The sequence below is a fragment of the Alteromonas sp. S005 genome, from assembly GCF_036864475.1.
GTDB lineage: Bacteria > Pseudomonadota > Gammaproteobacteria > Enterobacterales > Alteromonadaceae > Alteromonas.
Genome location: NZ_JAZETN010000002.1, coordinates 230,687 through 346,029 on the forward strand (window position 1 = coordinate 230,687; position 115,343 = coordinate 346,029).

105 protein-coding genes and 3 tRNA genes (2 of these 108 running past the window's edge) are annotated in these 115,343 nt (G+C 44.6%); 82 read left to right on the forward strand and 26 right to left on the reverse strand.

The window, feature by feature from the left end; all coding sequences use genetic code 11:
• The 4 genes from V7R55_RS03570 to V7R55_RS03585 form a co-directional block, all read left to right on the forward strand.
• Positions 1–1,169 carry the 3' portion of a TolC family outer membrane protein gene (locus V7R55_RS03570; RefSeq protein WP_334057402.1) on the forward strand. Its footprint begins 778 nt before the window's first position, so 1,169 of the gene's 1,947 nt are visible here — the last part of the coding sequence; its start codon lies off the left edge, out of view; it ends in the stop codon at positions 1,167–1,169.
• 76 nt (positions 1,170–1,245) lie between these two features.
• A complete protein-coding gene (locus tag V7R55_RS03575; protein ID WP_334057968.1) occupies positions 1,246–3,345 on the forward strand; it encodes a type I secretion system permease/ATPase in 2,100 nt (699 codons plus the stop codon).
• Positions 3,342–4,709 carry an HlyD family type I secretion periplasmic adaptor subunit gene (locus tag V7R55_RS03580; RefSeq protein WP_334057404.1) on the forward strand — a complete coding sequence of 456 codons (1,368 nt, stop codon included), beginning with the start codon at positions 3,342–3,344 and terminating at the stop codon, positions 4,707–4,709. Before V7R55_RS03575 ends, V7R55_RS03580 begins: the two co-directional genes overlap by 4 nt.
• Positions 4,709–5,305, forward strand: coding sequence for a response regulator transcription factor (locus V7R55_RS03585; protein ID WP_334057407.1), 597 nt, complete (start codon positions 4,709–4,711; stop codon positions 5,303–5,305). Before V7R55_RS03580 ends, V7R55_RS03585 begins: the two co-directional genes overlap by 1 nt.
• Here the strand turns inward: V7R55_RS03585 and V7R55_RS03590 are convergent.
• From V7R55_RS03590 to V7R55_RS03600, 3 genes are all read right to left on the reverse strand, one after another.
• Positions 5,280–7,214, reverse strand: a complete 1,935-nt coding sequence (locus V7R55_RS03590; RefSeq protein ID WP_334057409.1) for a bifunctional diguanylate cyclase/phosphodiesterase — start codon at positions 7,212–7,214, stop codon at positions 5,280–5,282. The genes V7R55_RS03585 and V7R55_RS03590 overlap by 26 nt on opposite strands.
• 6 nt (positions 7,215–7,220) lie before the next feature.
• Positions 7,221–7,901, reverse strand: coding sequence for a transglutaminase-like cysteine peptidase (locus V7R55_RS03595; RefSeq protein ID WP_334057411.1), 681 nt, complete (start codon positions 7,899–7,901; stop codon positions 7,221–7,223).
• Positions 7,902–8,054: 153 nt separating this feature from the next.
• On the reverse strand, positions 8,055–9,236 hold the full coding sequence (locus V7R55_RS03600) for a flagellar assembly protein T N-terminal domain-containing protein (protein ID WP_334057413.1): 1,182 nt from the start codon (positions 9,234–9,236) through the stop codon (positions 8,055–8,057).
• A 333-nt stretch (positions 9,237–9,569) separates the two neighbouring features.
• On the opposite strand from V7R55_RS03600, the gene V7R55_RS03605 reads away from it, so the two are divergent.
• Positions 9,570–10,007, forward strand: coding sequence for an LPP20 family lipoprotein (locus V7R55_RS03605; RefSeq protein WP_438823571.1), 438 nt, complete (start codon positions 9,570–9,572; stop codon positions 10,005–10,007).
• A 126-nt stretch (positions 10,008–10,133) separates the two neighbouring features.
• Here V7R55_RS03605 and flgN read toward each other — a convergent pair whose 3' ends face one another.
• The 3 genes from flgN to flgA form a co-directional block, all read right to left on the reverse strand.
• Positions 10,134–10,565 carry a flagellar export chaperone FlgN gene (gene flgN / locus V7R55_RS03610; RefSeq protein ID WP_334057417.1) on the reverse strand — a complete coding sequence of 144 codons (432 nt, stop codon included), beginning with the start codon at positions 10,563–10,565 and terminating at the stop codon, positions 10,134–10,136.
• Positions 10,566–10,621: 56 nt separating this feature from the next.
• Entirely contained in the window at positions 10,622–10,951 is a 330-nt protein-coding gene (gene flgM, locus V7R55_RS03615; protein ID WP_334057419.1) for a flagellar biosynthesis anti-sigma factor FlgM, read from the reverse strand.
• A 103-nt stretch (positions 10,952–11,054) separates the two neighbouring features.
• On the reverse strand, positions 11,055–11,774 hold the full coding sequence (gene flgA / locus V7R55_RS03620) for a flagellar basal body P-ring formation chaperone FlgA (protein WP_334057420.1): 720 nt from the start codon (positions 11,772–11,774) through the stop codon (positions 11,055–11,057).
• A gap of 270 nt (positions 11,775–12,044) precedes the next feature.
• Here flgA and V7R55_RS03625 point away from each other — a divergent pair, with 270 nt between their 5' ends.
• The 13 genes from V7R55_RS03625 to flgL all read left to right on the forward strand — a co-directional run bounded on the left by V7R55_RS03625 (position 12,045) and on the right by flgL (position 24,956).
• Entirely contained in the window at positions 12,045–12,974 is a 930-nt protein-coding gene (locus V7R55_RS03625; protein ID WP_025254324.1) for a chemotaxis protein CheV, read from the forward strand.
• A 15-nt stretch (positions 12,975–12,989) separates the two neighbouring features.
• Positions 12,990–13,820, forward strand: coding sequence for a CheR family methyltransferase (locus V7R55_RS03630; protein ID WP_334057423.1), 831 nt, complete (start codon positions 12,990–12,992; stop codon positions 13,818–13,820).
• 203 nt (positions 13,821–14,023) lie between these two features.
• On the forward strand, positions 14,024–14,458 hold the full coding sequence (gene flgB / locus V7R55_RS03635) for a flagellar basal body rod protein FlgB (protein WP_334057425.1): 435 nt from the start codon (positions 14,024–14,026) through the stop codon (positions 14,456–14,458).
• Between the two features lie 2 nt (positions 14,459–14,460).
• A complete protein-coding gene (gene flgC / locus V7R55_RS03640) occupies positions 14,461–14,883 on the forward strand; it encodes a flagellar basal body rod protein FlgC (RefSeq protein ID WP_334057427.1) in 423 nt (140 codons plus the stop codon).
• 31 nt (positions 14,884–14,914) lie between these two features.
• Positions 14,915–15,601: a flagellar hook assembly protein FlgD gene (gene flgD / locus V7R55_RS03645; protein WP_334057429.1), complete on the forward strand. Its 687-nt coding sequence runs from the start codon at positions 14,915–14,917 to the stop codon at positions 15,599–15,601.
• Positions 15,602–15,615: 14 nt separating this feature from the next.
• Positions 15,616–17,001: a flagellar hook protein FlgE gene (flgE, locus tag V7R55_RS03650; protein WP_334057431.1), complete on the forward strand. Its 1,386-nt coding sequence runs from the start codon at positions 15,616–15,618 to the stop codon at positions 16,999–17,001.
• Between the two features lie 223 nt (positions 17,002–17,224).
• The gene (locus tag V7R55_RS03655) at positions 17,225–17,968 is read left to right on the forward strand and encodes a flagellar basal body rod protein FlgF (RefSeq protein ID WP_334057432.1); all 744 of its coding nucleotides are present in this window, start codon (positions 17,225–17,227) and stop codon (positions 17,966–17,968) included.
• A gap of 46 nt (positions 17,969–18,014) precedes the next feature.
• Entirely contained in the window at positions 18,015–18,803 is a 789-nt protein-coding gene (flgG, locus tag V7R55_RS03660) for a flagellar basal-body rod protein FlgG (protein ID WP_012517631.1), read from the forward strand.
• A gap of 11 nt (positions 18,804–18,814) precedes the next feature.
• A complete protein-coding gene (gene flgH / locus V7R55_RS03665) occupies positions 18,815–19,495 on the forward strand; it encodes a flagellar basal body L-ring protein FlgH (RefSeq protein WP_334057435.1) in 681 nt (226 codons plus the stop codon).
• A 21-nt stretch (positions 19,496–19,516) separates the two neighbouring features.
• Positions 19,517–20,629: a flagellar basal body P-ring protein FlgI gene (locus V7R55_RS03670; RefSeq protein WP_334057437.1), complete on the forward strand. Its 1,113-nt coding sequence runs from the start codon at positions 19,517–19,519 to the stop codon at positions 20,627–20,629.
• Positions 20,630–20,690: 61 nt separating this feature from the next.
• On the forward strand, positions 20,691–21,641 hold the full coding sequence (gene flgJ, locus V7R55_RS03675; RefSeq protein WP_334057439.1) for a flagellar assembly peptidoglycan hydrolase FlgJ: 951 nt from the start codon (positions 20,691–20,693) through the stop codon (positions 21,639–21,641).
• Positions 21,642–21,682: 41 nt separating this feature from the next.
• The gene (flgK, locus tag V7R55_RS03680; RefSeq protein ID WP_334057441.1) at positions 21,683–23,725 is read left to right on the forward strand and encodes a flagellar hook-associated protein FlgK; all 2,043 of its coding nucleotides are present in this window, start codon (positions 21,683–21,685) and stop codon (positions 23,723–23,725) included.
• Between the two features lie 7 nt (positions 23,726–23,732).
• Complete coding sequence (gene flgL / locus V7R55_RS03685) at positions 23,733–24,956, forward strand: flagellar hook-associated protein FlgL (RefSeq protein WP_334057443.1); 1,224 nt, start codon at positions 23,733–23,735, stop codon at positions 24,954–24,956.
• Here flgL and V7R55_RS03690 read toward each other — a convergent pair.
• The gene (locus V7R55_RS03690) at positions 24,953–25,939 is read right to left on the reverse strand and encodes a hypothetical protein (RefSeq protein WP_334057445.1); all 987 of its coding nucleotides are present in this window, start codon (positions 25,937–25,939) and stop codon (positions 24,953–24,955) included. The genes flgL and V7R55_RS03690 overlap by 4 nt on opposite strands.
• A 242-nt stretch (positions 25,940–26,181) precedes the next feature.
• On the opposite strand from V7R55_RS03690, the gene V7R55_RS03695 reads away from it, so the two are divergent.
• From V7R55_RS03695 to V7R55_RS03730, 8 genes are all read left to right on the forward strand, one after another.
• Positions 26,182–27,003 carry a flagellin N-terminal helical domain-containing protein gene (locus V7R55_RS03695; protein WP_334057447.1) on the forward strand — a complete coding sequence of 274 codons (822 nt, stop codon included), beginning with the start codon at positions 26,182–26,184 and terminating at the stop codon, positions 27,001–27,003.
• A 689-nt stretch (positions 27,004–27,692) separates the two neighbouring features.
• Entirely contained in the window at positions 27,693–28,517 is an 825-nt protein-coding gene (locus V7R55_RS03700; RefSeq protein WP_334057449.1) for a flagellin N-terminal helical domain-containing protein, read from the forward strand.
• A 724-nt stretch (positions 28,518–29,241) separates the two neighbouring features.
• The gene (locus tag V7R55_RS03705; RefSeq protein ID WP_334057451.1) at positions 29,242–30,063 is read left to right on the forward strand and encodes a flagellin N-terminal helical domain-containing protein; all 822 of its coding nucleotides are present in this window, start codon (positions 29,242–29,244) and stop codon (positions 30,061–30,063) included.
• Between the two features lie 92 nt (positions 30,064–30,155).
• A complete protein-coding gene (locus V7R55_RS03710) occupies positions 30,156–30,641 on the forward strand; it encodes a flagellar protein FlaG (protein WP_334057454.1) in 486 nt (161 codons plus the stop codon).
• Between the two features lie 14 nt (positions 30,642–30,655).
• Positions 30,656–32,086, forward strand: a complete 1,431-nt coding sequence (fliD, locus tag V7R55_RS03715) for a flagellar filament capping protein FliD (protein ID WP_334057456.1) — start codon at positions 30,656–30,658, stop codon at positions 32,084–32,086.
• Between the two features lie 18 nt (positions 32,087–32,104).
• Entirely contained in the window at positions 32,105–32,533 is a 429-nt protein-coding gene (gene fliS / locus V7R55_RS03720) for a flagellar export chaperone FliS (RefSeq protein WP_334057458.1), read from the forward strand.
• Complete coding sequence (locus V7R55_RS03725) at positions 32,530–32,853, forward strand: hypothetical protein (RefSeq protein WP_334057460.1); 324 nt, start codon at positions 32,530–32,532, stop codon at positions 32,851–32,853. The genes fliS and V7R55_RS03725 overlap by 4 nt, the downstream gene beginning before the upstream one ends.
• A gap of 3 nt (positions 32,854–32,856) precedes the next feature.
• A complete protein-coding gene (locus V7R55_RS03730) occupies positions 32,857–36,246 on the forward strand; it encodes a motility associated factor glycosyltransferase family protein (RefSeq protein ID WP_334057462.1) in 3,390 nt (1,129 codons plus the stop codon).
• A gap of 157 nt (positions 36,247–36,403) precedes the next feature.
• Here V7R55_RS03730 and V7R55_RS03735 read toward each other — a convergent pair whose 3' ends face one another.
• The 9 genes from V7R55_RS03735 to pseB form a co-directional block, all read right to left on the reverse strand.
• Complete coding sequence (locus V7R55_RS03735; RefSeq protein ID WP_334057464.1) at positions 36,404–37,456, reverse strand: putative sugar O-methyltransferase; 1,053 nt, start codon at positions 37,454–37,456, stop codon at positions 36,404–36,406.
• Between the two features lie 122 nt (positions 37,457–37,578).
• Positions 37,579–39,012: an NAD(P)-binding protein gene (locus V7R55_RS03740; protein ID WP_334057466.1), complete on the reverse strand. Its 1,434-nt coding sequence runs from the start codon at positions 39,010–39,012 to the stop codon at positions 37,579–37,581.
• A gap of 22 nt (positions 39,013–39,034) precedes the next feature.
• The gene (pseI, locus tag V7R55_RS03745; RefSeq protein WP_334057468.1) at positions 39,035–40,099 is read right to left on the reverse strand and encodes a pseudaminic acid synthase; all 1,065 of its coding nucleotides are present in this window, start codon (positions 40,097–40,099) and stop codon (positions 39,035–39,037) included.
• The gene (locus tag V7R55_RS03750) at positions 40,096–40,821 is read right to left on the reverse strand and encodes a WbqC family protein (protein WP_334057470.1); all 726 of its coding nucleotides are present in this window, start codon (positions 40,819–40,821) and stop codon (positions 40,096–40,098) included. The genes pseI and V7R55_RS03750 overlap by 4 nt, the downstream gene beginning before the upstream one ends.
• A 17-nt stretch (positions 40,822–40,838) precedes the next feature.
• A complete protein-coding gene (locus V7R55_RS03755; RefSeq protein WP_334057472.1) occupies positions 40,839–41,462 on the reverse strand; it encodes a class I SAM-dependent methyltransferase in 624 nt (207 codons plus the stop codon).
• Between the two features lie 10 nt (positions 41,463–41,472).
• Positions 41,473–42,327, reverse strand: coding sequence for a hypothetical protein (locus V7R55_RS03760; protein ID WP_334057474.1), 855 nt, complete (start codon positions 42,325–42,327; stop codon positions 41,473–41,475).
• Positions 42,328–42,577: 250 nt separating this feature from the next.
• Positions 42,578–43,267 carry a pseudaminic acid cytidylyltransferase gene (gene pseF, locus V7R55_RS03765; RefSeq protein ID WP_334057476.1) on the reverse strand — a complete coding sequence of 230 codons (690 nt, stop codon included), beginning with the start codon at positions 43,265–43,267 and terminating at the stop codon, positions 42,578–42,580.
• Positions 43,268–43,312: 45 nt separating this feature from the next.
• Positions 43,313–44,488 carry a UDP-4-amino-4,6-dideoxy-N-acetyl-beta-L-altrosamine transaminase gene (gene pseC / locus V7R55_RS03770; RefSeq protein WP_334057478.1) on the reverse strand — a complete coding sequence of 392 codons (1,176 nt, stop codon included), beginning with the start codon at positions 44,486–44,488 and terminating at the stop codon, positions 43,313–43,315.
• Complete coding sequence (pseB, locus tag V7R55_RS03775) at positions 44,485–45,486, reverse strand: UDP-N-acetylglucosamine 4,6-dehydratase (inverting) (protein WP_334057479.1); 1,002 nt, start codon at positions 45,484–45,486, stop codon at positions 44,485–44,487. The genes pseC and pseB overlap by 4 nt, the downstream gene beginning before the upstream one ends.
• 232 nt (positions 45,487–45,718) lie before the next feature.
• On the opposite strand from pseB, the gene V7R55_RS03780 reads away from it, so the two are divergent.
• The 37 genes from V7R55_RS03780 to V7R55_RS03960 all read left to right on the forward strand — a co-directional run bounded on the left by V7R55_RS03780 (position 45,719) and on the right by V7R55_RS03960 (position 85,846).
• On the forward strand, positions 45,719–46,519 hold the full coding sequence (locus tag V7R55_RS03780) for a flagellin (protein WP_334057480.1): 801 nt from the start codon (positions 45,719–45,721) through the stop codon (positions 46,517–46,519).
• Between the two features lie 163 nt (positions 46,520–46,682).
• Positions 46,683–48,146: a sigma-54 dependent transcriptional regulator gene (locus tag V7R55_RS03785; protein ID WP_334057482.1), complete on the forward strand. Its 1,464-nt coding sequence runs from the start codon at positions 46,683–46,685 to the stop codon at positions 48,144–48,146.
• A gap of 136 nt (positions 48,147–48,282) precedes the next feature.
• Entirely contained in the window at positions 48,283–49,425 is a 1,143-nt protein-coding gene (locus tag V7R55_RS03790) for a sensor histidine kinase (RefSeq protein WP_334057484.1), read from the forward strand.
• A gap of 16 nt (positions 49,426–49,441) precedes the next feature.
• A complete protein-coding gene (locus V7R55_RS03795; protein WP_334057486.1) occupies positions 49,442–50,779 on the forward strand; it encodes a sigma-54-dependent transcriptional regulator in 1,338 nt (445 codons plus the stop codon).
• 242 nt (positions 50,780–51,021) lie between these two features.
• Positions 51,022–51,357 (forward strand): flagellar hook-basal body complex protein FliE, encoded by a 336-nt coding sequence (gene fliE, locus V7R55_RS03800; protein WP_334057488.1) that lies wholly within the window; start codon positions 51,022–51,024, stop codon positions 51,355–51,357.
• A 12-nt stretch (positions 51,358–51,369) separates the two neighbouring features.
• Positions 51,370–53,064, forward strand: a complete 1,695-nt coding sequence (gene fliF, locus V7R55_RS03805; protein WP_334057490.1) for a flagellar basal-body MS-ring/collar protein FliF — start codon at positions 51,370–51,372, stop codon at positions 53,062–53,064.
• 12 nt (positions 53,065–53,076) lie between these two features.
• On the forward strand, positions 53,077–54,117 hold the full coding sequence (fliG, locus tag V7R55_RS03810; RefSeq protein WP_025254367.1) for a flagellar motor switch protein FliG: 1,041 nt from the start codon (positions 53,077–53,079) through the stop codon (positions 54,115–54,117).
• A 118-nt stretch (positions 54,118–54,235) separates the two neighbouring features.
• Positions 54,236–55,018, forward strand: coding sequence for a flagellar assembly protein FliH (gene fliH, locus V7R55_RS03815; RefSeq protein ID WP_334057493.1), 783 nt, complete (start codon positions 54,236–54,238; stop codon positions 55,016–55,018).
• Positions 55,011–56,345, forward strand: a complete 1,335-nt coding sequence (fliI, locus tag V7R55_RS03820) for a flagellar protein export ATPase FliI (RefSeq protein WP_334057494.1) — start codon at positions 55,011–55,013, stop codon at positions 56,343–56,345. Before fliH ends, fliI begins: the two co-directional genes overlap by 8 nt.
• Positions 56,346–56,417: 72 nt before the next feature.
• Complete coding sequence (gene fliJ, locus V7R55_RS03825) at positions 56,418–56,864, forward strand: flagellar export protein FliJ (RefSeq protein WP_334057496.1); 447 nt, start codon at positions 56,418–56,420, stop codon at positions 56,862–56,864.
• A gap of 350 nt (positions 56,865–57,214) precedes the next feature.
• Positions 57,215–59,539, forward strand: a complete 2,325-nt coding sequence (locus V7R55_RS03830; RefSeq protein ID WP_334057497.1) for a flagellar hook-length control protein FliK — start codon at positions 57,215–57,217, stop codon at positions 59,537–59,539.
• A gap of 218 nt (positions 59,540–59,757) precedes the next feature.
• Entirely contained in the window at positions 59,758–60,297 is a 540-nt protein-coding gene (fliL, locus tag V7R55_RS03835) for a flagellar basal body-associated protein FliL (protein WP_039223619.1), read from the forward strand.
• 27 nt (positions 60,298–60,324) lie between these two features.
• Entirely contained in the window at positions 60,325–61,383 is a 1,059-nt protein-coding gene (fliM, locus tag V7R55_RS03840; protein WP_334057501.1) for a flagellar motor switch protein FliM, read from the forward strand.
• A gap of 17 nt (positions 61,384–61,400) precedes the next feature.
• Positions 61,401–61,808: a flagellar motor switch protein FliN gene (fliN, locus tag V7R55_RS03845; protein WP_014948639.1), complete on the forward strand. Its 408-nt coding sequence runs from the start codon at positions 61,401–61,403 to the stop codon at positions 61,806–61,808.
• Between the two features lie 28 nt (positions 61,809–61,836).
• Positions 61,837–62,289, forward strand: a complete 453-nt coding sequence (fliO, locus tag V7R55_RS03850) for a flagellar biosynthetic protein FliO (RefSeq protein ID WP_334057503.1) — start codon at positions 61,837–61,839, stop codon at positions 62,287–62,289.
• Positions 62,282–63,037 carry a flagellar type III secretion system pore protein FliP gene (fliP, locus tag V7R55_RS03855; protein ID WP_334057505.1) on the forward strand — a complete coding sequence of 252 codons (756 nt, stop codon included), beginning with the start codon at positions 62,282–62,284 and terminating at the stop codon, positions 63,035–63,037. Before fliO ends, fliP begins: the two co-directional genes overlap by 8 nt.
• An 8-nt stretch (positions 63,038–63,045) precedes the next feature.
• Positions 63,046–63,315 (forward strand): flagellar biosynthesis protein FliQ, encoded by a 270-nt coding sequence (fliQ, locus tag V7R55_RS03860; RefSeq protein WP_334057507.1) that lies wholly within the window; start codon positions 63,046–63,048, stop codon positions 63,313–63,315.
• Positions 63,316–63,327: 12 nt separating this feature from the next.
• Entirely contained in the window at positions 63,328–64,107 is a 780-nt protein-coding gene (gene fliR / locus V7R55_RS03865) for a flagellar biosynthetic protein FliR (protein WP_014978604.1), read from the forward strand.
• Between the two features lie 6 nt (positions 64,108–64,113).
• Positions 64,114–65,238, forward strand: a complete 1,125-nt coding sequence (gene flhB / locus V7R55_RS03870) for a flagellar biosynthesis protein FlhB (protein ID WP_278343757.1) — start codon at positions 64,114–64,116, stop codon at positions 65,236–65,238.
• Positions 65,239–65,405: 167 nt separating this feature from the next.
• Positions 65,406–67,505, forward strand: coding sequence for a flagellar biosynthesis protein FlhA (gene flhA, locus V7R55_RS03875; RefSeq protein WP_039223055.1), 2,100 nt, complete (start codon positions 65,406–65,408; stop codon positions 67,503–67,505).
• 29 nt (positions 67,506–67,534) lie between these two features.
• Entirely contained in the window at positions 67,535–68,944 is a 1,410-nt protein-coding gene (flhF, locus tag V7R55_RS03880) for a flagellar biosynthesis protein FlhF (protein WP_334057510.1), read from the forward strand.
• Between the two features lie 5 nt (positions 68,945–68,949).
• Positions 68,950–69,816 carry a MinD/ParA family protein gene (locus V7R55_RS03885; protein ID WP_025254381.1) on the forward strand — a complete coding sequence of 289 codons (867 nt, stop codon included), beginning with the start codon at positions 68,950–68,952 and terminating at the stop codon, positions 69,814–69,816.
• Positions 69,813–70,544, forward strand: coding sequence for an RNA polymerase sigma factor FliA (locus tag V7R55_RS03890; RefSeq protein WP_334057512.1), 732 nt, complete (start codon positions 69,813–69,815; stop codon positions 70,542–70,544). The genes V7R55_RS03885 and V7R55_RS03890 overlap by 4 nt, the downstream gene beginning before the upstream one ends.
• 36 nt (positions 70,545–70,580) lie before the next feature.
• The gene (cheY, locus tag V7R55_RS03895; RefSeq protein ID WP_025254383.1) at positions 70,581–70,964 is read left to right on the forward strand and encodes a chemotaxis response regulator CheY; all 384 of its coding nucleotides are present in this window, start codon (positions 70,581–70,583) and stop codon (positions 70,962–70,964) included.
• 34 nt (positions 70,965–70,998) lie between these two features.
• A complete protein-coding gene (locus tag V7R55_RS03900; RefSeq protein WP_334057514.1) occupies positions 70,999–71,754 on the forward strand; it encodes a protein phosphatase CheZ in 756 nt (251 codons plus the stop codon).
• A gap of 12 nt (positions 71,755–71,766) precedes the next feature.
• On the forward strand, positions 71,767–74,016 hold the full coding sequence (locus V7R55_RS03905; protein ID WP_334057516.1) for a chemotaxis protein CheA: 2,250 nt from the start codon (positions 71,767–71,769) through the stop codon (positions 74,014–74,016).
• Between the two features lie 28 nt (positions 74,017–74,044).
• On the forward strand, positions 74,045–75,175 hold the full coding sequence (locus V7R55_RS03910) for a protein-glutamate methylesterase/protein-glutamine glutaminase (RefSeq protein WP_334057518.1): 1,131 nt from the start codon (positions 74,045–74,047) through the stop codon (positions 75,173–75,175).
• Between the two features lie 28 nt (positions 75,176–75,203).
• Positions 75,204–75,968: a ParA family protein gene (locus tag V7R55_RS03915; RefSeq protein WP_334057519.1), complete on the forward strand. Its 765-nt coding sequence runs from the start codon at positions 75,204–75,206 to the stop codon at positions 75,966–75,968.
• 7 nt (positions 75,969–75,975) lie between these two features.
• Positions 75,976–76,776 carry a chemotaxis protein CheW gene (locus V7R55_RS03920; RefSeq protein WP_334057521.1) on the forward strand — a complete coding sequence of 267 codons (801 nt, stop codon included), beginning with the start codon at positions 75,976–75,978 and terminating at the stop codon, positions 76,774–76,776.
• Positions 76,777–76,793: 17 nt separating this feature from the next.
• Positions 76,794–77,285, forward strand: a complete 492-nt coding sequence (locus V7R55_RS03925; protein WP_039223036.1) for a chemotaxis protein CheW — start codon at positions 76,794–76,796, stop codon at positions 77,283–77,285.
• A 60-nt stretch (positions 77,286–77,345) separates the two neighbouring features.
• Positions 77,346–77,780 carry a DUF2802 domain-containing protein gene (locus V7R55_RS03930; RefSeq protein WP_334057523.1) on the forward strand — a complete coding sequence of 145 codons (435 nt, stop codon included), beginning with the start codon at positions 77,346–77,348 and terminating at the stop codon, positions 77,778–77,780.
• 120 nt (positions 77,781–77,900) lie between these two features.
• A complete protein-coding gene (gene metA / locus V7R55_RS03935; RefSeq protein ID WP_334057524.1) occupies positions 77,901–78,839 on the forward strand; it encodes a homoserine O-acetyltransferase MetA in 939 nt (312 codons plus the stop codon).
• Positions 78,840–78,842: 3 nt separating this feature from the next.
• A complete protein-coding gene (locus V7R55_RS03940; protein WP_334057526.1) occupies positions 78,843–79,910 on the forward strand; it encodes a homocysteine S-methyltransferase family protein in 1,068 nt (355 codons plus the stop codon).
• Positions 79,911–79,919: 9 nt separating this feature from the next.
• Positions 79,920–82,544 (forward strand): methionine synthase, encoded by a 2,625-nt coding sequence (gene metH / locus V7R55_RS03945; protein ID WP_334057527.1) that lies wholly within the window; start codon positions 79,920–79,922, stop codon positions 82,542–82,544.
• 23 nt (positions 82,545–82,567) lie between these two features.
• Positions 82,568–83,158, forward strand: a complete 591-nt coding sequence (locus V7R55_RS03950; protein ID WP_334057528.1) for a DUF938 domain-containing protein — start codon at positions 82,568–82,570, stop codon at positions 83,156–83,158.
• Between the two features lie 79 nt (positions 83,159–83,237).
• Positions 83,238–83,522, forward strand: a complete 285-nt coding sequence (gene ppnP, locus V7R55_RS03955; RefSeq protein ID WP_334057530.1) for a pyrimidine/purine nucleoside phosphorylase — start codon at positions 83,238–83,240, stop codon at positions 83,520–83,522.
• A 302-nt stretch (positions 83,523–83,824) separates the two neighbouring features.
• Entirely contained in the window at positions 83,825–85,846 is a 2,022-nt protein-coding gene (locus tag V7R55_RS03960; protein WP_334057532.1) for a methyl-accepting chemotaxis protein, read from the forward strand.
• Positions 85,847–85,976: 130 nt separating this feature from the next.
• On the opposite strand, the gene V7R55_RS03965 is transcribed toward V7R55_RS03960, so the two are convergent.
• A complete protein-coding gene (locus tag V7R55_RS03965) occupies positions 85,977–86,873 on the reverse strand; it encodes a LysR family transcriptional regulator (protein WP_334057534.1) in 897 nt (298 codons plus the stop codon).
• A gap of 16 nt (positions 86,874–86,889) precedes the next feature.
• The gene (locus V7R55_RS03970) at positions 86,890–87,858 is read right to left on the reverse strand and encodes a hydrogen peroxide-inducible genes activator (protein WP_334057536.1); all 969 of its coding nucleotides are present in this window, start codon (positions 87,856–87,858) and stop codon (positions 86,890–86,892) included.
• Between the two features lie 159 nt (positions 87,859–88,017).
• Between V7R55_RS03970 and V7R55_RS03975 the strand changes: the two genes are divergently transcribed.
• The 4 genes from V7R55_RS03975 (at position 88,018) to betI (ending at position 93,650) form a co-directional block, all read left to right on the forward strand.
• Complete coding sequence (locus V7R55_RS03975; RefSeq protein ID WP_334057538.1) at positions 88,018–88,671, forward strand: carbonic anhydrase; 654 nt, start codon at positions 88,018–88,020, stop codon at positions 88,669–88,671.
• A gap of 11 nt (positions 88,672–88,682) precedes the next feature.
• Positions 88,683–90,317 (forward strand): SulP family inorganic anion transporter, encoded by a 1,635-nt coding sequence (locus V7R55_RS03980; RefSeq protein WP_334057539.1) that lies wholly within the window; start codon positions 88,683–88,685, stop codon positions 90,315–90,317.
• A 260-nt stretch (positions 90,318–90,577) separates the two neighbouring features.
• On the forward strand, positions 90,578–93,001 hold the full coding sequence (locus V7R55_RS03985) for a TonB-dependent receptor domain-containing protein (protein ID WP_334057541.1): 2,424 nt from the start codon (positions 90,578–90,580) through the stop codon (positions 92,999–93,001).
• Between the two features lie 73 nt (positions 93,002–93,074).
• Positions 93,075–93,650 carry a transcriptional regulator BetI gene (gene betI, locus V7R55_RS03990; RefSeq protein ID WP_334057543.1) on the forward strand — a complete coding sequence of 192 codons (576 nt, stop codon included), beginning with the start codon at positions 93,075–93,077 and terminating at the stop codon, positions 93,648–93,650.
• A gap of 197 nt (positions 93,651–93,847) precedes the next feature.
• On the opposite strand, the gene V7R55_RS03995 is transcribed toward betI, so the two are convergent.
• Positions 93,848–95,920, reverse strand: coding sequence for a M13 family metallopeptidase (locus V7R55_RS03995; RefSeq protein WP_334057970.1), 2,073 nt, complete (start codon positions 95,918–95,920; stop codon positions 93,848–93,850).
• Positions 95,910–97,199, reverse strand: coding sequence for a GNAT family N-acetyltransferase (locus V7R55_RS04000; protein WP_334057546.1), 1,290 nt, complete (start codon positions 97,197–97,199; stop codon positions 95,910–95,912). The genes V7R55_RS03995 and V7R55_RS04000 overlap by 11 nt, the downstream gene beginning before the upstream one ends.
• A 119-nt stretch (positions 97,200–97,318) precedes the next feature.
• On the opposite strand from V7R55_RS04000, the gene V7R55_RS04005 reads away from it, so the two are divergent.
• The 10 genes from V7R55_RS04005 (at position 97,319) to V7R55_RS04050 (ending at position 105,774) form a co-directional block, all read left to right on the forward strand.
• Positions 97,319–97,768 (forward strand): regulatory protein RecX, encoded by a 450-nt coding sequence (locus V7R55_RS04005; protein WP_334057547.1) that lies wholly within the window; start codon positions 97,319–97,321, stop codon positions 97,766–97,768.
• A 300-nt stretch (positions 97,769–98,068) separates the two neighbouring features.
• Positions 98,069–100,666 (forward strand): alanine--tRNA ligase, encoded by a 2,598-nt coding sequence (gene alaS, locus V7R55_RS04010; protein ID WP_334057549.1) that lies wholly within the window; start codon positions 98,069–98,071, stop codon positions 100,664–100,666.
• A 134-nt stretch (positions 100,667–100,800) separates the two neighbouring features.
• Entirely contained in the window at positions 100,801–100,992 is a 192-nt protein-coding gene (csrA, locus tag V7R55_RS04015) for a carbon storage regulator CsrA (protein WP_032094439.1), read from the forward strand.
• A gap of 353 nt (positions 100,993–101,345) precedes the next feature.
• Positions 101,346–101,437: transfer RNA gene (locus tag V7R55_RS04020), tRNA-Ser, on the forward strand.
• Between the two features lie 37 nt (positions 101,438–101,474).
• A tRNA-Arg gene (locus V7R55_RS04025) sits at positions 101,475–101,551 on the forward strand.
• 53 nt (positions 101,552–101,604) lie between these two features.
• A tRNA-Arg gene (locus tag V7R55_RS04030) sits at positions 101,605–101,681 on the forward strand.
• Positions 101,682–101,830: 149 nt separating this feature from the next.
• Positions 101,831–102,307: an acyl-CoA thioesterase gene (locus tag V7R55_RS04035; RefSeq protein ID WP_334057550.1), complete on the forward strand. Its 477-nt coding sequence runs from the start codon at positions 101,831–101,833 to the stop codon at positions 102,305–102,307.
• Between the two features lie 218 nt (positions 102,308–102,525).
• Positions 102,526–102,807 (forward strand): OadG family protein, encoded by a 282-nt coding sequence (locus V7R55_RS04040; RefSeq protein ID WP_334057552.1) that lies wholly within the window; start codon positions 102,526–102,528, stop codon positions 102,805–102,807.
• Between the two features lie 18 nt (positions 102,808–102,825).
• Positions 102,826–104,640 carry a sodium-extruding oxaloacetate decarboxylase subunit alpha gene (gene oadA, locus V7R55_RS04045; protein WP_334057554.1) on the forward strand — a complete coding sequence of 605 codons (1,815 nt, stop codon included), beginning with the start codon at positions 102,826–102,828 and terminating at the stop codon, positions 104,638–104,640.
• A gap of 3 nt (positions 104,641–104,643) precedes the next feature.
• Positions 104,644–105,774 (forward strand): sodium ion-translocating decarboxylase subunit beta, encoded by a 1,131-nt coding sequence (locus tag V7R55_RS04050; RefSeq protein WP_214993825.1) that lies wholly within the window; start codon positions 104,644–104,646, stop codon positions 105,772–105,774.
• Between the two features lie 53 nt (positions 105,775–105,827).
• On the opposite strand, the gene V7R55_RS04055 is transcribed toward V7R55_RS04050, so the two are convergent.
• The 6 genes from V7R55_RS04055 to pspF are packed head-to-tail and all read right to left on the reverse strand — an operon-like array spanning position 105,828 to position 112,349.
• Positions 105,828–106,631, reverse strand: coding sequence for an ATP-binding cassette domain-containing protein (locus V7R55_RS04055; protein WP_334057972.1), 804 nt, complete (start codon positions 106,629–106,631; stop codon positions 105,828–105,830).
• Positions 106,631–107,626, reverse strand: coding sequence for a peptide ABC transporter ATP-binding protein (locus V7R55_RS04060; protein ID WP_334057558.1), 996 nt, complete (start codon positions 107,624–107,626; stop codon positions 106,631–106,633). The genes V7R55_RS04055 and V7R55_RS04060 overlap by 1 nt, the downstream gene beginning before the upstream one ends.
• A gap of 1 nt (position 107,627) precedes the next feature.
• Entirely contained in the window at positions 107,628–108,521 is an 894-nt protein-coding gene (locus V7R55_RS04065; protein ID WP_334057559.1) for an ABC transporter permease subunit, read from the reverse strand.
• Complete coding sequence (locus V7R55_RS04070; protein WP_334057561.1) at positions 108,508–109,488, reverse strand: ABC transporter permease; 981 nt, start codon at positions 109,486–109,488, stop codon at positions 108,508–108,510. The genes V7R55_RS04065 and V7R55_RS04070 overlap by 14 nt, the downstream gene beginning before the upstream one ends.
• A 47-nt stretch (positions 109,489–109,535) precedes the next feature.
• A complete protein-coding gene (locus V7R55_RS04075; protein WP_334057563.1) occupies positions 109,536–111,224 on the reverse strand; it encodes an ABC transporter substrate-binding protein in 1,689 nt (562 codons plus the stop codon).
• A 3-nt stretch (positions 111,225–111,227) separates the two neighbouring features.
• Positions 111,228–112,349 (reverse strand): phage shock protein operon transcriptional activator, encoded by a 1,122-nt coding sequence (gene pspF, locus V7R55_RS04080; RefSeq protein WP_334057565.1) that lies wholly within the window; start codon positions 112,347–112,349, stop codon positions 111,228–111,230.
• A gap of 221 nt (positions 112,350–112,570) precedes the next feature.
• On the opposite strand from pspF, the gene pspA reads away from it, so the two are divergent.
• From pspA to tyrR, 5 genes are all read left to right on the forward strand, one after another.
• Complete coding sequence (gene pspA, locus V7R55_RS04085) at positions 112,571–113,254, forward strand: phage shock protein PspA (protein WP_334057568.1); 684 nt, start codon at positions 112,571–112,573, stop codon at positions 113,252–113,254.
• A 75-nt stretch (positions 113,255–113,329) separates the two neighbouring features.
• The gene (pspB, locus tag V7R55_RS04090; protein WP_039222985.1) at positions 113,330–113,569 is read left to right on the forward strand and encodes an envelope stress response membrane protein PspB; all 240 of its coding nucleotides are present in this window, start codon (positions 113,330–113,332) and stop codon (positions 113,567–113,569) included.
• On the forward strand, positions 113,566–114,012 hold the full coding sequence (gene pspC, locus V7R55_RS04095) for an envelope stress response membrane protein PspC (protein ID WP_334057570.1): 447 nt from the start codon (positions 113,566–113,568) through the stop codon (positions 114,010–114,012). Before pspB ends, pspC begins: the two co-directional genes overlap by 4 nt.
• A gap of 203 nt (positions 114,013–114,215) precedes the next feature.
• Positions 114,216–115,016 carry a phenylalanine 4-monooxygenase gene (gene phhA, locus V7R55_RS04100; RefSeq protein ID WP_014948685.1) on the forward strand — a complete coding sequence of 267 codons (801 nt, stop codon included), beginning with the start codon at positions 114,216–114,218 and terminating at the stop codon, positions 115,014–115,016.
• Between the two features lie 215 nt (positions 115,017–115,231).
• On the forward strand, positions 115,232–115,343 hold the beginning of the coding sequence (tyrR, locus tag V7R55_RS04105) for a transcriptional regulator TyrR (RefSeq protein ID WP_334057572.1). 1,445 nt of this gene lie beyond the right edge of the window; 112 of the gene's 1,557 nt are visible here — the first part of the coding sequence; the start codon lies at positions 115,232–115,234; its stop codon lies off the right edge, out of view.

Here is a 115,343-nt window from a genome sequence, read left to right on the forward strand (position 1 = left end):
TCAACGCTGCTATTTACAATATAGATGCACAACGTTATGCGGTTGATAGCGCAAAAAGTCTTTACCACCCTCAGGTAAACCTGACCGCAAGTTATGGTGCGCAAACTCGAGATCAAGCTGCATTAAATAACACCATTACCGAGGCGAGCGTTGGCGTTAATTTTTCTTATAACTTGTATAACGGCGGTTCGGACCGAGCAGCGATTCGACAAGCATTGTCGCAGGTTGATTTAGCAAAAGACTTGCGGGACAAAGCCTGTATCGATATGAGACAAACGGTACAAATTGCTTATAACGACATTATCAATATTACTGAGCAGCTACCTTCACTTAATGCTCATCGATTATCTTCAGACCGAGTGAAGTCTGCGTATATGGACCAATTTACCATAGGTGAACGCTCACTACTGGATTTACTTGATTCAGAAAATGAGTACTACGAATCAAGTCGCGCGTATTTAGAGGCGCAATATACACTGGAAAAAGCTCGCGTAAGGCTGCTTGCAGCTTCTGGGAGCTTGGCGAATACATTAGGGATCACAAAAGAAGGCGTGCCTGACGTATTAGATAAAGCAGAAGAAAAAATTACTTATGATCCCAACTACGTCTGCCCAGCCGTTCGCACCAACTTTGAAGATGAGTTGAATATACTCAAACGGGACACTGATGGTGACGGTATTGTCGACTTATGGGATGACTGTGTTGATTCAACGCCGAGCGCTATGGTAGATGATTTCGGCTGTGAAGCCAAAGAGCCTGAGATGGTGCCAGAGCCAAGTGCTGCAGACTTCACGTTAGACAATGCGAATATATTAGAGTCTTTCAACGTCAATATTGAATTTGCATCTAATTCGACGGAGGTTTTGCCGAAGTACGAAAATTCGCTGCAAGACGTTATTAATGCGCTCAACAACGACCCCAATTCTGGCGTCATCATTCACGGCCATGCTTCTTTAGATGGCGATGCGGCATACAATCAGCGCTTGTCTGAACGCAGAGCAAAGGCAGTTGCGTCGTTGCTGACGACCAAAGCCAATATAGAAGCAAGAAGAATTACTGCGGTTGGTTACGGAGAGAGTCGTCCACTGGTTAATGAAGAATCAGATGAAGCAAATGCTCGAAATCGCCGAATTGAAGCGGCTATTATCCAGCTTCCTACTAACGAATAGCGATGTGTAAGCCTATATGAAGGAAAAGAAGGTATTGGAAGACATATCCTATTTGCAGAAACAAGGTGGCGTATTGATGGATTGTTTAATAACAATCTGTCATGCGCATCATTTGGAAGTGTCTCGTGTTAGCCTACTTAGCGGGTTGCCTTTAGAGCAAGGTGAACTATCGCCCACAGGATTTGAGCGCGCGGCCAAGCGAGCTGGACTCGCTAGCAGAACGGTAAAACGCGACTTAGATCATATCAATACTGCAATATTACCTGCGGTTTTAGTGCTCAGTGATAAGCAAGCCTGCGTATTACATGGGCTTGACAAAACGCATGCCAGAGTTTCATACCCAGAACTCGATGATGCAGTGATCGAAGTGCCAAGAGATGAGCTAAGTGCTAGTTATACAGGGTATGTCATTTTTGCTCGGCCCGAAATGAACGCGCAAGACACCAACGCGCAGATAGACAAGTCATCAGTAGGACATTGGTTGTGGTCATCCATTAGAACGGCAAAAGGTTTATACCGCGACGTACTCTTAGCATCTGTATTTATAAGTTTGCTTTCCATCGCACTACCTTTGTTTGTGATGAATGTATACGACAGGGTGGTGCCAAACGCAGCGCTGGAGACCTTGTGGGCGCTAGCTGTTGGTGTTTTACTTGTGCTAGCGGCAGATTTTTCACTACGCATGCTTCGGCAGTACTTCGTTGAATTGGCGGCGAGTCGGTTGGACGTCACGCTATCGGCAAAAATAATGGAACAAGTGCTGTCTATAAACTTGGCTAGTAAACCTGCCAAAAGTGGATCATTTATAAATAGTCTACAGTCTTTTGAAAGTATCCGGCAGTTCTTTGGTTCTGTCACTTTAGTGGCACTGGTTGATTTACCTTTTGGGCTACTGTTTGTAGTCATTATCGCCATGATTGATTTCTATCTGATCATTCCAATCCTTATTGGGGCCACTGCGCTTTTTCTTTATGCAATGAAAGCGCAGCGGGTAATGCGCTCTTTGTCTGAAGAATCGATGGAAATTAGCTCTCGTAAAAGCTCGCTTGTGACTGAAAGCGTAACGTCTTTAGAGGACGTTAAAGCGTTCGGTTACCAAAGTAGAAACCAAAGTGCGTGGGAAAAGCAGACTATCTTCCTTGCCAAAGTGAACGCTAAACTCCGTTTAGTATCAATGTCGGTAAATAATGCAGCACTTTGGATCCAGCAATCGGTGGGGGTGGTTATCATCCTTACTGGCGTTTACCTCATTATTGAGGGGGTAATCACACAAGGTGGGTTGATTGCTGCTTATTTACTATCAAGCCGAGCGATGGGACCGGTTTCACAGGCTGCTGCATTGCTTGCGCAATTTCATCACGCTGAAACGGCAAAGAATGCCCTTGATGACATTATGTCGCTGCCAAGTGAAACAGGCAGTAATAAACAAATAAAAAACAACGTTGCACTTAAAGGAAATATTGACGCTAGCCAGCTCTGCTTTAAGTATCCCGACGAAACCGTTCTTGCACTAAAAGACATGAGCTTCTCTATCAAGCAAGGTGAACACGTTGCCATCTTGGGCAAAAACGGGTGCGGAAAGTCAACGTTAAACAAGCTTCTCATGGCTTTTTACCGTCCTGAATCCGGGCAACTTTTGTTGGACGGAATAGACCTTCAGCAGTATGACCCTACGCTACTACGTAAACAAATAGGCTATGTACCGCAAGACGTGAGCCTGTTTCATGGCTCACTAAAAGACAATATTTTGCCAGATGACACACATATCGACGACGCTGAGTTTTGGGAAGTCATTACTCAGTGTGGTTTGGCAAAGCTTGTTAATGGAAGCGCCAGTGGCATAGAGCAGAATGTAGGCGAGCGCGGCTGCTTGTTATCTGGCGGGCAACGTCAAGCTGTGGCGATGGCAAGGGCCATAGTACGAGATCCGGCAATCTATATCATGGATGAACCAACTTCAGCCATGGACTCAACTAACGAAGCGCAAATGAAGGAAACGATCAAGGCGGCGACAGCGGGCAAGACTCTTATTATTAATACGCATAGAACCACATTACTCGATTTGGTTGAACGGGTCATTGTAGTAGAAAACGGAAAAGTGATTGCCGATGGTAAAAAGGAAGAGGTGCTAGTGCAGTTCAGACAATCCAGTCAAGTGTTGAAGAGGGCGCCATGATTTTGAAAAGTGATGGTGGGAAAAAAGACTGGTTGCAGCGGCTAATGCGAGGCTGGCTTGCGCCTCCTCCTGGTCAAGATTGGGTGTTAGAAGCAGAATGGTCGCGCATTATGCAAACGCCAGTGAAAGCCCGTGGTTTACTTTATGCAGTAGTTATAGCGCTGTTTCTTTTGGTGGTGTGGTCTTACTTCGCAGAAATCGACGAAGTAGCCAAAGGTGATGGCAAAGTTATTCCATCTCAACAGCTTCAAGTGCTGCAGTCTTACGATGGCGGGATAGTACAGGAGATTTTAGTACGCGAAGGACAAACGGTTAAAGCAGGGCAGGTGTTGTTGAAAGTAGACCCGACACGTTTTTTGTCCAGTTTGGAAGAGAATACCACGCAATTTGCAGCACTTGCTGCGAAGGTTCAGCGCTTGTCAGCACTGACTCAGGGAGAAGTGTTGCGTTTTAATCGAAATCTTCGCGAACAGGCGCCTACTATTGTTGATAACGAGCGAAAGCTTTACAACTCTAATTTAGCTGAACTTGATGAAGTAGCGGCGGGGTCTGACTCTCGTATCATGCAGCGTCGACAGGATGTTGAAGAGGAAAGGGCAAATCTTTCCCAATATCAGAACGTATTATCCCTTTCAAAAAAAGAGCTTGCGGTAACTAAACCATTGTTGGCATCAGGTGCAGTTTCAGAAATAGAAATCCTTCGATTAGAGCGTCAAATAGTAGAGCTAGAAGGCAATATCACAAAGTCTAAAGTCGCCATTGAGCGAGGCCTTAATGCCATCGAAGAAGAAATTATCAAGAAAGAAGAAGCGCGTTTGAAGCTTGTTAATCGCTGGAATCAAGAATTGACCGATGCCACCGCTGAAATGGCAACCTTACAGCAGTCTCAAACGAGTTTAGAAGATGTGGTATCGCAAGCTGACTTGCGTTCACCGATTAATGGAACGGTTCAACGGCTACTTATCAACACGGTGGGTGGTGTGATCACGCCTGGAAGTGCGGTTGTTGAGCTTGTTCCTCAAGATGATCAGCTCATTGTCGAGGCAAAAGTTTCACCAAAGGATATCGCATTTATAAGAGAAGGGCAGCCGGCCATTCTGAAATTTAGTGCATACGACTTTACCATTTATGGCGGAATGACGGCTGAAGTTCAGCACATTAGCGCAGATGCTATCACCAATGAAAAAGATGAAACCTACTACCTTGTAAGGCTAGAAACAAAGCGCAGTATTGCCGATGAGTCTCTAGATATTTTGCCAGGTATGATTGTGCAAGTAGACATTTTGACAGGTAAGAAAACGGTACTTAACTATATTTTATCGCCCTTGTTTAATGTGACAGCCTCTGCGCTGAGGGAGCGTTAATGAGACATTTCATTGCTGAAAAAGACTTACAAGGTGCACTGACTCACTACACTTGGTCCAGTTATAGTAGTGTTACTCAGTTGGAGTGTGATGAGAGCGATTGCGTTTGGGTTTTGACAACAGATGATAGCTGGCGTCAACAGCTAATAGAGGCCAAACAAAAAGTTAACAACCTTGTACTGCTAACTTACAAATATGACCGGACAGAAATGCAAACGGCGTTGATGTCAGGCGCTAGAGCGTACTGCCATGCATTGGGTACACAATCTCTTCTCTCTTCAGTAGCACGTGTTATTGAGGCGGGAGGCATGTGGTTGCCCAATGAGTTATTAACACAGACCACATCAAATATAGCCGCTAATATGCAAACGAAGCGGGTTCTACCCTCATTGCAAGGGCTTACAAACCGAGAAAAAGATGTATTGAATGGTATTTTGGAAGGGTTAAGTAACAAAGAGATAGCAAGAGAGCATGGTATTACTGAGCGTACCGTTAAAGAATATGTAGGTACGCTCCTTCATAAGTTTGAAGCGAAAGACCGGATAAGTTTATTGCTTCGTATAGGTGAGTTTAGTCATCTAAAAGATGCTCTATAACTTCAATATGCGAGACCACACCGTCTATCCCTAATTCAATAAACAGTTCTTGGTAATCTGAACGCTTTACGCCGTCTGCATAGACCTTTATGCCAAAAGTATGGGCAAGAGAGCAGAAGCCACGTATAAAGGCGTGATTGGCTGGGTTGTAGTCGATATCTGCCATAAACGCTGAATCGATTTTCACATAATCCAATCCCATCTCTTGAACGTTCAACAATTGCGAGAAGGATTCTCCAACTCGCTTTAAACCCACTTCGCATTCTTTGGCTTTGAGCGTTGTACAAAAGTCTCTAAACTCATCGGGGAAGCGCGTAGCGGTGGATTCTCGCACCTCAAGGCATAATTGTTTTGCGGCTTTTTCGTTGCTTCCAATTTGATAATAAAGTTGAGCAAGAACTTCAGGATTAAGCATTAATTGCTCAGAACACAAAAAGGCAAACTTCGAGTCTGTATTGGTGCGGTTTATATAGTTAATTAAGCTGGTAACCGTAGTTAGCTCAAGCTGGGGTAAAAGCCCCAGATAGCGAGCCCAGTGGGTATAATAACCACTTTTTCTTAGTTCGCCATCGATAGTGACGCCCGCCCAACTTTGGTAGTGCACCAAATTGCGATCAATATCCAAAACGGGGAAGTTAAAGGTTTTTACGCCACATTCTTCAATAGTATTTTGTAGTTCTTTTTCCCAGCGTTTTTGTTCTACTAAGCTAATAAATTCTTTGAGTGTGGACTCTATGAAGGGTTCGTCCATATCTACCAGCTCTGCTTCATCAATCATCGCATCTGCCCGCATTAACAAGGCAGAAAAACTGTCGTCAGGGCGAAGTTTAACAACAGATTGAAATACCTTAGGATCCCCTTTGTTGCTGAACGCGCTTAAGCAAGCACCGTGAATTGCCTCTGATATGGCAACGGCATCATGAGTTTCTGTAAGCAAAATAGCAAATTCATTTTTCTGCATTCTTGCAATACGACTGTCTGTAAATTTATCGTGATGTAATGAAAGGCTGTCGTTAATTTCCTCTACGAAATCGCGAATACGCTTTTTTCTGATAGTCGCTGGTGAGCGCAAGAAACCTTCGCCTTCGGTAAATCTTACGAAGAAAAGGCAGTTCACCCCTTCAGTGTCTCTGAAAGCCAGCTGCCCTTTTAAGATTGAAATGAAGTAATCTCTGTTAGCGACTCCAGACTCGTCATCAAACTGGGTTTTATAGCGCATCAGATCGAGGCGCGTGTTCTCTTCTTCCATGATCTTTTTCGAATTAGTAGCGAGAAAGTTCATTGCGCGAACTACGCGTCTTAGTTCTAATGTGCGAGGCTCTTTAAGTTGAATAAACCGCATCTCTTGAAAGGATTCTGCTTGGCGTACAACGCCATCAAGAGGGCGAATAATGAAGCGCAGCGCCCAGCCTCCCAATAGGCCTAGAAATATCCCTACGAGCGATAAGCCTAAAATTAGGCGTTGCGTGGCTCGCCACATAGACGCAACGGCGAAACTAGTGTCTGTTTCAACATAAACCGAGCCGTACTGACCCCAACCTTCGCTTACTTGGGCGACACCAGGTTTGACTATGGGAGAAAAATTATCTGAAAACCACTTTGGTGTATCTTCATCTAATTGCACTTCATGAGTGTGTGCAGAGACAATTTCACCGTCAGATTTTTGAAGTACAATGGAAGCGTAGTGACCAATGTCGAATTGCGACATTATGAAGAGGTCTAGTGAAACAGGATCTTTTTCAAGCCCGCTTAGAGTTAGGGCAAGCATACTTGCATTGTCTAGGTTTTTTGAATAAAGCTGCTCTTCTACGTATTGTTTCGTAGTAAACCCGTGAATTGTGACACTACCGGCAATTGCAACAAGGATAACGACTGCTATGGCAAGCCATAACTCTCTTGTTATTGACATAGACTCCTAAGACCTTCTGCTAATCCCCTCCTGTTTCATGCGCTCAATAACATCACGCCACCTTGATAGTCTGCTGGTGGATGAGGAAACCTGTGCAGTTTTGCCTGGCTGCCAAATACCTGAATCATTAAAACTGAAAACAGGAATTAAGTCCGTACGTTTGGAGCCTGGCAACACATTAGACACTAAACTGTCGAGTACTAAAGGATCTGATGAAGGGGAATCATAGTATCCCAAAACCATATGGGCTTGCGTTACTCGGCTTCTACCAATCTTCGCTTTTACATAAATAAGACGAAGTTTAGAACTATCGATACCTAAGTGTAGCAGAGCTACGTATTTTGCAATGGCATAATCCTCACAATCTCCGCGAGAATGGCCAAAAAGTTCCGAAGGCGTAGCCCAATAGTCTTTTTGTTTGAACACTATATCGTCGGTAGCGTACTGGATGTGCTCGTCAAAAAAAGTGTTAACACCGATAAGTTGCTCTTTGACGGCCTTATTTTCAAGGTCATGAAGTTTAGATTCAAGCGCATTGACGTGTAATGCTTTGTCAGCTCCAAAATTATTTTTAACTTCTTCTTTTAACTTTGGAAACTCGATGAAATAGTGCTCCCTTAGTTGTTGTCCAGCCAGTAGCAAGGCTACTAATGCTAAGCAATGCGACGCAAACAGAGAAAGGGTCATATTTGATTTGTGTAGGTCATACTAAAGTATAAGGTAGAGTACTTGTCTTTACCTAAATTTTAAGTATCGAATATAATACGTTGTTATAGGTATAACACGGCCTTGTTGATATTCCAACCATAGCGATAAGCAATTGATAATGAGAAAGCTGACTTACTTCTTAACTACAAAATCGTTTTCCTGAATATTCGCTGTAATTCCCGTCGTGGTGTTGACTACCACAGACGAATTGCCAAATGCACTATCCACAATAAATGTACCGGGGTAGAGCGTATATTGAAGATATTTTCTACCGCGATTGTCGACCACCTCTTTGGCCTGATACAGGTATAGTTCATCTTTTTCAGAAATGCCATTATCTCGCCCGAGAGATACCGAAATGTTATTATTCGCAATACTGATGACTCGCCCAGTAACTGGTTGGCAGGCTGTCGCTTCTTTAATATCCTCTATTAATTGACTGATTGACGTGTCAATTGCTTGACCGTAGCGTGATTGCCAAAAGGTCGATGAAAATTCATCTACGTCTTCAAACCTATCAAACGTCCACTCTTCATTAGTATCGTAAGAGGAACTGAACAACAGACCGCCGTTTATTCCGTCATAAACTTGTACAGACATCGCAAACGAACGATGCGAAGTCTCGCTTCGCCACGGTGTAAACACGGATGCCTCTTTTTGCGTAACGCTTACATCATCGATAACCCCGATAATAACGAATTGCGTGTTACTTTGATCTGATAGCGTACGAACGTTTTTGTCGGTATAACGGCTATCAAACTTTGCCGTATGGGGAGCAACGTAAGTTAGTCTGAGGTTATCAGTCTGTTCTTGCATTGCCTTAGCTAATCGCTGTGTAAACGCCTTATCAAAGTGCGGAATATTTCCTTGGGTCAGTTGTGCTCTGTTTCTTATTCTAAAATGAGTTGTAGCAAAGTGCTTTTCGTCGTTCTGCGCTGAGCAGGCTTTTCCTTTTGGAAAAATGTCTGCACGCACACTAACTGTCATTACATCGCCATTATAAGTTTCACTCACGAGTTCTAACTGCTCGACTTCACCCGTTGAGCGAATAGTCATTTCTTCGTTTTTCAAAAGCCCATTTGTTAGTTTGGCTACGCTTTGCACTGATGCCCCAGCGAACAACATAGCTTGTTTAAGCGCGTCTTGTGTTGCTGCGCGTTTTGCGGCTTCTTTGTCACCGCTCATTACTACCGCTTGTCCCGTGGCTTCATACCAAACGGCATGGGATTGCCCCGCCATAAGGCCAAGTAGGCAAACTGCCGCCATGGCTCTACTTAAACATGCCATTAGCGTTGTTCTGCTTGTTTGTCGCACGTCGCACCTCTGTGGTCGCTTAGCTATTGCGCTTACATAATGTCGTCACCTATGTGGAAACTATGCGAAAAAAGTGCCAATTAAAGAGGGGAGTTATCTTTAAGAGAAAACGGGCGCATTTATTGCTTGTTTCCCCATTACCAAGATAGGTGACTGCAAAGCGTCTTTATAGAGTTAGATCTTGTTCATAACGCTTTGTTTAAATGCGACTAGCTTATAAAGGTTAATAAGGTCAACATTTAGACGTCACTAACTCACTATTGATGCACACAGAGGTTTTAAGTTATGTGGTTGAACAGACTAAAGAATTCAAAATTACTCTTGCGGTCTTCCATGTTTAGCCTGGCAATATCATTGAGCAGTTGCGGCATTATTGATAAACACGTCGAATGGGAAACCGTTGAACCTGAAACTTATCCTGTTTTAAAAGCGGTAGGCTATGCGCCAATTTCATCGCAAAATGGCGAGTCCGACAGTATGAAATTGATCATGGCAATGAAAGCGTCAAAATTAGATGCATACCGTGAGTTAACCGAGCAGGTATATGGTCAAAAAATTGAAGGTAGACAGTCTGTATCGGGTCTTATCGTTGACAGCGAAACATTACGCGCGTCGGTTGAGGGAGTAATTAGAGGTGCCGAGGTAGTTAAGACGTATCCTGTGGGAGATGATACCTACGTTACCGAACTTTCTCTGGATATGAAGCAGGTTTACGATATTTACTTGTCGACTGCAAAGCCACGTCGAGTGAAGGATGTGAAGTATTACTAGAAACAAACCCAAAGAGAAGCGGGACCAGCAAACTCATCATGGAGTAAATAAAGGTGCGTAGTCACAAAGTGAAATTAACAGCAGATGGGCTTAATAAACCGCGACGTTAAAAGGCGACGTAGATAACTAAGCACTCACTCCAGAACCTAAGGTTCCGCCTTTCGGCTTTCCGTTTTTGTCATAAGTGAGTGACTCTTTTGCTCGAACTTCCATCATCAAATTCCGCAAATGTGTGAGGCGCAGCTGTCCTTGCTCAACGGCTTTTTGATTGACCTGTGTTCGATATTTGCAATCTTCGAGAAGCTTCTTAGCGTCAGTCATTAACGCTTCGTCTTCCTCCGACATTGAATTTTCACTGCTGATAGCATTTTCAATCTCGGCGTCCAAATTTTGTATGGACGTTAGAAGGTCTGCTTTTTCATCCAACAAATTCATTAAAGATTCTGCATCACGTGAACTTATCAGCTGCAGTTCTTTTTCAAGCAGCGTCGCTAGTGAAGTCATTTGCTCCACCTGACGTGATAATGCTTGAGTTAACTGGCTCGCTTGTTCTGTCACTGTACTTATCTCATTAACCGTGTCTGTTGAAAAGACCTTAATTTGTTCGCGTCGAATTACTTAGTCCCAAAAATCTCGGATTCTAGTTTCGCTATTTTATTAGCAAGCACTTCAGGATTGACTTTGTAATCACCACTTTGGATCGCTTTCTTTAAGCGATCTACTTTTTCCTGATTAACAGGCGCCTCAGTTCCTTTCTTCTGAACTTGATTTAGCTGCTGAGCAGACTGTGTCAAAGAAACAGAATCTTGTCTTGGCGCTTGTGCGGTTTGTGCCGATTGCGCTGAAGCTTGTTGTTGAGATTGTTGCGTCTGATTTTGCTGCGCAACTTTCCCATTATCAACGGGTGTTTTGGGTAACCCATTGTTTATATTGTTAATTGCCATATCCAGTCCTCACTACTTTTTTGCCTCTGTAATTAATATCGGCCATTTGGCAAATATCTTTAGCTAAATTGAGAACAAAATAGTAGATATTTAGCGCATACTTTTACAAGTGTATCACGACTTCTTCAGGGCTTGCGACCCTAGCAATTATAGCCTTTTGACTACTGGCGTTTATCACTTTTATATTGTCACCAACCACACCATCTTGCTGTGCTATTCCAGCTGTCTTAACTTCCATTCCCGCAATCTCTGCGGTAATCGTTATTCTATCGCCTTTGCACACAAAGCATAGCATATTTGACTGTATTGCTTGTCCATCTGTAATGCGGCGCTTCATTCGAGCGCCAATTAATGACTCTAAATCAGTAAATGCTGTGTGGCGTAGTCGTCTTACGTCAACTTTTGCCTTGGTTAAATTTGATGAAGTTAAAACTGTACCGGGACTAATTGCGCCCTGAGTCACCACAATTTCTTTTGTTCGTGTTACTTGTCCGCTGGTAAATAAATACCACTCGTTATTTTTACAGCTTACTCGAACCGATATGTAGGATTGGCTCAACGCCTCCTGTGACGCATTGTATTGAAAACCGGTTGGACATTCTGGGATATTTATCCGATCGTCTATCTTCACAATATCCACATCAATGTTAGTATCTTGCGCATTATCGTTAAGTTGATTTATCAAGTACTTCTTGGCACCTTCTTCAACTTGCTCATGGTTGGTCGCTGCTGCATGGCAATGCGCACTTAGCAAACCGACTACTAAGCAGGCTAACGAGCGACATAAATTAATACGCATTTTTTCGTTTATCTTTTTCATCATGACTTTTCGTGTTCAGTTTACGATTAATTGGCTATGCTTAGTGAAATCTACATTTGTAAAAATCAGGTTTTACCAAAGTATTTTAGTCAAAGGGTGCATCGTATATGCTTCAACCAGTGCTGATTTAATTAACGATGTTGAAGCGCTATCGAAATTCGAACAAACCTTTGGCGTCATTTTTCTGTCGTTTAACCTGCAAAAATTTAGTGATATTGTCTATGCTTATCATAAGAGGCAATGATCATGCCCAGTATTACTTAGAGGTGACCTATGTCGGGTATTTTAGATTCGGTAAACCAGCGAACGCAGCTTGTTGGGCAGAATCGCTTAGAGTTGTTGCTGTTTAGACTGAACGGCCGTCAACGATTTGGTATCAACGTATTTAAAGTACGGGAGGTTTTGCAGTGCCCTCCGCTTACTGCGATGCCAAAATTAAATCCATTGGTACGAGGTGTTGCACACATTCGAGGCCAAACGATTTCGGTTATCGATTTAAGCATGGCTACACGTGGTCGCAAAATTGAAGACCTCTCTAACGCGTTTATCGTCATTGCTGAATACAACCGTTCTGTCCAAGGCTTTTTGGTTGGTGCTGTTGAGCGCATTATCAACACTAACTGGGATGCCATCATGCCGCCGCCGCAGGGTACAGGGCGAGCCAGCTATTTGACGGCAGTCACTGAGGTGGAAAATGAACTCATTGAAATATTAGACGTAGAGAAAATTCTCAACGAGATCTCTCCGCTTAATGCCGAAGTTAGTGCTGATGTCGCTGAAGGACTAACGACAGAAGGGCAAGAAAACAAAATTATCTTCATTGCTGATGACTCGGCAGTAGCGAGAAATCAGGTGAAAAAGGCGCTTACATCGCTAGGCCTAGAAATTGAGCTGGCTAAAAATGGCCTTGAAGCACTCAATCGACTTAAAGAAATTGCCGAAGAGTACGGTGATGTGACAAACCGCGTTGGTGTACTCGTCTCGGATATTGAAATGCCGGAAATGGACGGTTATACCCTTACTGCAGAAATTAAAAATATTCCTGAGCTTCAAAAACTTCACGTCGTCCTACACACTTCATTAAGTGGGGTGTTTAATCAGGCCATGGTGCAAAAGGTGGGGGCAGACGACTTTATTGCGAAGTTCCACCCAGACGAATTAGCGACAGCTGTACAGAAGTGGCTGATGACCGAGTGCGAATAACGGAGCAGAAAAGGATTGGCTAATAAAGACGTTTCGCCTGCGAGCTATCTTAAGTTTAGAGAGTTTCTTGAAAAGCAATGCGGCATAGTATTGGGGGAGAATAAGCAATATCTCGTCCGCAGCCGTTTGGCTTCGTTGCTTTATAAACACAAGTACGAGTCTGCAGACGAACTGATTGATGTTGTCGTACGTGGTCTTGATAGAAACTTGCTTCAAAGCGTTATAGACGCAATGACAACGAATGAAACTTTATGGTTTCGCGATAACTATCCTTTTGACCTTCTTTTAAAGGATTTATTGCCATCCTTATCAACCAAAAATCAGAAGATTCGCATTTGGAGTGCTGCATGCTCATCAGGGCAAGAACCTTACTCCATCGCAATGTCTGTGCTTGAATTTCAGCGACAACGTCCGGGGGCTCTTAGGGCGGGCGTTGAAATTGTCGCTACTGATTTGTCTTCTGAGATGCTGCAAAAGTGCGAAGCTGGCATTTACGACGAGTTGTCTCTTGCCAGAGGTTTATCTCCACAGCGAAGACAAGCGTTTTTCCAACAAAACGAAGAAGGTCTAATGCAGGTAAAACCTGAAGTCCGCCGAATGGTGAGCTTTAGAAGTCTGAATTTGCTTACAAGTTATGCCGCGCTTGGTCGCTTTGATATCGTGTTTTGCCGTAATGTATTGATCTACTTTTCAGCAGAAGTTAAGCAACGGATCCTGCAACAAATTGCCGGACAGCTGCAGTCCAATGGCGTGTTATTTCTTGGCGCGTCAGAGTCTATAAGTGCTGCGAGTGATATTTACAGTATGGTGAAGTGTCACCCCGGTCTTTACTATCAAAAAAAATAACCTAATTTATCGGATTGATATATAAAGCATTTTATATATCAATCCGGATCGTTAGCGCCTCTTCTTCCCGTCAAAATCCCATTATGGCATCTGCCTTGCTAACTATTTCTGCAAACGACAGTAAAACGGCAAAACGCTAATTTGTAACTTTCCGTTTAGCTTGTCGACACAAAAGTTTTTTAATGTATGTCAGAGGTCATGTTATGGCTATTAACCTAGATAAGCTGGTGGGCTTTCACGAGTCTGCGCTCAAGATACGCACAGAGCGTATGGAGGTTATTTCAGGGAATTTAGCTAACGCGAATACGCCTGGATATAAAGCAAGAGATATTGATTTCAATAAAGCCATGCAGTCAGCGATGAGAGAATCATCCGGCGGCGCAACAAATCATGCCACTTCGGGATTAGTGCGGACAAATGAGCGCCACTTAGGCGGCAACCCTTCGTCTGTAGCGGCAAATTTTGACATGCAGTATCGCGTTCCAACCCAGCCAGACACGGGTGACGGTAACACGGTAGAAGTTCAGGCGGAAAGAAACCGATTTTTAGACAATGGATTGCGCTACCAAGCAAGCCTTGAGTTTTTGAATGGAAAAATTAAGGGCATGAAAAAAGCACTTAGCTCAGGAGGTCAATAGTCATGAGTTTATTTAATGTAATGCAAATTTCGAGTACAGGTATGGAGGCCGAAAATGTCCGTCTTAATACCACTGCGAGTAATATTGCTAATGCAAACTCGGTAAGTAGTAGCTATGACGAAACCTATCGAGCTCGTCACCCTGTTTTTGCAACGGCGTTGCAAGATGCTATGCGCGATCAGTCAAAGGGTACAGGTGTTCAGGTTAAAGGAATAGTGGAGAGCGACGCACCGCTCCAAGTTGAATATGCCCCTAATAACCCAATGGCGGACGAAGAAGGCTATATCTATAAACCTAATGTCAACATTGTAGAAGAAATGGCAAATATGATGTCAGCGTCTAAAGCGTATGAAACAAACGTACAGGTAGCGGATACCACTAAGCGAATCTTCCGCCGCGTACTGCAGTTAGGTCAAGGGCAGTAATTTGCCGCTTGAATAATGTGAGGATTAATCAGTGAACACCATAAACAACACCGGCTTAAATACGGATCTGTACTGGAAGGAAGAAACTGTCAAAGTTGCCGATGGTACCGAGCAGCAGTTAACGCAAGAAGATTTCTTTTCAATGTTGACTGAACAGCTTGCTAATCAGGATCCTACGGCCCCGGTGGATAACGATCAGATGGTGGCGCAGATGACGTCATTTACGATGGCAGACGGCATCTCCCAGCTAAACGAAAAATTCGAATCATTCGCGGCTTCAATGACTTCGAATCAAGCATTGCAAGCATCGAGTCTTATCGGTCAAAACGTGCTAGTTCAAGGTAATGTCGGTTACATGGCGAACGAAGGTGAAGGGCTCTCTGGCGTCATAGTAAACGAGAAAACGGTTCAAAATATGACTATTAGCATTGAGAACCAGTTCGGTGAGGTCATCAAAACCATTGATGCAGGAACACAAAGTGCCGGCAACATTGAGTTTGAGTGGGATGGCAAAGATAAACATGGCAACCAGATGGCACCCGGTGAATATGTTATCAGTGCCACTGGCGAACTAAACGGCGAAGGTGTTCAGCTTAACACTGCCGTTAATCGTCATGTTGGAAGTGTCAGCTTGGCCGGTAGTGGTCAGGGCGTAATTTTGAATTTGGATGGTGATGTCAGTATCAATCTTGATGACGTCATTCAAATCGGCAGTTAGTAGGAGAATCAATAATGTCTTTTAATATTGCACTGAGTGGCGTATCGGCCGCACAAAAAGATTTGGATGTAACCGCCAACAACATCGCAAACGTAAATACGGTTGGCTTTAAAGAATCACGTGCTGAATTTGGTGATGTTTATGCTGCATCTCTTTTGGCGGGTGGTAAAACAAAAGTAGGTGACGGTGTACTAACTCAGGAAGTTGCGCAGCAATTTTCTCAAGGTAGCCTGCAGTTTACTAACACGTCGCTTGATCTCGCGATTACTGGTAATGGTTTCTTTGCGACGGTACCTGAAATTACGTCACGTGACTTTTCATTCACACGTGCTGGTCAATTTAAACTTGATAGTGACAACTTTGTTGTAAACAGTAATGGCGACAACCTTCTCGGTTTTCCAGTCAATGCCGATGGAACGAGTGCATCAGTTGCGCTAAGTACCACTGAACCTGTTCGCATTCCTGATTCTTCTGGCTCACCGCAGCAAACTTCTGAAGTCGATATCCGTATGAACCTCCCAGCCGGTGATGTTGGATTAGACCCACAAGACTTCAACCCTGAAGATCCGTTGACTTACAACGCGGCAACATCGGTTACCGTTTATGATTCACTAGGTGATAGTCATGTTATGACCTATTATTTCATTAAAGATGGTGCGCCTGGCGTTGATAACGAATGGTACGTTGCTACAGCAATCGACGATACCCTTGTTGATATGACAGACTCTACTGGTGCTGACACTGACCCGGCAACAGCAGTTAACTCGGTTGGCGGTAATACAGGTAATGCGGTAACTGCATCTAAACTCATCTTCTCTCAAGGTGGTGATTTCTCTGGTATGGAAACGCCAGATGGCTTACCAACGCTAGATTTCAAAATGCAAACTGAAGCACTAGGCGCGGGTATCCTCGCAAATGGCTCGGACCCTACGCAGCAGATAAGCATTGATTTCAACCTCGATGTAAATAACGCTACGCCAAACGAACCAACGCAGTTTGCTTCAGCGTTTGAGGTGACGTCACTAGAACAAGATGGTTTGCCGGTAGGACGACTCACGGGTATTGATATTGGCCCTGATGGCTTGGTTCGCGCGACCTTCTCTAACGGAACCTCTGAGCCGATTGTTCGTGTGGCGCTTGTTCGCTTTTCTAATGAGCAAGGCCTGACACAAGAGAGCAGCACACAGTGGAAAGAAAGTATTCTTTCGGGTGAGGCACTAGCAGGTGAAGCTACAACCGGTACATTTGGTGAAATTAATTCTTCTGCCCTTGAGCAAGCGAACGTTAACCTGACAACCGAGCTTATCGATATGATTATAGCTCAGCGTAACTTCCAGGCTAACTCTAGAGCCCTTGAGGTTAACAACTCATTGAACCAGACTATTCTGAACATTCGATAGTTAAAATAAAGGGCCGTTTTTAGAATATTAAAGCGGCAATACGTTGGCGTCCAAGTCCCCACTATTGCCGATCTTTTAAAGAGCCGCAGAACAGCGGCTCTATTATTTTCCTTTAAATATCAATTTAATACACACCATATTTTCTACCTGAGTTAAAAATCCACACATTGGCATTGCCTTTGCTAAATCTTGTCTAAGGTTTAATCAGAGTCAAAAGTCAGTCATGGACAAACTTCTCTACATTGCAGCAAGTGGCGCATCCCAAGACCTATTAGGCACTGGGGTTAGAGCCAATAACTTAGCTAACGCGCAGACTACCGGGTTTAGAGCTCAATTAGAGCAAGCGAGATCGATGCCCGCTTACGGCGAAGGTTTGCCAACCCGCGTGTTCTCTATGACTGAAAGTCCGTCTAATAACTATGAGTCAGGCCCAATGATTAAAACGGACCGCGATTTAGACGTGGCAATCCAAGGCGATGGCTGGTTTGCGGTACAAGATCAAAATGGACAAGAAGCCTATTCTCGTGACGGCAACTTCAAATTAGGCGACGACGGAATTTTGACAGACATTCACGACCGTGTGGTGCTCGGTGACAACGGGCCAATTTTTCTTCCAGTACCTTTAGATAATCTTAACATTGCCGCTGATGGCACTTTGTCTATGAGGCAGCTAGGTGCTCCAGCCAATGTTATCGAGGAAGTCGGACGTCTTAAGTTAGTTTCTCCAAACTATGCAGATATGGAGCGGGGCACTGACGGCTTATTTAGAATGGAAGATGGTTCGGTTGCGCCGGCTAACGCTAACGTGAAAGTGGCGTCTGGCATGCTTGAAGGTTCTAACGTCAATGCTGTTGAAGAGATGGTAGACATGATCAGTCTTCAGCGTCATTACGAACTTCAAGTAAAAGTGATGAAACAAGCAGAAGAGCTTGATACTCGCGGTAATCAGCTACTACGTATTCTGTAAATGAATTTTAAATACCGTTGCCCGTTGGGCAACGTCGGAGGTTAACATGCATCCAGCACTGTGGATTAGTAAAACCGGTCTAGACGCCGCACAAACCGATGTAGCGGTTGTGTCTAACAACCTTGCAAACGCATCAACCGTAGGGTTCAAAAAAGACCGCGCAGTTTTCGAAGATTTACTTTACCAAAACATTAATCAACCAGGTGGTCGCTCGTCTGCTGATACTGAATTGCCTTCTGGACTAATGCTCGGTTCAGGTTCAAAAGTGGTCGCTACGCAAAAAGCACATACGCAAGGCAACTTGCTCACCACTGAAAATGCGCTAGATATGTCGATACAAGGGCGAGGCTATTTCGAAATTCTTCAGCCCGACGGCACTATCGCATATTCACGAAATGGTCAGTTTTCACTTAATGACCAAGGGCAAATTGTGACGTCTGGTGCTGGCTTCTTGCTTCAGCCTGAAGTTGCTATCCCTGAAGATGCGCAGCAAATCACTATTTCGCAAGATGGTGAAATAAGCGTAAGCATTCGTGGACAAGCAGAGCCACAGGTTTTAGGTCAATTGAATATCTCTGACTTTGTGAATCCAACTGGTCTTCAGCCAACGGGGCAGAACCTTTTTGTTGAGACGGCGTCAAGCGGTGCACCTATTCAAGGTATCCCTGGGCTTCAAGGTTTAGGTTATATCTCTCAAGGAACCCTTGAAACGTCAAATGTAAACGTGACCGAAGAGTTGGTAAACCTTATTGAAAGTCAGCGTTTGTACGAAATGAACTCGAAAGTCATATCGTCAGTTGACCAAATGCTTGGTCAAGTTATCCAGCAACTTTAATAGGTAGCGTCATGCGTATTTTAGGTTTATCTGTTGCACTATTTCTACTTGGCGGCTGCGCCAGTACAAACGAGCCACCTGTTCAGGCTAACGACCCGTCGTTTGCGCCAGTTGTGCCAGATTACCCGCGTGAAACGGTAGTGGAAGATGGTTCTCTATTTCGTTCACGGTTGGCTAATAACCTATATTCTGACGTAACTGCCAGACGAGTAGGGGATATTATTACCGTTACCCTAAGCGAGAATACCCAGGCGAGTAAGTCAGCTGACACTAGTACAGCAAAAGATTCGAACGTTAATCTAAACCCTATTACTGGGCTTGCTGGGCAAGCAATAAATATTGGTGGGGAGTCAGTTCAACTTGGAATAAGTTCATCTCGAGATTTCTCTGGTGACGCAACGGCCAATCAAAGCAACAGCTTAAATGGTGCTATTTCTGTAACCGTTGTAGATGTGCTTCCGAATAATAATCTGGTTATCCGCGGTGAAAAGTGGCTTACCCTGAACCAAGGTGATGAATATATTCGTCTCACCGGCATTATTCGCCCTGCCGACATTAGCCCGGAAAATGAAATTGTTTCCACAAAAGTGGCCAACGCACGCATTCAATATTCGGGGACAGGCAGTTTTGCTCGCGCCCAAGAAAAAGGCTGGTTGACCAAATTCTTTGATTCAGCTTGGTGGCCTCTTTAGGTTTAAGGTAGGAGAATGAACATGCGTTTATTTACTGTAGTACTAGCCGTTTTCTCATTGCTTTTATCTTCTCAAGCAGCGGCGCAGCGTATCAAAGATTTAGCGAGTATACAGGGCGTGCGAAGCAACCAATTAGTTGGTTATGGATTAGTAGTCGGTTTACCCGGGACAGGGGAGCAGAGCCCTTTCACCGAGCAGAGTTTTAGAACCATGTTGCGTAATTTTGGTATTAGCCTTGATGCTAACACTAAGCCAAAAATCAGAAACGTAGCGGCGGTTGCAGTCCACGCAGAACTTCCAGCTTTTGCCAAGCCGGGTCAGACCATAGATATCACGGTGTCTTCGGTAGGCGAAGCGTCGAGTCTCCAAGGTGGGACCCTGCTGCAGACCTTCCTTCGGGGTGTAGATGGAGAAGTTTATGCAGTAGCGCAAGGAAGCTTAGTTGTGAGCGGGTTTGGCGCACAGGGCGGCGACGGCTCGAGAATTGTCGTCAATACACCTACCGTGGGCAGAATTCCAAATGGAGCCATGGTAGAACGTTCGGTTCCCAGCGGTTTTGCCAATGGGGATACGCTAACACTCAACCTTCATTATCCTGACTTTTCGACGGCAAAAGCGCTAGCTGACACTATTAATCAAAGACTGGGTGCGCAGCCTGAAAATGGCTACATCATTGCAAAACCCATCGACGCCGCATCGGTTCGAGTTACTGCTCCACGTGATGTTGGTCAGCGAGTTGGCTTCTTGGCTACCCTAGAAAACTTTGAATTTACGCCGGCAGATGCACCAGCACGCGTTGTGATTAACAGCCGCACCGGCACAATCGTAATAGGCAGCGATGTTCGCTTACTGCCTGCGGCAATTACACACGGTGGTTTAACAGTAACGATCTCTGAAAACCAGCAGGTTGCTCAACCCAATGCATTTGCCGACGGTGAAACCGTGGTGACCACACAGTCAATTGTGGATGTCGATTTAGCTGATAGCAGAATGTTCAAGTTCGAGCCAGGCGTCACTCTTGATCAGCTGGTGCGCGCGGTTAATGAAGTTGGCGCTGCTCCGGGTGATTTAATGGCAATTTTAGAAGCTCTACGTCAAGCGGGCGCTCTACGCGGCGAGCTTGTGATCATCTAAAACAAGTAGTCTTTAAAAGCATTCGATAGGAATAATACAGGGTTACAGCGGAATAAATACGATGGAATCATTAAGCACAAAAAATCAGCTTGATATGGCACGTAATGTTCATGATATGGGCAGCATAAACAAAATGCGCGAAGCTATTGCGTCAGGCGATGAAACAGTATTGCAAGAAGCTGCACAGCAGTTCGAGGCAATATTTGTGCAAATGATGTTGAAATCGATGCGTAAAGCGCAAGACGCCCTTGCTGACGAAAATAGTCCATTCAATTCGCAACAAGTAAAGTTTTATCGCGACATGCACGACCAGCAGCTTGCTACAGATTTAACATCTGGCGGAGGCTTAGGTCTAGCTGATGTGATTGTGAAGCAGCTTGGTCAATCTGAAGATAGCTACACACCAGCAAGCGTGATTAGAAGCGACGGTGATATTTCATCGCTCAATAGAAACCGTGAATACAAGGTAGCTGAAGCGCAAGATATAGCGCTTTCATCTAACTCAATAAAAACACAGGCGGCTCAAAAAGACGCCATGTTTGAAAGTCCGGAGCACTTTGTTGAGAGCCTTATGCCTATTGCCGAAAAAGTCGCAGCAAAATATGGCATGGATCCAAAAGCAATCGTCTCTCAGGCGGCTGTAGAAACGGGATGGGGAAAATTTGTCATTCACAAGTCCGATGGCACTAGTTCGCATAATCTGTTTGGCATAAAAGCCAACAAAGGTTGGCAAGGAGAGCAAGCGGTTGTGGATACATTGGAGTTTAGCAATGGACTGCCACAGAAACAAAAAGCGGCGTTTAGATCTTACTCATCAGTAGAAGATGCAATGGAAGATTACGGACGTTTTATTACCACACAGCCTCGCTATAGCCATGCTGTGGAAAATGCTTCAGATGCTGCGCGTTATACAAGTGCGCTCCAAGACGCCGGTTACGCTACTGACCCTGAATATGCCAGTAAGATAATGGCTGTTTATAACAGCGAACGTCTTAACACGTTAATGCCATAGTTTAGGGCCATAGTTCAGGTGCTATAGGTGAGGAGAATACAGTGAGTTCTGTTGATTTATATTCATTAGCCACAAGTGGCGTAAACGCTAGCAACAAGTTACTTCAAACTACAAGTAACAATATTGCTAATGTGAATACGCCTGGCTATGTTCGTGAGCGCACTGAGCTTCAAAACAGTCAAGTATTTGGTGTTGAGATTGGCAACACCGAGCGGGTAATCAACGTATTTGCGCAGAACCAGTTACGTCGCGATATTACTGCAGTGGGTGAGCTCGAAGCGTTTTCTAGTAAAACTACGGCAATAGACAATCTTCTAGCCAGCGAAGCTAACTCGATTTCAAAGGGGCTAAGCGAATATTTTTCTGCGTTACAAACTGCCGCTGATGATCCAACAAATCTTGCATCTCGCGAACAGGTACTAAGTAAATCTGAATCACTTTACAACCGTATGAGAACGCTGTCTGACTATATGTTAGAAAAAGAAGAGGAACTCAATTTGGAGTTCACTTCAATGGTTAACAGAGCGAATACCCTAATAGGCAACATTGGTGATTTAAACCGCAATATTGTGATTGCCAACGGCAACAATACGAGCGACCAACCCAGTGCGTTGCTAAACGAGCGAGATCAGGCCATAGACGAGCTTGCCTCAATAATGGGGATCACGGTAAAAGAAAGCACTACCCAAAACGGCGCAGTTACTATTAATCTCACATCGGGCGAGTCTCTCGTACTAGAAAACGGTGCATTTAATCTCTTTGAGTTAAGCTCTAGTGCCGATTTAACGACAAAAGAAATAAAGTTAGAAACTGACTTTGGTTCACAAACAAAGAACAATGCATCGTTACGAATTTTGGAAAGTGACCTTGGCGGCGCATTGGGTGGGTTGTTTGAGTATCGCAATGAAGTGTTAGGGCCGACAATGCGTGACGTCGGTCAACTGTCGGTTGCGTTCGCTGATGCGATGAATACGCAGAATAAATTGGGTATGGATTTAGATGGTCAAATTGGCGGTAATATTTTTGATATTCCTTCGTTCAGAGGTTTAGCCTACGAAGATACCAATGGCGACTATGTTGTTACTGCGCAGATTACCGAGGGTAAAGGTGCTGAATTAACTGACGCCGATTATAAAATTGAAGTGACTGCTGTTGCTGCAGGCGTGCCCAGCGAAATAGAAATTACGTTTTTAAATCCAGATGGCACACCGAAAAAAGATGGCTCAGGTAATGACATTGTTTTTTCAAACTTTGCTATATCGCCTGGGTTTAATGAACTGCCTGGTGGTATTGAAATAGACTTTGCAGGCAGTGACCCTTACACCGTTGGCAATGAGTTTCTAATTCAACCCACTAAAGACGTGGCTTCAAAGATAAGTTTAGCCACTAATCGCCCCGAAGATTTGGCTTTCGCTAATCCCGTAAGAGCCGGGGCCGATAGCACAAATTTAGGCAGTGCCAATATTGTAGATGTAACAGTGTCAAATACCGAAGTGGGCACTTCTGCCTTTGACGGCGCGGGTGGCCTTTTAAACACAGCGCCAGCTCAAATTAGCTTTACCGCTGCAGATACCTACGAGGTATTAGATGGAAGCGGTACAGTGTTAGCAACTGTCACAGGAACAACAAATTTAAATAATCTTATTACTCAGGCAGGAATAAGCCCGGACCCTGGTTTTGATCTCAGTTTAGACGGTGTACCAAAAGCAGGGGATAGCTTTTCAATTAGCTATAATACAGATGGCTTTAACGACAACAGCAATGCGCTTAATTTAGCTGCTCTTCAAAATGAAAATAAAGTACAGGTGAGTAGCGAAGCGACGAATAGGCCTAGAACCTTTCAAGATGCCTACGCGTCTATGGTAGGGCGCATTGGTGAAGATGCATCAATGGCCAGTGTCTCATTGGCTTCCGCTGAAGCGATGAAAGTACAGTCGCAAAACTGGTTTGAGTCTGTTTCAGGCGTAAGCTTAGACGAAGAAGCGGCAAACTTGATTAAGTACCAACAAAGCTATGCTGCCGCAGCGCGAATTTTGTCTACGGCTCAAGAATTATTTAATACCATTTTGCAGTCAGCAAGGTAGGTGAGTTATGCGTATATCAACGAATCAAATTTATGATCAAAACATGCGCTCGATTATGCAAAATCAGGGCGACTTGGCGAAAACCCAAGAACAGCTAGCTTCCGGTAAACGCATAATCACGCCCAGCGACGATCCTGTTGGTGCGGCGAAGGTGCTGCGCTTAACTGAAGAAATTGATGAGCTTACTCAGTTTCAGCGTAATAATGATTTGGTAACGGGGTCGCTTGAACAGCAAGAGGCCGTGCTAACCAATATTACTGATTCAATTAACCGTGCACGCACGCTTATCGTCCAGGCTGGAAATGGGATCTTAGATGATCCTGATAAACGCGCCATTGGTGCGGAACTAGAGCAGATAAAACTTGAAGTGTTTGATCTGATGAACACACAGGATGCAGATGGCAATTATTTGTATGCGGGCTTCCAGTCTGGCAACCAGGCGTTTGAATACAACCCAGCAGCGGGTGGGAATGCCATTACCTTTGCAGGCGACCCTGGTGTAAGCTTTGTGCAGCTATCTAATAGCTCGAAGGTTCAATCCACCAGTAACGGATATGAAGTTTTTGAAAACGTGCTATCGCGATTTAAATTTTCAGTTGATGGCACAACGGGGGCAACGGTGACTACTGCCTCAGTGAGACAGCAGGGAACGTTTGATACCTTTTTCGACAAGAATTACGACCCTGTAAACGCAGGAAACAACGATTACCGCATTAATTTTCTAGCATCCGGACAAGCTGAGTTGGTCAACCAAGGTACTGGTGTCGTTATTGACACGGTGTCGTTTACGTCTGGTCAGCCGTTTACCATCAAGGGAATGGAATTCGAAGCCACAGCAGCGCCTGGTGATAGCATCGATCTATCGTTTGATGCCCCAGAGAAAAAAAGCATGGCCCAGTCAATCCACGAAATCCAAACTATTTTAATGGATTCCACTATTGATAATTCAGCGCTTCAGGAATCGATAGCCGATGCATTAGTTGGTTTAGACAACGGGCTTGAGAAGCTTTCTTTAGAGCGTGCTTCTATTGGTAGTCGGTTGAACATCGCGGAGAGCACCTACGAAAGCAATTTAGATATGGAAATTGCCGCGAAAGCACAGCGCTCGTCTATTCAGGATGTGGATTATGCAGAAGCATCTACTGAGTTTGCAAAGCAAGAGACTGCATTGAGTGCAGCGTTAGCAACGTTTCCTAAAGTCGCTAACTTGTCGCTATTTGATTTTGTTTAGCGGTCATAATTTATCAAGTTATTAATGCCGCTCAAGTGCGCCATATAAACTCTGGCTTGATTGTCGATATGGCTGGAGTAATAAGAGATATAAAGGTTGTCGCCTTCAATCACCAAGCCAGGATAACTTGTGTCTCCACCGCTTGGCAGCGTTTTTAGTTCAGTTAATATTTTTGTTACGCTATCAAATAGCCATACCCTGGTTGTAAATTGATGTGAGCCCCAATCAACATGTCTTCCTGCAACGATATATAGGTTTTCACTTAACGTCACTGCGGCCGGACCGCCAATATAGGTACCTAAATCATGCCACCGCCATTTGGTATACGGCGGTCTCGATGTACCAAATTGTGCGCTATATGTATCTGCGTCACGCCTAAGAAACACAGAAGCATAGCCATTAGAATTAAATAGAATAGTGCTTTCGTTGGGGTAGCCCTTGCCTTGCTTGTTTAAACTAAATACGGCATTTTTATGAAGCAGCATAGTTCGAGTAGGGTCGCCCTTATAGAGCGATAATGTATTTGATGACTGATTATAAGCAAATCCGTAAGCCTCAGAACCAAACCAATCATGATTCCACAACCACCAGCCGTTTTTACCGAAACTATTTTTTCCTGACCAAGATTGCCCTGTAGTTGAAAAATAAGTGTGCATTTTAGTCAGCACTTGCCCGCCCTCTATTTGAGTCTTAGCGTAGGCTGTTAATATCAGGCGGTTGCCATCAAAAGAAAATTTAGGGTCTCTTAGATCGGCATTATTTTCACTTAGAATCGTTTGGCGGCAGACTTTGAATGAATCCTTGTTAATAGTCATTACCACCAATACTCCGTCAGCACTGACATGATTCGTTGCTTGGCGATAGCAGCACAGTAACGTACTTTGACTTTCGTCGAAAGGATTTGCAATTAAATCAGTGAACGCACAATGCAATGCGGGCTTTGAAATGCGTTGAACACCGAACATTTTTAAACTTTTATTCAATCCAAATCCCCTTTAAAAATCCACGAGTTATAACTGATTTTTACTCCTATGACGGCAATATGTTACCGCTTATCGGCAAAAATCGTAATTTTTTCTAAAGAGAACATGTTTATTGTCGATACAGTTTCTGAGAGAGCCAGTTCGTCAATTACCCCTCAGTAGTTGATGACTACTAAAACAAAAAAAGTCGGGATCCCCCCGGCGGCCAGCAAACGCTGGACTGAGAGTGTAGGAGAGACTTTATGTCTATGTTCGTCAATACTAATGTATCCTCATTGAATGCCCAGCGTCAGCTATTTGATGTAAGCAATTCATTGAGCACGTCTTTTGAACGCCTGTCTTCAGGCTTTCGTATCAATAGCGCCGCTGATGATGCTGCAGGTCTGCAAATTACAGATCGCCTAACTTCACAAGTACAAGGCTTAAACCAAGCTGTTCGTAATGCTAATGACGCGATTTCATTATCACAAACGGCAGAGGGTGCTTTACAGGAAACAACTAATGCCCTGCAGCGCATCAGAACGTTGGCTGTACAAGCTCAGAACGGTATTAACAGCTCTGCTGACCGTGTCGCTCTTCAAGAGGAAGTCTCAGCGCTTCGATTGGAAATGTCACGTATTGGTTCAACAACTGAATTCGGTGGTGTCAGCCTTCTAACGGGTGGTTTTTCAGCCACATTCTTAGTTGGTGCTAATGCGGGTCAGAAAATTAGTGTGAACTTGTCTAGAGCGGGTGGTTTTGGTGCATCAGGTTTGGGTATCGACGGTACCGTTTTGTCTGCCGGCGCTGCCTCAGCAATGTTATCTGATATTGATTCGGCGCTATCGGTAATTGGTAGCACGCGAGCCGAACTCGGTGCACTGCAAAATCGTTTCCAGTCTACTATCCGCAACCTGAGTAATATCGCAGAAAATGTATCTGCTGCCCGTTCTCAGATTAAGGATACAGATTTCGCGACTGAAACTGCAAACTTGACAAGAAACCAGATCATTCAGCAGGCAAGCACCACGGTACTCGCACAGGCTAATCAGCGCCCTCAGGCTGCGTTGCAGCTTCTTGGTTAATCTGCGGAGCTAGCCCTATACGGCTAAAATATACTCAAGCTGGCCACCTCATTGGCCAGCTTTTTTGTATAACCCCAAAATTTAATTTGTCCTATCAGTAAATAACGCCTCTTTAAGGCGCTTTTAAAAAACTAAGTTGTTGATTTTTAATTCAATTTCTCTTTTCTTGTCGCATATCTCAAAATTCCTAAAAAAATACTAAAGTAAATCTGTCTATTGGACGATAACTATTACAAAGGGGAGGTAAAGATAAAATACCTTTCCAAAAGGGTGATAATAACAATAAATGCCCGGTAACAGATGGTTTTTTAATTGTGTTAATTAATTATCTATATTTTATTTTAGTTAGGAAAATCAGGGTCTTGTGTTTCTTTTGTTGGGCTTAAAATAGTTTTAAAGTAAATGCATTTTAAGTCGATAAAAAGGAAGGTTTGTAAAGACGGTTGGAGCTGCTAACCGGCGAGATTGAAGCCAGGAGGTAGTGAGAGGTTTGAGGTCTGGAACAACAAACTCACCGGCCAGCAAAGAGAAGTAAATTCTCTGTATAGCAAGTTTCATTAGTAGTGTGCCAATGAAACGTCAGATTAATCTGACACCATATACAAAGCACAGGCTATGCCAAAAATTTAAAATAACTGCGCAAATAATAAAAGCAATAGCGCAAAACTCGAAACTGTTAGGAGAGACCCATGAGTCTATTTGTGAATACCAATGTGTCATCATTAAATGCACAACGTCAATTATTTACCACTGGTAACAACTTAAGCACAGCATTTGAGCGACTTTCTTCTGGGTACAGAATAAATAGCGCTGCTGATGATGCAGCCGGGCTTCAAATTACTGACCGGATGACATCTCAGATTCAAGGATTGAATCAGGCTGTACGTAACGCAAATGACGGGATCTCTCTTGCACAAACAGCGGAAGGTGCCTTGCAAGAAACAACAATGGCACTTCAGCGTATTCGTACTCTTGCTGTACAAGCGCAGAACGGGATAAACAGTTCTGCAGACCGAGTGGCTTTGCAAGAAGAAGTATCGGCACTAAGATTGGAATTGTCTAGAATAGGATCGACAACTGAATTCGGTGGCGTGAGCCTCCTGACTGGTGGATACTCTGCGACATTCTTGGTTGGGGCGAATGCAGGTCAAAAGATAAGCATTAATCTATCTCGAACGGCAGGTTTCGGAGCGTCTGGACTTGGTATCGATGGTAATATTCTATCTGCTGGTGGTGCATCAGCAATGCTATCTGATATTGACGCGGCCCTTTCTATTGTCGGAAGCACGAGAGCGGAACTAGGTGCTATCCAAAATAGATTCCAGTCCACTATTCGTAACTTGAGCAACATTGCTGAAAATGTCTCTGAAGCACGCTCGCGAATTAAAGATACAGATTTTGCTACGGAAACTGCGGAATTGACACGCAACCAGATTCTTCAACAGGCTACAACAACAGTCTTGTCGCAGGCTAACCAGCGTCCTCAAGCAGCTTTATCGCTTCTTGGAGGTTAATAGGAAGGCGCAGTTTTGGAAGGAGTTGAGAGGCCAGTCCAAAACAAAGAGGCGGTCAAAAGACCGCCTCTAAACAAAGCGCCGACTAACAGGACTGAGAGTGTAGAAGTGTTGGTTGAGAGGCCAGTTTATCCTACTTAAACCCTGCCAGCCGACATAAAACGAAATTTGCTCAATCTCCTAACATGGGCAAATTGACCGAGATTTTTGTCTCGGTCTTTTTTTATCTTTTATACCAACCTGTTTTCAATTTCAATCAGATCCCCAAATCGATATTCAATTCAAAGCATCTGTCAAACAATATTAGTACGCCCAAATAGCAAGCATGTTTGATGCCAAATTTACAATTAAGTTCTGAATTATTAAAACGCTCTATAAAATCGCAGCGCTCTCATCGCCAAACGCCACTTTTGAAACTTCATATCTCGTTCACTTTTTTGCCATTGATTAATACAGAAGAGCTGGTAGTTCTCAGTTGCATCAGACAATCATTTCATTCTAAAAGTGACGTTTAATTACTTTTGCAATCAGCAAGTTAATAATTTTTTTAGAAAAACATGCAAAAAAAACTAAAGACTCTAAAGAAATGGCCGATACCTATAGTCGAGGGGTAATTTAGTTTACTTTTATGAGAGGGGTTGGTTAGGAGTAGTGACCTAACTAACATGAACTGGAAGGGTTTGATTTAACTCAGGTTGCAATCAAATCTCTAGGAGGTAATCCAATGTCTTTATTCGTGAATACAAATGTGTCTTCGCTGAATGCGCAGCGTCAACTTTTCGACGTAAGTAGCAAGCTTAACACATCATTCGAACGTCTATCATCAGGGTTTCGCATTAATAGCGCTGCCGATGATGCCGCTGGTCTGCAAATAACTGACCGTCTAACTTCACAGGTTCAAGGCCTAAACCAAGCTGTTAGAAATGCAAACGACGCAATTTCGTTGACGCAAACTGCAGAAGGCGCTTTGCAAGAAACAACAACGTCTTTGCAAAGGATTCGTGTGCTTGCTGTTCAAGCGCAAAACGGTATCAACAGTTCGGCTGACCGTGTTGCTTTGCAAGAAGAAGTGTCAGCCTTACGCCTTGAAATGTCTCGCATAGGCGAGACAACATCGTTTGCCGGTGTCAGTCTGCTGACGGGTGGATATTCAGCTGTTTTCCTAGTTGGTGCAAATGGCGGTCAAACTATAAGCGTTAACTTGTCGCGCTCAGGTGGATACGGAGCGTCAGGTTTGGGGATTGATGGTAATGTCCTGTCTGCTGGTGGCGCATCTGCTATGTTATCTGATATCGATGCTGCTCTGTCGGTGATTGGTAGCTCTCGTGCAGAACTGGGTGCTTTACAAAGCCGTTTCCAATCAACTATCAGAAACTTAAGCAGTATCTCGGAAAATGTGGCGGCAGCCCGCTCTCAGATTAGGGATACTGACTTTGCAGCCGAAACTGCAGAGTTGACAAGAAACCAAATTATTCAACAAGCATCAGTCTCAATTCTTAGCCAGGCAAATCAGCGTCCACAGACAGCGCTATCACTGCTAGGATAAGCTATACTAACCTACATTGGCTTAGTTAAAAGCTAACGGATGCTTGCGTAGTTGTGAGTGTCCGTTTTGTCGTTTAATTAAGGAGGCATAAAGTGGATATTCAAAATACCGTTAATGGCCAGTCTCTTGCACAGCGTTCTGCTTTGCCAGTCCAGTCTTCGCCACCAGAGCGTACTGGGCAAGTGAATGCAGAGCAAGTTGAAACAAATAAAAACGATAGCCGTCAAAGCAATGCTCGATTGAATGCTGCTGACTTTCAAAATGAAGGGGGGCTATCGCGAAATTCACCTCAAGGTTTGCGCGAACAAGCCGATACCCAAGACAGAGAGGTGACGGAAGACGCAGTTAGACAAGCGATTTCCGATGTTGAGTCTTTTTTGAAAGTGCAGAATAGAGATTTGGCATTTTCTATAGATGAAGATACAGCGCGTTCAGTGGTAACAGTCATTGATGGGCAATCCGGTGACGTTATACGGCAAATTCCTTCCGAAGAAGTGCTAGCACTTGCCGAGCGGATACAGGAATTACAACAGGATGTGGGGGCCAGCGTCGGGGTATTTATCAATAACGAAGTTTGAGTGTGAGGTGAGCTATGACAATTCGTTCGTTAGGTGTAGGTTCTGGTTTAGCCTTAGATGACCTAGTTCAGCAACTTATCAATGCGGAGCGAAAGCCAAAAGAAGATAGATTGAACGCGCGTGAGGAAGCGGTTGAAGCTGAAATTTCTGCGCTAGGTTCTATCAAGTCAAAGCTCTCAGAATTCAAAGATGCCGTTGATGAACTTCGAACCGACAGTGACATTAATGGTCGTGAGCCAACGGTGACAAACCCGTCAGAGGACGATGATGTTTTATCGGCAGATGCGACGAGCTCCGCGCTCCGTGGTGATTACGACATAACCGTCCAACAATTAGCAACTGGAAGTCGTATTACGACTGACGCCAGTGCCTTTTCTTCAAGTAGCGACCCTCTGCTGTCTGGCGGAACAGGTTCACTCACCTTCAGTGTTGGTGCGACTAAATCGTTTACTATTAATATTGATGCAACCACAACACTTGCATCACTCCGAGAACAAATAAATAACTCAGAAGATAATTTTGGCGTTACTGCGAATATTATTGAAACCGGAACTGGGGCGGGCCCCAGACTCGTTTTTGTTTCTGAAGAAACGGGAAATGGTAACGACTTGGTTATTAACAACGATACTGGAAATACTGAGTTAGATCGTTTATCAACGACCGGCGGCACAAACAATATATCTACAACAAACATCGAATCAGCGAAAAATGCAATTGCTTTGGTAGATGGTATTGAAGTGCAAAGCGAAAGCAATGAGTTTGATAATACCATCCAAAATGTATCGTTCACCGTCAATGAGTTGTCACCATTAGATAATGTCGGCAATCCCATCGCCACTAAGTTGAGTATTGGATTTGATAAAGAGGGACTCGAACAAAAAATTCGAGATTTTGTTGAAAACTACAACTCTCTGGCAGATGAAATAGAGAAGCTTACTAAATACGGTGCTTCCGAACTTGAAGAAGATGGCGCACTAGCGGGTGATGCGTTACTTCGCAGTATTCAGTCGGGCCTTGCCTCCATCGTTGGCGACAGCGTAAGTACATCTAGGTTAGGTGGTCTTTTTAGGCTTGGCGTTGAGTTGGACGAAGATGGCCGATTGGAAATCGCATCTAATGACTTTGGTTTGGGTTCAGGTGAAGAGCGCTTAAAAGATGCTCTCGAAGATGACTTTGATGACATAGCGACACTTTTTACTGATGAAAACGAGGGCATTGCCGTTAAACTATATAATTTTGTAGACGAGTTCTCAGCTTCAGATGGTTTAATTAGCCTAAGAGAAAAGTCTGCAAAAGATGCGCGTGAAAGTGTGTATGCCGATAGAGAGACGCTAGAACTAAGAATGGTTAGCTTTGAACAAATAGTCCGTGGTAAATATTTAAACTTAGACCAAACTGTCTCTCAATTAAATAGCACTGGGTCTGCGTTGTTAGCGGCATTGTAAAGATAGATAGGAGTAGATATGTCACTTAAAGGTATCAATGCGTACCGCAAAGGTAACTTAAAACAAGACGTGGCTAGTGCAGATCCGCATAAGCTTACTTTAATGTTACTTCAGGGAGCTTTAGATAGAATAGCTTACGCCAAAGGTGCAATGGAGCGCGGAGAGTTTGCATCTAAAAGCGAACTTATTTCAAAGGTGAATGCAATACTTCTTCACCTGCGCGATACATTAGATATGGAAGCAGGCGGAGAAGTTTCGCAAAATCTCTTTGCCTTGTACGATTATATGATTACAAGAATAGGCGATGCTCACGTACAGAATGACTTGAATATTTTAGATGAAGTATCTAATCTTCTTACACCAATTCGAGATGCTTGGGTTCAAATTCCAGAAAGCGCAAAAGCTGAGGCTTATGAAAAGCAGCGTCAAAACCGTGAAGCAGTGTGATAATCGATAAAATACCAGAGTTAAACCACTCCTATACTCCCCTTTTTCTCAAAACACTCAATAGGCACATTATCCAATGCCTTAATGATGAAGAAGGGGATAACACATTTCCTGAACTGCTCCGCTGTATTGAAATTCGCCACAAGGTTATCATTCGTGAACTCGAACGCTTATCTGGAGATGATCGCAAAGAGTTTGCTAAAAATGAAAGCGAGATTCAGGCACACTTAGATAAAATGGCAAATAAATTGCTCAAGGCTTACAAAGATAAATTGCTAGAGTTCAAAAGAGCGAAAGCGGCATTAAAGAGATACGAGTAAAAAATGCGCAAAGCCATACAGCTTTTTTTAGGTAAAGATGAAGAACACCAAGCCCACATCGAGCACGAGAAAGCTCCTGTCCTCTCGCGTAATGTAGACCTCAGCCTTCTAGCGTTCAGACGGAATATGCCGTCAATCTACAGCCTGTTAAACAGAAATCGTCAGCAGAAAACCTCAATATACCTTAATGCTGATGGTGAATTTGATGTAGTTGATTATGGTTCAGGTAACGTTCTGTATGGAGCGAAAATCAACGACTCCATTAAGCGCAGTGTCGAAAGCTTTTTGGCTGCTCCCGCTTCTTTTTCATTTGCGCCCGAATTAGCCTTTACTCAAAATGACATGAGTTCTCCTAATGATACGCTTGTTATCATGGGGCTTGGACTTGGAGCGCACTTGCCTATGCTAATGGCGAGTCACCTCTCGTTAAAACATATTATTATCTATGAGCCAAATATCGACTACCTAGTGTGCTCTCTTTACACCGGTGTTTGGCTAACCATTTTTGAACTAGCGAAGCGCAACAATATAGCGATTTATCTGCAAATTGAAAAAAATGGTGAGTCGCTATTCAAAGATTTCTCTGAGTTCTATGAACACGTCAGTAGAGATAAGGCCTTTATTTATTTTCACTATCACTCAGACGCGTTCGATGGCATATATAACGCGTTGAAAAACACGGATTGGGTGCTGAGTAAAACTAGCAAATTATACAATCAGAAAAGGTCCTTTTTGGATTACATTGTTCCGTGGCCGCCCGTTGTCAATCCTAGAGAATGGAACGAATCGAATCTCAATATTGAACTTTTTGCGTCAAATATTTCCGCCTTAGAGCATTACTTTCCCTCTATAGCTGCAGAGTTTGCTGATTATGAAACCTCTCATTGGGAAGTGGTCGCCAGTGACAGTGGGTTGGTGAACCTCGTCCATAAAAAAACGGGAAGTTTTCTCTACACAAGCAACCCTCAGGATGACTCCGATAGCGTAATTGAAATGTTTAAGACAAACCCGAACCGTGATGGGTTGGTGTTAAGTTATACGGGTGGAAAATTGAAGCGATATTTCCACTATCAAACAGTTTTGCGAGTCCAACAAGAAATGAAGAATATGGCAGAGGCGCAAGGTGCGCTGCCTGCAGAGATCAAATCTTTGATAATGTTTGGATTAGGGCAGGGACTGCAACTCAAAAAGCTACTTGATGAATACGATGTTGAGAAACTGTTTTTAGTCGAACCTAACAGAGACTTTTTTTACGCATCACTTTTTTCGATTGATTGGGCGGCTATATTACAAAAGATTGACGAAAAGGAAGGCCGTCTATATTTAAACATCGGCGATGATGGAACACACCTGGGTAAAGATATATTACGTCAGTTCCAAACTATTGGTACTTACAACTTAACGAACACTTACTTGTTGAAGGGGTATGACAATAGTTTATTGGAACCCGCGATTAATAAGCTTCGTGAGGAGCTGCGTTTAATCGTTGCCATGGGCGATTATTTTGAGCATTCAAGGTATGGCGTAGCACATACTAAGTGGGCATTAGAGAATAAGGTACGGTTATTGTCTGAGCTTGATGACAAAAATCGCCATAAGCTTTTAGATGATGTCCCGGTACTGGTGGTTGGCAATGGGCCGTCACTGGATAACCTAATGCCTCTACTTCATGAAGAAAAGGAGCGAGCGATAATCGTCAGTTGCGGCACCGCGCTTCAAGCTCTTCACAAAAATGGAATTGTTCCTGACTTTCATGCTGAGGTTGAACAAAATCGGTCGACATTCGATTGGAGTACACGTATTGAAGACCCTGAATACCTCAAAAAAATACGCTTAATTAGTTGTAATGGTATTCATCCCGACACGATTAAGCTTTATAAAGATGCTTACTTGGCGCTAAAAACGGGCGAGGCCGCAAGCTTAATGATGAGTGCCTTGTTTCCAGAACAATCCTTCGCGGGTTTAAAAACTTCATATCCAACCGTGTCTAATTTTGTCGTCAATTTAATCTGTGAAATCGGATTTAAAGAAGTGTATCTCTTTGGCGTTGATATGGGGTTTGTGGATATCAACCATCATCACTCGAAATCATCGGGATATTACCAAGCCAACGGAAAAGAACTTTATAGCTATCAAGAAGAATACAATGCTTCCCTTATCGTTGAGGGCAACCTTCGGCCTTATGTAAATACAAAGTACGAATTTAAAATGTCGAAGACCATAATGGAGCAAACCATAGCAGCCTATGACACCGAATTCTATAATTTAAACGATGGCGCTAAGATTGAAGGGGCGCGCGCGCTACATAGAGAGAATGTCATCATCTCATCAAGTATTGAGCAGAAGCGTGAGCTAATCGATTGGATTGAACACGAGGCTTACGCGCTGGTTGATAAAGACCTCTTTATTTCGCGCTATAATGAAAAGCATAAGCTTGAAAGCCTTCTCGAAGGCTTACAAAATCTACGTGATATTGCTCAGCAAAAACTCGATTCTATAGAAGCGGCAGAAAAGTGTATTGATGAAATTCGAATGGAGCTTATAGACGCTTATCACAGCGGATGTGCAACCTTGTTCTATTACATGAATGGCTCGGTCAACTATATTAATAGCGTACTCAATAAAATACTTAATTTCGAAGACCAAGATATGGTATTTGAAGTGTTCGAACGGACGTTAGGGTACTGGGAGGTATTTTTAAAAGATGCAATTGATAGTATGACCCTTGCGCCTTATGAACTTGATTTCGTAACAAGTTTTCCGCTAGAAAGACAACGGGCCGCACTTAAGTATTATTTCTCACAAAATAAAATTATTGTTGATAGTGTTAGTTCAAAAGAAGCATTAACGTTGATGGGTAAAACATTGTCGCTGCCTTTAGGAAAGAGCGCGGATGCAGTTAGTACGGTATTTATTGAGCGATTTAAGAATGTAAAAACCGTGAAGGCAAGTGAAAAGCAATGTCTCATTGTGAGCGAATATGAAGATCTTCATCAATTTCTTGAAAATCCGTCGCAGTTAGATAATAAAGTGGTTGTTTTCGTCCCGTCACTCTTTGAAACGTTATCCTGGGGGGATGAGTATCGCTCCTCCGAAGAATACAGCTTCTACATTGCTGTGCTTGCTTCAACGTGTCGCGACGAAATAAAGTTTGTTTTGCCCAAAATCCCTAGTGAACTTCCAAGTAGCGAAGTTATTAGTAAGTTCGATTTAGGTTGTTTTGATGATTTCTACATCTATGATTGCCACAACTTTATAGCGTTTAGTGAATCGCCGCTGTCTGAGAGCGCATTAGTCACGGGGTCGGGTGAACGGTTGCGCTATCTTCCCACTTTACGCGATGAAAACTTCGCTACGATTGAAATATTGGTCAGTAAAAGCAAAGTAAAATAGTTTTTGAATCAGGTATCTATTAAGCACTAGTCAGCCTGCAGGAAAGTGGTTGTGGCGGCATCAATATACAAGAGTCAGTACATTACCTCCGAAATGGCGACACTTGGGTTCAAGCGTCGCGTGCTTAGTACAAAATAGAGAGCGTTAGACTATCAAACTACGCTTTTCTTTTGAGCAACAACAGCTCTGAATGAAACCCGTCAATGGTTTTTAACCCAAAGGGGCGAACATTATTGGCCACTAATTCATAATTAGGTAGCATTCTGCCATAGTCATCAGTGAATATTGGATCTTTCACTCCAAAACCATGGGTTTTGATGCTTTGCTTACCTTCCCGTATATTTCTCAGCAATACCCATTTTGCTTCGACTCTATCAATATGATGTAGATAGTTCTGTACAATTTCTGGTTCCATTTCTTGAAATGAAATGAAGTTAACAAACAAGTCAATCGGCTCATTGAGCTCCTCAATCTGCCATGCGCCAAATACATTTAGGTTGCGTGCATTTGAGACCACCTCTCGAGGTGTTTCACCTCGGAAAAAACCACCCACATTGTCTTTACCGAATACTTCTGACAGATAGTACTCTGCCACATTTAGAGTAGGAGCAATATCAAAGTCCAGGTATCGTATTTTATCGTTCGTTTTAACTAATACCTCTCCAAGCGTGCCATAGCCTCCGCCAATTTCTACGACGGTGCGTATATCGCTAATCGGTGTATATTGGTTTAAGAAACATAGGCCGAGTAAATAATTAAGTGCGGAGCGACTATACCAGTTCCCATCGAACTCAAAGTGTTCGATGGGATCACCCACTTTGCTCTCTGAAAAGTGCATTAAATTTGATTTGTTATGAACGGAATGACTGGCAAGTAAAACTCGATAGTCAGCTTCAGCTTGGCTTCTTCCTGAGAGCATAGCAGTCAAGGTTTGCTGTTGTTTTTCAGACAGCATTTCAGTGCCTAATATTGGCTGAATGAGCGCTTCGCTTGGCTTGCCTAGTCCATTCCCCGGATAGCCATAAGTGGGCACAAAGTAAGACAAAGGAAGCTGGGCGCGACGAAAGTTGCTAATTCCCTCTTTTTTTATGTTATCAAATATCTCGATGCATGCACCGGCCCAAAAATCTGTGGGTTGATACAGCATTGATTGCTTTTTCATCTCGTCAAAAGCAGACCTACACATTTGTTCAAAAGCATGTCGTTCCATAGTTAACCTTTTCTACGCTAGCGTTAAGTTCAATCTACTTGAAGGTTATTAACCTTAGCGATATTAGTGAATATGAGTTACACCGTCTCGTACGGTATAGATTTCGAATATAAAAGCGAAAATTACGATGATAAATTTGATACAGCCTGTCGAGACTTATCGATGTTATCTTCGTTGTGGTCGTCAAAATTTCTTTCAAAATATTGATTAAGCTTGCTCTTCGCTTCTTTCAAAACGTCGGCCATAAAAAAGGCCGTACCTGAGGCTTTGCCTAGAGTCACTACGTTCGCTATTTTTGTTTCAACCAATTTCTCTTGTTCTCCCATTTCCTTTTTAAATGCCGGAGTCAAAACTGGAAACCCACTCGAAGCTGCTAAAACATGAGTGAGTGAAGGGCGGCTTGTTACAGGCATGATGCCCATGTCGTAAAGTTCCTGACAAATGCTTTCACGTGATGGAGCTGGCGCTTCAATATCATGCATCACTTCAACGGTCACTCGGTGTGCATCAGTCGTTGTTTTTGCAAGATTGCTATAAAGCATTACACGAAAACTAGAAAACGCGGGGTCGTGAACGTTTACATAATTCGACGAGATTTTAGGTGGATCGGGAAATACGAAATGATAAAGGGAAGAGGTACGAAATATCGGGCGTATCGATGGCATATACGTCAATTTTGCTGTTCGAATAAGCATATTAAGTGGGGCTGTCCAAACAAGCAGATTACAATCGATACGTTGTCCTGAAGACAAAACGACACCTTTTATAACCCTGTCGTCAGTCATGTTGAGTTCGGTAATGCCTGTCTGTGTGTATATGTTAACACCACACTTTTCTAAGTTGGCGACCAAGCTGTCGATCCAAACACGAATGCCTTTATCTCCTTTGGGATAAATATTCTTGAAGGGCGAGAGCCCCTCTTCTTGAGATGCAAAGGCAAGAATTTCATCTAGACGAGGTGAACCCTTAAGTTTTCGCATAAGTTCACCGTCGCCTAATATTAAGCGCTGAAGCCCAATAATCTTATGACTATCTGTTGCCATCTCCGATAGACACGCGCCAAAACGCTTGTTCATCAGTGGCGCAAAAAAGTTTTTGGTTAAGTTTTGACCGTAGGTGGCATCAAGCTGCGACTTCAGTGAGTCAAAATTTTGTTCGTGGTATCTCGTATCATTATTTTCTTGTGTTAGCTCCAAAAGCTGTTGAGCAAGTTGCGTATTAGCTTTGCTACCTAAAAATGGATTTGGAGAATCTGTGTAGAGTGTATTGAAAGGCCCAACATTAGCTGCATTGATATTTTGAAACTGCCAATAGTCAGATAATTTTATTGAAGAAAACAGGAGTGCATCTATATCAGTGTCTCCGGTATACCGAGGCACGTGGGTTCCATAGTCAAACCAATGGCCTTCGATTTTCTTCGATGACAGTAAGCCACCCAGCTGCTCACTTTTTTCCACTAAGGAAATATGCGCGTTAGGATATTTTGTCTTCGCAAGTAGAGCAGAATAAATTCCTGCAATACCACTTCCAACGATAACCACTGATTGACATGTCATAATACTACCTCACGAATTTAGCTTATTCGATGAAAGAAGCTGGAAGCGCGGTACCCCGCTTGAGGGGGATGCGACTTTTTTTGCCCAATACAGCTTCATAGTGTTCAGGCGAAAGTCCGAAACCCGGTCTAATAATGCGAATGTTTTCTCTGGTCAAAAGCTCGCCCTCTTTAATGTCTTTGACAACATAGATTGAGCGACGGTAGTTACGGCTGGCTTTTTCACCATCAGAGGGGGCTTTTTGAACCGTCCCCAACGCCTCAAAGCCATTCTTGACCAAATCAACCATTTGCTTAAACTCGCTTGGCTTCATAGAAAAGTGGCTATCAACTCCCTCGTGTCCATCTAGACATAAGTGCTTTTCGATAACGCGTGCGCCGAGGGCCGTAGCAGCTACCGGTGAAGCCGCACCTAAAGTATGGTCTGACAGTCCTGTAAAACAGTGATGTTTTTCACGCATGTAAGGTATTGTCTTTAAGTTGGCATCTTCATACTTGGCTGGGTAAGCACTGGTGCATTTGAGCAAAACGACTTTATCATTTCCTTGTTCTCTCACAGTACTCATTGCGGCTTCAATTTCCTTTTCCGTAGCCATCCCTGTAGACATTATTATGAGTTTTTGCGTAGATGCGACTTTTTTTATTAAGGGGATATCCGTTAATTCAAACGAGGCAATTTTATAAATCTCATTATCAAGAGACTCTAGAAAGTCGACAGCAGTTTCATCAAAAGGAGTAGAAAATGGGATCATGCCATGTTCCTTGCACTTATCGTATATCGGCTTGTGCCATTCCCACGGTGTACTGGCCTCTGAGTACAAGTCATAGAGTGTCCGCTTTTCCCACTTTTCACCGGTTCCTGTCACTAAGAAGTCGGGCTCATTAGAGTCAATAGTCATTGTGTCAGCGGTATAGGTCTGCAGTTTGAATGCATCAGCGCCCGCCTTTGCAGCCTCTTCAACCAAACGCAATGCGACGTCTATTGAGTTGTTATGGTTACCTGATAACTCAGCGACTATAAAAGGAGCATCTTCGTCACTGATGGTACAGTTTGAGAGTTCAATAGGTTTAAGGTTTGTGCCGTTCATGGGTGTCCTACGATATGCTGCTTGGTTGCTTTCCATCCAATATTCGCCACGGCATCAACAATACTTAAATGGCTTACAAAACCACTGGCGTGATATTGTGGATAGGGTGTTGGACGAAAGTCTTGATAGGTAACGCTATCTAGCGCGTTTTGTAATATGCCTTCAGCTTCAATATAGTCCTGTGACCCCCTTGGGCTAAGGTAATGATTAGCGTTGACTGACTGACATATTTTCAAAAGATGATGTGACTTTTTACCGTCACAGTGAAGCGAAGACGCCTTGACGAAACTTGCATTGAAGCCGAGTAGATCTGAAATGCTGCTGATTATATGCTGATTAAAAAGCGACAATTTATCTGAAGGCGCATGTTCAACGATTGATAGCAATTCGGAGCAATCATTAAAAAAAGGGGTTTTCGCATAGTTGTATGTGATCGTTTTTATTAGCTTATTTTTCCATTCTGTATTCTGGCTAATATCAACATCGCAAATCAGCGTATCTCTACTCGTTTTCTGAATAGGACAAGAAACCCAGTTTACAGTTTGCCCCGTGAACAGTCTGTTTCTTGTCTGCCATGACCTTTTATCTAATTGAACGTCATCAAGAAAAACAAATGTGTCTACTTTGCTTATAAGATTGAAATACCCCAACCACGGTAAAAAAGTCGGCTGCATTATCGCGCACAATGTGTCTTGTTTGACGGGGTGAGTTGATATAGTCATCGTGATATGGCGCTCTACTAAAACCCTTGTTTATACGCGTAAATGGTAAATTCAAAAGGTATAGAATGAGACTTAACATCGTAATCATGTCTTAACGTCACATAGGGAGATAAGTTGCGTTTGCAATAATCAAACAGGCTCAAGGGGTCATGGTAATGAAGATGGGTGTCCTGATAATCTACATAAGTCGACAATGCATTAAATGCTATCCCTTTTTTACAGGTCCGCCACATTGCATTAAGGGTGTTTTCAGTAAAGGCAGCATTATCCTCCATCTTATTATTCAGCATGCCGCTTAGAACGACATAGTCGGTCTCAATACTAGTGTCATCTTTGTTGACATCAAAGGTATGAAAAGAAGCGTTCTGGTCAGCATCATATTGGTCTTTCGCGCTGTGTATAAAGTCCTCGACAAAATCGTAACCATGATAGGGGATATCGCCAAACCGCTCGCGGACAAGTGGTAATATGTCGGCTAATCCACAGCCCATATCGCTGATACTTGTCATTGAATCCGCAACATCAAGAAGAATTTCAAAGCGATTTATCTGACTTTCTTTCGAAGAGTATTGAACAGAAACATGATCTCTTCCATGCTGTTTAAATAGATTACTGTAGTGCTCTTTAATCTTATCACTCACCAGTTTACTCCTAAGCATAGTGTTCATCAAAAATCGCCGCCGCAGTTCTTGCAGTGGCATTATCTTCAAAGTGTGTGCATGACGCCTGAACGAGATGTTTGCGCAGTTTCAAAGCTTTATCGGCTGTTTCAATTAATTCTTGAGATGACCAGTTAAACGCAGAACGGTCTTTTTGTTCGACCTCATTTGCTAAGCTTATACTACGCACTGCCGTTGCAGCGCTTCCGACTGCATAACACAGGTTAGCATCCTGAAACGCCAGCGTTTCTGCGTATTGTTCAGGCGTTTGGGCAACCACAATATTTGGAATCCCACAATACGCACTTTCATATTTTATTAATCCACCTCCAGACACGACAAGATCCGCTTTTTCATAAAGTGACGCCATATCTCGAGTTCTAATTATATGTTGATAGCGCTTAATTTTTGTCAAAGAAGAATAAGCGCCTAACAAACTTACGCTATATTGTTTGTTTAGCGATAATAAGTCGGCAATATGAGGACCTATTGACAGCCTATCATGTCCTCCAATTGCTATTAGCACATTGGATATTTCCCTAACTTTTTCGGCTTGATAATGAGATAGATGTATTTTCCGGACTCTGTCTAATGCTTTATTACACAGAAAATATCGTGGGCCTAACAGTTGTTGTTTTGCGGTGTACTTATATCGGTTTGCTGCAACAGTAAAATTTATTATCGTGTCTACGCTTGATTGAGAGGTATTACCGAAGTCATCAATAACACAGACTTTAAACTGTTGGTGCAATTTTTTTGTGTGCTCTTCTGTCAGTTTATAAGTGTCACATAAAACCGCACGGGCAGACAGTGATAGGGTTTGTGCTATTGCACCGTCTATATCCACGGCATCAACTTTGAAATAGCCTCTATCACTTAATAACTCAGAAAGTGAAGCGTCGAAGTTTCCGACCCAGTAAATTGAAATTCCATATATCGTTCTTAACGCGTCCACTAAGTGCAAACATCGAAAAAAATGTCCAAAACCTACGTCGCTATTTGCTTCACACACAACGATTAAACGGTTAGTCGATGCTGCCCCTGTACTTTTGAAGGTGGTCATAGGTGTCGATCTTCACAATAAACTGATTGACGTTTCAATCGCTTGAAACACTAATCTTATAAAGTCGCTCGGCATAGTCCCAATCTTCGGGGGTATCAATATCCTGAGATTTCCATCGCGATAACTCATATACACTGGCTCGAGTAGAGTACACGATCCTTTCTTCCTCAAAAGCGTCTTTTCGTCCCCAATAGAACATGCCAGCATCGTGAAATGTATGGGTTAATTCCTGTGAACGCTTATTGAGGTTACTCTCGAATAACATTGCGAGTTCGTTTTCTTCGTTAAAGTAAAGGGCGCGTTGGATCGGTGAGGCGTAGGAAACAACAGAAAAAATGTAATCTTTGTCGGTGGCTATCCATTGAGAATATGCAGCATCAATATCGAATGAACTGATCAATGGAGCAGCTGGATAAATTAGGCAAACATTTTCTATGACATGATTCAGCGATAATTGAGACAACGCATGCGAAATAACTGGCATTGTCGGCGTATCGTCTTGGGCAAGAGAAGCAGGACGTAAAAAAGGCGTTTTAGCCCCGTATTGTTGCGCTATTTCGGCTATTTTTTCGCTGTCAGTAGATACAATCACTTCGTCGATGGCGTCAGATGCTAGCGCTTGCTCAATCGAGTAAGCAATTATGGGCTTTCCTGCAAAGTGTTTGATATTTTTATGTGGTATACGTTTACTGCCGGCTCTTGCTGGTATTATCGCTACGTTCATGGTGCAAAGCTCTTGTTTTAGCTTCTTTGGTGTTTAGGATATTGCCTAAAGTTCAGATGCTATTTTGTCTACTAACGTAGTTAAGTTATCGGTAACGAATTCAATTTCTGAAGGTGTTAGTTTTGGATACAAAGGCAGTGTTATGGCTTCCTGGTAGTACCGTTGCGCATTCGGCAAACAGTAATCTTGCGGTAACCTTGAACGATAGTAGGGCTGTAAGTGAATGGGAATGTAGTGAACGTGCGCAAAAATTCCCTCTGACCTCAAAGACTCGACCATGTATTTGTGTTGAGGTTGATTAATACCGTCAATACGTACTACGTATAAGTGATAACTACTATATACATCAGGCGATATCGCCAAAGGGCTTATTAGGGAGTTCGCTGCCAATTGTTTATTGTACATCAACGCGAGTGAGTTTCGCGCACCCACAAAGTGGTCTAATTTGGAAAGCTGACTCGTGCCTAATGCTGCTTCAACGTCATTCATTCTATAGTTAAAACCTAAGTCAGTCTGTTCATAGTACCAAGGACCGTCAGGAGTATTTAACATTTGGCTGGAATCACTTGTTATTCCATGGCTACGTAACTGCATCATTTTACGCGCTAATTTTTCGTGAGGCGTCAATGCCATTCCACCTTCCATAGTGGTGATTATTTTCACAGGATGAAAACTGAACACACAAATGTCAGCGTATTCACATCGTCCGACTGGCATATTTTCGAAAGCACCACCAATGGCATGAGATGCATCTTCAATGACTTTAAAACCATATTCTTTTGCAAGCGTGTGAATGGTTCTCATATCACATGACTGTCCAGCGAAGTGGACGGGTATCACTACTTTTGGAAGTGTATTGTTCGCTCTAGCCGAAACCAGTTTCTCTTCTAAAGCCTCCACACACATGTTGCCATTATCTAGCGAAATATCGACAAAATCTACGCTAGCGCCACAGTATACAGCACAATTTGCTGACGCGACGAAGGAGTTAGGTGACGTCCACACAATATCATCTTGCCCTACATCCAGGGCAAGACAAGCGAGATGCAGTGCTGACGTAGCACTGTTGACAGCGACAGCGTGATTTACACCGCAGTAGTCGGCAACCGCGCTTTCAAATTTAGGAACGCAAGGGCCCTGGGTTAGCCAATCTGATTTTAAGGCGGAGATAACCGCTTCTATATCTTTGTCATCGATATCTTGTCGGCCATAAGGAATCACTTCGCGGGAGCTCCGTTAAATTTGACTATTTCTTCAATTGAAAGAAAGTGTGGGTTAGTGTCTGAGACATACTCGAAGCCCTCTGAGACGGTTCTACCGTGCTCATTTAACGCGTTTGACGTGAAATTATTACTCCGATGGAAAAAGCGTATCGCTGGCGCGATAACAAAATGATCATCATATTCGAATGTATGAAATGCCATGTCTCCTGGACACATCATTTCATGAAGCTTTTCACCAGGACGAATACCTACAATCTTGATTGGAATGTGTGGCGCCATGGCTTTCGCAAGGTCGGTTATTCTGATGGAAGGAATTTTGGGAACAAATATTTCTCCCCCGAGCATTCGTTCAAAGTTTTTGAGCACGAAGTCAACACCCTGTTGGAGGGTAATCCAAAAACGAGTCATATCCTGATGTGTAACAGGGATATGATCTGTACCTTCTTCAATAAGCTTCTCGAAATAGGGGACAACAGAGCCTCGAGAACCCACAACATTTCCATATCGCACAACGGAAAAGCGAGGTTTATTGGCCCCAACCATGTTATTTGCCGCGACAAATAATTTGTCTGATGCAAGCTTTGTTGCACCATATAAATTCACAGGGTTTGCCGCTTTGTCTGTTGAAAGTGCTATGACTTTTTCTACGCCGTTGTCGATTGCTGCATTAATTACATTTTCGGCACCATCAATATTAGTACGTATACACTCGGTCGGATTATATTCTGCTGCGGGAACTTGTTTCATGGCTGCGGCGTGAATGACAAAGTCTACGCCCTGCATTGCGCGGGCAAGTCTGTCTTTGTCTCGAACATCGCCGATAAAAAAACGCATGCAAGGCGCATTGAATTTTTGCTGCATTTCAAATTGCTTCAATTCATCGCGAGAATAAATGATTAAGCGCTTTGGTTTATAGCGTGATAACAATGTTTCGGTGTACTTATGACCAAATGACCCAGTACCACCCGTTATCAAAATAGATTTGCCGTCGAACATGTTCCGCTCGCTTTTTTATGGTTGTGAATTAAATATACCATGTGTCGGCATTATTGCCATAAACCATTAGTTTTTAAAGAGTCTCAGTTGTTGACGATGACCAATATTCGCTCTTAATGTTTGATGTTTTTCAATGAGTATATTTAACGATACATCCGATAAAAGCGCCCACTCGCGTTTTGGTTGCCTATTTACTATACTATTAAAGTAGTAATTGGAGAGGATACTGGTAATGATTAAAGTTGGTTCTGATTCTGGAAATTTGCCACTTGGCCAGATTCAAGAAAAGCAGAACAATCTGCTTGAAAAGCTGGCTTCTGGTAAAAAAGTTAACAATGCCCAAGACGATGCAGCAGCCCAGCAAATCATCGACCGATTAACATCTGAAGTTGAAGGTAACCGCCAATCATTAAATAATGTATATGACGGAATTTCACTTGCACAGGTTGCAGAAGGTGGTTTAGGCAGCATTAATGATGATGTAAACCGTATTCGTGAATTGACCTTGCAGTCAGGCAGTGGTGTTTTGAGTAGTGGTGATCGCCGTGCAATTCAATCTGAAATCACTCAGCTGCAAGAAAACATCTCGCAAACTATCGAGCAAACAAATTTTGCCGGCAAGCCGTTATTATCTGAAAATGGCTCACTAGAATTTCAGTCAGGTTCTAGCCCTGGTCAATCAATTAGCGTTAATACACAGGATGTTGCTGCGCAGCTCAATGATGTTCTATCTATCGATATTACGTCAGGCACTAGTATTGAAGATGCACTAGGTGCAGCAGATGCGGCTATAGAAACCCTCGGCAGTGCGCGGGGCGATTTAGGCGCTACACAAAATCGTTTTGAAAGTGCTGCGCGTTCGCTCACTCAAGCTAACGTAAATACCGCAGAAGCACGGAGCCGTATTCAAGATCTGGATTTTGCGCAAGCCGCTTCGCAACAAGCATCAAATGACGTAATAGGTCAGGCTGCACTTACCGTTCAAGCCCAAGCGAACCAGCAGCAAAGCCAAGTTTTATCATTGTTGAGCTAGGCTTTTTTACGTAGAACTTAGTAAATTTAATCGAAAGAAGCAGGGTAACCTGCTTTTTTTATTGATATATTTCCCAAAACAGCGGTTGCGCTCCGATCTTTTGTCGTTACAATTTAGAAATGCGCTAAACTGTAAATAATAACAAAGCGTTCTCGGGGAATTGATGAAGAACATTTTGCTGATTAGTGATAATCAGGAACTTATTCAAAACTTGGAAACTATCGTTACCTTCATGGGAGAGTCGTGCCAGTCACGAGGCTTCAGTGAATGCGAGCGATACCTCCATGAAAGTGGTGCAGATGCCGTGCTTATCGAGTACCGCTCGCCCACTGCAGTAAGTAATCTGGTAGAAAAGTTTCCACACATACCGTTCGTCGCTTTAGTTGAGAGTAATACACAGGCATCTGCAAGCTGTAACCTGGTTAGTGTTATTGCAACACCATTAACTTACCCAGTTTTAACGCAGGCTATACATCGCTGCCAAGAGTACTCTAGACGCAAACCCGGTTTATCTCGCGCGGCAGGCACGAAAACCCGATTGTTCAGAAGCCTTGTTGGCAAAAGTGAGCAAATCCAAATTGTGCGGCGCTTAGTTGAGCAAGTCGCACCGACCGACGCTACCGTATTGATTTTAGGTGAGTCTGGTACGGGTAAAGAGGTGGTTGCACGTAATGTTCACTTTTTATCTGAACGTAAAGACGGTCCGTTCATTCCGGTAAACTGCGGCGCTATCCCAGGCGAGCTGCTAGAAAGCGAGCTGTTTGGTCATGAAAAAGGCGCCTTTACTGGAGCCATCAGCGCGCGTAAAGGGCGCTTCGAGCTAGCCGAAGGCGGCACATTATTCCTTGATGAAATCGGTGATATGCCCCTTCAAATGCAGGTTAAGTTATTACGTGTGTTGCAAGAACGTATGTTTGAACGGGTAGGCGGGAATAAGCCCCTTCAATGCAACGTACGCATTATTGCTGCAACGCACCGCAACCTTGAAACCATGATCAGTGAAGACAAGTTCCGTGAGGACTTGTACTACCGACTAAACGTTTTCCCAATCGACAGCCCTGCACTTAGACAAAGAAAAGACGACATACCCTTACTTCTTCAAGAATTGAATAGCCGAATTCAAGGGGATGGCGTTGAGAGCGTGCGTTTTACCGAGCAGGCTATAGCCTCGTTAATGGAGCATGAGTGGGCGGGGAACGTTCGCGAACTTTCAAATTTAGTTGAGCGATTAACCATTCTTTACCCTGGTCAAATTGTTGATATTGCTGATTTACCCGAAAAGTATCAGTACGGTGATGTTCAGGCGTACGAGCCAGACTATCCAGAAGAAATGCTTGAGCGAGAAGCCTTTAACGAATTATTTGCCGAGGCTGCTGCACAAGAGCCAGAAGAAGACGTCAACGAGCAGGGCAACGATGGTCTAAATAACATGGTGTCCTCTTCGTTACCTGAGGAAGGCGTCAACCTGAAAGAATACCTTTCTGAGCTGGAAGTGAATCTCATAAAACAAGCTTTGGAAAACCAAGATTGGGTAGTAGCACGTGCCGCCGACAAGCTTGGAATGCGCAGAACCACGCTTGTTGAAAAAATGCGAAAATACGATATCCAGCGTACCGAAGAAGCGTAATGTCAGCTAATTGACGTTACGCATTTACTTAAAAATACCACCTATCCTTTTGATAAATAAGCCAATGTTAAGTTGGCATATCTTCTGCTTTATCTAAGCCATAGTTAAACAGCGTCTGCAATTTGACGAGGATAATATGGCTTTTGACAGCACACTAGAATCTACAGAGTATTTAGCGTCAGCATTTGCGCTCAACGGCGATGGCTCGACGGTAATTCGAGCTGATTATCAAACGTCGAAAAGTGATGATATCGAATCACTGCGATTGCAGGCGAGTCGGCTCGAACATTTGCTTCAAGCAATGCCTGCAGGCGTTATTGTTATCGATGGTAAGGGCATTGTTCGCCAAGCCAACGAACAAGCGAAGGCGCTGTTAGGTGAACCGCTTGAAGAAGAAGTGTGGCGAAGTATTATTACGCGCTCGTTTAAGCCTCGTGCTGATGACGGCCATGAAGTCTCGCTTGTTGATGGAAGACGAGTAAAACTTTCTATTACACCACTGGAAAATGAGCCAGGTCAGCTCATTGTCATCACAGATTTAACTGAAACTCGTCAGCTGCAGGCGCGAGTAAGCCATATGCAGCGCTTGTCTTCCCTCGGGAAAATGGTGGCATCACTTGCCCATCAAATTCGAACTCCACTTTCTGCAGCTATGTTATATGCGTCGAATTTAACGCGCAAAGGCTTAGGCGAAGAAGCGCAAACCCAGTTTGCTAATAAGTTGACTGACAGGCTTAAAGAGTTAGAAAGCCAGGTTAATGACATGCTACTTTTCGCTAAATCGGGCGAAGAGCAGGTGGTCAGCCAGATCAGTTTAGGTGAGCTGTTTTCCTCGATAGAGGGTAGTGCCCATAGCATGGTAGCCCAAGCGCAGCAGACGTTAACGTTTTCAGGATTTGAACAAGATCTTTCTATCACGGGTAACCTCACAGCACTCCAAGGCGCGTTGCTAAACCTTATCCATAATGCAAGCCAAGTTACTCCCAAAGGAGAGCGTGTGCACGTACAGGCAACAGTGAGTGATCACCGTTTACATGTATCTGTGGTCGACAAAGGCCCTGGGGTTCCAGAGAGTCTAAAAGGCAAAATTTTTGAACCGTTTTTTACAACAAAAACGCATGGTACAGGTTTAGGTCTTGCGGTAGTGAAGTCAGTGGTAAATGCGCACAGCGGTTCACTTAACATCATTGACGTACCAGAAGGTGGGGCTTGCTTTAGCGTGTCATTACCGTGCTCGGCGCATGCTAAAACTTCACAAACATTGACTCATGTCGCGTAAGTCATAGGAGAGAATAATGTCTAAAACTACCATACTAATTGTTGAAGATGACGCGGGTTTACGCGAGGCGCTCCTAGACACTCTTTTGCTAGGTAACTATGACGTGGTTGCTGCCGATTGCGCGGAGCAAGCATTGATGATGCTATCGTCACAGAATGTGGACCTAGTGGTTAGCGATATACAAATGGGCGAAATGAGTGGCTTAACGCTGCTAAAAAGTATTAAAGCTAAATTCCCGAATATGCCTGTGTTGTTAATGACGGCCTACGCCACCATTAATGATGCGGTACAAGCGATGCGTGATGGTGCAACTGACTACCTTTCAAAGCCTTTTGCGCCAGAAGTATTACTTAACTTAGTGGGGCGCTACGCGCCTGCACAAAAAATTGAATCACGTACGCCAATCGTAGCTGACCCTTCAAGTTTGAAGCTACTTGAGCTTTCGCGGAAAGTGGCGAAGTCTGAAGCTACCGTTATGGTTATGGGCCCAAGTGGATCGGGTAAAGAAGTGCTATCTCGCTATATTCACGACCAGTCACCGCGAAGCGATGCGCCTTTTGTTGCCATCAACTGTGCTGCTATTCCAGAAAATATGTTGGAAGCCACTTTGTTTGGTTACGAAAAAGGGGCCTTTACCGGCGCTATTCAGGCTTGTCCGGGTAAGTTTGAACAAGCTCAAGATGGCACCCTGTTACTTGATGAAATAACTGAGATGGATTTAGCGCTTCAGGCTAAATTACTGCGCGTGCTGCAAGAGCGTGAAGTAGAGCGTCTTGGCGGCCGAAAAAACGTTAAACTTAATGTGCGAGTTATTGCAACGAGTAACCGAGATCTAAGAAAAGCAGTAGATGCAGGTGAGTTCAGAGAAGACTTATACTACCGCTTAAACGTTTTTCCTATTGAATGGCGTCCTCTATCGGAACGCCCAGGCGATATCGTACCACTTGCAGAGCATCTTGTTCAGCGTCACGCAAGTTCACAGGGTCTAGGAACAATCAGGTTAAGTGCTGCAGCACGCAATAAATTGTCGCAATACAGCTGGCCAGGAAATGTTCGAGAGTTAGAGAATGTGGTTCAGCGAGCACTTATTCTTTGTGAAAACAATGAAATAGATGCAAGCGATCTAATGATTGACGAAGACATGTCGGCCCCGCTTGAAGTTACTCAAGAGCAGGTTGAAGACAACAAATTGGGCTCAGAACTTCGCTATCAGGAGCACCAAATTATTCTTGATACATTAGTCTCGTGCAATGGTAAACGTAAGGACGTTGCGGAAAAACTTGGCATTAGCCCTAGAACCCTTCGTTATAAACTAGCGCGCATGCGTGAAGACGGCATTGAAGTACCGGCTTAATACTGCTGTTTTGAACCTCTCTTTTCATCCCCGTTATCCGTCGCCTCTGTAGTAAAGAAGGCGGCGGTTTTTTGTTGCTCCCATCAAATCAAACGCCATAAATTTGGCTTTCTTCCGTTTTTGACTCTTATCATGTTGATATGTATGGGGTTTTAAAGTTGGCAAGCCCCTTGCTAAATCACTCATATAATTAGTTATTCGCCGTTGTTCAGGCGGTTTTTAAAGAAACGCTAGGAGTGGGTATGGACGTTAAAGCCAATAGTTTGTATCAAGAAATGCAAAACATGATAGGGCAAACTCGTCTTCAAGTTAACGAGCCTCAGCAGCAATCGCTTACTGAAATAAACAGCTCTGCAAGCGATTTCTCGACCATGCTTAAGAACGCGGTTGACGGTGTAAACGGTATGCAGCTTGAATCAAAAGATGCTCAACAGCGCTTTGAAATGGGCGACCCAAGTCTAAGCTTAGCCCAAGTCATGTTAGCGAAAGAAAAGTCTGGCATTGCTTTTGAAGCTACTGTTCAGGTACGTAACAAAGTACTTGAAGCCTATAAAACAATAATGAATATGCCGGTATAGGTGGAGTAGGTTATGGCTGAAGCAACAGGTACAAACCTTACGGTTCCTGATCAAAATCAAACAGCGGACAATGAGCCAGAGAATAAATCTGGTTTCATGGATACGTTAGGTAGCGCAGATATGATGCGCCAAATGGCCCTTGTGGTTGTTTTGGTTATTTGTGTGGCTATTGCTATTTTCATCCTTATTTGGTCACAAGAGCCTGATTATCGCCCCCTTGCTAAGATGGAAACCCAAGAGCTTATCGAAACCCTCGATTATATGGATGCAAACCAAATCGATTATAAGCTTGAAGGCAATACTGTTTATGTAAGAAGTGACGAGTTCCAAAATATCCGCCTAGGTATGACACGCCAAGGGTTAACTAAAACCTCGGATGCAGGTACCGATATCATCATGCAGGACATGGGGTTTGGTGTAAGCCAGCGTGTAGAGATGGAACGTCTTAAACATGCGCGTGAACAACAGATTGCCTCGACCATCGAAGATATCGCAAGTATTCAAAAAGCCAGAGTATTGCTGGCGATGCCAAAAGAAAATGTGTTTGCACGCAGAGAGAAAAAAGCGTCGGCAACCGTTGTGCTAACGGCTAAGCGCGGTGCTGTGATTGCAGGTGAAGAGGTTGATGCTGTTGTCGATATCGTGGCATCAGCAGTACAAAACATGGAGCCGTCTAAAGTAACGGTAACTGACAGCAATGGTCGTCTGCTTAACTCAGGCTCTCAAGATTCAATGAGTGCCCGCGCAAGGAAAGAATACGAAATTGAGCGCCAGCGCGAGCAAGAGTATCTAGAAAAAATTGACGCTATATTGATTCCAGTATTGGGCATAGGTAACTACACGGCGCAAGCTGATGTCACCATGGACTTCACGGCAATGGAGCAAACTCAGCGCAGCTACAACCCTGATTTACCTGCGGTGCGCAGCGAAATGATCATGGAAGAGAATAGCGTAGGTGGCGGCGTTGGCGGTATTCCTGGCGCATTATCTAATCAGCCCCCGTTAGATTCTAATATTCCAGAGAATGCTGTGGGCGGCAGTCAACAAACCATGCCTGGACGCACGGCAAAAGAATCAACGCGCAACTACGAGCTTGATACCACCATTAGCCATACTAAAAAACAAACAGGAGTTATTCGCAGGCTGAGTGTGTCAGTAGCTGTAGACTACACCCAGGTTGCAGGCGAAGACGGCGCTATAACGCCAACGCCACGCAAACAAGAAGAAATTCTTAATATCCGCAGACTATTGCAGGGCGGTATTGGCTTTGACGTAACCCGCGGCGACTCGCTAGAAGTGGTTAGCGTACCCTTTACTCGTATGGATTCAGGTGAAATTGAAGATGCGCCTTTGTGGGAACAGCCAGGCTTTTTGCCAATTCTTAAGCTAGTTGTTGGTGGCTTGGTTATAATAGTACTTATCATCTTTGTAATCAGACCTATGCTGCGTCGTCTTATCAACCCAGATGAATCTAACGAGGCAGATGAGTTTGACGCAGATGAAGGCTTAGATTTAGGCGATGACACAATTAGCATGCTAACGTCTGACTTTGACGAAGGACAGGTAGGCTTTGCGCCAGATGGCTCACTTATGCTGCCTGACTTACACAAAGACGAAGATGTACTTAAAGCCGTACGCGCCCTAGTGGCCAATGAACCAGAATTATCAGCCCAAGTAGTGAAAGGCTGGTTAATGCAAGACGAGTAGTGAGATAAGATTATGGCTGAAGAACTTGCCAATGTTGAAGAACCGTCATACGACGTCAGTAAATTAGAAGGCGTAGAGAAAGCTGCCATCTTACTACTTAGCTTATCTGAAGAAGATGCGGCGCAGATATTAAAGCACCTTGAACCGAAGCAAGTGCAGAAGCTGGGTTCTGAAATGGCGAAAGTGGACGATATGACGCAAACCAAAATCACGTCAGTTCACAAACACTTCATTGAAGAGATTCAGAACTACAGCACTATTGGCTTCCAGAGCCAAGACTTTGTTAAGCGAGCCCTAACTGCGGCGTTAGGTGAAGATAAGGCGGCAAACCTTATCGATCAGATTCTAATGGGTAGTGGTGCTAAAGGTCTAGACTCACTGAAATGGATGGACTCTAAGCAGGTGGCGAGCATTATTCGCAACGAACACCCGCAGATCCAAACCATTGTACTGTCTTATCTAGAACCTGAGCAAAGCGCTGAGATTTTGGCGCAATTCCCAGAAAAAGTACGTCTTGATTTGTTGATGCGTATTGCGAACCTAGAAGAAGTTCAGCCAGCAGCATTGCAAGAGTTGAACGAAATTATGGAGAAGCAGTTTGCTGGTCAAGCGGGAACGCAAGCGGCGAAAATGGGCGGCTTGAAGTCTGCTGCGAATATCATGAACTACTTGGATACCGCGATAGAAGGTCAGCTGATGGACGCTATTCGCGAGCAAGACGAAGAGATGAGTCAGCAAATCCAAGATCTGATGTTTGTATTCGACAATTTAGTCGATGTAGACGACAAAGGCATTCAAGCAATACTACGCGAAGTACAGCAAGACGCGCTGCTTAAAGCCATTAAAGGCGCTGACGAAGAGCTTAAAGATAAAATCATGCGCAACATGTCTAAGCGTGCTGCTGAAATGCTTGGCGATGATCTGGAAGCGCTTGGCCCTGTTCGTATCAGTGAAGTGGAAACTGCACAAAAAGAAATTCTTTCTGTTGCCCGTCGACTTTCTGACTCAGGTGAAATTATGCTTGGCGGCGGTGGCGGTGAAGAGTTCTTGTAAGGGCTCTGATGCCCTTACTGTTGTAGCCGAGGTATAACCAAAGCTTGTAATAACTAGCCTTGTAATAAAGAGTCTTCTAATAAAGAGCCTCGTACTAAAAAGTCTCTGGTAATAAAAAATGTCTGGTAATAAAAATTTCAGTGAAAACGAAATAAACGAAGCTAAAACCTGGGACCTGCCTTTTGTCGATGACCCAAGAGCATCTAGGAAGGATGAACCAACCAATGCACTGAATAAACGCTCAGACTGGAAGTATGAGCCACCTGAAGTTGAAGAGGAAATTAAGCCGCCAACAGCTGAAGAGATTGAAGCTATTCGCCAAGCTGCCTATGAAGAAGGTTTTCAAGAAGGCAAGGAAAAGGGTTTTGAGGAAGGTAAGGCTGAAGGTCTCGAAGCGGGTTTGACCGAAGGTAAAGAACAAGGTCATAACGAAGGTCTGGAACAAGGTTTAGACGAAGGTCGCCAGCAAATGGCAACCCAAGCTGAAGTGTGGCAAATGCTTGCTGAAAAATTTCATGATCCACTTTCGCAAGCTAACGATGAAACGCGTGACCAGTTGGTGAAACTTGCCGTAACTCTTGCAAAAGCAGTTATCAAAACAGAGGTTAGCACTAACCAACAAGTGATACTACAAGCGTTAAGCGAAGGCATCAAAGCGCTGCCCATTAATCAAGCGGATTATCAAATTCACATGAACCCTGACGATATTGAATTGGTAAAAGCCCACTTTGGCGACGAAGAGATTTCTAAAAAAGGGTGGAATTTAATTGAAGCGCCAGCGATGGAACGTGGCGGTTGCGATATTACTACTGTGCAAAATGCCGTCGACGTGTCTATTGAACGCCGTTGCCGCGACGTAATTGATAAATTTTTATTAAACCAAGGTTTGTCAGATGACTAGTCCTTGGCATACTCACTTTGAATCCCTCACAAAACAGATCTCTTCTCCTCCTGTTGTTGCTGCAGGCAAGTTAGTCCGAGGTATCGGTTTAACTCTTGAAGCTGTGGGGTGTCAGTTACCCGTCGGCAGTCAGTGTTTAGTGCAAACTATCGAAGGTGAAATTGAAGCCGAAGTAGTTGGTTTTGGCGATGATATTACTTATTTGATGCCCACCGAAGCGGTGCGCGGCATTGTGCCCGGAAGTCGCGTGATGCCGCTAAATCGACAAAGCGGTTTGCCGGTAGGTATGGGGCTTTTAGGGCGTGTGGTAGATGGCAATGGTCAGCCCCTTGACGGTTTAGGCGAAATAAATGCAGAAGCCCGCGCGCCAACCACTAGACCGCCAATGAACCCGCTTATCCGCCGGCCTATAAACGCACCTATGGATGTTGGCGTGCGCGCCATTAATGCACTCAATACAGTAGGTGTAGGTCAGCGTATGGGGCTTTTCGCCGGAAGTGGTGTGGGTAAAAGTGTGCTACTTGGCATGATGACCCGTGGCTGTGAAGCTGACGTGGTTGTTGTGGGGCTTGTTGGAGAGCGTGGACGAGAAGTAAAAGAGTTTATTCACGAAATCCTCACAGAAGAAGAGCGTCAACGTGCAGTTGTAGTAGCTGCACCTGCTGATACTTCACCTCTTATGCGCTTAAAGGGTTGTGAAACTGCTGTCACCATTGCTGAATATTTTCGAGATAAAGGCATGAAGGTGCTGCTGCTCATTGATTCGTTAACTCGTTATGCCATGGCGCAGCGCGAGATAGCGCTGGCTGTGGGTGAACCTCCTGCAACAAAAGGCTATCCGCCATCGGTCTTTGCTCGATTACCTGCATTAGTTGAACGAGCTGGTAATGGCAGCGAGCGACAAGGCTCTATCACTGCCTTTTATACGGTACTCACTGAAGGCGACGACTTACAAGACCCCATAGCAGACGCTGCTCGTGCCATTCTAGATGGTCACGTGGTTTTATCGCGAACCCTTGCCGATAGTGGTCACTACCCTGCAATTGATATTGAAGCGTCGATAAGTCGCGTAATGCCAATGGTGGTGAGTGAAGAGCATCAATTAATGGCTCGTCGCATTCGCCAGGTTTACTCAAACTACAAACAAAACCAAGATCTTATTTCTATTGGCGCTTACGCAAAAGGCTCCGACCCACGTATTGATTTAGCCATTCGTGCTGAGCCCGCAATCAATGCTTTGTTGCAGCAAGGAATGAAGCAAGTCATTCCTTATGACGAAAGCCTAGAAGGTATGGCAGCGCTTGCCAAAGGGTTAGGGCAGGGATGATGGCTTTGTTAGTCAACAGTAATAAAACGCTCGTGAAGAAGAAATCACAAATCTTGAATAAGGGCGCTAAAAATGTCTAAACAACTAGAGCGTCTAGCCGAGTTTGAGCGAGAAAAAGAGCAGCGAGAAGCCCGGTATTATCAGCAGGCTCAGCAAAACGTAAATCAGCAAAAGCAAAAGCTTACTAGCCTCGAGCAGTACCGTATTGACTATATCAAAGGTATTCAGCAAACCGGTCAAGCCGGCGTTACGGCGACTTATTATCAACAACACTTATCTTTCGTCGGAAAATTAGATAAAGCGTGTGAGCAGCAGATGCAAATGATTGCTCGTGCGCAGATGGCAGCAGACCAGCGCAAGCAAATGTGGCTAAAACAGCAGCAGAAAGTTAAAGCTGTGACCTTGCTACTTGATAAGAAAAAGTTGGCAGAGCAGAAAAAAGAAGCTAAAGCCGAACAGGCCATGATGGATGAATTTGCTACCCAACGATTTTTCAGAGCTAAACGCTCACCTTTCTAATAAATAGTATGTTCTCAAGCCACTTTGGCTCAACCCTTGCTAAATCAATATGAAATGTAACAGCGCGCCATAATTTCAGTGCCCTGGTTATTACGCTCTAACAGCGTACGTTTGAAGTTCTACGCAAGCTATATAGTACGAAATTCAACTAAAGCGAGCATAAAACCTAGTACCGAACGATAGCCACAAAGGGTATCGGAGCAGTGCTAAGTGATTGAAATTAGGATAAGCGTTGGTGGGGTTGCGATCTACTTCTCTTGGTCTGTTTAAATATAACGCCCAGTGATTAACTCGCATCACATTACGTCTTCTTGGTGAAAGACGATATAAATGTAGGACGGTAGGACAATATGCAACAAGTTGCCGCACATAAAACAGACATTGCCGCATTACCTTTTTCTGCTTCTAGCACAGCTAAAGCGGTTGAAACGGGTATTGGTACGCAACAACAAGCGAACAGTGAAAACAACCAAGCATTCAATCGACTTTATCAGGAAGCGAGATCAAGCAAATCAGATTTCGTTCTAAATGACAAAGAGACACTACGATCTAAGCCCCCAGAGGCAGCCCGCTCAACCAGCTCGACTGACGGAACTTCAGCATCCACTGACACAATAAAGAAGGGTAAGGACGGTGATGCAGGTCATACTGACCTTCCCGTTGAAAAACGTGCAACAGACGAGCCTGCTGAGTCTGCGCCGGCTACCAAAGAGCAGAGCGCAGAGGCGCATCGCAGTGCAGGTGATAAACAAAACAATAGTCTGGCAATTGACGAGGCTGAAGGTAAAATTGAGCAAAAAGGGGTAACCGAAGCAGAATTTGTCATTGGAGAAGGTGGCAAAAAAGATGCTGAGGCAGGTGTTATAACCACACCGGGTGCGCCAGATGGAAAGCCGGATAAGGCTGATGAAGAGCCAGACTGGGTTGCCTATGTGGAAATCCTAGCAGATCGCTTTGGTAAGGCTGATAGCAAAGAGCAAACTCAAGGGCAACCAGGTAACAGAGCAACCAATGGTATTTCTGAAATTTTAGACGAGACGGTTAATGTTCTTTCTGTAAAAGAAAACGGAAAGCTTTGGAAAATACCAGACGGTGTAGATGCCAACGACGCGTCCTCGGTAATGGCACATTTACTTTCTCAGCTTAAAAGTGGCAACAGTGAGGGAGATATCGCTATCGAATCCCTTTCGACTGACGCACAACAAACGCTGAGTGCTTTAACTGACCTATTGATTGGCGGCAAAAGCGAACAAAATAGTGCCGGAAGCGAAAAAAATAGTGCCGGAAGCGAACAAAATAGTGCCGATAGCGAACAAAATGGACCTAACAGCGAAGCTAACGCTGAACTTTCTAAATTCCTTACCGAGGATAAGTCAGACCCAAATTCCAATGACCTTTCGACGCTAATAGCGCAACTCTTGCAGCAAAAAGAGATCGATAACGATGTAGAGCAAAGCGTGAGCGAGGGGGCAGAGGGAACGCTGGAAAATAGTAAAAACGCAGCAGATGAATCTCTTGTGTTAAGCCTGTTATCTGATGAGCTTAAAGCGATGCAGCAACAATCGTCAGACGAAGCCAGCTCTCAATTAGAAGCATTGTATTCTGATGCTACCACTGACATAGCCGCTGAAGTAACTATTGACGGAGCCGTTTTGGAAAGTGGCGGTGTGAATACTAACGGAGCTGACAAAAATAAGGTGACAGCATCTGACAATGCACCGATGATGAGTGTACAAAGTGCGGTACCTCAAAGTGCTACACCTCCAAATAATAGCTTTGAAATGACCGGTGATCCGCAAAGTGACTTATTAACTGCGTTAAGTGAACTTTCCCCACAAACTGCACAAAAAGCTACCGAGGCGTTTGCTGAACGCGTCGTTACAGTAATGCCAAGTGGTGCACAACAACAAGCTGTGAAGACAAACATCATTGCCGGTATTAATGAATTCCAGCAACAAGTTCAACAAGGTAGAGAGCCTGGCATCGATTTATCAGCTATCGTGGCTGATGCCGCAAAAGAGGCAGCAGTAAGTACCGACGTAATTGCTTCAATGACGGCAAGGGTCGATAACCAAGCAAGTCAGTTCCTAAATTTAATGACGCAAACGCAAGCCAGTGCTCAACAGGCTTTTGCAAGTATGATGGGACAAACCGATACGGTAATACAAGAAAACTCACAGCTTCGCGCTGAAGCGTCAAAATCTCAGCAGCAGTTTGAAGGCTTTGATAAAGCGGTCAACATTCATAAGCCAGAGGGCCAGCAGCAGCTAAACGAAAAAATCCGCTGGATGGTGAACGCGCGCAACACCATGGCTGAGATTCGACTCGATCCGCCGGAAATGGGCAGTATGCAGGTTCGGGTAAACGTTGCAGGTGACGCGGCAAGCGTGAGTTTCGTTGTGCAGTCTCAACAAGCGAAAGAGGCACTAGCTGATGCGATGCCGAAACTGCGCGACATGCTGTCAGAACAAGGCATTGAACTGGGTGATGCACAAGTAAGAAAAGATAATTCGTCGGGTAACGAAAATGGCCAGCAACTTGCAGAAAACAATGGCAGTAGAAATGGCGCCGGAAACCGTGGAGAAAATGAGGGCTTGGAAGATATCGACGAAACGCGAATTATCGAGCAATCAGTGACGCGGGCAGCCAAGGGCGGAATTGATTTCTACGCTTAAGACAGGGAAAAACTATTATCAATAGGTAGCATGGTGAGATTATTTTAAGACTGCTATGTTTGGAGTATTCGTTCAATTTTGAACGGACAGTTCGATGAACCGCTGCTTAATGCGAGTTAATGGTTGCTGCTACAAGCTGTAGATACCAATTATGGCATTGCCATTTGCGGTGGAACATTGATAATACGTTTTTTCTTAATATTACTGATGAGTTACACATGGCTGATGAAGAGTTACAGGTAGAAGAAGGCGGTAAGAAGAAAGGCAAAATGATGTTGATCATCATTATCGCTGTGGTTCTTGTAGGCGGCGGGGCTGCCGCTTATTTCTTGCTTTTCGCGGGTGGAGATGAGCCAGCGGCCGAGGAATTGGCTGAAGCTGATGCTGCAGCAGCTGCTGCAAGTGCGCCGGCAGCGAGTACAGGTAACGCTGAAATTGGTACGGCACTTTATGTTGCTATGCCGAGACCTTTCGTTTTTAACGTGCCGGGTTCGGGACGAGACCGATTGGTTCAAATTAAAGTACAGCTATTAGTACGCGGTTCTGATAACGAAGAGTTAGCAAAGACGCATATACCGCTTATTGAAGGGACATTACTACAGGCGTTTAGTACGTCAAATGCGGACGACTTGGTAACAGAAGCGGGTAAAATTGAGCTTCGCGAGCAAGCGGTAACGGAAGTGCAAAAAGCATTAAAAGACATTACGGGCAGCGATGTAGTTGAGCGCGTATTGTTTACTGGGTTTGTCATGCAGTAATGCAATGACCAAGTAAGGTAGAAGACGGTGAGTGATTTATTATCTCAAGATGAAATCGATGCCCTATTACACGGGGTAGATGATGTAGAAGAAGAAGAGGTCGGCGGCAGCGACTCTGATGCTTCTACGCTCGAGTACGACTTCTCCTCGCAAGACCGAATTGTGCGTGGGCGTATGCCTACGCTTGAAATCGTTAATGAACGTTTCGCACGTCATATGCGTGTGAGTTTGTTCAACATGATGCGACGTTCAGCTGAAGTATCGATTAACGGTATTCAGATGATTAAGTTTGGTGAATACATACACACATTGTTCGTACCAACGAGTCTAAACATGGTGCGTTTCCGTCCGCTTAAAGGCACGGGGCTAATTACCATGGAAGCCCGTTTGGTATTCATTTTGGTGGACAACTTCTTTGGTGGCGATGGTCGCTATCATGCGAAGATTGAAGGCCGAGAGTTTACGCCCACCGAACGGCGTATCATTCAAATGCTGCTTAAAATAATCTTTGAAGATTATAAAGAAGCATGGGCACCGGTCATGGATGTGTCGTTCGAATATTTGGACTCAGAAGTAAACCCTGCGATGGCGAACATTGTGAGTCCAACCGAGGTTGTAGTTATCAGCTCGTTCCATATCGAACTGGACGGAGGCGGTGGCGACTTCCACGTGTCGCTGCCATACTCAATGCTAGAACCTATTCGCGAACTGCTTGATGCGGGTGTTCAAAGCGATAAAGAAGATACGGACTTACGCTGGAGTAAGGCCCTTCGTGATGAAATCATGGACGTTAAAGTAGCGTTAACCACGCACATGCTAGACGTTGATGTACCACTTCGCGATGTGATGGAGTTTAAACCTGGCGATATCATCCCTGTGGAGATGCCAGAAGCCATCACAGTATTAATTGAAGATTTACCCACGTTCAGGGCTAAGTTAGGTCGCAGCCGCGATAATCTGGCTCTGAAAATTGTAGAGAAAATTGCAAGACCGACTTCAGTGAAGTCTGAGCTACAGTTATTAACCCGCGGTGGGCGCATTATTGATAATGACGCAGAACTGCAAGTACTCGAAGAAGACCTGTAAGGTAGAGGGGAGTTCCCATGAGTGAAGACGGTATGGACGATTGGGCAGCGGCAATGGCCGAACAAGCCGAATCTGAAGCGGAACAAGAGGCTGGCGATAACGAAGACGTACAAGTTGCTGAACTTGACGAATTAACTGACGACGCGCCTATCACGCAAGAAGAAAAGAAAAAGCTAGATACTATTCTAGATATTCCAGTGACTATTTCGATGGAAGTCGGTCGTAGTCAAATTAGTATCCGAAATCTGCTACAGTTGAACCAGGGTTCTGTGGTGGAGCTGGATCGTGTTGCCGGTGAGCCACTAGATGTATTAGTTAATGGCACGTTGATTGCTCATGGAGAAGTAGTAGTGGTCAACGACAAATTCGGTATTCGATTAACGGATGTTATTAGTCAAATTGAGAGAATTAAGAAGCTCAGATAAAACTTCTTATAAAATAAGGGGTTGTGCAATGCTGCCCCTTTTGTTTAGCCAGATAGCCGTCGCGCAGTCGACCCAGTCAATCACCAACCCCACGTCGGTACTGTCAATTTTCCTTTCTTTGCTTGTCGTTGTTGGCGTCATTTTCGCTCTCGCTTATGTGATGCGTCGATTTAATGTCACTGCGATGGGTGGAAATCAAATGAAAGTCGCGGCCAGCATGGTTGTTGGCACAAAAGAAAAAATCATGGTGATTCAGGTAGGTGAAGAGCAGCACCTCATTGGTGTAACCAGTCACAACATCTCTCATTTAAGCAAATTAGATAAGAATCTCGATGTGCCTGTGAAAAGTATGAACAAAACCACAGGCGAGCAACAAAATGGTGCCGATGCGTTTAAACAAAAACTTGTTGCTGCCATGGCGGAAAAGCTCAACCCGAATATAGAAAAGAATAAAACAAAGGAAGAGTCGAGAGATGCGTAAGTTTGCCTGGCTACTTTTAACCCTACCCTTATTACTTCTCGTGGAGCCTGCTTATGCGCAGCAGGGAATTTCAGCTGTAACGGTAACGACTAACCAAGATGGAACACAAGATTACTCTATGACGCTTCAAGCGCTGTTTATCATGACGGCGCTAAGCCTTATCCCTGCGTTTATCATGATGATGACCTCGTTTACGCGTATTATTGTGGTGTTGTCTATTTTGCGTCAGGCTATCGGTTTACAGCAATCTCCGTCAAACCAGATACTCATTGGCGTAAGTTTGTTTCTATCCATGTTTATTATGGCGCCGGTGTTTGAAGAGGTGAACGAGCGAGCTTTACAGCCCTATCTTAACGAGCAACTCACCAGCTTAGACGCTCTTGAGCAAGCCAAAGGCCCCATGCGCGCGTTCATGCTTTCGCAAACACGGGTTAAAGACCTAGAAACGTTTGTACGGATAGCCGGAGATGAAGGAAAATACGCCGATACCAATGAAGTACCGCTAACCATCCTTATTCCGGCTTTTGTAACCAGTGAACTTAAAACCGCGTTTCAAATTGGTTTTATGCTATTTATTCCCTTTCTCATCATTGACTTGGTGGTAGCGTCTATATTGATGGCCATGGGTATGATGATGCTTTCACCTATGATTGTATCCTTGCCGTTTAAGCTCATGTTGTTTGTGTTGGTTGATGGTTGGAACCTGATTTTCGGTACGTTGGCGACCAGTTTCGGTATGGGCGTCTAGGAGGGCTTATGTCACCAGAAGCCTTTGTAGAAATACTGCGAGAAGCCATGTTCATGGTTATCGTGTTAGTATCTGCGGTGATTGTTCCAAGCTTGATCGTAGGTCTAGTTGTTGCTGTTTTTCAGGCGGCGACCAGTATCAACGAACAGACCATGAGTTTCTTGCCCCGCTTACTTGTAACGCTTCTCGCGCTGAGTTGGGGCGGAAACTGGTTGGTGCAACAGCTTATGGACTTTACTTTCAGAATGGTTGATATGATCCCGCAGGTTGTGGGATAGAAGGCTAAAGCTGTGGAAGTCGAACTTGCGACCATCAATCAATTTCTAGCAGACATGCTGCTGCCGTTTATGCGCATTAGCGGCTTATTCGTGGCCATGATTGGCTTGAGTGCTAAATCCATTCCGCCGCAGGTAAGAGCCTTGTTGGGTATAATGCTCACGCTCATTATCATGCCGGTAGTGCCCCCGTCACCCATAGAAAATTTGGTGGATGTGGGCACATTTTTAATCGTTATTCAGCAGTTGCTAATAGGCATTGCTATTGGTTTTATATCAATGATGGTGCTCAATACCTTCGTGCTTGCAGGTCAAATTATAGCAATGCAAACCGGTTTGGGGTTTGCGTCAATCGTTGACCCGGTAAACGGTATTAACGTGCCCGCAGTCGGCCAGTTTTATCTGATACTAGCGACCTTATTGTTTTGGACCTTGGATGGGCATTTGTCCATGATCCAAATGATAGTCATGAGCTTTGAGGCGTTTCCCATAGGCGAAGCATGGTGGACCGGTGAACAGTTTCGCGATATTGCCCATTGGGCCGGCTGGATGTTCATATCGGCAGTGACCCTTTCCCTTGCGCCAATCGTCTCGCTGCTTATCGTGAACTTGGCGTTTGGCGTAATGACCAAAGCTGCACCACAGCTAAACATTTTTAGTATTGGTTTTTCCATTGCTCAGGTAATGGGATTACTGATTATTTGGATAACACTTGATAACTTTACTGCACACTTCGAAACCCAATGGTTTAGAGCCGAACAGTTTATGTGTGAACTATTGAATATTTGTTCGTAGGAAAACATGGCAGATTCAAGCGAAAAAACAGAAGACCCCACGGGGAAAAAACTCGAAGATGCCCGAAAAAAAGGGCAGCTAGCCCGATCCCGTGAACTCTCTACGACCCTAGTACTTATCGTCAGTGCTTTTATGTTCTTGTTTGTGGGCGGGTGGATTGCTGAATCTGTTTTTAAACTTACTCAGAGAATGTTCATTCTCTCTCGTGACGAAACCTATGATATCACCCACATGTTTGGCGCATGGGGTGAAGCCTTTTCGGCAGTAGGTCCTGCCGTGCTGCTATACATGGTTGTGGCAATGATAGCGGGCATTTACGGCTCTATCGCCCTTGGCGGTTTTAACTTTACCTGGGAAGGTGCAAAACCTAAGGGTTCAAAAATGAGCCCTATCCAAGGCTTCAAACGCATGTTTGGCATGAACGGCTTGGTAGAGTTACTTAAGTCTATTGCGAAAGTTGTAGCCATTATCGGCATGGCAATTGGGGCGTTACTGTTCTTTGAAGATGAAGCGCTCCACCTTGATATGGAGCTTTATCCGGGAAACATCTTTCACGCACTCGACATGCTTAAGTGGGCGTTTCTTATTCTGGTGTGCGGCATGATCCCTATCGCGCTCATTGATGTGCCTTATCAAATGTATAAGCACAACAAAGAAATGAAGATGACCAAGCAAGAGGTTAAAGACGAACGGAAAAATGCGGAAGGCGACCCTATGGTTAAAGGCCGAATTCGCCGTCTGCAATATCAGGCTGCAACCAAGCGCATGATGCAGGAAGTACCACAAGCAGACGTTGTCGTGACCAACCCTACTCACTTTTCTGTTGCTATTAAATATGACGAGAAGGGGGTAAGGGCGCCGGTTGTGGTCGCTAAAGGTGCTGATGAGCTGGCGATGCACATCAGAAAAATTGCTACCGCCAACGATGTGCCGTTGATCCCTTCTCCCATGCTTGCCCGCGCCATTTTCTACTCCACTGAAGTGGACGATGAAATTCCGAACGCTTTATTTATGGCGGTAGCGCAGGTGCTGGCGCACGTTTATCAGTTAAGAGCGCACAAAGCAGGTAAGGGCAAACGACCTAAGCCTCTTAAACGGGATTTGCCGATACCACCAGAGTATCGACGCTAGGTGCCCCTACAACTTTCAATGTGTACTTACCACCTTAACATGTTTCGCGAATTTTCTAACAATTAGCTGTGTCAAAAGTCCTCTTTCAATAAAGCTGGCACGTTAGTTGAAAACTCTCCTTCAGTTTCACGTAAAGCGTCAATTTTCTGATAGAGAGACACCAAGCCATGCAGTTATCCGGTTATCTTCAGCGATTCGATAAAAATCAGCTGCAAAATTTTACCAGTGGTTTAGGCGCACCCATCGTCCTTTTGGCAATTATGGGCATGGTTATATTGCCCATGCCGCCGTTCTTATTGGATGTGCTGTTTAGCTTCAACATTGCTTTGTCACTAGTGATTATCTTGGTGGCTGTACTTACCCAGCGTCCAGTAGATTTCGGCATTTTCCCCTTGGTGTTACTTATCGCTACGGTATTAAGGCTTGCGCTGAACGTTGCTTCTACGCGGGTTGTTTTGCTTTATGGGCACGAGGGCGGCGATGCTGCGGGTAAGGTTATCGAAGCCTTTGGTGCGGTCGTTATCGGTGGTAACTATGCCGTAGGTATTGTTGTTTTCGCCATTCTTCTTATTATCAACTTTAAAGTAGTAACCGCAGGTGCAGGGCGTATCTCAGAAGTAAGTGCTCGCTTTACGTTGGATGCTATGCCTGGTAAGCAGATGGCAATCGATGCCGACTTGAATGCTGGTTATATTGACCAAGACCAAGCGCGTCAGCGCCGCGAAGAAATAACCGCAGAGGCTGACTTTTACGGGTCGATGGACGGTGCCTCAAAATTTGTAAAAGGTGACGCGGTAGCGGGCCTTTTCATCATGCTAATTAACATTGTCGGCGGTCTTTTCATTGGCATGATTCAGCACGGGCTTTCATTCGGTAATGCTATTGAAATCTACACCATATTGACTATTGGTGATGGTTTGGTGGCGCAAATTCCTTCATTATTACTTTCGGTAGCAACAGCCATTATCGTGACTCGTGAGAATGAAACTCAAGAAATGGGTAAAGAGATCCGTGGTCAGCTAGGTAATAATCAAGCGCTTTATATTGCCTCGGGCGTGCTTTTTGTCATGGGTATTATCCCTGGTATGCCTCATATCGCATTTTTGGGTTTTTCCTTCCTGATTGCCGGCTTTGCTTATTGGCAGTCGGTTCAAGCGAAGAAAAAAGCTGCAGAGCCTAAAGTGCCAGACAACGTGGTAAAAGACGAGTCGGTCGCGCCTGAAGTTAAAGAGTTAGGTTGGGATGATGTTCAGCAAGTAGATACTATCGGATTGGAAGTGGGCTATCGCTTAATTCCTCTTGTTGATAAATCTCAAGGTGGCGAGTTGTTGACACGAATTAAAGGCGTGCGTAAAAAGCTTTCCCAGGAACTTGGCTTCCTTATTCCACCTGTTCATATACGCGATAACTTAGACTTAGAGCCTAACACTTACACCATCGCTATGCTCGGCGTCACTATTGGCGATTCGGTAATTAGTCACGACGAAGAGCTTGCCATTAACCCAGGGCAAGTGTTCGGAAAATTAGAAGGGCGCGCTACTAAAGACCCTGCTTTCGGACTAGATGCGGTGTGGATTAAGCCTAATAAGCGCGAGCACGCGCAAACTCTTGGATATACGGTTGTTGATGCTGCTACGGTTGTTGCGACTCACCTAAGTCAGTTACTTTCCAATAACGCCTATCAGTTACTTGGGCATGAAGAGGCGCAGCAGCTTCTAGATATGCTGGCTAAACAGCACCCTAAATTGGTTGAAGGTTTGGTGCCTGATATTCTGCCGCTTAGTACAGTTGTGAAAGTGCTGCAAACCTTGCTATTTGAAGGTGTACCTATTCGCGATATGCGCACCATTGTTCAGACCCTTAGTGAATACGGCACACGAAGCCAAGACCCAGATGTACTGGTGTCTGCAGTGCGTATAGCACTTAAGCGTCTAATCGTTCAAGAAATTACCCAGGGGGCGAAAGAGATACCTGTCATAACCTTGGCGCCAGAGTTGGAACAGATGTTGCACCAGTCTCTTCAAGCAGGTGGCGAAGACGGTGCTGGTATCGAACCAGGTCTGGCAGACAAGCTGCAAAAATCATTGCAGCAAGCCAGTCAGCAGCAAGAGTTAGAAGGAGAACCTGCAGTACTCCTTACTTCAGGCATGTTGCGACCTGTTCTGTCTCGCTTCTTAAAGTATTCTGTTGTTGGGCTGCATGTTCTTTCATACCAAGAAGTGCCTGACGACAAACAAATAAAAATAGTCAGTTCGGTCGGTCAATAATCTGACACTGGGTGATTGGAGAGGTTGCAATGAAAATTAGACGTTTCTTCGGCAAAGATATGCGTGAGGCGCTAAGCCAAGTTAAAGCGGAGTTAGGCAGTGATGCTGTGATCATGTCAAATCGCAAAGTCGCTGACGGTATCGAGCTTGTAGCAGCCTACGACAAAGAGCCTGAAGCTAAGCTTTTCACGCCTAAGGCGGCTCCACAAGCCGCAGCTAAAACACCAGGTCAAAAGGCCGTGCCTAGCTTAAGTGAAATTATTGGCGACGACGGCCCAGACAGCTTAAAAGCATTGCTGGAAAAGCAACATGGTGGAAAAGCGCAGACAACGAATACTCTTCAGCCAGATCAACCTATGTCAGCTAACGCTAAGCACGCCAATGAAATAGCATCACACTTAGACTTTTCAGAAGCCTTCATTGACGATATAGAGACGCAATCACCTGTTGAAGATAGTAAAAATCAACACGCTTTCCCCGAGCATCAAGCTTCAAGCATGGGAGAGACACCTGTATCTCAGTCTGCTGAACTAGCTCAAATCAAAGAAGAGTTAGCCTCGCTTCGCGACGTATTACAGTATCAAGTTGCTGACTTAATGGAAGCGAAGAACAAGCGTCAAAAACCTGTTCATCAATACCTGGTCACTCGATTAACCGATATGGGCTTAAGTAGTGCACTAGCAACACAGCTTATTAGCTATACACCTGCTCATTACAACGAACGTGACGCATGGGTATATCTTCTTAACCTATTGGCTAATCGCATAAATGTTACCGGAAACGATATACTTAGCTCACAAGGTGCCGTTGCATTAGTCGGGCCTACTGGTACGGGTAAAACAACCACTGTTGCAAAGTTAGCCGCTCGCTATGCGCAGAAATACGGTGCAGAGTCGGTGGCTATGATAACCATTGATACGTATAGAATTGCAGCCTATGAGCAGCTAGCGACATACGGAAAAATTATTGGCTGTACTGTGCGAAAAGCGCAAACTAGTGAAGAACTTGCAGATTTATTGTTCCAACTTCGTCATAAGCGACTAGTATTGATTGATACAGCAGGTTTTAGTCAGCGTGATAGTCGATTAATTAAGCAAATTAAGCAGTTCGACAATGGCCAAATGCCGAAAGTTAAAAAATATTTGGTAGCGCAAGCTAATACGCAATATCCTGCTTTGCAGAGAATCATTCAAGCGTATGATGATATTGAACTAAGTGGCTGTATTTTCACAAAGTTAGATGAGTGCTACTCTTTAGGAGAGGTGCTTAGTGCAGCGGTTGAATATCAACTACCGGTTAGTTATGTCACCGATGGCCAAAAAGTGCCTGAAGACATTAAGATTGCAGAAGCGAAATCTTTAGTTTCCGCTGCTGCAAAGCTTTATAAAAAGTACGGTTTGAATCATACTAGTGGCAACAACGCAATTAAAACAGCATAAGCAGTATGATTGACGATCAAGCGAGTAGCTTAAGAAAAATGAAGCAATCACGGTTAATCAAAGTAATCGCCGTCACTGGTGGTAAAGGTGGCGTAGGTAAAACAAACATTACACTTAACACCGCTATCGCTATGGCGAAGCAGGGCAAGCGTGTAATGGTTCTTGACGCGGACCTTGGCCTTGCAAACGTAGATGTGATGTTGGGCCTGCGAGTCGAGAAAAACCTATCTCATGTTCTCTCTGGTGAGTGCACGTTAGACGAGGTTTTAGTAACCGGTCCCCACGGTATTAAGATTGCTCCTGCCACCTCTGGTACCCAGTCAATGGCAGAGCTCTCACCTACGCAGCACGCAGGCTTAATAAGAGCGTTTAGCGAATTGCGTTCTCAAATAGACGTATTAATTGTCGACACTGCTGCCGGCATTTCAGACATGGTGTTAAGCTTTTCTAAAGCATCCCAAGATATCATGGTCGTGGTTTGTGATGAGCCTACGTCATTAACAGATGCATACGCACTGATAAAAATACTTAACCGGGAACACGGTGTTTTTCGCTTTAAAGTTGTGGCCAATATGGTTCGCGATGTGCGGGAAGGTCAGGAGTTATTTAGTAAATTAAGCAAAGTCACAGGGCGTTTTCTTGATGTTGCACTAGAATTAGTGGCAACGGTGCCGTTTGATGAGAACATTCGCAAAGCAGTGCGCAAGCAAACCGCTATTGTTGATGCTTTTCCAGGCTCTCCTGCCGCTGTAGCGATAACAAAGTTGGCAAGCAGGGCACTTACTTGGCCTATTCCAGCGCAGCCCGGTGGCCATTTAGAGTTTTTTATTGAACAATTAGTTGCAGAAAAAGCCGTAGGAAGTCAACGTTGAACAGTAAGGCAGCCGCTTATCAACAGCAAACAGATAAATCGCAGTTAGTCGAAAGACATGCGCCTCTGGTTAAGCGTATTGCGCACCATCTGATGGCGCGACTGCCTGCAAGTGTACTTGTTGATGACCTTATCCAATCTGGCATGATTGGGTTGCTTGAGGCCGCGCGAAATTTTGACGGTTCAAAAGGCGCAAGCTTTGAAACCTTCGCGGGCATCCGTATTCGCGGCGCAATGCTTGATGAAATACGCAAAGGTGATTGGACACCTCGTTCTGTTCACCGCAATGGTCGCGCGATTACTGAGGCGATATCTCAGGTAGAAAGTGAAACTGGGCGCGACGCAAGAGATGCTGATATTGCTGAGAAGCTGAATGTGAGCTTGCAGGATTATCACCAGATGCTCAATGAAGTCAATGCCGGGAAGTTGGTGGGCATTGAAGATTTGGGGGTGTCGGAAGATGTGATCACCACAGAGCAAACCAGAGGCAGTGATGCACCGCTGGAAGATTTGATGCAGGGGGCTTTTCAAAAAGCGTTGGCCCATGCAATAACGACATTACCCGAGCGAGAAGCGATTGTTCTTTCACTTTATTACGATGAAGAACTAAACTTAAGAGAAATAGGCGAGGTTCTTGATGTAAGCGAGTCGAGAGTCAGTCAAATTCACAGTCAAGCCATGTTAAAACTCAAATCACGAATGAAGTCGTGGCAAGCTGACGAAGAATAGAAATTAATAACAATTAACCCCTCAGTGGAGGCTATTTTGGACAAGAGCATGAAAATTCTCGTGGTCGATGACTTTTCAACCATGAGACGTATCATCAAAAACCTACTCAAAGACTTGGGTTTTGCCAACATTCAGGAAGCGGATGACGGCAGCACTGCATTGCCAATGTTACAACAAGGTGATTTTGATTTCGTAGTTACTGATTGGAACATGCCTGGCATGCAGGGCATAGATTTACTACGCGCGATCAGGGCAGATGATAAGCTTAAGCACTTGCCTGTGCTTATGGTTACCGCTGAAGCGAAGAAAGAGCAAATTGTAGCCGCCGCGCAAGCAGGTGTTAACGGCTACGTCGTTAAACCTTTCACCGCAGCAACGTTAAAAGAAAAATTAGATAAAATATTCGAACGTTTAGGTTGATCCAGACGCTCAACAGATAAATGAGGTTTACTGGATGTCAACGAATGTAAACGTTCCAATATCGTTAGAAGAAGCAAAACAGCTTGTCACTTATCTTGAAGAGGGTGACAAGACTTCAGCTAACGCTCTACTTGAAGCCGTCTCAATGAAAGAAAATGTTGAGTTGTTTGCTGAAGTAGGAAAGTTAACGCGTCAACTTCACGACGCATTGAATAACTTCCAAATAGACGATCGCATCAAAAATCTAGCTACAGATGATATTCCTGATGCACAGTCCCGCCTTACCTACGTTATTGAAGAAACTGAAAAAGCTGCTAATACTACTATGGATGCCGTCGAAGCGAGTATGCCGATAGCTGAATTGCTTTCAGAGCGAATCGAAAAGGTAATGCCAGAGTGGAAAAAGCTGATGAACCGTCAGATTGAACTGGGTGAGTTTAAGGCATTATGCGCAGATTTAGACGAATTGCTGGAAGACGGTTCGAATCAGTCAGCTAAACTTACACAGTTACTTACTGAAGTTTTGATGGCGCAAGGTTATCAAGATTTAACTGGGCAGGTTATTCGTCGCGTTATAGACCTGGTTAAAGAGGTAGAAGACAGCCTTGTAAACATGTTGACTATGTTTGGCGAGCGTGACGGTGCAGAACAGACTAAACCATCTAGCGTTAAGGCCGATAAGGTTGATGGTGTAGAGGCGGAAGGCCCAATTATTGATGCTGAAAAACGAGATGACGTCGTTTCAGGTCAAGATGATGTAGATGATCTTCTGTCTAGCTTAGGTTTTTAGGGGAGCGGGTGCATGTCGTTTGATGTTGACGAGGAAATATTACAGGACTTTCTAGTTGAAGCTGGAGAGATACTTGAACAATTACAAGAACAGCTCGTTGATCTTGAGAACAATCCTGAAGATGCGGATTTGCTTAACGCAATTTTTCGCGGTTATCACACGGTTAAAGGTGGGGCGGGCTTCCTTTCTCTCACTGAGTTAGTCGAAATTTGCCATGGTGCAGAAAATGTTTTTGACGTTATGCGCAATGGCCAACGAACGCTAACGCCAGAACTAATGGACATTATCTTGCAGGCCACTGACGTGGTGGTTGATATGTTTGAGCGAGTGAAAGCTCAAGAGCCACTAGAGCCAGCAGATGCACATCTTGTCGACTTGCTACACAAACTAAGTCGCCCTGAATCTCCAGATGAAAACATTTTCGATAACGCTAATGGGCCTGTGACTGAACCCGAGGTTGTTGAAGAAGAGCCGGAGTTAGTTATAGAGGAGCCTGCTTCTTCGGCGTCAACTTCCAGTGAGAGTGGCGGTGGTATCGACGAAATTACTGAGGATGAATTTGAGGCTCTTCTCGATGAGCTCCATGGCGGTGGTGCCCCAGGGAAGTCTGCGTCGGTAAAATCGGAACCAGCTACAGTCAAATCAGTTCAAGAAACAGCTCCCGCGGCGAGCTCAGATAGTGATGACATCACAGATGAAGAGTTTGAAGCGCTTTTAGATGACCTCCACGGAAAAGGCCAGTTTGGAGGGGAAGAAAAGAGTGCTCCCGTGGCTGCACAAGCATCAGCTCCAGCAACTGGTGCAGGTGATGAAGAAATCACCGACGATGAGTTTGAAGCGCTGCTAGACCAACTCCACGGCTCCGGTCAAGGGCCTACTAAACAAGGCTCTGCTGCAACGGCACCTGAACCTCCTGTAGATAAAGCGGCCACCGAAGCTGTTCAGAAGGCAAAGCAAGCAACCCCTAGTTCTGCGCCTGAGGTGAAGCCTGCATCCAGTGCGGCGAGCCCAGTGAAAGCTAGCACAGCATCTACGCCAAAAACGGCTGCCAAGAAAGATGATAAGAAAGGAGCTCCTGCTCCACCGCCTGCCGAGACGACGGTACGTGTAGACACCAAACGCTTAGATCAGATTATGAACATGGTCGGCGAGCTAGTTCTGGTTAGAAACAGACTGATAAGCTTGGGTATCAACAGCAACGACGAAAGCATGTCGAAAGCCATTGCTAATCTAGATGTAGTGACGGGTGACTTGCAAGGTGCGGTAATGAAAACCCGCATGCAGCCCATTAAGAAAGTTTTCGGACGTTTTCCCCGCGTTGTACGCGACCTAGCCAGAAGCTTAAAGAAAGAGATTACCTTAGAGCTTGTAGGTGAAGAAACGGATTTAGATAAAAACTTGGTTGAAGCATTGGCCGACCCGCTTGTGCATTTGGTTAGAAACTCTGTCGACCACGGAATAGAAATGCCAGATGACCGCGCGGCAGCTGGTAAACCTCGCATGGGTACGGTTCAGCTATCAGCATCTCAAGAAGGCGATCATATTCTTCTTACTATCGAGGACGATGGTAAGGGGATGGACGCGGAGAAGCTAAAAGAGATAGCTATTAGTCGTGGCGTATTAGATGCGGATGCAGCCGCACGAATGTCAGATGTTGAAGCGTTTAACCTTATTTTTGCGCCAGGCTTCTCAACGAAGACTGAAATTAGTGACATTTCAGGTCGCGGCGTTGGCATGGATGTGGTTAAAACCAAAATTAATCAACTAAACGGTACCGTCAATATCGATTCGCAACTTGGCAAAGGCACGCGATTAGATATTAAAGTACCACTAACGCTAGCAATTTTACCTACATTAATGATTGTTGTAGGGAAACAGACCTTTGCGTTACCATTAGGTGCGGTGAACGAAATAATAAATATGGACATCAAGAAGACCAATACGGTGGATGGCCAGCTCACAATGATAGTTCGTTCAAAAGCAATTCCATTGTTCTTCCTTGGCGAATGGTTGATCCGAGGCCCCAAAAACATAGATAAAGAAAAGGGGCACGTAGTTGTGGTGCAAATTGGTACGCAGCAAGTAGGGTTTGTCGTTGACGCGCTGATAGGCCAAGAAGAAGTAGTTATTAAGCCCCTTGACGCATTGCTACAAGGTACGCCTGGTATGGCTGGTGCGACAATTACTTCAGACGGTGGTATTGCATTAATTTTAGATGTTCCGAGCCTGCTAAAACGGTACGCGCGTAAACCAAGCAAGTAAGGCGATGAATTAACAGGAATGATAATCCATGGTCTTTAAAGTCCTAGTCGTCGACGACTCGACCTTTTATCGCCGTCGAGTACGAGAAATTCTCGATGGCGATAGAGAACTTGAAGTTGTTGGAGAAGCGAGAAATGGGCAAGATGCATTAAACAAAGCGGAAGCACTTAAACCAGATGTAATAACCATGGACGTTGAAATGCCAGTTATGGATGGCATTTCAGCCGTTAAGGTTATTATGGATAAACGTCCAACGCCAATTTTGATGTTTTCCTCGCTAACGCACCATGGCGCACAGGCTACGCTTGACGCACTAGAAGCCGGCGCCCTCGATTTCTTACCAAAGAAGTTCGAAGATATTGCGCAAGACAGAAAAGATGCTTCGCGCTTACTTTGCACTAAAGTTAGGTTAATAGCGCGAAGAGGGCTAGGTGTAAAGCGTCCTTCTCTTCGCACAATGGAAACTCGAAAACTTCCTGATAACGCGCCAAAGCAAGCTTTTTTCAAAACATCGGGGTTGCTATCTGGTCACAAAGATGCTGATAAGCAACCTACTGTTTCTTCGGTAAGAGCAACCGGGAAAAAGTACGAATGTTTAGCGGTAGGGGCGTCCACGGGAGGGCCGGTTGCACTGCAAAAATTGCTTTCCCCCCTGCCGGCAGAATTCCCTTACCCTATATTGTTAGTGCAGCATATGCCCGGAACTTTTACTACTGCATTTGCACAGCGTTTAGATAGCAATTGTAAAATTAAAGTAAAAGAAGCAGAGCATGGCGATATCTTAATGCCTGGACATGCCTACCTTGCTCCTGGAGGAAAGCAGATGCTGCTTGAAACAATTGGCAGCAATAAGCGAATTTCCATCGTTGATGCCAGCCAATCTGATAAGGTGAGTTACAAGCCAAGCGTTGACCTGACGTTTAGCTCATTAGCTAAAGTCTATGGAGGCGACGTACTTGGTATTATCTTAACGGGAATGGGTGCTGACGGAAGAGAAGGGTGCCGATTACTCAGAGATAAAGGCGCGACTATTTGGGCGCAAGATCAAGACTCATGTGTGGTTTACGGAATGCCTCAAGCTGTCGCTGTGGCTAATATATCCAGTAAAAATATCAATATTGACGATATGAGCAGTTGCGTTCAAACCGAAATGCGATAGCAGTTTGAACTGTAATGGAACAGTAATTATGAAAGTGTGGACTGTGGCAAATCAAAAAGGCGGAGTAGGTAAAACTACTACAACCGTAAGCCTTGGCGGCTTGCTTGCTCAAAAGGGCAAACGAGTGCTTATGATTGACACTGATCCTCACGCATCGCTCAGTTATTACTTTGGTATTGATGCAGAGGCGACAAGTCATTCTGTTTACGACATTTTTATTAATTCTAATCAGATTACTGCCGATAAAGTAATGGACTGTCTCAGTCCTACAAAGCTCGACAATTTATATGTGCTACCAGCGACCATGGCTCTGGCAACTTTAGACAGAACAATGGGCAGCGAACAGGGTATGGGTTTAGTGTTAAAAAAAGCACTCGCAAAGATCTCCGATGAATTTGATTTTGCTATCATCGACTGCCCTCCTGTTTTGGGCGTGTTAATGGTCAATGCGCTGGCGGCTTGCGATAAGGTAATTGTTCCGACTCAGACAGAGTATCTGGCCCTTAAAGGCTTGGATAGAATGATTCGTACTATGGAAATCATGGGGCGTTCGTTAGATAAGTCTTTTGACACCCTAATCATTCCTACTATGTTTGATAAACGTACAAATGCCGCACTGGCGTCGAGAAAGCGATTAATGAGTGATTACGGTGAACGTGTTTGGGAGGGAGTCATTCCGGTGGATACTCACTTCAGGGATGCTAGTTTGGTGCAGCTTCCTATCTCTGCTGCTTACCCAAAGACAAGAGGTGTAAATGCCTACGATAAACTGTTAGCCGTATTGGAGAAATAACAAGACCATGAGCAAGCAATCGCCATTTGCCCGTGAAGAAGTAATGGAGGCATATTTAGACAGTCTTCTGAAAGAGCCTGAAGCTCCTGAGGATGTTACTGCGCGCACGGCAAGACTGCTTGAGCAAGCCTCTCAACAAATGGCTGAGTCAACGCTTGTTTCTACAACTAGCGAACCGCAGGTCAATGATGAAGAAGTGTTAGCACAAGAGGTATCTTCGTTAATTGAAAGTCAGAATTCACAAACGAGTGTAAGTGAAAAACAGCATTCGTTCGCTGACGTTCCTGCTCAAACGGAACAAGAAAGTGAGTTAAGTACTCCTGAGAAGTTAAAAACTCCACTAAAGGATACTCTCGGTTTTCGTTTTCAGGCGCTATTCTTTGAGGTTGCAGGGCTAACACTTGCGGTACCCCTAACATCGCTAGGTGGTATCCATCAAATTGAAAAAATAGGCCCTTTATTTGGAAAACCTGACTGGTTTATGGGTGTAATGTTGCACAGAGAGTCTAAACTAAATGTTGTAGACTCTGCAAAATGGGTAATGCCAGAAAAATACGACGAAAATCTCGCACAATCGCTTAACTACCGATATCTTATAATGTTAGGAGAGAGTGCGTGGGGACTAGCAAGCGAAAAGCTTGTAAACACGGTCAATTTGACTACCGATGACGTAAAATGGCGCGAGTCCACAGGTAAGCGTCCCTGGTTAGCAGGGATGGTTAAAGAAAAAATGTGCGCGTTAATTGACGTTGAAGAATTAATATCTATGCTTAACAGAGGCTTAGGCAGTAACGACCAGACGCCATAGTATTGGGAGCCAGGTTCATGAGCGACGAAAGAATGAATAATAACGCTACTGACAGCAACGACGAAGTCCTTCAATGGGTAACGTATCGCTTAGGTGAAGAAACTTACGGTATTAACGTAATGCAAGTGCAAGAAGTCTTGCGTTATACCGAAATAGCCCCTGTACCCGGTGCGCCTGATTATGTGCTTGGTATAATCAACTTGCGTGGTAACGTGGTAACCGTCATTGATACCCGCGCACGTTTTGGGCTACCGCCGACGGAAATCACGGACAATACACGTATAGTGATTATTGAATCTGACGAACAGGTTGTCGGTATTTTGGTGGATAGTGTAGCCGAAGTGGTGTACTTGAAATCTTCAGAAATTGACAGTGCGCCTAACGTTGGTACTGAGGAAAGTGCTAAGTTTATACAGGGTGTAAGCAACCGCGATGGCGAATTGCTTATCCTGGTCGACCTTAATAAATTGCTAAGCGACGAAGAGTGGGATGAGCTTAGTAATATTTAAATAAATGAATAGGCGGTATATATCGTTAATGCCGCCTAGATTTCCCCAAGGGTTATGTCCATGGATTGGCAGCTTGCTGCACCTACCTTAATCGAACTTATCTTGTGCGTCGGAATTGTTGTACTTGTTGTTGCTATGAGTATTTTGTACTCACAGATTAAACATTTGCGCGCAGCATTAAGTGAAAGTGAGCAGAACAGTGTGTCGGCCATTGCGCGCATTGAAGCGCTTGCTAAAAACGCAAATAATCAACAAACTGAAGCCCAAGCTCGCACATTAGTTATTACTCGCCACCTTCAAGAGCTAGACGAGAAACAAACTGACCTTGAAAACCAGCTTCGTGAGCTCAAGCTCCAAGACCCCTCGTTGCGGCTATACCAAAGAGCGGCAGACCTTGTTAAGCAAGGCGCCAGTATCGACGAGATCATCGAAGCCTGTGATATACCTCGCGCTGAGGCTGAGATGTTAGTTATGGTGCACAAGCAAAACAGCTAGTTGTCTTACTTCAGTAAGTACGTTTTAAAAAAAACGTTTAGACGTCTAGACGTAAAGATGTTGACATATCGCCAGTTATAGACACAATACAGATATTGTAATTTATCACTGGAGTCCTCTATGCCAATTCGTATTCCTGAGCAGTTACCCGCGCAGAACGTACTACTAGGTGAAAATATTTTTACCATGGACATGGACAGGGCTGCTAATCAGGATATTCGTCCTCTTGAAGTCGGCATTCTTAATTTGATGCCGAATAAGATAGAAACAGAAGTGCAGTTGCTTCGCCTGTTGTCAAATACGCCGCTACAAATAAACGTAGATTTGATTCGAATTGATAATCAAGCGCCAAAAAATACCCCGCAATCACACATGGATGCCTTCTATCACGACTTCTCAGCGGTCGCGAACAAAAAATACGATGGACTTATAGTAACCGGCGCCCCTCTAGCGCTTATCGACTATGAAGAAGTGAAGTATTGGGAGACCATGACCACGATATTGGAATGGGCACAGCGACACGTTAACTCTACTCTGTATTTATGCTGGGCTGCTCACGCTGCTATGTATCACTTTTACGGCATAACTCGAAAAATTAGAGATGAAAAGTTTTCAGGGGTTTTTCAACATAAAGTGAACGACCCGAACAATGAGCTTTTAAGAGGCTTCGACCCAACTTTTCACGCTCCCCATTCTCGCTACGGGCATATCGATACTTCTTTGTATAACAGTGTTGAAGGCCTTAGCGTTGTGGCAGAATCTGAGGACGTGGGTGCCTATATCGTAGCGTCAGAAGACAAGCGAATGGTGTTTGTAACAGGTCATCCAGAATATGACCCTGATACGCTCAAAGACGAATACTTACGGGATATTGCCGCGGGTCAAACGCCGGTAATGCCAAAAAACTATTTTGAAGGGGATGATCCAGCCAAGTCTCCTATTGTACAGTGGCGCTCGCATGGCAGCCTATTGTTTACAAACTGGCTGAATTATTATGTCTATCAGACCACGCCTTACGATTTAAGTCAGCTTGCTGAAAAGTCACAGCCAAAGAGGTAGCACGTGAGCCAAAGACCAATTTCTAGCGCGCAGGCAACGCTTACAGAAGCCGCTAAAAAGCGCATTCTTATACTAGACGGTGCAATGGGCACCATGATCCAGCGCCACAAGTTGGAAGAAGAAGATTACCGCGGGACACAGTTTGCCGACTGGCACTGCGACGTAAAGGGTAATAACGACCTATTAGTGCTTACCCAGCCAAACATTATTTACCAGATTCACTGCGATTATTTTGAAGCTGGCGCGGATATTATAGAAACCAACACCTTTAACGCGACGACTATCGCTATGGCCGATTATGATATGCAGGCCCAATCACGGGATATCAATGTGGCTGCGGCTAAGTTAGCGCGCAAAGCTGCCGATGAATTCACCGCAAAAACACCTGAGAAACCCCGTTTCGTAGCCGGTGTACTAGGTCCAACAAACCGCACCGCTTCTATTTCACCTGACGTGAACGACCCAGGCAAGCGCAATGTCACGTTTGACGAACTCGTGGAAGCGTATAGCGAGTCTACCGAAGCTCTCATTGAGGGCGGCGTTGACCTAATCATGCTTGAAACTATTTTCGATACGCTAAACGCCAAAGCTGCAGCGTTTGCCGTTGAGTCGGTATTTGAAAAACTCGGTAAGTCTTTGCCCGTAATGGTATCGGGCACTATCACCGACGCTTCAGGGCGTACGCTTTCGGGGCAAACCGCGGAAGCATTTTATTACTCGATGCGGCATATTAGCCCATTTTCCTTCGGCTTAAACTGCGCACTGGGCCCAGATCTATTGCGTCAATACGTTGATGAAGTGGCTAGTGTTAGTGAGTGCTTCATATCCGCACACCCAAATGCTGGCCTGCCTAACGAATTTGGTGAATACGATATGGAAGGTCCAGAGATGGCCGAGCACATCAAAGAATGGGCGCAGTCAGGGCTAGTGAATATTGTAGGGGGCTGTTGTGGCAGCACCCCAGAGCATATTCGCGATATTGCTAACGCGGTTGAAGGAATCGCGCCACGCAAGCTACCCGAATTTGAACCTAAAATGCGTTTGTCAGGCCTAGAGCCGTTTGTACACTAGGAGGGCATAATGAGCGCAGAATTTTCTACATTTATTAATATCGGTGAGCGCACCAACGTTACAGGCTCTGCTCGCTTTAAACGACTTATTCTTGAAGGTGATTACGAAACCGCACTTGATGTCGCAAGACAGCAGGTAGAAAACGGTGCTCAAATCATTGATATCAATATGGATGAGGCCATGCTTGATTCTAAGCAGGCTATGATCACCTTTTTAAACCTGATTGCCTCTGAGCCAGATATTAGCCGAGTCCCTATTATGATTGACTCGTCTAAATGGGAGATCATCGAAGCCGGGCTTAAGTGTGTGCAGGGCAAAGCGATTGTTAACTCAATTAGCTTAAAAGAAGGGGAAGAGCTCTTCTTAAACCAAGCCAAGCTAATAAAGCGCTATGGTGCTGCAACCGTAGTGATGGCGTTTGACGAGACCGGCCAGGCCGATACACAAGAGCGCAAAGTTGAGATTTGTCAGCGTAGCTACAAGCTTTTGACTGAAGAAGTTGGTTTTCCACCTGAAGATATTATTTTCGACCCCAATATTTTTGCTGTAGCGACAGGTATTGAGGAGCACGATAACTACGCGGTTGATTTTATTGAAGCGACCCGCGAAATACGTAAAACCTGCCCTTACTCACATATTTCCGGTGGCCTTTCTAATATTTCTTTTTCGTTCAGGGGGAACAACCCAGTACGCGAGGCTATGCACTCTGTGTTTCTGTACCACGCAATTCGTGCAGGCATGGATATGGCAATTGTTAATGCCGGTCAGTTAGAGGTATATGACGAAATACCAGCAGAGCTTCGCGATGCGGTTGAAGACGTGATTTTAAACCGCAGAAGTGATGCCACCGAGCGGTTGCTTGATATAGCCCCTAATTATCAAGGCGACGGTAAGGCTGCCGCGAAGGAAGATCTATCGTGGCGCGAGCAAGAGGTTAATAAGCGCTTAGAGCATGCACTTGTTAAGGGCATTACCGATTACATCATTGAAGATACCGAAGAAGCGCGTCAGCAAGCTGAGCGTCCGTTACACGTTATCGAAGGGCCATTAATGGATGGCATGAACGTGGTGGGAGACTTGTTCGGTGAAGGTAAGATGTTCCTTCCGCAGGTAGTGAAGTCGGCCCGAGTAATGAAAAAAGCGGTAGCCCACTTACAGCCTTTTATTGAAGAAGAAAAGACAGACGATGCTAAAAGCAACGGTAAAATTCTTTTAGCTACGGTAAAAGGTGACGTTCATGATATCGGTAAAAATATCGTAGGCGTGGTGCTTCAATGTAATAACTTTGAAGTGATTGATTTAGGCGTAATGGTGCCGGCGGCGACAATCTTACAAACCGCTAGAGATGAAAACGTCGATATGATTGGCCTTTCGGGCCTTATTACCCCATCGCTTGACGAAATGGTACACGTTGCCAAAGAAATGGAGCGTCAGGGCTTTGATATTCCGCTTCTTATTGGCGGGGCAACGACGTCCAAAGCACACACCGCAGTAAAAATTGAGCAGAATTACCATGCGCCTGTCGCTTATGTTCCAAACGCAAGTCGAGCAGTAGGCGTGTGCCAGCGTCTTTTGAACAAAGCGTCTCGCGATATTTACGCACAGGAACTGGCAAAAGAATACGATACGGTACGCGAACAGCACGCCCGTAAGAAGCCGCGCAGCAAACCGGTGACGTTAGAACAGGCTAGAGAAAACGCTTTTAAGCCAGATTTTACGACTTTGCCAGTAAAACCTGCGAGCCTAGGCGTAACACCGGTAACCGCCGATTTAGCTACCCTGCGCAACTACATTGATTGGACGCCGTTTTTCTTAACCTGGTCTTTGGCAGGCAAGTACCCGCGTATACTCGAAGATGAAGTAGTGGGAGAGCAAGCCCAGTCATTGTTTAATGATGCCAATGCCATGTTAGATAAAGTTATTGAAGAGAACAGCCTTCAGGCGAAAGGCGTTATCGGTTTGTTTCCTGCTAACCGCGTTAATGACGATGTTGAGATATATACCGATGAATCTAGAAGTGAGGTTCAAGGCGTTTCCCATCACCTGCGTCAGCAGACGCTGAAAGACAAATATGCCAACTACTGCCTTGCAGACTTTGTCGCAGAGAAATCCAGCGGCATAAACGATTATGTAGGTGCTTTTGCCGTCACCGGTGGTATAGGTGAAGACGAACTTGCTGATAGCTATATTCAGGCTGGCGATGACTACAACGGTATTATGGTCAAAGCCGTGGCAGACAGACTTGCCGAAGCGTTTGCGGAATATCTGCACGAGCAAGTGCGTAAGCATTACTGGGGTTACGCCGCTGACGAATCACTAAGTAACGAAGAACTTATCCGCGAAAAATACCAAGGTATTCGACCGGCACCAGGTTATGCGGCGTGTCCAGAACACACTGAAAAGCAGCTTATTTGGGACTTGCTATCAGCAGAGCAGCACACAGGTATGAAGCTTACGGAAAGTTACGCCATGTGGCCGGGCGCGTCCGTATCGGGTTGGTACTTTGCTCACCCTGATGCCAAATACTTTGCCGTTGCCAAAATTCAAGCCGACCAAGTAGAAGATTACGCCACACGTAAAGGCTGGACCTTAGAAGAAGCTGAAAAGTGGTTGGGTCCTAACCTAAGTGATTAATGCTGAAAAGGCAGGGAAAGTACATGCAAATTGAAAAGCCCTTTAGTCAGGCCTGTGAAAACAACAAGCGCGCTATTTTGAGCGTGCTTGAACGTACATTTGCTAACTGCCGACAAGTTTTAGAGATAGGAAGCGGGACAGGTCAACACGCTGTATTTTTGGCTGAACACTTGCCCCATCTTATTTGGCACACAAGCGATCAACCGCACTATCACGAAGGCATTGCCGCGTGGCTGAGTGATTCAAATGCGGGGAATGTGAAACCTCCCATTGCATTCACCGTTGGGCAGGATGCTTTTCCTAATGTCGACGTCGACGGTATTTTTACGGCAAACACCGCGCATATCATGCAAAAAGAAGAGGCGAAGCTACTAATGGAATCAGTAGCGTTGCACTTACCTAAAGGGGGCATATTCTGTCAGTATGGCCCTTTTACCCACAGCGGCAAATTTACCTCAGAAAGTAATCAGGCATTTCACGCTTCGCTTTTAGCGCGTGGTTATGGTGGCTACCGCGATATCAATGAGCTTACTGCTTGGGCAGGCGAGTTAAGCTTGCAAGAAATAATCGACATGCCCGCTAACAACCATATGCTTATTTGGCAAAAACGCTAAAGAAGTATCAAGGCTGCAGCACTTTGCTTTAAAAACAGTTGAAGCAAAGAAAGTCAGCACTCACATCAAAGGAGTAACTATGAGCTTTAAAGTAAACCATTATTTCGACAACAAAGTGAGCTCAATTGGGTTTGAATCTGCAAACGGCCCTTGTACCTCGGGCGTAATGTCACCAGGTGAATACACATTTTCTACCTCACATAAAGAGCTGATGAAAGTGGTTGAAGGTGAGTTGGTTGTAAAGCTACCGGGAAGTGATGAGTGGCAATCATTCGCAACAGGGACAAGCTTCAACGTGCCTGCCGATGTCTCTTTCGATGTAAAAGTCTCTACGCCCACTGCATACCTATGCTTTTACAGCTAACGTTTACTCTCTGTAAATATTTGCAGCGGTTTTAACTGCAGATTGAGTTGGATGTTCAAATTTTTATTTTAAACTTTTGGGTAATTGACTTTTAAAGGTTGTAAAAAAATTTTGTATATCTCAAAGTATTGAAAGCTGTAGTTAATTTTAATAGCTACTGCTTTTAATACTAATAAAACTAAATCTGTACTGTGTGCGAATCTCCGATGCTTTAGACCTTAACATCATAACAAGGTTTAGCTACTTGGTGCTGGATGCACGTTTCACACATTACGGCGTTTAGTAAACAATGAGAAGTACAAATGAATTCCATATCACTCCAAAAAAAGTTTATGCTTATCGTCGGTGGTAGCATAGCTTTGATGCTACTTATAACGGCCTTCTTCTTAGTCAATACTGTGGCTGATAACACCCGGACTCGGGTAGAAAAAGAAGTTAAATCCCTAGTCGCCCGCGAAGCAAACGACGTTGAAGGCTTCTTTGCTACTTATGGCGGTGTTGCTAGCGCATTCTTGAGCAGTCCTTTTTTACAAGACTTTTTCGCGCGTCATAACATGCGAGGAGCACCCGAGAGCCAATTGGCTCAATCCAAAGATATCTATGCCACTTTTGAGAACATCAGCAGCCAAGATCCCATTATTAAGTCTGCGTTCTTTGGTTCAGCCAAAACTGGTGAATATTTCTACGAAGAGGGCCGAGTCGGCGTCGACACTTCGGGTCCTGATGCTGGAAACCCTAACGCTGGCTACTTTGCTACTAAGCGCCCGTGGTTTACCACTGCCGTGGAAAAAGGAACATTGTATGTCACTCCTCCTGCTGTGGATTCGCAAGATGGAAGTGTTTCTGCAGTAGTACAAACACCGGTATATAAAGATGGTGCTCTACTGGGTGTAGGAGGTGTCGATATTCTCATCAGCACCGTGGGCAAAGTAATAGACGCCATACGGTATGAAGGTCAAGGTACGGCATTCTTACTCGATGAAAACCAAAACATTGTTTACTTTCCAAAGCAGGACAAGGCTTTACCTCTAAGCTCCTCTGTACGTAACTTTGACAGTGTGTTTAATGACACCGAAGGTTTCAGCAAGTTGGCAGGTCATATTGCGACTAACGAATCTGGTATTGTGAACGTAACGTGGAAAGGGGAAGACTATGTTGCGGTTTTTGAGCACGCTAAGTTGACCCATCCACAAATGAATTGGTCGCTGGGCATTCTGATCCCTGCAAGCATCATTGACAGCCCGATAAATAATGCAATTACTACAGCAATTATCGTCGCCATTGTCATTATTGGGCTAATAGCACTTATAACCTACTTTGCGAGTGCTAAAGTCACCCAGCCCCTGGTGGAAATGCGCAACGCAATGGCTGAAATAGCACATGGCGATGGAGACTTGACCAAACGCCTAGAAGTAACAAGTAACGACGAGATCGGAGCGCTTGCCGTAGAGTTTAATACCTTTACCGATAAACTACGCTCACTACTTAAAGATACTGCCGCTAACACCGAGGCCGTTTCTGATGCGGCAGATCACCTTCGTGATGTGAGTCAAGCCACCAGTAAAGAAATTAATCAAGAGCGCAGCCAAGTAGACAACGTGTCTAGCGCAGTCACGCAAATGGCCGCCACCGTTGTTGAAATTTCAAAAAATGCGGCACAGTCTAGTGAGGCAGCTACTCAAGCCGACGAACTCGTTCAATCCGGTAGTGCGCAAGTGCAAGAAGCCATGGAGGAAATTCGAGCGCTTGCCGCCGCCATTAGCCAAGGCGTTGAAGTTGTAGGTGGTTTGAGTAATGAGTCTGACAACATTGGAGCAGTGGTTGATGTAATAAATAGCATCGCGGAGCAAACTAACTTACTTGCTTTAAACGCGGCAATTGAAGCAGCGCGCGCGGGGGAACAGGGACGCGGCTTTGCTGTAGTTGCGGATGAAGTACGCTCACTAGCAAGCCGTACACAAGAATCAACCACTGATATACGAAAAATGGTTGAGCGACTTCAAGCCATGTCAGAGCAAACCAACAGTGTTATGCAGGAAGGTCAGGTACGTTCTCAATCTGGCGTTGAAAAAACAGAAAAAGTGGTAGAAACCCTAAAAGATATTACTCAGTCAATAGGCTTGGTACACGAGCAAAGCACTCACATTGCCCTAGCGACCGAGCAGCAAACGGAAGTTGCGCAAGACATCAATAAGTCGCTTGTAGCAATTACAGGTTTGAGTGATAAAACCAGTCAGCATGCAGAAGAGTTAGCGGTGGAAGCGACGCAATTAAGTGCAGTTTCAGGTGACTTAAAAGAGTTGGTAGGGCAATTTAAGATCTAACACGGGTTGCGGCAGTTTTAGGCATTGCGATGTAGACGACATGCTTAACTATTAGGTGTTCGCTTGCCAGTTTAAATGGCAAGCGACTTGGTTAGTTTCCCAATAGGCTATTATTCACCTACAGCGCAGTTCATAAAAGGTCTGGCTTGTGGGTTTGAGAAAGCGTAATAAAGTCATCAACAAACCCTAATACGTCCTGCGTTTTTCTATGACCTAAGTACAGGGTTTTTGATACACCTTGCTCCCCAAGAGAGCGATAAGCTAAAAGATTTCGCTCTTTTGATTCTTCAACCAGCCACTTAGGCAAAGCCGTAACACCACGCCCCGCAGCAACCATTTGCAAAATGATTTCAGTTGTTTCAATGGTTTTATGCTGTTTGACCGTGCAGTTGGCGGGAGTAAGAAAATGAGTAAATATATCTAGACGACTATGTTCAACCGGATAAGTAATAAGGGTTTCATTACTTAAGTCTTTTGCAGTTATAAATGACTTCTCTGCTAAGCTGTGATGTTTATCCATAACTAGTACTTGCTCGTATTCAAATACGGGGGTGTAGGTAATGGTGTCGAGGTGCAACGGATCGGGCGTAAGTAGGATGTCTATATCGTATCCGTGAAGCGCCTGTAATCCGCCAAACGAAAATGCACGGCGTACATCAACATCAACATCGGGAAAGGCCTTTAAAAAAGGCGCTACTACTTTTAACAGCCATTCAAAGCAGGGGTAGCACTCCATGCCAATGCGCAATATGCCTTGTTTTCCGTCGGCAAATTTTTGAAGCTGGGCTTCGGTGTGTTCAAACTGGGGTAAAACCCTGTGGGCAAGGCCTAAAACACTTTGACCCGCCTGGGTGAGCGTTAGCCTTCTCCCTTCCTTTTTCCAAAGCGGCACGTCAAAATGCGCTTCTAACTTTTTCATTGCGTGGCTTAGCGCAGATTGAGTAAGAAAAAGCGATTTCGCTGCTTCCGTCATGGTACCTTCTGCGTCAATCGCTCGTACTATTTTTAAATGGTGTCTATCAATCATAGTGGCAATATTTAAATTAACGTTTCAGAGGTGAACTAGATGCAGAGCTAACGATAGTGACTGCGTCAGTAAGACGAGATTCGATTATCTCCTTTATTATAATCGAGATCTCTCTGAAGGTTTTTCTACCCGGAGCCGTATTTCTCCATGCCAGAGAGTGCTGGCGCTCAATGGGCATATCTGCTATTTCACAGACATGCAGTGCTTCAGGTTTGTGTAGTTCAGAGTGAATATAAAGGCCTGGTAGAAAGGCTACGCCCATACCCATTACTACCATTTGGCGCAGCGTATCTAGGCTAGTGCCCTCGTAGTCCCGTTGTAAGTCAGCACCAATTTCATCGCAGATACGCTGTACTTGATGATGAAAATGATGTCGGTCTTCTAACGTTAGTACTTTTTCACCGCTTATTTCTTCCGGTTTAACATAGGCTTTGCCAGAAAGTTTATGATCGGAAGGTGTGACAAATTTTAATGGCTCTTTGAAAAGGGGCTGGGTGATCAACTGTGAATTTTCGCCCGAAAGTGGCGATAAAATTAAGTCATACTCGCCCCGCAAAAGGCCATGCTGTAGAGCATTAGGGGCGCCTTCACGTACGTAAAAACGCAAGCCAGGTTTTCGTTTATGTAAATCGGGCAAAACAAAGGGCAGTAAATAGGGCCCCAACGTTGGGGGAATACCCAATCTAAACGTCACCATTTCTCCTTGCGACAAGTCACGAGCAATTTCGCCGAACCTCTGAGACGCTTGTAATACCTCTTCAGCCACATCCAGCAGCGCTTTTCCCTGCGGGGACAAAAGCGTTCCGGTACGTGAGCGCTCAAATAAAGTTAAGCCTAAAAGGTTTTCCAGTGCACTAATTTGACTGGTCAGAGTAGGCTGACTTATTCCTAGTATTCCCGCAGCCTGTCTGAAGCTCAAGTACTTAGCCACTGCTACAAAATAGCGGATTTGGTTTATTGACGGGGTCTTTCCGTTAAATTGCATGGTGAAAATAGCCTTCTATTACTAGACTTATAGTTGGTGATGTTTAACACGTGATAGTATTTAGCTATCGCGAGTTAGTATATTAAACTATTAATCTATCAGGTGAAACTGGCGTAATTACATAATCATTACAATTATTAAAAAAATTGGGAGTTATCTATGGATCACGTTATCTCTGGTGTTGCTAAATTTCAGAAAGAAGTTTATCCGAATAAAAAAGCTACGTTTCAAAAGCTAGCGAACGGTCAAAACCCAGAAGTGCTTTTCATCACGTGTTCAGACTCACGTATCGACCCTAACCTCGTAACACAGACTGACCCAGGCGAGCTTTTTATCTGCCGTAACGCGGGCAACATTGTACCTCCTCACAGCAACCAAACAGGTGGCATGACTGCTTCTATTGAATTTGCTGTTGCTGCGTTGGGTGTTTCTCATATCGTTATTTGTGGTCACACTGACTGTGGCGCAATGAAAGGCGCAATCAACCCAGAAGGTTTGAGTTCATTACCGCATGTTAAAGAGTGGCTAGGTCATTGTCGTGTGGCAACTGACGTAGTTAAAGAGCGCTGCGGTCATTCTGAATTGTCGCTAGAAGATTTAGAAGCAGTAACAAAAGAAAACGTAGTACAGCAGATTCAGCATCTTCGCACACACCCAGCTGTAGCCGCAAAAATTGCTACAGGCCAAGTTAAGCTGCACGGCTGGGTTTACAACATCGGTGAAGGCGACGTGCTTTGCTACAACGCTGAAACTGGTGAGTTTGAAGCCATGGACCAGAGCGCGGCTGAAGCACAGCTTTCGCGCGGCGAATAAGGTCAAACACTATGGTAAAAATTAATCTTTCAAATCTACGAGGCGATTTTACCGGCGGTTTGACAGCCGGTATCGTTGCTTTGCCACTGGCGCTTGCACTGGGTGTGGCGTCAGGTCTTGGCCCCATGGCTGGTCTTTATGGTGCAATCGCAGTAGGCTTCTTTGCCGCACTTTTTGGTGGAACGCCGGCGCAGATCTCTGGTCCTACAGGGCCAATGGTGGTTGTACTTGCGGGTTTGTTCGCGAGTCTTTCGGGTGACGCTAGCCTTATATTCACAGCGGTGATATTGGCCGGTATATTCCAGATCGTGTTTGGCGTTCTAGGTGTGGGCCAATACATTCGATTAGTGCCTTATCCGGTAATTTCGGGTTTCATGTCGGGCATTGGTGCCATCATCATTATTCTTCAATTAGGAAGACTATTGGGTCATGAGCCTCCAGGAGGAACAATTGGCGCACTGTCTTATCTGCCTACTGCCCTTGCTGACATCGATTTTGCTACCCTTGCATTAGGTTTAGGGACATTAGTCATTGCTTACAAATGGCCACCTCAATTAGGCAAGTATGTGCCAGGTGCGCTTGCTGCGCTAATCATCGGTACCCTAGTAAGTTTAGCGCTTTCAGTACCTGTACTGGGTGATATTCCTACTGGTTTACCAAGTCTACACCTACCTGTTTTCGACCAAAGTAAGGCACTGCTAATCCTTGAAGCAGCATTCATTCTTGCTGTATTGGGCGCTATCGATAGTCTGTTGACGTCACTTGTTGCTGATAACATGACACGTACTCGTCACGACAGTAATAAAGAGCTTATCGGACAAGGTATCGGTAACACATTTGCTGGCCTTATTGGCGGTATCGCGGGTGCGGGCGCGACAATGCGTACGGTTGTTAACATTCGCAGCGGTGGTAAGTACAACATTTCAGGTATGGTTCACGCGCTAGTACTTCTTGCTATTGTGTTAGGTCTTAGCCCACTAGCCGCGCAAATTCCTCATGCAGTACTTGCAGGTATTTTAGTTAAAGTTGGTTTAGACATCATCGACTGGAGCTACCTAAAGCGCGCGCATAAAGGTCCGCGTTGGGACTTCGGCCTAATGATTATGGTTCTTGCACTAACGGTGTTTGTAGACTTAATTACAGCGGTTGGCGTGGGTGTTGTATTTGCAGCACTAGCATACGTTAAGCAAATTGCGCAGCTTCAAATTGAAGAGCTCAAGAAGATCCCAGAGTCGCTAAACGACCCTAAAGAGAATGGCCTACTAGAGTCGCTTAAAGACAAGGTTTCAATCTTTAGCTTTGGCGGTCCGCTTAGCTTTGGCGCGGCAGCCGATTTAGGTCACCATGTGCGCGAACGCGTGAAGCCTGGATCAAAAGTGACGATTTTAGACTTCTCTCGTGTACCTTTGATGGATGTATCGGCGGCTATGGCAGTTGATACGGTAACATCAGACGCGCTTGCAGCTGGTCGACAGCTTGTGATTTGCGGGGCCAACGCTGAAGTGAATAGGGTACTTGAAGGCGTAAACGAAGCGCACCCAGGTATACCTAACTTCGAAACACTTCACGACGCCTTGCTTTATGCAAAAAAGCAAGTAGCCGGGACTGAAAGCAACACGAGTTTTCAAGCCGCAGCGCAATCGTGATAAGAGTTTGAGGTAAACAAAACCTTTCCCTTTTTTAGCCCTCCTTTGGAGGGCTTTTTTATGCCTGAAGTTCAGCTCTTTTTCGTCGATTGGCGATGAATAAGAAGATGCAAGAGCTCTTCAAACCCAATTTATCACTAACTTATTTGGATACAATATTTGCAGTTAAATTAATTGATTGTTCAATTAAACTTAACCTAAGTGTAACAATACCCGCCTAAAGTAGTGCGCAAACAATACACAACTACTTTGGGAAACACATGAAATCACGGAACAAATTATCTATAGCAATACTTGCTGCTCTTTCATCTATGGCTGCACCGTCACAGGTTTTGGCAGAAGAGGCGGAACGCGCAGAGGAAGAGCGCATAGAAGAAATTACGGTTGTAGGGCGCAGCGTTTCGTACGCGAATAACGCAACTAGCGACGATATGTTTAAGCAGCAGGCAAACCTGAGTAGTGTTTTAGCCGCGGTAGACAATTTGCCCGGTGTACTTATTAACGAAGGCGATACCTTTGGCGCTGACGATTGGTCGACGTCCATTGTTATTCGTGGGTTTCAGGTAAATCTAAACGAACAGCAAATAGGTATGACGGTAGATGGCATTGCCAACGGTAATTCAAACTACGGTGGTGGTGCAAAAGCGAATCGCTATATCGATACTGAAAACGTGAATGGTGTAGAAGTGTCTCAGGGTACAGCAGATATTGCTTCTCGTTCACACGAAGCTTTAGGCGGCACGCTCAACTTTACCACCATAGACCCGTCTATGGAGCAAGGGCTAGTCACTAGCATTACCGCAGGCGAGTTTGATGCATCAAAATATTATGTCCGTTATGAAACCGGTGAGATATTCAAAGACACTTACGCTTGGATAAGTCTTTCAAGCCAAGAAAGCTCTGACTTTATGCAGCAGGCGGCGGAAAACACCCGCGACCATTTAGCTATGAAGTTTATCTCTACCGTGAGTGATGTATCGCTCACGGGTTACCTGTCTTACGACGATACTCACGAAGATAACTACCAGCGTATTTATGGCTTAGCGCAATATGAGCAAAATCCAGACTGGGATCAGCTAACAGACGAGTGGACAGGGATTCCTTATCAAGATCAAGCGTATCGCAGAGGTTGGTCTACATTACGGGAAAACCTTTTTGCCTATCTTCAGGCTGAATTCACCATTGGCCAAGTCGATTTTATGACTAATGTGTATTATCACGATAATGAAGGCCGCGGCGAATGGGTGCCACCTTATATCGTTGATATCACTGATGACGGTGCACAAGGACACTCTGAACTTGTGGTCGGCAATACGGTTTACGGCGGGCAAGAGTTGGGTCAAATTTACTTCGTAGATAGACAAGGAAATCAGCTAAGCCCTATTGAAGGGTGTCAAAGCTCGCTTACTTTCCCTTATGGCGGTGCAGGCGCACAGTACGATCCAAGCTGTCATGCGCAAGGCGCTATCCCGGTAGGCTCTTACCGGCATACCCATTACGATAAAGAGCGTTTCGGTATAAATGCCGATGCAGTCTGGTACACCAAAATTGGTGATTTTGATAATACAGTTCGATTCGGCATTTGGTGGGAAGACTATGAGAGAGGTGAGTCACGAGACTGGCACAAGATCACCAATTCATCTATTAGCGTAGATTATGACAATGTGCCTTATTGGGTGCAGTACGACAGAACCTTCCCAGTCGATACCCTGATGTACTATGTGGAAGACGAGCTAGACCTAGGTTTTGCTCGTATTCGTGCCGGTGCGAAGAAGTTTAACGTCGATATTGAAAAAACAGACAACTTTGATTCAGCCAACAATTTAGCGGTAAATACTGACTCAGATACGCTATTCTCAGCGGGGATTGTTGCACCATTGCCATTTGAAGGACTAGAGGTCTTTGCAGGTTACGGTGAAAACTTTGCGGCAATTAAAGATGCACAACTAGAGCGTAACGACACTGACCTTCGCTTTATAAAGCCAGAAACCGCTGACAACATCGACGTGGGCTTGCGCTATGCATCACCAGGTTTTAATGCCAGCGTGACTTACTACAATATTGAGTTTAACGACCGTATACAATTTACCAGTAACGAAACTTCTGAGGGGATAGACTTTCTTGAAGCTGCAGCTGGTGGTTATAAAAATGTTGGCGGTATTGAGTCCAGTGGTTTTGAAATTTCAGCAGACGTAATGTTAACCGAAGAGTTCTCGTTGTTTACTTCGATTACCTTAAGCGATTCTGAGTACGTTGCGACGGTAGGCAGTTCAGGTACGCAATACGATACACTTGCTGATGCCCAAGCTGCTATCGCAGACGCTGAAAACCCTGAAGTATCGTTGGTAGCTATTGAAGGTAATACGGTTATCGGTACACCTGACACTATGGCAGTTGTAAGCCTAGACTGGGCACGCGACAACTACTTTGCTGGCTTATCGACTAAGTACGTTGATAGCCGTTACCTAGATATCGAAAATGCCGCACAAGTAGATGACTACATTGTTAGCGACTTCTATGTTGGCGGTTTTATCGAAAATATTGGCCCAGGTGTTGAAGAGCTGGAAGTGCGCTTAACAGTAAACAACCTGTTTGATGAAGACTATGCGTCTACCATCGCGCCGGGGGCATTTTGGATTGGTGCACCAAGAGCAGTAGCAGTCAACGCACGCTTAACCTTTTAATCGTGATATCATGCCTGTGACAGCATAGTGCTGTTGCAGGTTAATTTTTTGATTTAAGGTTTGGAGTTGTAGCATGCCCAAGGTGGGAATGGAGCCAGTTCGCAAGAAACAGTTAATTGAAGCAACGCTGGAAGTGATGGCAGAGGTTGGCTATCACGGCACAACGATCAGTTTAATTAGTAAAAGAGCTGGGCTTTCCTCAGGGATAATCAGTCACTATTTCGGTGATAAACAGGGGTTAATTGAAGCAACTATGCGCCACCTTCTCGATGCTCTTAAAATTACACAGCGCATTGACGATCCAGTTAAGCGTATTGACTTCATCATTGAGAACAACTTCTCGCAAACACAAGGGGCTAGTTCAGCCACCAATACCTGGTTTAACTTTTGGGCGCTGTCGCTTCACAACGAAGGCTTGCATCGATTGCAAACTATTAACCATAAGCGCTTAGAGCGGAATTTAGCTTTTAGCTACCGCAAGCTGCTTCAACCTGCACAGGTCAAAAATGCCGCTGCGTCTACCGCAGCACTCATTGATGGTTATTGGCTGCGCTATTCAATGGGAAGCGTAGGAAACGGTGATTTCTCGGAAGCTGTGGCGCGCTGTAAGCAGTACGTTCGCGATTTAGTCGTCCAATACGGGAAATAAACAAGCACACGGAAAAATAAGCGAGCGCTCGTTGCAGATGCGAAAAAAACTAACGTATCGATATTAAAAATATAAGAAAGGCGGAAGGACGTTAGTCGTACCGCCTTTCTTATATGTTAAGCAGTTGGTGCCCAACGCATCATGCTATTAGGCGCAGTGAGCCAATATATGACTCACAAAACTGCTCAATCAACACGTTACCAAATTCTCACGCGCTCTTCTGGCGCAAGATATAGTGCATCACCTGGTTTTACATCAAATGCCTCATACCATGCATCATGGTTTCTTGGCGCTTGTGCACGATAACGACCCGGTGCGTGTGTACCTGCGCGAAGTTGGTTCAGCATGCTTTCTTCCGTGCGCTTTTCTTTCCACACTTGTGCCCAAGCTAGGAAGAAGCGTTGATCGCCCGTAAGACCGTCAATTACTGGAGCCTCTTTGCCATTAAGGCTAAGCTTGTAAGCGTGATAGGCCATAGCTAGACCGCCAACATCACCGATGTTCTCACCTAGGCTGTTGCGACCGTTAACGAAGTTACCTTCGATAGGCTCGTATTGACTATATTGCTCGGCCAGCATATCTGCCTTTTCTTCAAATGCTGCTCTGTCGGCATCGGTCCACCAGTTGCGCTGAATGCCGTTAGCATCAGACTTCGAGCCCTGATCGTCAAAACCGTGACCCATCTCATGGCCAATTACCGCACCAATAGCACCATAGTTTACGGCTGCATCGGCATTTGGATCGAAGAATGGCGGTTGTAAAATAGCCGCTGGGAATACAATCTCATTGAACGAACTATTGTAGTAGGCATTAACACGCTGAGGTGTCATACCCCAACGGTTGCGGTCTGTTTTTTCTAGCTCGCGCTCAACTGACTGGTCTTGGAAGAAAGTACGCAGGTTGCGCACATTGCCTACTAAGTCTTTGTCGCTAATGGTTACGCCGTCGAATGACTGCCATTCATCTGGGTAGCCAATTTTAGGGTTAAACGCCATTAGCTTTTCTTTTGCGTTAACCTTGGTTTCTTCGCTCATCCAGTCTAGGTTTTCAATACGCTCACCTAACGCTGTACGTAAGTTTTCAACCAATTCCGCCATTTGCTCTTTTGAGCTCTCTGGGAAGTATTCGTTGACATAGATCTTGCCAATCGCAAAACCCAAAGACTCAGTGCCTGACATTTGGCTTACCGCACGTTTCCAGCGAGGACGTGGCTCTTGCTGGCCGCTCAGCGTGCGACCGAAGAAGTCAAAATTAGCTAAGTAGATATCTTCAGAAAGGAAGCCAGCGTTATTTGAAATAGTGTGATACTTCAAATACGATTTCCAGTCGGCTAAGTCCGCCTCGTTAATAATTTTGATAACGTCTTTGACTGGCTCTGGTTGGCTAATATTTAGTTCAGGTACCTTGTAGCCCGTTTGAGCAAAATATGTGTCCCAATCAAAACCTGGGTATGCGTCAGACAGTTTGCTTCGCTCAATTTGATTTAGCGTTAGGTCGCGGTCACGGCGTTTTTCACGGGGCCACTGAATGTCTGCAATTTGTGTCTCAAGAGCAAGAATGTTCGCTGCTTTTTCTGCTGCGTTTTCTTCACCAGCAAAAGTAAGCATTTCCTCAATATGTGCTACGTAAGCTTCGCGAATCTTCACAAAACGTTCGCTATCGCTTAGGTAGTAATCGCGATCAGGAAGGCCTAAACCACCTACACCAACACTTAGCTGGTATTCATTCGGGTCAAGGCGGTTGTACCACATGCCACCATAAATAGGTGTGCTTGAACCTACCAGCCAGCTATTACCAAATGCCTTGGTTAAGTCAGTTCTATTTTCGATGCTTTCTATAGATGTAAGTACGTCCTGAATTGGCTCAATACCTTTTTCATTAATGGTATCGGTGTCCATATAGGCAACAAAGAAGTCATGAACAAGCTGCTCTTCTTCATTTAAAGAGGTTTTCTCCATAAGCCCATCAATGATGTTTTTAACCTGCTCTTCACTGCGTTCTGCTAGACCAGTGAACGCGCCATAGCGGGTTTTATCTGCAGGAAGCTCATAGTTGTCGTACCATGTTCCGCTTGCATACATAAAGAAGTCATCACCAGGTTTTACAGCTTCGTTACGTGCGCTTAAGTCAACGCCGAAAGAACCTAGCTCTGCTTCACCTTTTGCCTCAACAGCGGTTTCCTGAGTTTGTTCTTTTACTTGCTCAGGCTGACCGCAGCCTGCAAGGCCCAAAGATGCCGCAATCGCTACGGCTAAAAGTTTATGTTTCATCATTTTTCTCGTTGTGATTATAAGTGTCGTCGTTAGGTGCAGTGACACTTGTTGTTTTTAAAGTAGGCACAAATTCCTTGTTAAACGGTAAAGCATTCCGTGCCTGATTAAAATAGCTTGCGATATGCGGCGTTTCGCGCTGTAAAAAGTCTGCTACAGCAGTGTGAAACGACGGATGTTGTAATTTGTGATGAGAACGGCAATAAATGGGCTCGAAGCCTCGAAGTATTTTATGTTCACCTTGGGTACCGGGATTAAAAATCGATAGCTTTTTCGAGATGGCAAACTCAATGCCTTCAAAATAGCAGCAGGCAAAGTGTAACCCATCTATTTCTTTAAGTGCTCCCCAGTATCTGCCATACAGCCCTGTTTCATCATAGAAGAATAAGGCGCTAGCTACCGCAATTTCATTTTCTATTGCAGTTACAATAAGCATGCTGTCGCTCATGGTCTCGACAAGTTGCTCAAAGAACGCGTCATTTAAATATCCCACGTGGCCGCTGCGTTTTAAATAGGTTGCTTTGTAACACTTTGTGAAAAACTGCAGGGTTTCTGGGGTAATTTCATTTCCCGAATGGTGGGTAAAACGAACGCCTCGCTCACTGAGTTTACGGCGGCTTTTCTTGATATCTTTTCTTTTGCGGGATGTCAGCGCATTAAGAAAATCGTCGAAATTACCATACCCGTAGTTATGCCATTGAAATTGAACGGCGTAACGGGTTAAATATCGGCTTGCAGCTTGGGCTAAATCCGAAGTTTTCGTTTCGCTGCTAATTGAAAGTTGTGCTGATGTTTTCTCATTGGGATACAGGTAGTGAAAAGAAGACAGCTCCTCCCCAAACACTGTCGCTACATACTCCGTCAAAGTATGTTCCAGTTTCTCTACAAGAGTGTGCGTTAAGGTTACGCTATCATCGCAAAGTATTCTTGGTCCTGTAACCGGGGTGAAAGGAACTGCTGATATCCATTTAGGATAATAGTCGAGCCCGTGCTGCGCATATGCGTTGGCCCATGCATGGTCAAATACATACTCGCCATAGCTATGCGTTTTCAGAAAGCCAGGAATAAGAATACTAACTCTTTCCTGCTGATCATGGTTTATAGCAATATGACAAGGTTGCCAGCCCGATTCGTTTTTACACGAACCGCTGCTTTCTAAGGCATGCAAAAACTCATAGGAAAGAAAAGGGCCTGCATTTTTTGCAAGCTGTTGCCAACGCTCTTTCGAAAGCTGTTCGATAGAATCAATTATTGTTATGCGATAGTCAGGTACTGTCATGCAGTTAATATCATGTAGAGGGTTTATGCGTAAAACGCCTAGATAGTCGCAATATACGAGTATTTAACGCTAAAATAACGCGGTTTCTACGTTTAATACAGAAGAGTAAGTTTACAAAAATGTCAGAGTTCGATCGAAAAATCATTACCGACGCGATTACTCGCATGCTGGCACGACGAGAGCATAGCTTTAACGAAGTAGTGCGCAAGCTACAGCAAAAAGGAATAGCGAGTGAGGCTTTCATGCCTATTCTGGAGGAATTTAAAGACGCTGATATTCAAAGTGACGCCAGGTTTGCTGAAAGCCGAGCGCGCGCACTGTATTTGAAAGGTAAGGGACCTCGTTCAATAAAACTAGACCTACAACAATATGGTGTAGATGAGAGTACTGCTGAGCATGCAATGACAGAGATTGATGCTGACTGGTTTGAAAGCGCGAAAAAAGTAAAAGAGAAAAAGTTTGGCGAGTTGTATGAAACAGAATTCGCCTTGAGACAAAAGCAAAAACAATTTTTGCAGTATCGTGGTTTTTACCAAGAACACATCGATTATGCGGTCAGTGCTAATTAAACTAAACGTTTCCTTTCGGCCAGTTTTGCCAAGCACCGCACCTTCTCACTAATCACCCTAATGAATATCCGCTATTTTTTACTAAATTAAGGTAAAATTTGGCGGTATCTCGTGCCCTTGCCACTTAACAAAATTGCGCTTTCCGTGGTATTGTTGCGCAAATTTGTGCGCATTTTTATTATTCAAAGAACGGTAATAGGATATGGCACATTGAGTAATGACGAAATGTCCCGATTATAAGTCTTATCAAACAGGCAATTCGCACGTTTCAAAAATAGAATAAAGGAAGTTAGGTTTTCAATGACATTATCAACTGCTGACTTACGTAACAAGTTTATCGATTATTTTAAAAGCCATGGCCATCAGGCGGTGGCAAGCTCGTCACTGGTGCCGGCAGATGATCCCACGCTTCTTTTTACTAATGCGGGCATGAACCAGTTTAAAGACTGCTTCTTAGGTGCAGAAAAGCGTAGTTATACCCGAGCAGTCTCTTCGCAGCGTTGTGTGCGCGCCGGTGGTAAACACAACGACCTTGAAAACGTGGGTTATACCGCCCGTCACCATACTTTTTTCGAAATGATGGGTAACTTTAGCTTCGGCGATTATTTCAAAAAAGAAGCGATTGAGTTTGCATGGAACTTCCTAACTAAAGAAGTGGGTTTACCAAAAGAAAAGTTACTCGTTACCGTTTACTCTGACGACGATGAAGCGTTTGATATTTGGGAAAACCACATCGGTGTGCCTAAAGAAAAAATCATCCGTATTAGCACATCAGATAATTTCTGGTCTATGGGTGATACTGGCCCGTGTGGTCCTTGCTCCGAAATTTTTTATGACCATGGTGCACACATCTGGGGGGGGCCTCCAGGAACGCCTGAAGAAGACGGCGACCGGTTCATTGAGATTTGGAACTTGGTATTTATGCAGTTTAATAAGCAAGCTGACGGTACCATGGAGTCACTCCCTAAGCCTTCAATCGATACCGGAATGGGCCTTGAGCGTATATCAGCTATTTTGCAGAACGTGCACAGTAACTACGAGATTGACCTGTTCCAAAACTTGATTAAGTCAGCGGCATCAATTGTTGGTACTGACGACTTAGAAAACAAATCTTTGCGTGTTATTGCCGATCATATCCGTTCGTGTAGCTTCTTAATTTGCGATGGCGTAATGCCTACCAATGAAGGGCGAGGCTATGTGTTGCGCCGTATTATTCGTCGTGCGGTTCGACATGGCTACCAGCTAGGCGCAAACGATATTTTCTTCTATAAGCTAGTGGCATCACTGGCTAAAGAAATGGGCGAGGCGTACCCAGAACTTGTCGACCAGCTGCCTGTTATAGAAAAAGTACTTCGCGTTGAAGAAGAGCAATTTAGTAAAACTCTAGCCCGTGGTATGGCTATTCTAAACGACACTCTGGAAACCCTAGAAGGCGATACAGTACCAGGTGATGTAGTGTTTAAGCTTTACGACACTTACGGTTTCCCTACAGATTTAACAAACGATGTGGCGCGTGAGCATGACCTTAAGATTGACGAAGAAGGTTTTGAAGCTGCAATGCAAGCACAGCGTGCCCGTGCCCAGCAGGCAAGTAACTTTGGTGCAGACTACAACAGCAAGCTTGCCATTGACCACACAACCTCATTCACAGGTTATACCGATGTGGAAGGACAGGCTAATGTGGTTGAACTTATTGCCGACAACGCGTTTGTAGAAAAGCTAGAAGACGGTCAGGAAGGCGTTGTGGTACTAGACAGTACGCCGTTCTACGCTGAAAGCGGCGGTCAGGCTGGTGACAAAGGTGTACTTCGCGTTGCTAACGGTGAGTTCATTGTGACAGACACCCAAAAAATGGGTAATGCATTTGCGCACAAAGGTATTGCTAAAGGCTCGGTATCTAAAGGTGATACGGCAACTGCTGCGATTGATTCTGCAAATCGTGAAGCGATTAAAAAGAACCACAGTGCTACACACTTACTTCACGCGGCGCTGCGTGAAATTCTTGGTGAGCACGTAACTCAGAAAGGTTCATTGGTTGAAGCGCCGCGCATGCGTTTTGACTTCTCGCATTTTGAGGCAGTAACAGCAGAGCAGCTTACTGAGATTGAAAGACGAGTTAACCAAGAAATACGAGCAAACCACACGTTAGCAACTGAACTCATGGATTTGGATGAAGCCAAAGCATCAGGTGCTATGGCGCTATTTGGCGAAAAGTACGATGAAAAAGTTCGTGTTGTAACCATGGGCCCATTCTCTGTTGAGCTATGTGGCGGTACACACGTTGCGCGTACTGGTGATATTGGGTTATTTAAAATTACCAGTGAGGCGGGTATTGCATCGGGCGTTCGACGCATTGAAGCGGTAACAGGTGAGCAAGCCCTTGAAGTTGTGCAAGCGCAACAGGCTACCTTGGCTTCATTGTCTGGCTTGTTAAAAACTGACAACCAGAATCTACTCGAACGCGTAGTTTCTCTACAAAATCAGACTAAAGAACTAGAAAAAGCACTCAATTCTGCTAAACAAAAACTGGCGAGTCAGCAAGGTGCTGATATGCTTAGTAATGCAGTAGAGATAAATGGCGTTAAAGTTCTTGTTGCGAATTTGGAAGGTGTTGAAGCGAAGTCATTGCGTTCAATGATGGATGACATTAAAAACCGAATTGGCGAAGGGATCGTAGTACTAGGTGTGGCCAACGATGCGAAAGTGAATCTTATTGCTGGCGTTACTAAAAACCTCACAGGTAAAGTAAAGGCAGGCGAGCTGGTTAACTTTGTTGCATCTCAAGTAGGTGGCAAGGGAGGCGGTCGTCCTGACATGGCGCAGGCAGGTGGAGACCAGCCTGAAAACTTGAACCAAGCACTAGATTCGGTTAACGCTTGGTTACAAGATAAGCTATAATTATTTTTGTGTATAACAGTGAGTTTTTGAAGTGACACAGAGACAGGGAATCACTGTCGCTACCATCGGGTCGTGCCGTTGGGTTGGCAAATCTTAATGGATTATGTTCAGTATTAAGGAACAGGAGCAAGAGAATGCTTATTTTGACTCGTCGAGTTGGTGAAACACTTATGGTTGGTGACGATGTAACCGTTACCGTACTGGGTGTAAAAGGGAATCAGGTACGTATAGGTGTTAATGCACCAAAAGAAGTTTCTGTGCACCGTGAAGAGATATATATGCGCATTCAGGCAGAAAAAGGCGGTCAGCCAGATTCTGCGGAATAATTGCATTGTACGATTCATTGGAAAGGTCAGCTTTAGCTGACCTTTTTTGTTTGAGGCCAGAAAATTTTTTGGATTTTTTCCTTTCAAGTACAATTGGAGCCAAATTGCGAAGTAGGTATAAATGAGTAAATTCAAAAATTAGTGTAAAATTCAGTAGGAAGTGTTGAGTGACTGATTAAATTCAAACGGAAACTGTTGCCAAGCGTTTTATAACTTTTGATTTAATTGTTTGTATTGCGAACAGATTACTGGTTTTTTGTTCGAATCGTTTAAAATGGCAGCGAGTGAACAATTTCTTTATAAAAAAGGTTTGACTCAGGCCAATGAATCCGTAAAATGCACCCCGCAGTCAAGGAGAGGTGGGTGAGTGGCTGAAACCAGTTCCCTGCTAAGGAACCATACGCATATACGCGTATCGAGGGTTCGAATCCCTCCCTCTCCGCCATTATTAGTTGGCAGTGGCGGTCAACAACAAGTTTTGCGCGTGTGTAGCTCAGCTGGATAGAGTACCTGGCTACGAACCAGGCGGTCGGAGGTTCGAATCCTTCCACACGCGCCACTTATTTTAAAGCGTCACCTTTTGAGGTAAAACTCAAAAGTATACAAGTTAACGCGTGTGTAGCTCAGCTGGATAGAGTACCTGGCTACGAACCAGGCGGTCGGAGGTTCGAATCCTTCCACACGCGCCATATTGAATAGCCCACCTTTTTAGGTGGGCTTTTTCATTTCTGACTCCTTCATCGCCTTGTTTCTTTTTACGCTACTTTCGTATAAGCGCGTTGTTTGAAATTTAAGCTAAACTTAATGTGTCTGACAGCAGTTAAGCGCGAGGTACGCTATGGCACATCCATCCACTACTTTTCGATTTCTTGCAGAGCCTACCGATGTTAATTTCGGCGGTAATGTCCACGGCGGTATCGTCATGAAGTGGATTGATCAAGCGGCCTATGCGTGTGCTGCTCAGTGGTCGAAATGCTATTGCGTTACGGTATCCGCTAACGGCATACGTTTCATAAAACCTATAAAAGTCGGTCAACTTGTTGAGATAACTGCGTCTCTCGTTCATACAGGTAGCTCGAGTATGCACATTTATGTGGTGGTTAAATCAGGGGACGCAACGGCCAACACAACCACCGTAGCTAACCGTTGTTTCATTACATTTATGGCGGTAGATTGCGACGGCAAACAGGTGATCGTGCCTTCATATATTCCAGAAGACGAGCAGCATATGCAATTAGAATTAGTAGCTATGCATGCTAAAGACTTTGCAAAACGGTTAGACAGCGACTTTACAGAGAATACTGGTTTTCATTAAACCGTGTTTGTTTAAAAAAATTAACTGCGATGCTTAAAGCAACATCTCTCAGTATGCTATTGATACTATGTTTTTGTTGCAAATTTATTAAGTAATTATGCATTAAGTTGCACATTGGTGGGTTTTATTCAAATTTAAGTGGTTTTTTATGCTGTTTTGTTGTGTTTTTAAAAACCTCGTGATACTTATTCAGGTACAAAATAACAACAGGATTGAATATGAATTCGGAATCCGTCGCTAGTTTGCTCATTGAAGCAGGCTCTCTTATGCTCATAGGAATGGTATTTGTCTTTTCGTTCTTGGGGCTGCTTATTGTTGGCATTCATTTAATTGCACGTTTTTGTGAAGCATTTCCAGGTGAAAAGCCTGATACTGTAGCGACACGTCCCTCAGCCAACTTTGCTCGAGATAATCAAGCGGTACAACCGGGGATAGACGGTAATGTCATCGCTGCTATTTCTGCCGCAATTCATACCCATCGCCAAAATTCTAAAAAATAATCCATATCAGGAGTTACCATGTCTAAGCCTCTGGCCCTTACTGAGCTGGTTCTGCGTGATGCCCATCAATCGCTTCTTGCTACGCGTATGCGTATTGAGGATATGCTTCCAATTGCTGAAAAGTTAGATAAAGCAGGTTTTTGGTCTGTTGAATCTTGGGGCGGTGCGACCTTTGATGCCTGCATCCGTTACTTGGGAGAAGACCCATGGGAGCGCATCCGTAAGTTAAAGGCAGCCATGCCCAATACCAAACAGCAAATGTTACTGCGTGGTCAAAACCTATTAGGTTATCGCCACTATGCTGACGATGTCGTGACTCGCTTTGTAGAGCGCGCTCACGAAAGCGGTGTAGATGTTTTCAGAATTTTTGATGCCATGAATGACATCAGAAATTTGAAAACCGCTATTAAAGCTACCATAGACAGCGGCGCTCACGCGCAAGGCACGATTTCTTACACAGTAAGTCCAGTGCACAATCTTGAGCTATGGCTTGATATGGCAAAACAACTTGAAGATCTCGGCGTGCACTCTATCTGTGTGAAAGACATGGCCGGGCTTTTGAAGCCCTATGAATGCGAGGCATTAATTACAGGGTTAAAAGAGACCGTCGATGTGCCTATTGCCATGCAGTGTCACGCCACAACAGGGTTGAGCACGGCAACTTACCAAAAGGCCATTGATGCCGGTATTGATATGCTCGATACAGCTATCTCATCAATGAGCATGACCTACGGTCACAGCGCAACTGAAACTATGGTCTCAATCGTTGAAGGCACAGAACGCGACACGGGTATTGCGCTACCTGAACTGGAAGACATTGCGAGTTATTTTAGAGAAGTCAGAAAGAAATACAGTAAATTTGAAGGAAGCCTTAAAGGCGTAGATGCACGTATTCTGCTGGCCCAAGTGCCAGGTGGCATGCTAACCAACATGGAAAGTCAGCTAAAAGAGCAGGGGGCTGAAGATAAATTCGAAGAGGTGTTAAAAGAAATCCCACGGGTACGTGAAGATCTTGGATTTATCCCTCTTGTAACGCCCACCTCGCAAATTGTCGGCACGCAGTCGGTACTTAATGTGCTGACAGGCGAGCGCTACAAGAGCATTACCAAAGAAACTGCTGGTGTGCTCAAAGGCGAGTATGGCGCTACTGCAGCGCCAGTAAACAAAGATCTACAAGAGCGTGTACTAGATGGTGCAGAGCCCGTTACTTGCAGACCTGCTGATAATATTGCGCCCGAGCTTGACGCGCTGAGTAAAGAGCTAGATGAACTGGCCGAGAAAAAGCAGCTTTCGCTGTCAGATGACAAAATCGATGATGTGCTGACTTATGCACTATTTCCGCAGATAGGTCTTAAGTTTATCGAAAATCGCGGCAACCCTGATGCGTTTGAACCTGCACCGGGCGTTCCAGAGTCGCAAGGTACGAATGCGCCCCAGCCTGCTGAAGCTAGGTCAAACTCACAAGGGGCTACTGCGAGTGAAACTTACGACGTGAACGTAGACGGTAAAGTGTATCGCGTAGAGGTGGCACCTTCAGGTACGCTAACGAACGTTACGCCTGCCGATACGTCACAATCCCAGCCACAAACAGCTAGTACAGCTCCAGCCGCTGCGGCCTCGTCCCAGTCTATTGATGCGCCACTAGCGGGTAACGTGTTCAAAGTATTAGTAAGAACCGGCGATAATGTGTCCGAAGGCGATGTAGTGATGATCCTTGAAGCTATGAAAATGGAAACAGAGATCCGATCGGCGTTTACCGGTACGGTCACTGACATTACCGTGGGCGAAGGCGATGCTGTAACTAGCGGTCAATCGTTAATCTTATTGGGGTAATACATGGATAAGTTAATGGTACTTTGGGATAGTACCGCGCTTGCGCATTTTGAAGCCGGCCAGCTCATTATGATGGCGGTAGGCTTCGGGTTACTTTATTTAGCCATTGTAAAAAAGTTTGAGCCACTGCTTTTATTACCCATTGGTTTTGGAGCACTGCTTACGAATATTCCAATTGCTGGTTTTTCAGAAGCGGGTGGCTTATTGCACTATATCTATAAAATTGGCATTGATACAGGCGTATTCCCTTTGCTCATTTTTATGGGGGTCGGGGCAATGACAGACTTTAGCGCGCTTATTGCAAACCCTAGAATGCTGCTACTTGGCGCAGCCGCTCAATTCGGTATTTTTGCTACCCTATTTGGTGCAATAGCATTAAATCTTATTCCGGGTTTTGAATTTACGCTAAAAGATGCCAGTGCCATTGCCATTATAGGTGGCGCAGATGGGCCGACGGCTATCTTTCTTGCTTCACGTTTAGCGCCTGACTTACTCGGTGCTATTGCGGTTGCCGCATATTCTTATATGGCGCTAGTGCCTATCATCCAGCCGCCCATTATGAAAGCGCTGACCACAAAAGAGGAACGCGAAATAAAAATGGGTCAACTTCGGCCTGTGTCGAAGCGAGAGAAAATTATCTTTCCACTCGCCGTATTGTTTATGACCATTTTGTTTTTACCGGCAGCTACGCCGCTAGTAGGTATGTTCTGCTTTGGTAATTTAATGAAAGAATGTGGCGTTGTTGACAGGCTGAGTAAAACAGCCCAAAACGAGCTTATTAACACTGTGACTATTTTCCTAGGGTTAGCCGTGGGCTCTAAGCTATCGGCTGAAGCATTTCTTACGGTGGAAACCTTGGGTATTTTGGGCTTGGGCGCAATTGCCTTTGGTATCGGTACCGCTGCTGGCGTGTTGATGGCTAAGCTAATGAGTAAGTTATCCGGTGGTAGTATCAACCCGCTTATTGGTGCTGCGGGCGTGTCTGCCGTGCCTATGGCTGCGCGAGTCGTAAATAAGGTTGGCTTGGAAGCAAACCCTCACAACTTCCTACTGATGCATGCAATGGGGCCTAATGTAGCCGGTGTGTTAGGTAGTGCAGTTGCTGCTGGCATTTTGTTAGCACTGGTTGGCTAAAAAGCGTAATGGCATATTTGATGCTGCGGGGGCAGGTTACTGCCCTCAGCGCTTTAACGGATTGTATTTTGCGGCACTAGCGACTGGTAAGCGGTGACTAATTTCTTGGTGCGAGTGTGCTGAGGCCACCTAAAAATTGTCTCAGTTTTACCTTCCTCTACAATTTCGCCGCCTTCCATCACCACAATTCTATCGGCAATATGCCGGACAATGCCTAAGTTATGGCTTATGAAGATGAATGCCAAGCCAAGCTCTTGTTGTAGTTGCAGTATTAGGTTCACCGTTTGCGAGCGAATAGTAGGGTCTAACGCAGCAAAGGGCTCATCTGCCACAAGCACTTTGGGTTTTAGAACTATTGCTCTAGCCAAAGCCACGCGCTGCTGTTGACCGTCAGAAAGCATGTGCCGGTAAAAGTAATAGTGCTCGCGAAGCAACCCTACCTTTACCAACATATCTTCGATAATAGGCTTGCGTTCCGCCTCGCTAAGACCCGTATTCAACCGCAAGGGTTCATCTAGGATTTTGCCTACTGGAACCGATGGGTTCATCGATTCAGCACTGTGCTGCAGAATCATTCGAATGTCGTGGGTACGCTTGCGTTGCCCGTCTTTTGACTGATACTTAGCTAAATACTTGTGAGTGTTTATTTCAATTTCGCCTGCATCGGCAGGTAATGCGCCAACTAATAATTTAGCAAGAAGGGATTTACCCGAACGGTTTTCCCCTATGATGGCAATAGTTTCCCCCCGTTTAACGCTCATATTCACCGGGCCAAGTTGAAATACTTCAGGTCGCTTTAACCAGCGCTTCTTTTCGTTATGTATAAATGTGAGGTCTTTTACCTGTAAAACATCCATCACAGCTTCTCCATATGTAGCGGGTAATGACAGCTGTAGCTATGATCGTGAATTTTGCGTACGGCGGGTGTTTGTACACAGGCGCGCTGAGCTCGCGGACAGCGGGGGCCTAAACGACAACCAATAGGTAAATGTTGTAGCGTTGGTATAGAACCGCTTAATGTAGGTAATGCAGATTTAGGCGGTAAATCTTTTCTGAAGCTTGGCGCACTGTCTAATAGCGCTTTAGTGTAAGGGTGGAGAGGACGCTTTTTAATGTGCTTCATTTTTCCCGATTCCACCGTTTGCCCCGCGTAAAGCACTGTCATTGAATGTGACATACTCGCGATGGCAAGCAAATCATGGCTGACAAACAAAATCGATAGGGAGCGAGTTTGATTAAGACGCGTAAAGAGTTTTAGGATCTGCGTCTTAGTCGTAGGCTCCATGCCTCGGGTAGGATCATCTGCGATAAGTAATTTGGGTTGAGACACCAGCGCCATCGCTATCATAAACTTTTGCCCAATATCAGCGGGAATTTGGTGAGGGAATGCACTTAGGTAATGCTTATGGTGCTTTATGCCCACCTTATGCACGGTACTAATGGCTATCTTCTTTCTGTGCTGAGCGCGTTGCCAAAACCAGTTTCCTTCAACAAATTCATCAGGAATACTTTCTTCAAGCTGTTCACCAAGTGTGGCTGACGGGTCAAGCGCCGCTTGCGGGTTTTGAAAAACCACCGCGATTTCACGACGCATCACTTCGCGGCGCTGTTGAACCGACATACCCAGTAGGTTTTCCCCATTCCAGCTCATGCGATCGGCGGTTAAGTTCCACTGGTTTGGCAACGCTCCGCAGATCGCCGATACAATAAGGCTTTTACCAGAACCTGATTCGCCCACCAGTGCACGAATCTCACCCGAACTCACTGACAAATTTACTTTATCCAGAGCCTTTATGGTGCTATCACCGTTCTGCATTTCTAGGGTGAGGTTTTTGATATCAAGCATCGGCATGTTAGTGACTCACTCTTTTTCTTAGTGAAGAACGCAAGCCGTCACCCACGATATTGATGGACAGTACAATAAAAAATATCGCCATACCCGGAACCGCTACGTTCCAAGGCGCTAGGTAAGTAACGTCTAATCCGTCGGCGAGAATAACGCCTAACTCTGGCAGGGGCGATTGGGCGCCCAGGTTTAAGAAACCAAGCGCTGAGATATCGATAACCGCAATAGAAAGGGCCAGCGTTCCCTGAACAACAAGCATTTCTGTCATATTAGGTAAGATAGAATGAACGAAAAGCTGCCATTTGCTTGCGCCATCAAGCGTCGAAGCAACTATGTAGTCTTTTTTCATTTCTGCGCGCACGAAACTTCGCGTGTGATGCACAAACTGGGGAATAAGCGCTAAGGTAATGGCCCACATACTATTGACTAAACCCGTGCCCAGTATTGCAACTATGATAATAGCAATTAGTAGAGTAGGGATCGCCATAAGCGCATCAAGTAAATGATTAACGACGCTTGAGCGAACCCCTCGCAGCATACCGGCCAGCGTACCTAAACTTACGCCAACTAGCATCGCAAGTACTACGGTTAATAAGGCTGAGCCCAGCGTTGTTCTGCAGCCGTAAATGATACGGGTAAATAAGTCTCTTCCAAGCGCGTCTGTGCCGAACAAATGGGAGATAGATCCATTCGCTAGCCAACTAGGCGGAATTAACAATCCATCAATGTTCTGTTCTACAGCGTCATAAGGTGTAATGAGAGGAGCAAATAAGGCGCACACCACAAATAGCGCGAGCATTATTAAACCCAGCATAGAAATGTGGCTGGCCTTGAACGAAGCCCAAGTCCGTTGCCAAGGGGATGGATGGAACTCTTCTTCGTACAAACTAAACTGTGGCACGCTCGTATTTCTCTCTACTTGGGTCAATCATACGATTTAATACATCGACCAAAATCGTAAGGGTAATCACTACCGTTGATACTGCCATCATACCGATACGCAAGGCGGGGTAATCTCGTTGATAGATGGCTTGAATCAGCCAGTTGCCGATTCCAGGCCATGAAAACAAGGTTTCAACAATCATTGCATTGGTGATAAGCGTCGTAATCTGAATTGCCATCAGTGGCAAAATCGGTAGTAGTGCATTACGTAGAATATGGCGAAAAAATATCTGCCAGCTAGAAAGACCGCGCGACTGGGCTGCAGCAATATACTCGCGATGCTTCACATCTATAACTGAGCGTCGGGTTATGCGAATCAGTGAGGCAGTAGTTATGGCGCCAATAGCAAATGTTGGTAACGCTAAGTGCGACAGTGCATCTTTAAATGCCAGAGTCTTGTTTTCATTATCTGACAGTAAAACGTCAATTAGAATAAAGCCTGTAACAGGCTCTATGTCGTAAATTAGGCTTATTCGACCAGATAGTGGGGCCACGTCCAATTCCAAACTGAAGACGAGAATAAGCAGGAGTGCGAACCAGAAAACGGGAAAAGAATAAGTAGTAATGCTTGCACTATTTATTAGGTGGTCAGAGGTTGAATAGCAGCGAATGCCGGCATAGTAGCCTAAGGGAATGCCGACAAATAAAGCCATTAGCATTGCATACGTCGCCAGTTCCATTGTTGCAGGCATTGCAATCCCCACTTCTTCTCTTAAAGGGAGGCCAGACTTGAAGCTATAGCCCCAATCACCGGTCAGCAAATTACCTACATAGTAGAAAAACTGGAAAATATAAGACTGGTCTAATTTGAATTGTTGCTCAAGCGCTGCGCGCTGCATCTCATTTTGTGGAACAAGCCCGGTTAAATTTTCTAACGTATCACCTGGAAAAAGGTAAGCGAGCGAGAACGATATAATCGTTAACACGAGAAGCGTCAATATAAATAAAGTGCAGTATCTCAGGAGGATTTGTATCACAGTTTTTTCTCTACCCCGCCAAAACGCACGCCGCCAAAGGGGTTAATTGTCATGCCCTTTAACTCATTCCTGTACGCTTGATAGCGGTAGGCATGCGCAATGGGTACTACAGGAAGACGTTCGTATAATAGCCTATTTACTTGCTTGTAAATAGCCGATCTCTCGTCGATATCATCGGTTTGAAGTGCTTCGTTAAGTAGCTTGTCATAATCATCATTACACCACATCGCTCGATTTGTCCCTGATGGGATTGCTCCGCAGCTCAATAGGGGGCGATAGAAGTTATCAGGATCACCATTATCGGCAGACCATCCTATTAGCACAGAGTCATGCAAGCCTTCTTGTAGGTGGCGTCTAAATGTAGCCCAATCGTAACTTACGATAGTTGCTTCTACACCTATATCGCGAAGGTATCGCTGAATTAGCTCTGCCATTTTTGTCGCGTTAGGGTTGTAAGCGCGCTCGACCGGCATTGCCCATATTGTCATTGAAAATCCGGGGGCTATACCGGCATCAGCCAGTAATTTCCGCGCTAAAACAGGATTGTAAGCCGTGTCATCTGCATCGTTCTGAAATGCCCAACTTGCCGCGGGCAGCAGGGTTTTAGCCCGTGTTGCACTGTCGAAGTAAACCGCCTCTAACAAAGTGTTCTTATCTATAGCCGCGGCGAGTGCACGCCTTACATCGGGATTATCAAACGGCGGGCGCTGCGTATTAAACGCCCAAAATCCCACGTTAAGCCCCGGTTTTTCGGCCAACGTTAGGTCATCCTCAGTGCGAATAACTTCAAGCTCAGTTTGTGCCGGGAATGCGGTGGCGTCACATTCCCCAGTCATTAGTTTAGCCAGTCGCAATGAACTTCGTGGTGTTATATCGAAAATGAGTTGTTCGACCTGAGTAATTTTCTGCTTTTCGCTCACATTTTGTAGCTCGGTAGCTAAATCACTCCCTTTTACTTCATGTGTTTGTGTGCGCCAGTAGTTGTCGTGGCGCAAATACTTAATGAAGTGGTCTTTTCGATAACTCTCAAATTTGAAGGGGCCGGTGCCTATCGGGAGCTGATCAATTTTGCTAGGCGTACCGGCCTGTGCAAGCTCCGTTGCATATTCCTTTGACAGTATAACGGCAAAATCGGTGGCTAAATTTGCCAAAAATGAGCTGTCCCGACGTTTAAGGGTAATCTCAACACGATAACCGTTTACTCGTTCAACAGATGCAATATTTTGAGCAATACCAATGCTTTCAAAGTATGGATAGCTTCCGCCCGACACGTAATGATAGGGATGTGATTTTAAGCGCCAGCGGTCGATGCTAAAGATGACGTCGTCGGCGTTAAAGTTTCTGCTGGGTTCAAAATAGCCCGTAGTGTGAAACCATACGTCTTTGCGAAGCTGAAAGGCGTAGGTTAGTCCATCGTCACTAACTAACCAGCTGCTTGCAAGACTTGGCACAATGCGACCAGAGTCAGGGTCGAAATCAAGTAGTCTGTCGTACAGTTGGTGAGATGACGCATCTGATGTTGTGCTTGATGTGTCAAGCTGCGGATTGAAAGTAACTGGATTACTTTCAGAACAATAGATAATACCCGTATTATAAAACGCTTGTTTATTCTGCTTCGCACAGGATGCAACAAGAAGCGCTGTGCATAAACATAATGACAAACGCTTCACCAAACAATGGGACATGCTTTACGCCTCGACGTTTTCAGCAGAAGAATCTAGTAAGTTATATTTTTTGAGATAGCCTCGCAGCTGATGGTAAGTCAGGCTCAATTTTTCAGCAGTTTTCTTTTGATTAAACTGACTGTCAGCAAGTGCCTGTTTTATCATATCTATCTCATGTTGTTGAGAGCGTTCTTTTAAATCTATGGGATATTCAACAATTTCTTGCTTTTTGACAGGGGGAAGCGGTGTAACGTCAGCACTTTCAATACGTTCATTAGTCATAGGCGTGTTTAGCGGTGCAACAACATCAGACGAATCTGAGGCGCTCACCCTATCATTTGTTTTTACTCTGCCTTTCGGGCGGTAGACTGATTCGAAGGGGTCTAAGACTATTTCATGAACGGGAAGGTGAGGGTTATTCGTTCTGTAAACCGCACGTTCAACCACATTTTTGAGTTCACGAATGTTACCAGGCCAGTCATAATCAAGCAGGGTACGTTTTGCTTTTTCAGTAAAGCCGCTAAACAGTTCCATTTCCATTTCACGGGCCATATTAATGGCGAAGTTTTCGGCCAACATCATGATATCTTCTTGGCGCTCGCGAAGCGGAGGGATGGTGATAACGTCAAAAGCAAGTCGGTCGAGAAGATCCGCGCGAAATTCACCGGCATCGGCAAGAGCAGGTAAATCTTCGTTTGTGGCTGCGATTAGGCGTACATCGGTTTTCACTGACTTACTACCACCCACGCGCTCAAACTCACCATACTCAACTACCCGTAGCAGCTTCTCCTGAATAAGACCCGAAGTGTTAGCCAGTTCGTCAAGAAACAGTGTACCGTTGTGCGCCACTTCAAAACGGCCTTCGCGGCGTTTGGAAGCGCCGGTAAAGGCACCGGCTTCATAACCGAAAAGCTCGCTTTCTAATAGGCTTTCACTTAGTGCGGCGCAATTCAGCTTAATATAGTTTTGATCCCAGCGTTTTGATAAAAAGTGCAGACGAGCGGCAATCAGTTCTTTACCTGTGCCTCGTTCGCCAATAACGAGGACGGGTTTGTCTAGCGGGGCAATCTGTGAAATTTGCTCTAGAACTTCTAGAAAACTATTCGCTTGACCAAGCAAATTGTCTTGCTGTCGATACCTACTCATTAAATCCCTCAAAAATTAGTCATTTCGACCAATTAATAGTGTAGAACAAAACATGTTGATAAACGAGTATTATTTGAACGTCCAAAAAGCGTATAAAAAATAGCAGGTTAGCGTTTAAACAAAGTTGGCAAGTATATTGAATACCACCTATACCAAGAGTAACCTATTTATCAAGTGTGGTGTTTTTTAACACTTACCATTTTTAGCAAGAGGTAATTATTATGGGTATCTTCTCGCGTTTTACAGATATTGTGAATTCGAATATTAATGCGATTTTAGACAAAGCCGAAGATCCTGAAAAAATGGTTAGATTAATCATTCAGGAAATGGAAGACACATTGGTTGAGGTGCGCTCTGCATCAGCAAAGACGTTAGCCAATAAAAAGGAAATTGCTAATCAAATTGCAAAGCATGAAAGCGATGCAAATGATTGGGAAGCAAAGGCAGAACTTGCGTTAAGTAAAGATAGAGAAGACTTAGCTCGAGCTGCGCTGCAAGAAAAGAAAAAGTCTGCAGAAGCTGGTGAAGCGCTAAGTAAAGAATTAGCTATTGTTGATGAACAAATCAGCAAGCTTCAGGACGAAATTGGACAGCTGCAAGAGAAACTTGCCGATGCTAAGAGCCGCCAGAAAGCCATTATCATGCGTCAGAAAACCGCAAGTTCTCGTCTAGAGGTCAAGAAGACGTTAGACAGTACGAAGGTAGATAATGCAATGGGACGCTTTGAGCAATACGAGCGTAAAATTGACGACCTTGAATCACAAGTAGAAGCTTATGATTTGGGTAAGAAGACATTGCAAGATGAATTTGCTGAACTAGAAGCGAGCGACAAAGTCGAGGACGAATTAGCTGCGCTTAAAGCCAAGGTAAAAGGTGCAAATAAAAGCACTGAAAAATCAGAATAATAAGAATAGGGTATACCCTCTTGATGGAAGACCGTGAAGAGGGTAGTTACATCAGAGTTTGTAGGAGACATTGAGATGGATGAAGGTACAATTGCAGTGTTGGTTATGCCCCTTGTGGTGTTCTCAATATTTGTTGCTCCCATTTGGCTAATTTTACATTACCGAAGCAAAAAGCAGGTGAATCAGGGATTGAGTGCAGAGGAGCACGCTTCTTTACAAGATCTTGCTGAAAAAGCAGAAAAAATGAGTGAGCGCATTGAGACATTAGAGGCTATTCTAGATAGTGAGGCGCCTGAGTGGAGGAACAGAGCATGAGAAATGGTAAGCAGCTCTATCGCAACCCCGAAAATGCACGCATTGCAGGTGTATGTTCAGGCATAGCGGATTACTTTGGATTAGAAACCTGGCTTGTAAGAATTTTGGTCGTTACTGGTTTCTTTTTACTTGCTGGGCCCTTTATCTTTGTTGCCTACATTGCTGCGTGGTTCATTCTAGACAAGAGACCAGCCGGATTAGAAAATGCACCCACACCACCGGTTTTTTCAAAAGGTAAAGGCTGGACGAATTCAAATGCTGGACAAGTAAAAAGCCCCAAAGTTGAGGTGAAAACCAAAGTTTGGCAGGCTGGAGAGCCACCAAAACAGGCTTTTCACGATATTCGCAATCGCTTTGAAAAAGCAGAGATTCGTCTACGTAAAATGGAAACCTATGTAACGTCTCGCGAATATCAGCTGAATAAAGAAATTAGCCGTCTATAACTGACCTAATACCCTATAAAAATTTTATGCCAAAAGCCGCTCGCAATGAGCGGTTTTTCTTTTTTAAATCAGGGGTTTTGGTCCTTGATGTAAAATTCTTGTTACAGCGAGCGCAAACGTGCCATGGGGGCATCTACTTTTCGGCGTCGCGAATTTCATTAGACTAAAAGGCAAGTTTTTTAAACCTATTGGTCACAGAATTTATGCCAAAATCAACGCAATACCAGTCGAGACAATCTGATGAAAATGGCATTATCCATTGGTCAGACGAAGAGAACCAAATTTGGTCGGAGCTTTATGCGAGACAAATTCCACTGGTAAAGGAAAGAGCGTGCCAAGAGTATTTGGACGGGCTTGATTTGTTGAAGTTAAATGAAAAAGAAATTCCACAGCTTCCAGACATCAACAAAGTTCTAATGGAAAAAACTGGGTGGCAAACAGCCGAAGTGCCTGCGTTAATTAATTTTGGTGAATTTTTCAGATTACTGGCGAATAAGCAATTCCCTGTTGCCACCTTCATTCGTACTCGTGAAGAATTTGACTACCTGCAAGAGCCCGACATCTTTCATGAAGTGTTTGGTCATTGTCCGTTATTAACTAATCCAGCATTTGCCCATTTTACCCACACTTACGGCAAGTTAGGTTTAGCTGCTAGCAAAGAAGACCGAGTTTATCTTGCTCGTCTTTATTGGTTCACCGTAGAGTTTGGATTGGTGCGCGCGAAGGATGAACTTAAGATATATGGCGGCGGCATCTTATCTTCACCTGGCGAAACCATATACGCATTGGACAGCGACACCCCATTGCGTAACCCGCTTACTGCAATTGATGCGCTTCGAACACCTTATCGCATTGATATTATGCAGCCTCTTTATTATATCTTACCGGAATTCGACCATCTGTTTGAATTAGCGGAAATGGATATTATGGCACTCGTAGAAGAAGCGAAGTCTTTAGGGCTATTTTCCCCACTTTTCCCACCTAAAGAGAAAAAAGCCAGCTAACACTATTGTTAATTAAATGTGTTTTATATAGGATGCCGCTCACTGAAGCGGCATCTTTTTTATTTGGTATGCGCGGCCTTTTAATCATGCTCTCTGCGCGTTCTTGAATGTGTGATTCATCGCAAATTTAACCATCTGTAACATTTATCTTGTTATCTTTTTGTAAAAGTATGGTATTCTGTACATATATGTTTACAAAATAGCTATAACACCCTATGCGTCTAGAAATAAGCTGTCAGGACCGTCTTGGAATTACTCAAGATGTTTTAGATATTCTCGTTACTAAAGAAATAGACCTACGCGGTATTGAAATTGATCCCGCAGGTA

Excerpts from the sequence above, each read along its gene's own strand:
- V7R55_RS03575 (WP_334057968.1), top strand. The coding sequence starts at position 1,246 with ATGGATTGTTTAATAACAATCTGTCATGCGCATCATTTGGAAGTGTCT.
- V7R55_RS03580 (WP_334057404.1), top strand. The coding sequence starts at position 3,342 with ATGATTTTGAAAAGTGATGGTGGGAAAAAAGACTGGTTGCAGCGGCTA.
- V7R55_RS03585 (WP_334057407.1), top strand. The coding sequence starts at position 4,709 with ATGAGACATTTCATTGCTGAAAAAGACTTACAAGGTGCACTGACTCAC.
- V7R55_RS03590 (WP_334057409.1), bottom strand. The coding sequence starts at position 7,214 with ATGTCAATAACAAGAGAGTTATGGCTTGCCATAGCAGTCGTTATCCTT.
- V7R55_RS03595 (WP_334057411.1), bottom strand. The coding sequence starts at position 7,901 with ATGACCCTTTCTCTGTTTGCGTCGCATTGCTTAGCATTAGTAGCCTTG.
- V7R55_RS03605 (WP_438823571.1), top strand. The coding sequence starts at position 9,570 with ATGTTTAGCCTGGCAATATCATTGAGCAGTTGCGGCATTATTGATAAA.
- flgM (WP_334057419.1), bottom strand. The coding sequence starts at position 10,951 with ATGGCAATTAACAATATAAACAATGGGTTACCCAAAACACCCGTTGAT.
- flgA (WP_334057420.1), bottom strand. The coding sequence starts at position 11,774 with ATGATGAAAAAGATAAACGAAAAAATGCGTATTAATTTATGTCGCTCG.
- V7R55_RS03625 (WP_025254324.1), top strand. The coding sequence starts at position 12,045 with ATGTCGGGTATTTTAGATTCGGTAAACCAGCGAACGCAGCTTGTTGGG.
- flgB (WP_334057425.1), top strand. The coding sequence starts at position 14,024 with ATGGCTATTAACCTAGATAAGCTGGTGGGCTTTCACGAGTCTGCGCTC.
- flgC (WP_334057427.1), top strand. The coding sequence starts at position 14,461 with ATGAGTTTATTTAATGTAATGCAAATTTCGAGTACAGGTATGGAGGCC.
- flgE (WP_334057431.1), top strand. The coding sequence starts at position 15,616 with ATGTCTTTTAATATTGCACTGAGTGGCGTATCGGCCGCACAAAAAGAT.
- V7R55_RS03655 (WP_334057432.1), top strand. The coding sequence starts at position 17,225 with ATGGACAAACTTCTCTACATTGCAGCAAGTGGCGCATCCCAAGACCTA.
- flgG (WP_012517631.1), top strand. The coding sequence starts at position 18,015 with ATGCATCCAGCACTGTGGATTAGTAAAACCGGTCTAGACGCCGCACAA.
- flgH (WP_334057435.1), top strand. The coding sequence starts at position 18,815 with ATGCGTATTTTAGGTTTATCTGTTGCACTATTTCTACTTGGCGGCTGC.
- V7R55_RS03670 (WP_334057437.1), top strand. The coding sequence starts at position 19,517 with ATGCGTTTATTTACTGTAGTACTAGCCGTTTTCTCATTGCTTTTATCT.
- flgJ (WP_334057439.1), top strand. The coding sequence starts at position 20,691 with ATGGAATCATTAAGCACAAAAAATCAGCTTGATATGGCACGTAATGTT.
- flgL (WP_334057443.1), top strand. The coding sequence starts at position 23,733 with ATGCGTATATCAACGAATCAAATTTATGATCAAAACATGCGCTCGATT.
- V7R55_RS03695 (WP_334057447.1), top strand. The coding sequence starts at position 26,182 with ATGTCTATGTTCGTCAATACTAATGTATCCTCATTGAATGCCCAGCGT.
- V7R55_RS03700 (WP_334057449.1), top strand. The coding sequence starts at position 27,693 with ATGAGTCTATTTGTGAATACCAATGTGTCATCATTAAATGCACAACGT.
- V7R55_RS03705 (WP_334057451.1), top strand. The coding sequence starts at position 29,242 with ATGTCTTTATTCGTGAATACAAATGTGTCTTCGCTGAATGCGCAGCGT.
- fliD (WP_334057456.1), top strand. The coding sequence starts at position 30,656 with ATGACAATTCGTTCGTTAGGTGTAGGTTCTGGTTTAGCCTTAGATGAC.
- fliS (WP_334057458.1), top strand. The coding sequence starts at position 32,105 with ATGTCACTTAAAGGTATCAATGCGTACCGCAAAGGTAACTTAAAACAA.
- V7R55_RS03730 (WP_334057462.1), top strand. The coding sequence starts at position 32,857 with ATGCGCAAAGCCATACAGCTTTTTTTAGGTAAAGATGAAGAACACCAA.
- V7R55_RS03735 (WP_334057464.1), bottom strand. The coding sequence starts at position 37,456 with ATGGAACGACATGCTTTTGAACAAATGTGTAGGTCTGCTTTTGACGAG.
- V7R55_RS03740 (WP_334057466.1), bottom strand. The coding sequence starts at position 39,012 with ATGACATGTCAATCAGTGGTTATCGTTGGAAGTGGTATTGCAGGAATT.
- pseI (WP_334057468.1), bottom strand. The coding sequence starts at position 40,099 with ATGAACGGCACAAACCTTAAACCTATTGAACTCTCAAACTGTACCATC.
- V7R55_RS03750 (WP_334057470.1), bottom strand. The coding sequence starts at position 40,821 with ATGACTATATCAACTCACCCCGTCAAACAAGACACATTGTGCGCGATA.
- pseF (WP_334057476.1), bottom strand. The coding sequence starts at position 43,267 with ATGAACGTAGCGATAATACCAGCAAGAGCCGGCAGTAAACGTATACCA.
- pseB (WP_334057479.1), bottom strand. The coding sequence starts at position 45,486 with ATGTTCGACGGCAAATCTATTTTGATAACGGGTGGTACTGGGTCATTT.
- V7R55_RS03780 (WP_334057480.1), top strand. The coding sequence starts at position 45,719 with ATGATTAAAGTTGGTTCTGATTCTGGAAATTTGCCACTTGGCCAGATT.
- V7R55_RS03785 (WP_334057482.1), top strand. The coding sequence starts at position 46,683 with ATGAAGAACATTTTGCTGATTAGTGATAATCAGGAACTTATTCAAAAC.
- V7R55_RS03790 (WP_334057484.1), top strand. The coding sequence starts at position 48,283 with ATGGCTTTTGACAGCACACTAGAATCTACAGAGTATTTAGCGTCAGCA.
- V7R55_RS03795 (WP_334057486.1), top strand. The coding sequence starts at position 49,442 with ATGTCTAAAACTACCATACTAATTGTTGAAGATGACGCGGGTTTACGC.
- fliE (WP_334057488.1), top strand. The coding sequence starts at position 51,022 with ATGGACGTTAAAGCCAATAGTTTGTATCAAGAAATGCAAAACATGATA.
- fliF (WP_334057490.1), top strand. The coding sequence starts at position 51,370 with ATGGCTGAAGCAACAGGTACAAACCTTACGGTTCCTGATCAAAATCAA.
- fliG (WP_025254367.1), top strand. The coding sequence starts at position 53,077 with ATGGCTGAAGAACTTGCCAATGTTGAAGAACCGTCATACGACGTCAGT.
- fliH (WP_334057493.1), top strand. The coding sequence starts at position 54,236 with ATGTCTGGTAATAAAAATTTCAGTGAAAACGAAATAAACGAAGCTAAA.
- fliI (WP_334057494.1), top strand. The coding sequence starts at position 55,011 with ATGACTAGTCCTTGGCATACTCACTTTGAATCCCTCACAAAACAGATC.
- fliJ (WP_334057496.1), top strand. The coding sequence starts at position 56,418 with ATGTCTAAACAACTAGAGCGTCTAGCCGAGTTTGAGCGAGAAAAAGAG.
- V7R55_RS03830 (WP_334057497.1), top strand. The coding sequence starts at position 57,215 with ATGCAACAAGTTGCCGCACATAAAACAGACATTGCCGCATTACCTTTT.
- fliL (WP_039223619.1), top strand. The coding sequence starts at position 59,758 with ATGGCTGATGAAGAGTTACAGGTAGAAGAAGGCGGTAAGAAGAAAGGC.
- fliN (WP_014948639.1), top strand. The coding sequence starts at position 61,401 with ATGAGTGAAGACGGTATGGACGATTGGGCAGCGGCAATGGCCGAACAA.
- fliO (WP_334057503.1), top strand. The coding sequence starts at position 61,837 with ATGCTGCCCCTTTTGTTTAGCCAGATAGCCGTCGCGCAGTCGACCCAG.
- fliP (WP_334057505.1), top strand. The coding sequence starts at position 62,282 with ATGCGTAAGTTTGCCTGGCTACTTTTAACCCTACCCTTATTACTTCTC.
- fliQ (WP_334057507.1), top strand. The coding sequence starts at position 63,046 with ATGTCACCAGAAGCCTTTGTAGAAATACTGCGAGAAGCCATGTTCATG.
- flhB (WP_278343757.1), top strand. The coding sequence starts at position 64,114 with ATGGCAGATTCAAGCGAAAAAACAGAAGACCCCACGGGGAAAAAACTC.
- flhA (WP_039223055.1), top strand. The coding sequence starts at position 65,406 with ATGCAGTTATCCGGTTATCTTCAGCGATTCGATAAAAATCAGCTGCAA.
- flhF (WP_334057510.1), top strand. The coding sequence starts at position 67,535 with ATGAAAATTAGACGTTTCTTCGGCAAAGATATGCGTGAGGCGCTAAGC.
- V7R55_RS03885 (WP_025254381.1), top strand. The coding sequence starts at position 68,950 with ATGATTGACGATCAAGCGAGTAGCTTAAGAAAAATGAAGCAATCACGG.
- V7R55_RS03900 (WP_334057514.1), top strand. The coding sequence starts at position 70,999 with ATGTCAACGAATGTAAACGTTCCAATATCGTTAGAAGAAGCAAAACAG.
- V7R55_RS03905 (WP_334057516.1), top strand. The coding sequence starts at position 71,767 with ATGTCGTTTGATGTTGACGAGGAAATATTACAGGACTTTCTAGTTGAA.
- V7R55_RS03910 (WP_334057518.1), top strand. The coding sequence starts at position 74,045 with ATGGTCTTTAAAGTCCTAGTCGTCGACGACTCGACCTTTTATCGCCGT.
- V7R55_RS03915 (WP_334057519.1), top strand. The coding sequence starts at position 75,204 with ATGAAAGTGTGGACTGTGGCAAATCAAAAAGGCGGAGTAGGTAAAACT.
- V7R55_RS03920 (WP_334057521.1), top strand. The coding sequence starts at position 75,976 with ATGAGCAAGCAATCGCCATTTGCCCGTGAAGAAGTAATGGAGGCATAT.
- V7R55_RS03925 (WP_039223036.1), top strand. The coding sequence starts at position 76,794 with ATGAGCGACGAAAGAATGAATAATAACGCTACTGACAGCAACGACGAA.
- V7R55_RS03930 (WP_334057523.1), top strand. The coding sequence starts at position 77,346 with ATGGATTGGCAGCTTGCTGCACCTACCTTAATCGAACTTATCTTGTGC.
- metA (WP_334057524.1), top strand. The coding sequence starts at position 77,901 with ATGCCAATTCGTATTCCTGAGCAGTTACCCGCGCAGAACGTACTACTA.
- metH (WP_334057527.1), top strand. The coding sequence starts at position 79,920 with ATGAGCGCAGAATTTTCTACATTTATTAATATCGGTGAGCGCACCAAC.
- V7R55_RS03950 (WP_334057528.1), top strand. The coding sequence starts at position 82,568 with ATGCAAATTGAAAAGCCCTTTAGTCAGGCCTGTGAAAACAACAAGCGC.
- ppnP (WP_334057530.1), top strand. The coding sequence starts at position 83,238 with ATGAGCTTTAAAGTAAACCATTATTTCGACAACAAAGTGAGCTCAATT.
- V7R55_RS03960 (WP_334057532.1), top strand. The coding sequence starts at position 83,825 with ATGAATTCCATATCACTCCAAAAAAAGTTTATGCTTATCGTCGGTGGT.
- V7R55_RS03965 (WP_334057534.1), bottom strand. The coding sequence starts at position 86,873 with ATGATTGATAGACACCATTTAAAAATAGTACGAGCGATTGACGCAGAA.
- V7R55_RS03970 (WP_334057536.1), bottom strand. The coding sequence starts at position 87,858 with ATGCAATTTAACGGAAAGACCCCGTCAATAAACCAAATCCGCTATTTT.
- V7R55_RS03975 (WP_334057538.1), top strand. The coding sequence starts at position 88,018 with ATGGATCACGTTATCTCTGGTGTTGCTAAATTTCAGAAAGAAGTTTAT.
- V7R55_RS03980 (WP_334057539.1), top strand. The coding sequence starts at position 88,683 with ATGGTAAAAATTAATCTTTCAAATCTACGAGGCGATTTTACCGGCGGT.
- V7R55_RS03985 (WP_334057541.1), top strand. The coding sequence starts at position 90,578 with ATGAAATCACGGAACAAATTATCTATAGCAATACTTGCTGCTCTTTCA.
- betI (WP_334057543.1), top strand. The coding sequence starts at position 93,075 with ATGCCCAAGGTGGGAATGGAGCCAGTTCGCAAGAAACAGTTAATTGAA.
- V7R55_RS03995 (WP_334057970.1), bottom strand. The coding sequence starts at position 95,920 with ATGAAACATAAACTTTTAGCCGTAGCGATTGCGGCATCTTTGGGCCTT.
- V7R55_RS04000 (WP_334057546.1), bottom strand. The coding sequence starts at position 97,199 with ATGACAGTACCTGACTATCGCATAACAATAATTGATTCTATCGAACAG.
- V7R55_RS04005 (WP_334057547.1), top strand. The coding sequence starts at position 97,319 with ATGTCAGAGTTCGATCGAAAAATCATTACCGACGCGATTACTCGCATG.
- alaS (WP_334057549.1), top strand. The coding sequence starts at position 98,069 with ATGACATTATCAACTGCTGACTTACGTAACAAGTTTATCGATTATTTT.
- csrA (WP_032094439.1), top strand. The coding sequence starts at position 100,801 with ATGCTTATTTTGACTCGTCGAGTTGGTGAAACACTTATGGTTGGTGAC.
- V7R55_RS04035 (WP_334057550.1), top strand. The coding sequence starts at position 101,831 with ATGGCACATCCATCCACTACTTTTCGATTTCTTGCAGAGCCTACCGAT.
- V7R55_RS04040 (WP_334057552.1), top strand. The coding sequence starts at position 102,526 with ATGAATTCGGAATCCGTCGCTAGTTTGCTCATTGAAGCAGGCTCTCTT.
- oadA (WP_334057554.1), top strand. The coding sequence starts at position 102,826 with ATGTCTAAGCCTCTGGCCCTTACTGAGCTGGTTCTGCGTGATGCCCAT.
- V7R55_RS04050 (WP_214993825.1), top strand. The coding sequence starts at position 104,644 with ATGGATAAGTTAATGGTACTTTGGGATAGTACCGCGCTTGCGCATTTT.
- V7R55_RS04055 (WP_334057972.1), bottom strand. The coding sequence starts at position 106,631 with ATGGATGTTTTACAGGTAAAAGACCTCACATTTATACATAACGAAAAG.
- V7R55_RS04060 (WP_334057558.1), bottom strand. The coding sequence starts at position 107,626 with ATGCCGATGCTTGATATCAAAAACCTCACCCTAGAAATGCAGAACGGT.
- V7R55_RS04075 (WP_334057563.1), bottom strand. The coding sequence starts at position 111,224 with ATGTCCCATTGTTTGGTGAAGCGTTTGTCATTATGTTTATGCACAGCG.
- pspF (WP_334057565.1), bottom strand. The coding sequence starts at position 112,349 with ATGAGTAGGTATCGACAGCAAGACAATTTGCTTGGTCAAGCGAATAGT.
- pspA (WP_334057568.1), top strand. The coding sequence starts at position 112,571 with ATGGGTATCTTCTCGCGTTTTACAGATATTGTGAATTCGAATATTAAT.
- pspB (WP_039222985.1), top strand. The coding sequence starts at position 113,330 with ATGGATGAAGGTACAATTGCAGTGTTGGTTATGCCCCTTGTGGTGTTC.
- pspC (WP_334057570.1), top strand. The coding sequence starts at position 113,566 with ATGAGAAATGGTAAGCAGCTCTATCGCAACCCCGAAAATGCACGCATT.
- phhA (WP_014948685.1), top strand. The coding sequence starts at position 114,216 with ATGCCAAAATCAACGCAATACCAGTCGAGACAATCTGATGAAAATGGC.